Source organism: Rhodococcus ruitaii, from assembly GCF_055230935.1.
This window is the reverse complement of record NZ_JBUYWC010000017.1, coordinates 1-112,029: the sequence shown is the minus strand read 5'-3', so window position 1 is coordinate 112,029 and position 112,029 is coordinate 1. Positions and strand designations below refer to the sequence as shown.

General features: G+C 65.6%; 112 protein-coding genes, 3 pseudogenes and 1 riboswitch (1 of these 116 only partly in view). Of the genes and pseudogenes, 53 read left to right on the top strand and 62 right to left on the bottom strand.

The window, feature by feature from the left end; genetic code table 11:
* From mmsB to ACZI8W_RS21240, 6 genes are all read right to left on the bottom strand, one after another.
* A protein-coding gene (mmsB, locus tag ACZI8W_RS21265) for a 3-hydroxyisobutyrate dehydrogenase (RefSeq protein ID WP_463370493.1) crosses the window boundary here: on the bottom strand, nucleotides 1-359 show its 5' portion. Its footprint begins 550 nt before the window's first position; only the first 359 of its 909 coding nucleotides appear in the window; the start codon lies at nucleotides 357-359; its stop codon lies beyond the left edge, outside the window.
* Nucleotides 360-1,421, bottom strand: coding sequence for an enoyl-CoA hydratase/isomerase family protein (locus ACZI8W_RS21260; protein WP_463370492.1), 1,062 nt, complete (start codon nucleotides 1,419-1,421; stop codon nucleotides 360-362).
* Nucleotides 1,418-2,572, bottom strand: a complete 1,155-nt coding sequence (locus ACZI8W_RS21255; protein ID WP_463370491.1) for an isobutyryl-CoA dehydrogenase — start codon at nucleotides 2,570-2,572, stop codon at nucleotides 1,418-1,420. The genes ACZI8W_RS21260 and ACZI8W_RS21255 overlap by 4 nt, the downstream gene beginning before the upstream one ends.
* A gap of 12 nt (nucleotides 2,573-2,584) precedes the next feature.
* Nucleotides 2,585-4,117, bottom strand: a complete 1,533-nt coding sequence (locus tag ACZI8W_RS21250; protein ID WP_463370490.1) for a CoA-acylating methylmalonate-semialdehyde dehydrogenase — start codon at nucleotides 4,115-4,117, stop codon at nucleotides 2,585-2,587.
* 138 nt (nucleotides 4,118-4,255) lie between these two features.
* Nucleotides 4,256-5,014: an SWIM zinc finger family protein gene (locus ACZI8W_RS21245; protein WP_463370489.1), complete on the bottom strand. Its 759-nt coding sequence runs from the start codon at nucleotides 5,012-5,014 to the stop codon at nucleotides 4,256-4,258.
* The gene (locus tag ACZI8W_RS21240; protein ID WP_463370488.1) at nucleotides 5,014-7,917 is read right to left on the bottom strand and encodes a DEAD/DEAH box helicase; all 2,904 of its coding nucleotides are present in this window, start codon (nucleotides 7,915-7,917) and stop codon (nucleotides 5,014-5,016) included. The genes ACZI8W_RS21245 and ACZI8W_RS21240 overlap by 1 nt, the downstream gene beginning before the upstream one ends.
* A gap of 50 nt (nucleotides 7,918-7,967) precedes the next feature.
* Here ACZI8W_RS21240 and ACZI8W_RS21235 point away from each other — a divergent pair.
* A pseudogene (locus tag ACZI8W_RS21235) lies at nucleotides 7,968-8,252 on the top strand (alcohol dehydrogenase catalytic domain-containing protein); the annotation flags it as partial.
* 601 nt (nucleotides 8,253-8,853) lie between these two features.
* Here ACZI8W_RS21235 and ACZI8W_RS21230 read toward each other — a convergent pair.
* The gene (locus ACZI8W_RS21230) at nucleotides 8,854-9,999 is read right to left on the bottom strand and encodes an RNA-guided endonuclease InsQ/TnpB family protein (RefSeq protein ID WP_463370487.1); all 1,146 of its coding nucleotides are present in this window, start codon (nucleotides 9,997-9,999) and stop codon (nucleotides 8,854-8,856) included.
* 196 nt (nucleotides 10,000-10,195) lie between these two features.
* Between ACZI8W_RS21230 and ACZI8W_RS21225 the strand changes: the two genes are divergently transcribed.
* Nucleotides 10,196-10,522, top strand: a complete 327-nt coding sequence (locus ACZI8W_RS21225; RefSeq protein WP_463370485.1) for a hypothetical protein — start codon at nucleotides 10,196-10,198, stop codon at nucleotides 10,520-10,522.
* A 126-nt stretch (nucleotides 10,523-10,648) separates the two neighbouring features.
* Complete coding sequence (locus ACZI8W_RS21220; protein WP_463370484.1) at nucleotides 10,649-11,356, top strand: HNH endonuclease family protein; 708 nt, start codon at nucleotides 10,649-10,651, stop codon at nucleotides 11,354-11,356.
* Between the two features lie 3 nt (nucleotides 11,357-11,359).
* Here the strand turns inward: ACZI8W_RS21220 and ACZI8W_RS21215 are convergent, their stop codons facing one another.
* Entirely contained in the window at nucleotides 11,360-12,145 is a 786-nt protein-coding gene (locus ACZI8W_RS21215; RefSeq protein WP_463370483.1) for an enoyl-CoA hydratase/isomerase family protein, read from the bottom strand.
* A gap of 69 nt (nucleotides 12,146-12,214) precedes the next feature.
* Between ACZI8W_RS21215 and ACZI8W_RS21210 the strand changes: the two genes are divergently transcribed.
* A complete protein-coding gene (locus tag ACZI8W_RS21210; protein ID WP_463370482.1) occupies nucleotides 12,215-13,036 on the top strand; it encodes a shikimate 5-dehydrogenase in 822 nt (273 codons plus the stop codon).
* A gap of 63 nt (nucleotides 13,037-13,099) precedes the next feature.
* Here ACZI8W_RS21210 and ACZI8W_RS21205 read toward each other — a convergent pair whose 3' ends face one another.
* Nucleotides 13,100-13,933, bottom strand: a complete 834-nt coding sequence (locus tag ACZI8W_RS21205; protein ID WP_463370481.1) for a sulfurtransferase — start codon at nucleotides 13,931-13,933, stop codon at nucleotides 13,100-13,102.
* A gap of 129 nt (nucleotides 13,934-14,062) precedes the next feature.
* Here ACZI8W_RS21205 and ACZI8W_RS21200 point away from each other — a divergent pair, with 129 nt between their 5' ends.
* The gene (locus tag ACZI8W_RS21200) at nucleotides 14,063-14,527 is read left to right on the top strand and encodes an acyl-CoA thioesterase (protein WP_463370480.1); all 465 of its coding nucleotides are present in this window, start codon (nucleotides 14,063-14,065) and stop codon (nucleotides 14,525-14,527) included.
* 20 nt (nucleotides 14,528-14,547) lie between these two features.
* Here ACZI8W_RS21200 and ACZI8W_RS21195 read toward each other — a convergent pair whose 3' ends face one another.
* Entirely contained in the window at nucleotides 14,548-15,021 is a 474-nt protein-coding gene (locus tag ACZI8W_RS21195; RefSeq protein WP_463370479.1) for an Lrp/AsnC family transcriptional regulator, read from the bottom strand.
* Nucleotides 15,022-15,189: 168 nt separating this feature from the next.
* On the opposite strand from ACZI8W_RS21195, the gene pdhA reads away from it, so the two are divergent.
* From pdhA to ACZI8W_RS21175, 4 genes are read left to right on the top strand one after another with little or no spacing between them, the layout of a single operon-like run.
* Nucleotides 15,190-16,281, top strand: a complete 1,092-nt coding sequence (gene pdhA, locus ACZI8W_RS21190) for a pyruvate dehydrogenase (acetyl-transferring) E1 component subunit alpha (protein WP_463370478.1) — start codon at nucleotides 15,190-15,192, stop codon at nucleotides 16,279-16,281.
* 2 nt (nucleotides 16,282-16,283) lie between these two features.
* Entirely contained in the window at nucleotides 16,284-17,267 is a 984-nt protein-coding gene (locus ACZI8W_RS21185) for an alpha-ketoacid dehydrogenase subunit beta (protein WP_463370477.1), read from the top strand.
* A gap of 2 nt (nucleotides 17,268-17,269) precedes the next feature.
* Nucleotides 17,270-18,592, top strand: a complete 1,323-nt coding sequence (locus ACZI8W_RS21180) for a dihydrolipoamide acetyltransferase family protein (RefSeq protein ID WP_463370542.1) — start codon at nucleotides 17,270-17,272, stop codon at nucleotides 18,590-18,592.
* 41 nt (nucleotides 18,593-18,633) lie between these two features.
* Entirely contained in the window at nucleotides 18,634-19,770 is a 1,137-nt protein-coding gene (locus tag ACZI8W_RS21175; RefSeq protein WP_463370541.1) for an MFS transporter, read from the top strand.
* A 57-nt stretch (nucleotides 19,771-19,827) separates the two neighbouring features.
* Here the strand turns inward: ACZI8W_RS21175 and ACZI8W_RS21170 are convergent, their stop codons facing one another.
* Genes ACZI8W_RS21170 through ACZI8W_RS21160 form a run of 3 tightly spaced genes read right to left on the bottom strand, consistent with a single transcriptional unit; the run spans nucleotide 19,828 to nucleotide 22,709 of the window.
* The gene (locus tag ACZI8W_RS21170) at nucleotides 19,828-21,252 is read right to left on the bottom strand and encodes an NAD(P)(+) transhydrogenase (Re/Si-specific) subunit beta (protein ID WP_463370476.1); all 1,425 of its coding nucleotides are present in this window, start codon (nucleotides 21,250-21,252) and stop codon (nucleotides 19,828-19,830) included.
* The gene (locus tag ACZI8W_RS21165; protein WP_378491393.1) at nucleotides 21,252-21,581 is read right to left on the bottom strand and encodes an NAD(P) transhydrogenase subunit alpha part 2; all 330 of its coding nucleotides are present in this window, start codon (nucleotides 21,579-21,581) and stop codon (nucleotides 21,252-21,254) included. The genes ACZI8W_RS21170 and ACZI8W_RS21165 overlap by 1 nt, the downstream gene beginning before the upstream one ends.
* Nucleotides 21,582-22,709 (bottom strand): Re/Si-specific NAD(P)(+) transhydrogenase subunit alpha, encoded by a 1,128-nt coding sequence (locus ACZI8W_RS21160; protein ID WP_463370475.1) that lies wholly within the window; start codon nucleotides 22,707-22,709, stop codon nucleotides 21,582-21,584.
* 258 nt (nucleotides 22,710-22,967) lie between these two features.
* Between ACZI8W_RS21160 and ACZI8W_RS21155 the strand changes: the two genes are divergently transcribed.
* From ACZI8W_RS21155 to ACZI8W_RS21125, 7 genes are read left to right on the top strand one after another with little or no spacing between them, the layout of a single operon-like run.
* Nucleotides 22,968-23,330: a DUF488 domain-containing protein gene (locus ACZI8W_RS21155; RefSeq protein ID WP_463370474.1), complete on the top strand. Its 363-nt coding sequence runs from the start codon at nucleotides 22,968-22,970 to the stop codon at nucleotides 23,328-23,330.
* A 10-nt stretch (nucleotides 23,331-23,340) separates the two neighbouring features.
* The gene (locus tag ACZI8W_RS21150; RefSeq protein ID WP_463370473.1) at nucleotides 23,341-23,499 is read left to right on the top strand and encodes a hypothetical protein; all 159 of its coding nucleotides are present in this window, start codon (nucleotides 23,341-23,343) and stop codon (nucleotides 23,497-23,499) included.
* 23 nt (nucleotides 23,500-23,522) lie between these two features.
* Nucleotides 23,523-24,266, top strand: coding sequence for an SIR2 family NAD-dependent protein deacylase (locus ACZI8W_RS21145; protein ID WP_463370472.1), 744 nt, complete (start codon nucleotides 23,523-23,525; stop codon nucleotides 24,264-24,266).
* A 4-nt stretch (nucleotides 24,267-24,270) separates the two neighbouring features.
* On the top strand, nucleotides 24,271-24,693 hold the full coding sequence (locus ACZI8W_RS21140; protein ID WP_463370471.1) for an HIT family protein: 423 nt from the start codon (nucleotides 24,271-24,273) through the stop codon (nucleotides 24,691-24,693).
* Between the two features lie 10 nt (nucleotides 24,694-24,703).
* Complete coding sequence (locus ACZI8W_RS21135; protein ID WP_463370470.1) at nucleotides 24,704-25,546, top strand: maleylpyruvate isomerase family mycothiol-dependent enzyme; 843 nt, start codon at nucleotides 24,704-24,706, stop codon at nucleotides 25,544-25,546.
* A gap of 3 nt (nucleotides 25,547-25,549) precedes the next feature.
* Nucleotides 25,550-26,188, top strand: a complete 639-nt coding sequence (locus tag ACZI8W_RS21130; RefSeq protein WP_463370469.1) for a Type 1 glutamine amidotransferase-like domain-containing protein — start codon at nucleotides 25,550-25,552, stop codon at nucleotides 26,186-26,188.
* 10 nt (nucleotides 26,189-26,198) lie between these two features.
* The gene (locus tag ACZI8W_RS21125; protein ID WP_463370468.1) at nucleotides 26,199-26,486 is read left to right on the top strand and encodes a GNAT family N-acetyltransferase; all 288 of its coding nucleotides are present in this window, start codon (nucleotides 26,199-26,201) and stop codon (nucleotides 26,484-26,486) included.
* 4 nt (nucleotides 26,487-26,490) lie between these two features.
* Here the strand turns inward: ACZI8W_RS21125 and ACZI8W_RS21120 are convergent, their stop codons facing one another.
* Genes ACZI8W_RS21120 through ACZI8W_RS21105 form a run of 4 tightly spaced genes read right to left on the bottom strand, consistent with a single transcriptional unit; the run spans nucleotide 26,491 to nucleotide 31,325 of the window.
* Complete coding sequence (locus ACZI8W_RS21120; RefSeq protein ID WP_463370467.1) at nucleotides 26,491-28,131, bottom strand: ABC transporter permease; 1,641 nt, start codon at nucleotides 28,129-28,131, stop codon at nucleotides 26,491-26,493.
* A complete protein-coding gene (locus tag ACZI8W_RS21115) occupies nucleotides 28,128-29,054 on the bottom strand; it encodes an ABC transporter ATP-binding protein (RefSeq protein WP_463370466.1) in 927 nt (308 codons plus the stop codon). The genes ACZI8W_RS21120 and ACZI8W_RS21115 overlap by 4 nt, the downstream gene beginning before the upstream one ends.
* A gap of 20 nt (nucleotides 29,055-29,074) precedes the next feature.
* A complete protein-coding gene (locus ACZI8W_RS21110) occupies nucleotides 29,075-29,728 on the bottom strand; it encodes a TetR/AcrR family transcriptional regulator (RefSeq protein ID WP_463370465.1) in 654 nt (217 codons plus the stop codon).
* A 55-nt stretch (nucleotides 29,729-29,783) separates the two neighbouring features.
* Nucleotides 29,784-31,325 (bottom strand): carboxylesterase/lipase family protein, encoded by a 1,542-nt coding sequence (locus ACZI8W_RS21105; protein ID WP_463370464.1) that lies wholly within the window; start codon nucleotides 31,323-31,325, stop codon nucleotides 29,784-29,786.
* Between the two features lie 86 nt (nucleotides 31,326-31,411).
* A riboswitch (TPP riboswitch) is annotated at nucleotides 31,412-31,508 on the top strand.
* Between ACZI8W_RS21105 and ACZI8W_RS21100 the strand changes: the two are divergent.
* The 6 genes and pseudogenes from ACZI8W_RS21100 to ACZI8W_RS21075 all read left to right on the top strand — a co-directional run.
* A pseudogene (locus ACZI8W_RS21100) lies at nucleotides 31,501-31,683 on the top strand (thiaminase II/PqqC family protein); the annotation flags it as partial. It overlaps the preceding riboswitch by 8 nt.
* A 23-nt stretch (nucleotides 31,684-31,706) precedes the next feature.
* Nucleotides 31,707-32,699 (top strand): ABC transporter substrate-binding protein, encoded by a 993-nt coding sequence (locus ACZI8W_RS21095; protein WP_463370540.1) that lies wholly within the window; start codon nucleotides 31,707-31,709, stop codon nucleotides 32,697-32,699.
* 110 nt (nucleotides 32,700-32,809) lie between these two features.
* A complete protein-coding gene (locus tag ACZI8W_RS21090) occupies nucleotides 32,810-33,544 on the top strand; it encodes an ABC transporter permease (protein ID WP_463370538.1) in 735 nt (244 codons plus the stop codon).
* Entirely contained in the window at nucleotides 33,541-34,290 is a 750-nt protein-coding gene (locus ACZI8W_RS21085) for an ABC transporter ATP-binding protein (protein ID WP_463370463.1), read from the top strand. Before ACZI8W_RS21090 ends, ACZI8W_RS21085 begins: the two co-directional genes overlap by 4 nt.
* 188 nt (nucleotides 34,291-34,478) lie before the next feature.
* On the top strand, nucleotides 34,479-35,471 hold the full coding sequence (locus ACZI8W_RS21080) for an alpha/beta hydrolase (protein ID WP_463370462.1): 993 nt from the start codon (nucleotides 34,479-34,481) through the stop codon (nucleotides 35,469-35,471).
* A gap of 105 nt (nucleotides 35,472-35,576) precedes the next feature.
* Nucleotides 35,577-36,143, top strand: a complete 567-nt coding sequence (locus ACZI8W_RS21075; protein WP_463370461.1) for a LysM peptidoglycan-binding domain-containing protein — start codon at nucleotides 35,577-35,579, stop codon at nucleotides 36,141-36,143.
* A 103-nt stretch (nucleotides 36,144-36,246) separates the two neighbouring features.
* Here ACZI8W_RS21075 and ACZI8W_RS21070 read toward each other — a convergent pair whose 3' ends face one another.
* Nucleotides 36,247-36,813 carry a potassium channel family protein gene (locus ACZI8W_RS21070; protein WP_463370460.1) on the bottom strand — a complete coding sequence of 189 codons (567 nt, stop codon included), beginning with the start codon at nucleotides 36,811-36,813 and terminating at the stop codon, nucleotides 36,247-36,249.
* A 118-nt stretch (nucleotides 36,814-36,931) separates the two neighbouring features.
* Here ACZI8W_RS21070 and ACZI8W_RS21065 point away from each other — a divergent pair, with 118 nt between their 5' ends.
* On the top strand, nucleotides 36,932-38,341 hold the full coding sequence (locus tag ACZI8W_RS21065; protein ID WP_463370459.1) for a TY-Chap domain-containing protein: 1,410 nt from the start codon (nucleotides 36,932-36,934) through the stop codon (nucleotides 38,339-38,341).
* A 121-nt stretch (nucleotides 38,342-38,462) separates the two neighbouring features.
* Nucleotides 38,463-40,595, top strand: a complete 2,133-nt coding sequence (malQ, locus tag ACZI8W_RS21060) for a 4-alpha-glucanotransferase (RefSeq protein ID WP_463370458.1) — start codon at nucleotides 38,463-38,465, stop codon at nucleotides 40,593-40,595.
* Here the strand turns inward: malQ and ACZI8W_RS21055 are convergent.
* The 3 genes from ACZI8W_RS21055 to ACZI8W_RS21045 are packed head-to-tail and all read right to left on the bottom strand — an operon-like array spanning nucleotide 40,580 to nucleotide 43,508.
* Complete coding sequence (locus ACZI8W_RS21055) at nucleotides 40,580-42,376, bottom strand: AMP-dependent synthetase/ligase (protein ID WP_463370457.1); 1,797 nt, start codon at nucleotides 42,374-42,376, stop codon at nucleotides 40,580-40,582. The two genes, malQ and ACZI8W_RS21055, sit on opposite strands and share 16 nt — an antisense overlap.
* The gene (locus ACZI8W_RS21050; RefSeq protein ID WP_463370456.1) at nucleotides 42,369-42,860 is read right to left on the bottom strand and encodes a MarR family winged helix-turn-helix transcriptional regulator; all 492 of its coding nucleotides are present in this window, start codon (nucleotides 42,858-42,860) and stop codon (nucleotides 42,369-42,371) included. Before ACZI8W_RS21050 ends, ACZI8W_RS21055 begins: the two co-directional genes overlap by 8 nt.
* A 60-nt stretch (nucleotides 42,861-42,920) precedes the next feature.
* Entirely contained in the window at nucleotides 42,921-43,508 is a 588-nt protein-coding gene (locus ACZI8W_RS21045; RefSeq protein WP_463370455.1) for a DinB family protein, read from the bottom strand.
* A gap of 102 nt (nucleotides 43,509-43,610) precedes the next feature.
* Between ACZI8W_RS21045 and ACZI8W_RS21040 the strand changes: the two genes are divergently transcribed.
* The 5 genes from ACZI8W_RS21040 (at nucleotide 43,611) to ACZI8W_RS21020 (ending at nucleotide 52,542) form a co-directional block, all read left to right on the top strand.
* Nucleotides 43,611-45,107, top strand: a complete 1,497-nt coding sequence (locus ACZI8W_RS21040) for a DUF2397 domain-containing protein (protein ID WP_463370454.1) — start codon at nucleotides 43,611-43,613, stop codon at nucleotides 45,105-45,107.
* Nucleotides 45,104-46,222, top strand: a complete 1,119-nt coding sequence (locus ACZI8W_RS21035; protein ID WP_463370453.1) for a TIGR02678 family protein — start codon at nucleotides 45,104-45,106, stop codon at nucleotides 46,220-46,222. Before ACZI8W_RS21040 ends, ACZI8W_RS21035 begins: the two co-directional genes overlap by 4 nt.
* The gene (locus ACZI8W_RS21030) at nucleotides 46,219-50,373 is read left to right on the top strand and encodes a TIGR02680 family protein (RefSeq protein ID WP_463370452.1); all 4,155 of its coding nucleotides are present in this window, start codon (nucleotides 46,219-46,221) and stop codon (nucleotides 50,371-50,373) included. The genes ACZI8W_RS21035 and ACZI8W_RS21030 overlap by 4 nt, the downstream gene beginning before the upstream one ends.
* 64 nt (nucleotides 50,374-50,437) lie before the next feature.
* Entirely contained in the window at nucleotides 50,438-50,932 is a 495-nt protein-coding gene (locus tag ACZI8W_RS21025) for an NUDIX domain-containing protein (RefSeq protein WP_463370451.1), read from the top strand.
* Nucleotides 50,933-50,982: 50 nt separating this feature from the next.
* Entirely contained in the window at nucleotides 50,983-52,542 is a 1,560-nt protein-coding gene (locus ACZI8W_RS21020) for a long-chain-fatty-acid--CoA ligase (protein WP_463370450.1), read from the top strand.
* A 52-nt stretch (nucleotides 52,543-52,594) separates the two neighbouring features.
* Here ACZI8W_RS21020 and ACZI8W_RS21015 read toward each other — a convergent pair whose 3' ends face one another.
* Together ACZI8W_RS21015 and ACZI8W_RS21010 are read right to left on the bottom strand one after the other, a co-directional pair.
* Nucleotides 52,595-53,779 (bottom strand): thiolase family protein, encoded by a 1,185-nt coding sequence (locus ACZI8W_RS21015; protein WP_463370449.1) that lies wholly within the window; start codon nucleotides 53,777-53,779, stop codon nucleotides 52,595-52,597.
* A gap of 186 nt (nucleotides 53,780-53,965) precedes the next feature.
* Nucleotides 53,966-54,826 carry a hypothetical protein gene (locus ACZI8W_RS21010; RefSeq protein ID WP_463370448.1) on the bottom strand — a complete coding sequence of 287 codons (861 nt, stop codon included), beginning with the start codon at nucleotides 54,824-54,826 and terminating at the stop codon, nucleotides 53,966-53,968.
* Nucleotides 54,827-55,140: 314 nt separating this feature from the next.
* Between ACZI8W_RS21010 and ACZI8W_RS21005 the strand changes: the two genes are divergently transcribed.
* Entirely contained in the window at nucleotides 55,141-55,440 is a 300-nt protein-coding gene (locus ACZI8W_RS21005; protein ID WP_463370447.1) for a chorismate mutase, read from the top strand.
* A gap of 61 nt (nucleotides 55,441-55,501) precedes the next feature.
* Here the strand turns inward: ACZI8W_RS21005 and ACZI8W_RS21000 are convergent, their stop codons facing one another.
* The gene (locus tag ACZI8W_RS21000; protein WP_463370446.1) at nucleotides 55,502-55,969 is read right to left on the bottom strand and encodes a hypothetical protein; all 468 of its coding nucleotides are present in this window, start codon (nucleotides 55,967-55,969) and stop codon (nucleotides 55,502-55,504) included.
* 153 nt (nucleotides 55,970-56,122) lie between these two features.
* Nucleotides 56,123-57,547: an aldehyde dehydrogenase family protein gene (locus ACZI8W_RS20995; RefSeq protein WP_463370445.1), complete on the bottom strand. Its 1,425-nt coding sequence runs from the start codon at nucleotides 57,545-57,547 to the stop codon at nucleotides 56,123-56,125.
* Nucleotides 57,548-57,762: 215 nt separating this feature from the next.
* On the opposite strand from ACZI8W_RS20995, the pseudogene ACZI8W_RS20990 reads away from it, so the two are divergent.
* Nucleotides 57,763-58,041 (top strand): annotated as a pseudogene (locus ACZI8W_RS20990) (sulfite reductase subunit alpha); the annotation flags it as partial.
* 72 nt (nucleotides 58,042-58,113) lie between these two features.
* Here the strand turns inward: ACZI8W_RS20990 and ACZI8W_RS20985 are convergent.
* From ACZI8W_RS20985 to ACZI8W_RS20935, 11 genes are all read right to left on the bottom strand, one after another.
* The gene (locus ACZI8W_RS20985; RefSeq protein ID WP_463370444.1) at nucleotides 58,114-58,656 is read right to left on the bottom strand and encodes an MTB12 C-terminal domain-containing protein; all 543 of its coding nucleotides are present in this window, start codon (nucleotides 58,654-58,656) and stop codon (nucleotides 58,114-58,116) included.
* 53 nt (nucleotides 58,657-58,709) lie between these two features.
* On the bottom strand, nucleotides 58,710-59,063 hold the full coding sequence (locus ACZI8W_RS20980) for a hypothetical protein (protein ID WP_463370443.1): 354 nt from the start codon (nucleotides 59,061-59,063) through the stop codon (nucleotides 58,710-58,712).
* The gene (locus tag ACZI8W_RS20975; protein WP_463370442.1) at nucleotides 59,063-59,764 is read right to left on the bottom strand and encodes an ABC transporter ATP-binding protein; all 702 of its coding nucleotides are present in this window, start codon (nucleotides 59,762-59,764) and stop codon (nucleotides 59,063-59,065) included. The genes ACZI8W_RS20980 and ACZI8W_RS20975 overlap by 1 nt, the downstream gene beginning before the upstream one ends.
* Entirely contained in the window at nucleotides 59,761-60,474 is a 714-nt protein-coding gene (locus tag ACZI8W_RS20970; protein ID WP_463370441.1) for an ABC transporter ATP-binding protein, read from the bottom strand. The genes ACZI8W_RS20975 and ACZI8W_RS20970 overlap by 4 nt, the downstream gene beginning before the upstream one ends.
* Nucleotides 60,452-62,575 carry a branched-chain amino acid ABC transporter permease gene (locus ACZI8W_RS20965; protein ID WP_463370537.1) on the bottom strand — a complete coding sequence of 708 codons (2,124 nt, stop codon included), beginning with the start codon at nucleotides 62,573-62,575 and terminating at the stop codon, nucleotides 60,452-60,454. Before ACZI8W_RS20965 ends, ACZI8W_RS20970 begins: the two co-directional genes overlap by 23 nt.
* Complete coding sequence (locus tag ACZI8W_RS20960) at nucleotides 62,575-63,966, bottom strand: ABC transporter substrate-binding protein (protein WP_463370440.1); 1,392 nt, start codon at nucleotides 63,964-63,966, stop codon at nucleotides 62,575-62,577. Before ACZI8W_RS20960 ends, ACZI8W_RS20965 begins: the two co-directional genes overlap by 1 nt.
* 311 nt (nucleotides 63,967-64,277) lie before the next feature.
* A complete protein-coding gene (locus tag ACZI8W_RS20955; RefSeq protein ID WP_463370536.1) occupies nucleotides 64,278-64,982 on the bottom strand; it encodes an SDR family NAD(P)-dependent oxidoreductase in 705 nt (234 codons plus the stop codon).
* The gene (locus ACZI8W_RS20950) at nucleotides 64,979-65,785 is read right to left on the bottom strand and encodes a TauD/TfdA dioxygenase family protein (RefSeq protein WP_463370439.1); all 807 of its coding nucleotides are present in this window, start codon (nucleotides 65,783-65,785) and stop codon (nucleotides 64,979-64,981) included. Before ACZI8W_RS20950 ends, ACZI8W_RS20955 begins: the two co-directional genes overlap by 4 nt.
* 74 nt (nucleotides 65,786-65,859) lie before the next feature.
* On the bottom strand, nucleotides 65,860-66,399 hold the full coding sequence (locus ACZI8W_RS20945; RefSeq protein WP_463370438.1) for a hypothetical protein: 540 nt from the start codon (nucleotides 66,397-66,399) through the stop codon (nucleotides 65,860-65,862).
* Between the two features lie 44 nt (nucleotides 66,400-66,443).
* A complete protein-coding gene (locus ACZI8W_RS20940; RefSeq protein WP_463370535.1) occupies nucleotides 66,444-66,908 on the bottom strand; it encodes a hypothetical protein in 465 nt (154 codons plus the stop codon).
* Nucleotides 66,909-66,954: 46 nt separating this feature from the next.
* Nucleotides 66,955-68,334 (bottom strand): aromatic ring-hydroxylating oxygenase subunit alpha, encoded by a 1,380-nt coding sequence (locus tag ACZI8W_RS20935; RefSeq protein WP_463370437.1) that lies wholly within the window; start codon nucleotides 68,332-68,334, stop codon nucleotides 66,955-66,957.
* Between the two features lie 292 nt (nucleotides 68,335-68,626).
* On the opposite strand from ACZI8W_RS20935, the gene ACZI8W_RS20930 reads away from it, so the two are divergent.
* Nucleotides 68,627-69,256, top strand: a complete 630-nt coding sequence (locus ACZI8W_RS20930) for a TetR/AcrR family transcriptional regulator (protein ID WP_463370436.1) — start codon at nucleotides 68,627-68,629, stop codon at nucleotides 69,254-69,256.
* 10 nt (nucleotides 69,257-69,266) lie between these two features.
* Here the strand turns inward: ACZI8W_RS20930 and ACZI8W_RS20925 are convergent, their stop codons facing one another.
* The 3 genes from ACZI8W_RS20925 to ACZI8W_RS20915 form a co-directional block, all read right to left on the bottom strand.
* Nucleotides 69,267-69,875: a class F sortase gene (locus tag ACZI8W_RS20925; protein WP_463370435.1), complete on the bottom strand. Its 609-nt coding sequence runs from the start codon at nucleotides 69,873-69,875 to the stop codon at nucleotides 69,267-69,269.
* Between the two features lies 1 nt (nucleotide 69,876).
* Nucleotides 69,877-71,019, bottom strand: a complete 1,143-nt coding sequence (locus ACZI8W_RS20920) for an MSCRAMM family protein (RefSeq protein ID WP_463370434.1) — start codon at nucleotides 71,017-71,019, stop codon at nucleotides 69,877-69,879.
* A 136-nt stretch (nucleotides 71,020-71,155) separates the two neighbouring features.
* Entirely contained in the window at nucleotides 71,156-71,719 is a 564-nt protein-coding gene (locus ACZI8W_RS20915) for a TetR/AcrR family transcriptional regulator (RefSeq protein WP_463370433.1), read from the bottom strand.
* Nucleotides 71,720-71,772: 53 nt separating this feature from the next.
* On the opposite strand from ACZI8W_RS20915, the gene ACZI8W_RS20910 reads away from it, so the two are divergent.
* The 3 genes from ACZI8W_RS20910 (at nucleotide 71,773) to ACZI8W_RS20900 (ending at nucleotide 75,253) form a co-directional block, all read left to right on the top strand.
* Nucleotides 71,773-72,717 (top strand): DUF2867 domain-containing protein, encoded by a 945-nt coding sequence (locus ACZI8W_RS20910; protein ID WP_463370432.1) that lies wholly within the window; start codon nucleotides 71,773-71,775, stop codon nucleotides 72,715-72,717.
* A 232-nt stretch (nucleotides 72,718-72,949) separates the two neighbouring features.
* The gene (locus tag ACZI8W_RS20905) at nucleotides 72,950-75,004 is read left to right on the top strand and encodes an elongation factor G (RefSeq protein ID WP_463370431.1); all 2,055 of its coding nucleotides are present in this window, start codon (nucleotides 72,950-72,952) and stop codon (nucleotides 75,002-75,004) included.
* 69 nt (nucleotides 75,005-75,073) lie between these two features.
* A complete protein-coding gene (locus ACZI8W_RS20900) occupies nucleotides 75,074-75,253 on the top strand; it encodes a hypothetical protein (RefSeq protein ID WP_463370430.1) in 180 nt (59 codons plus the stop codon).
* Between the two features lie 9 nt (nucleotides 75,254-75,262).
* On the opposite strand, the gene ACZI8W_RS20895 is transcribed toward ACZI8W_RS20900, so the two are convergent.
* Nucleotides 75,263-76,210: an ADP-ribosylglycohydrolase family protein gene (locus ACZI8W_RS20895; protein ID WP_463370429.1), complete on the bottom strand. Its 948-nt coding sequence runs from the start codon at nucleotides 76,208-76,210 to the stop codon at nucleotides 75,263-75,265.
* Nucleotides 76,211-76,271: 61 nt separating this feature from the next.
* Between ACZI8W_RS20895 and ACZI8W_RS20890 the strand changes: the two genes are divergently transcribed.
* Nucleotides 76,272-76,949, top strand: a complete 678-nt coding sequence (locus ACZI8W_RS20890; protein WP_463370428.1) for an NUDIX hydrolase — start codon at nucleotides 76,272-76,274, stop codon at nucleotides 76,947-76,949.
* Nucleotides 76,946-77,575: a histidine phosphatase family protein gene (locus tag ACZI8W_RS20885; protein ID WP_463370427.1), complete on the top strand. Its 630-nt coding sequence runs from the start codon at nucleotides 76,946-76,948 to the stop codon at nucleotides 77,573-77,575. The genes ACZI8W_RS20890 and ACZI8W_RS20885 overlap by 4 nt, the downstream gene beginning before the upstream one ends.
* Nucleotides 77,576-77,661: 86 nt before the next feature.
* Here ACZI8W_RS20885 and ACZI8W_RS20880 read toward each other — a convergent pair whose 3' ends face one another.
* Nucleotides 77,662-78,576, bottom strand: coding sequence for a pseudouridine-5'-phosphate glycosidase (locus ACZI8W_RS20880; RefSeq protein WP_463370426.1), 915 nt, complete (start codon nucleotides 78,574-78,576; stop codon nucleotides 77,662-77,664).
* 22 nt (nucleotides 78,577-78,598) lie between these two features.
* Entirely contained in the window at nucleotides 78,599-79,156 is a 558-nt protein-coding gene (locus ACZI8W_RS20875) for a maleylpyruvate isomerase family mycothiol-dependent enzyme (RefSeq protein ID WP_463370425.1), read from the bottom strand.
* A 36-nt stretch (nucleotides 79,157-79,192) separates the two neighbouring features.
* Here ACZI8W_RS20875 and ACZI8W_RS20870 point away from each other — a divergent pair, with 36 nt between their 5' ends.
* Nucleotides 79,193-80,038, top strand: a complete 846-nt coding sequence (locus ACZI8W_RS20870) for a helix-turn-helix domain-containing protein (RefSeq protein ID WP_463370424.1) — start codon at nucleotides 79,193-79,195, stop codon at nucleotides 80,036-80,038.
* A 12-nt stretch (nucleotides 80,039-80,050) separates the two neighbouring features.
* Here the strand turns inward: ACZI8W_RS20870 and ACZI8W_RS20865 are convergent, their stop codons facing one another.
* Nucleotides 80,051-80,749: a hypothetical protein gene (locus ACZI8W_RS20865; RefSeq protein WP_463370423.1), complete on the bottom strand. Its 699-nt coding sequence runs from the start codon at nucleotides 80,747-80,749 to the stop codon at nucleotides 80,051-80,053.
* A gap of 126 nt (nucleotides 80,750-80,875) precedes the next feature.
* On the opposite strand from ACZI8W_RS20865, the gene ACZI8W_RS20860 reads away from it, so the two are divergent.
* Entirely contained in the window at nucleotides 80,876-81,304 is a 429-nt protein-coding gene (locus ACZI8W_RS20860; protein ID WP_463370422.1) for a PPOX class F420-dependent oxidoreductase, read from the top strand.
* On the opposite strand, the gene ACZI8W_RS20855 is transcribed toward ACZI8W_RS20860, so the two are convergent.
* Genes ACZI8W_RS20855 through ACZI8W_RS20845 form a run of 3 tightly spaced genes read right to left on the bottom strand, consistent with a single transcriptional unit; the run spans nucleotide 81,305 to nucleotide 85,122 of the window.
* Nucleotides 81,305-82,339 (bottom strand): DNA polymerase IV, encoded by a 1,035-nt coding sequence (locus ACZI8W_RS20855; RefSeq protein ID WP_463370421.1) that lies wholly within the window; start codon nucleotides 82,337-82,339, stop codon nucleotides 81,305-81,307.
* Between the two features lie 24 nt (nucleotides 82,340-82,363).
* Nucleotides 82,364-83,107, bottom strand: coding sequence for an energy-coupling factor transporter transmembrane component T family protein (locus ACZI8W_RS20850; protein ID WP_463370420.1), 744 nt, complete (start codon nucleotides 83,105-83,107; stop codon nucleotides 82,364-82,366).
* Nucleotides 83,107-85,122: an ABC transporter ATP-binding protein gene (locus tag ACZI8W_RS20845; protein ID WP_463370419.1), complete on the bottom strand. Its 2,016-nt coding sequence runs from the start codon at nucleotides 85,120-85,122 to the stop codon at nucleotides 83,107-83,109. Before ACZI8W_RS20845 ends, ACZI8W_RS20850 begins: the two co-directional genes overlap by 1 nt.
* Nucleotides 85,123-85,343: 221 nt before the next feature.
* On the opposite strand from ACZI8W_RS20845, the gene efeU reads away from it, so the two are divergent.
* The 4 genes from efeU to ACZI8W_RS20825 all read left to right on the top strand — a co-directional run bounded on the left by efeU (nucleotide 85,344) and on the right by ACZI8W_RS20825 (nucleotide 89,059).
* On the top strand, nucleotides 85,344-86,231 hold the full coding sequence (gene efeU / locus ACZI8W_RS20840) for an iron uptake transporter permease EfeU (protein WP_463370418.1): 888 nt from the start codon (nucleotides 85,344-85,346) through the stop codon (nucleotides 86,229-86,231).
* Between the two features lie 47 nt (nucleotides 86,232-86,278).
* Nucleotides 86,279-87,418, top strand: coding sequence for an iron uptake system protein EfeO (efeO, locus tag ACZI8W_RS20835; RefSeq protein ID WP_463370417.1), 1,140 nt, complete (start codon nucleotides 86,279-86,281; stop codon nucleotides 87,416-87,418).
* Nucleotides 87,415-88,683, top strand: a complete 1,269-nt coding sequence (efeB, locus tag ACZI8W_RS20830) for an iron uptake transporter deferrochelatase/peroxidase subunit (RefSeq protein WP_463370416.1) — start codon at nucleotides 87,415-87,417, stop codon at nucleotides 88,681-88,683. The genes efeO and efeB overlap by 4 nt, the downstream gene beginning before the upstream one ends.
* 109 nt (nucleotides 88,684-88,792) lie before the next feature.
* Complete coding sequence (locus ACZI8W_RS20825; protein ID WP_463370415.1) at nucleotides 88,793-89,059, top strand: hypothetical protein; 267 nt, start codon at nucleotides 88,793-88,795, stop codon at nucleotides 89,057-89,059.
* 111 nt (nucleotides 89,060-89,170) lie between these two features.
* Here ACZI8W_RS20825 and ACZI8W_RS20820 read toward each other — a convergent pair whose 3' ends face one another.
* The 5 genes from ACZI8W_RS20820 to ACZI8W_RS20800 all read right to left on the bottom strand — a co-directional run bounded on the left by ACZI8W_RS20820 (nucleotide 89,171) and on the right by ACZI8W_RS20800 (nucleotide 94,010).
* On the bottom strand, nucleotides 89,171-89,974 hold the full coding sequence (locus ACZI8W_RS20820; RefSeq protein WP_463370414.1) for an ABC transporter ATP-binding protein: 804 nt from the start codon (nucleotides 89,972-89,974) through the stop codon (nucleotides 89,171-89,173).
* Nucleotides 89,971-91,023, bottom strand: a complete 1,053-nt coding sequence (locus tag ACZI8W_RS20815) for a FecCD family ABC transporter permease (protein WP_463370413.1) — start codon at nucleotides 91,021-91,023, stop codon at nucleotides 89,971-89,973. Before ACZI8W_RS20815 ends, ACZI8W_RS20820 begins: the two co-directional genes overlap by 4 nt.
* Complete coding sequence (locus tag ACZI8W_RS20810) at nucleotides 91,020-92,024, bottom strand: FecCD family ABC transporter permease (protein WP_463370534.1); 1,005 nt, start codon at nucleotides 92,022-92,024, stop codon at nucleotides 91,020-91,022. The genes ACZI8W_RS20815 and ACZI8W_RS20810 overlap by 4 nt, the downstream gene beginning before the upstream one ends.
* Before the next feature lie 35 nt (nucleotides 92,025-92,059).
* Entirely contained in the window at nucleotides 92,060-93,091 is a 1,032-nt protein-coding gene (locus ACZI8W_RS20805; protein WP_463370412.1) for an iron-siderophore ABC transporter substrate-binding protein, read from the bottom strand.
* Nucleotides 93,092-93,242: 151 nt separating this feature from the next.
* Nucleotides 93,243-94,010 (bottom strand): helix-turn-helix transcriptional regulator, encoded by a 768-nt coding sequence (locus ACZI8W_RS20800; protein ID WP_463370411.1) that lies wholly within the window; start codon nucleotides 94,008-94,010, stop codon nucleotides 93,243-93,245.
* Nucleotides 94,011-94,172: 162 nt separating this feature from the next.
* Between ACZI8W_RS20800 and ACZI8W_RS20795 the strand changes: the two genes are divergently transcribed.
* Entirely contained in the window at nucleotides 94,173-95,774 is a 1,602-nt protein-coding gene (locus ACZI8W_RS20795) for an FAD-dependent oxidoreductase (protein ID WP_463370533.1), read from the top strand.
* Nucleotides 95,775-95,781: 7 nt separating this feature from the next.
* Here ACZI8W_RS20795 and ACZI8W_RS20790 read toward each other — a convergent pair whose 3' ends face one another.
* Nucleotides 95,782-96,459 carry a TetR/AcrR family transcriptional regulator gene (locus ACZI8W_RS20790; RefSeq protein ID WP_463370410.1) on the bottom strand — a complete coding sequence of 226 codons (678 nt, stop codon included), beginning with the start codon at nucleotides 96,457-96,459 and terminating at the stop codon, nucleotides 95,782-95,784.
* A gap of 129 nt (nucleotides 96,460-96,588) precedes the next feature.
* Between ACZI8W_RS20790 and ACZI8W_RS20785 the strand changes: the two genes are divergently transcribed.
* Together ACZI8W_RS20785 and ACZI8W_RS20780 are read left to right on the top strand one after the other, a co-directional pair.
* The gene (locus ACZI8W_RS20785; RefSeq protein WP_463370409.1) at nucleotides 96,589-97,815 is read left to right on the top strand and encodes an oxygenase MpaB family protein; all 1,227 of its coding nucleotides are present in this window, start codon (nucleotides 96,589-96,591) and stop codon (nucleotides 97,813-97,815) included.
* Nucleotides 97,816-97,873: 58 nt separating this feature from the next.
* Complete coding sequence (locus tag ACZI8W_RS20780) at nucleotides 97,874-98,158, top strand: hypothetical protein (protein ID WP_463370408.1); 285 nt, start codon at nucleotides 97,874-97,876, stop codon at nucleotides 98,156-98,158.
* A gap of 184 nt (nucleotides 98,159-98,342) precedes the next feature.
* Here ACZI8W_RS20780 and ubiG read toward each other — a convergent pair whose 3' ends face one another.
* From ubiG to ACZI8W_RS20755, 5 genes are all read right to left on the bottom strand, one after another.
* The gene (ubiG, locus tag ACZI8W_RS20775; RefSeq protein ID WP_463370407.1) at nucleotides 98,343-99,176 is read right to left on the bottom strand and encodes a bifunctional 2-polyprenyl-6-hydroxyphenol methylase/3-demethylubiquinol 3-O-methyltransferase UbiG; all 834 of its coding nucleotides are present in this window, start codon (nucleotides 99,174-99,176) and stop codon (nucleotides 98,343-98,345) included.
* A gap of 40 nt (nucleotides 99,177-99,216) precedes the next feature.
* A complete protein-coding gene (locus ACZI8W_RS20770; protein ID WP_463370532.1) occupies nucleotides 99,217-99,996 on the bottom strand; it encodes a sulfurtransferase in 780 nt (259 codons plus the stop codon).
* 107 nt (nucleotides 99,997-100,103) lie between these two features.
* Entirely contained in the window at nucleotides 100,104-100,901 is a 798-nt protein-coding gene (locus ACZI8W_RS20765; protein WP_463370406.1) for a hypothetical protein, read from the bottom strand.
* On the bottom strand, nucleotides 100,898-101,617 hold the full coding sequence (locus ACZI8W_RS20760; protein WP_463370405.1) for an ABC transporter ATP-binding protein: 720 nt from the start codon (nucleotides 101,615-101,617) through the stop codon (nucleotides 100,898-100,900). The genes ACZI8W_RS20765 and ACZI8W_RS20760 overlap by 4 nt, the downstream gene beginning before the upstream one ends.
* Nucleotides 101,614-101,979, bottom strand: a complete 366-nt coding sequence (locus ACZI8W_RS20755; RefSeq protein ID WP_463370404.1) for a hypothetical protein — start codon at nucleotides 101,977-101,979, stop codon at nucleotides 101,614-101,616. The genes ACZI8W_RS20760 and ACZI8W_RS20755 overlap by 4 nt, the downstream gene beginning before the upstream one ends.
* Before the next feature lie 82 nt (nucleotides 101,980-102,061).
* Here ACZI8W_RS20755 and ACZI8W_RS20750 point away from each other — a divergent pair, with 82 nt between their 5' ends.
* The 3 genes from ACZI8W_RS20750 to ACZI8W_RS20740 all read left to right on the top strand — a co-directional run bounded on the left by ACZI8W_RS20750 (nucleotide 102,062) and on the right by ACZI8W_RS20740 (nucleotide 103,953).
* A complete protein-coding gene (locus ACZI8W_RS20750) occupies nucleotides 102,062-102,595 on the top strand; it encodes a helix-turn-helix domain-containing protein (protein WP_463370403.1) in 534 nt (177 codons plus the stop codon).
* A gap of 103 nt (nucleotides 102,596-102,698) precedes the next feature.
* Nucleotides 102,699-103,202, top strand: coding sequence for a hypothetical protein (locus tag ACZI8W_RS20745; protein ID WP_463370402.1), 504 nt, complete (start codon nucleotides 102,699-102,701; stop codon nucleotides 103,200-103,202).
* A gap of 55 nt (nucleotides 103,203-103,257) precedes the next feature.
* Nucleotides 103,258-103,953, top strand: a complete 696-nt coding sequence (locus tag ACZI8W_RS20740) for an SIMPL domain-containing protein (protein ID WP_463370401.1) — start codon at nucleotides 103,258-103,260, stop codon at nucleotides 103,951-103,953.
* 119 nt (nucleotides 103,954-104,072) lie between these two features.
* Here the strand turns inward: ACZI8W_RS20740 and ACZI8W_RS20735 are convergent, their stop codons facing one another.
* From ACZI8W_RS20735 to ACZI8W_RS20720, 4 genes are all read right to left on the bottom strand, one after another.
* Nucleotides 104,073-104,900, bottom strand: coding sequence for a hypothetical protein (locus tag ACZI8W_RS20735; protein ID WP_463370400.1), 828 nt, complete (start codon nucleotides 104,898-104,900; stop codon nucleotides 104,073-104,075).
* Nucleotides 104,887-106,062 (bottom strand): hypothetical protein, encoded by a 1,176-nt coding sequence (locus tag ACZI8W_RS20730; RefSeq protein WP_463370399.1) that lies wholly within the window; start codon nucleotides 106,060-106,062, stop codon nucleotides 104,887-104,889. The genes ACZI8W_RS20735 and ACZI8W_RS20730 overlap by 14 nt, the downstream gene beginning before the upstream one ends.
* A gap of 2 nt (nucleotides 106,063-106,064) precedes the next feature.
* A complete protein-coding gene (locus ACZI8W_RS20725; RefSeq protein ID WP_463370398.1) occupies nucleotides 106,065-106,268 on the bottom strand; it encodes a hypothetical protein in 204 nt (67 codons plus the stop codon).
* A 74-nt stretch (nucleotides 106,269-106,342) separates the two neighbouring features.
* Entirely contained in the window at nucleotides 106,343-106,537 is a 195-nt protein-coding gene (locus ACZI8W_RS20720; RefSeq protein WP_463370397.1) for an SAV_915 family protein, read from the bottom strand.
* A 375-nt stretch (nucleotides 106,538-106,912) separates the two neighbouring features.
* On the opposite strand from ACZI8W_RS20720, the gene ACZI8W_RS20715 reads away from it, so the two are divergent.
* Nucleotides 106,913-107,923 carry a zinc-binding alcohol dehydrogenase family protein gene (locus ACZI8W_RS20715; RefSeq protein ID WP_463370531.1) on the top strand — a complete coding sequence of 337 codons (1,011 nt, stop codon included), beginning with the start codon at nucleotides 106,913-106,915 and terminating at the stop codon, nucleotides 107,921-107,923.
* Between the two features lie 172 nt (nucleotides 107,924-108,095).
* Here ACZI8W_RS20715 and ACZI8W_RS20710 read toward each other — a convergent pair whose 3' ends face one another.
* Entirely contained in the window at nucleotides 108,096-108,449 is a 354-nt protein-coding gene (locus ACZI8W_RS20710; RefSeq protein WP_463370396.1) for a YbaB/EbfC family nucleoid-associated protein, read from the bottom strand.
* Nucleotides 108,450-108,528: 79 nt separating this feature from the next.
* On the opposite strand from ACZI8W_RS20710, the gene ACZI8W_RS20705 reads away from it, so the two are divergent.
* From ACZI8W_RS20705 to ACZI8W_RS20695, 3 genes are all read left to right on the top strand, one after another.
* Nucleotides 108,529-108,828: a type VII secretion target gene (locus ACZI8W_RS20705; protein ID WP_463370395.1), complete on the top strand. Its 300-nt coding sequence runs from the start codon at nucleotides 108,529-108,531 to the stop codon at nucleotides 108,826-108,828.
* A gap of 50 nt (nucleotides 108,829-108,878) precedes the next feature.
* Nucleotides 108,879-111,326 (top strand): TPR repeat domain-containing protein, encoded by a 2,448-nt coding sequence (locus tag ACZI8W_RS20700; RefSeq protein WP_463370394.1) that lies wholly within the window; start codon nucleotides 108,879-108,881, stop codon nucleotides 111,324-111,326.
* Nucleotides 111,323-112,029, top strand: a 707-nt coding sequence (locus tag ACZI8W_RS20695; RefSeq protein WP_463370393.1) for a hypothetical protein, incomplete at its 3' end; no start/stop codon positions are given. The genes ACZI8W_RS20700 and ACZI8W_RS20695, both read left to right, overlap by 4 nt.

Below are 112,029 nucleotides of genomic sequence, written 5' to 3'. Positions count from 1 at the left end.
GGTGCGTCGATGGCCCGGTGCCCCGCCGCCTGCGCGCGGGACGCGGCCTCACGAGCGTCGGCGACGTCGATGGTGGAACTGTCGACGAACAGGGTGTTCGTCTTCGCCGCGGGCAGGAGTTCCGCGTAGAGGTCCAGCACGAGCTTGCCGTTGGGCAGCATGGTGACGACGACGTCCGCGCTGGCCACGGCCTCGACCGCCGACGCGGCGACGGTGATGCCGTCCTCGGTGGCCTGTTCCGCAGCGGCAGGGACAGGGTCGAACCCGGTCACGGCGTAGCCCGCCTTCACCAGATTCGCGGCCATCGGGCCGCCCATGTGCCCGAGGCCGAGGAAAGCAACGGTGGGGAGGGTGCTCATCTATCGATCTCCTTCGGGGACGGCGAGCCCGAGTTCGAGATCGCCGAGCGGCTGGAAGTACGCGTCGACATCCGCATCGGTGACGTCGGCGAGGGTGGCCGGAGACCACGACGGGTTGCGGTCCTTGTCGATGACCTGCGCGCGAATACCCTCGACAAGGTCGTGGGTATTCAACGACGCGAGCGACACCCGGTACTCCTCGTTGAGGACCTCTTCGAGAGTGCCGAGTTGCCTGGCGTGCCGGAGCGAGCGCAGAGTCGCCTCGAGTGCCACCGGCGACTTACCGAGAATCGTCTCCGCGGTGGCCTGCGCGTCGGGTGCGTCGCCTGCGCGAAGCCGTCCGACGATCTCGTCGACGCTGTCGGCCGAGTAGGCTGCGTCGATCCAGTCCTGTTCCGCGAGCAGACTGGATTCCGGTGCGGGCTGCGAGTATTCGGCCAGGGCGTCCTCGACCGAACCGGAGCCGAGTGCGGCAACGAACTTGTCGAGCGCGTCGGAGGGGACGAAGTGGTCGGCGAATCCGAGTGCGATCGCGTCGCCGGCCTTCATACGCCCGGTGGTCAGGGCGATGTGGGTGCCGAGCTCACCCGGTGCCCGCGACAGCAAGTAGGTGCCTCCGACGTCGGGAACGAACCCGATTCCCACCTCCGGCATGGCGAGAGAAGAACGCTCGGTGACGATTCGCACGTTGCCGTGCGCCGAGATCCCGATACCACCGCCCATCACGATGCCATCCATGATCACGACGTACGGCTTCGGGTAGCGTCCGATCGCCGCGTTGAGGACGTACTCGTCGCGCCAGAAGTCCTGCGTGCCGGTTCCACCGTCCTTGGCATCGTGATAGATCGCAACGATGTCGCCGCCCGCGCACAGGCCGCGCTCCCCTGCGCCGGTGACCACCACCGCGCGAATGGTGTCGTCCGTGGACCACTCGAGCAGCGCCTCTGCCATCTCCTGAACCATGGTGTGGTTGAGGGCGTTGATCGCTTTGGGCCGATTCAAGGTGATCCGGCCGAGCCCGTTCTTCGCCTCGACGAGGATGTCGGGTGCGCTGTCCGTCATGCCGCTCCTGTCTGGGCCGCTGCCACCACGCTGCGCGCGATGACCAGCCGCATGATCTCGTTGGTTCCTTCGAGGATCTGGTGAACGCGCAGATCTCGCACGATCTTCTCGATCCCGTACTCGGCAAGGTAACCGTATCCGCCGTGCAGCTGCAGTGCCTCGTTCGCCGCGGCGAACCCCGTGTCGGTCGCGAACCGCTTCGCCATCGCGCACAGTTCCACGACATCGGCGGCTCCCGTGTCGAGCGCATCAGCGGCGCGCCACAACAGGGTGCGTGCCGCTTCCAGTTCGGTGCGCATGTCGGCAAGCCGGAACTGCAGCGCCTGCGCATCGAGCAGCCGTTCGCCGAATGCCTTGCGCTCGGCGAGGTACGCGACGGCGCGGTCGAGGGCGGTCTGACCGCCACCGACCGAGCACGCGGCGATGTTCAAGCGTCCGCCGTTGAGTCCGTGCATCGCGATCCGGAAGCCGCCGCCTTCCTCGCCGAGAAGGCTCTCCGCGGGCACGCGGGCGTCTTCGAAGATCACCTGACGGGTGGGCTGTGCGTTCCAGCCCATCTTCTTCTCGTTGGCTCCGAACGACAGGCCGGGGGTGTCCTTCGGGACGACGAACGCGGAGATGCCGCGCGCGCCGGTGTCGCCGGTGCGGGCCATCACCACGTACACGTCGGATGTGCCCGCGCCCGAGATGAACTGCTTGACACCGTTGAGCACGTAGTCGTCGCCGTCACGAACGGCCTTGGTGCTCAGGGCCGCTGCGTCGGAACCGGCGCCCGGCTCGGTGAGGCAGTAGCTGCCGAGGTGTTCCATCGAGCACAGGCCCGGCAGCCAGCGGCGGCGCTGTTCGTCGTTGCCGTACTTGTCGATCATCCACGCCACCATGTTGTGGATGGAGATGTAGGCGGCGATCGACGGGCAGCCCTTGGCGAGTTCCTCGAAGATGCGGACGGAATCGAGGCGCCGGAGCCCAGATCCGCCGACGTCCTCTCGGACGTAGATTCCGCCCATGCCGAGTGCTGCGGCCTTGCGCAGTACGTCGACGGGGAAGTGCTTCTCCTGATCCCATTCGACCGCGTTCGGCGCCAGGTACTCGCTGGCGAAGTCGCGGGCGGTGTCGCGGATGGCCCGGTCGTCGTCGGTGAGTGCGAACATTGTCGGTTCCGCCTAGTCCATGGTCGGGATGACGAAATGGTCGGTGTCACCCACGTGGGCGCCCTCGAGGTCGCCCTCCTTGACACCGGAGGGGAAGCGCTGCGTGACGGTCTTGGTCTTGGTGTAGAAGCGGAAAGCGTCGGGGCCGTGCTGGTTGAGGTCTCCGAAACCGGATGCCTTCCAGCCGCCGAACGTGTAGTACGCGATCGGGACCGGGATCGGAACGTTGACACCGACCATGCCGACCTCGACGCGGCGGGCGAAATCGCGGGCGGTGTCGCCGTCGCGAGTGAAGATTGCGACACCGTTGCCGTATTCGTGGTCGGTGGGAAGACGCAGCGCTTCCTCGTAGTCGGCGGCGCGCACGACTGTCAGGACGGGCCCGAAGATCTCCTCGAGGTAGATCGACATACCGGGGGTGACCTTGTCGAACAGGGTGGGGCCGGAGAAGAAGCCGTTCTCGTGACCCGCCAGGACGAAATCGCGACCGTCGACGACGAGCTCGGCTCCTTCCTCGACGCCCTTGGCGATGTAGCCGTGGACTCGGTCCCGGGCCTCGGCAGTCACGAGCGGGCCGAAGTCGGCCTTCTCGTCGGTACCGGGACCGACGCGCAGGTCGGCGATACGTTCGGCGAGCTTGGCAACGAGCCGGTCCGCGGTCTCCTCACCGACGGGCACCGCGACGGACAAGGCCATGCAGCGTTCGCCTGCGGCCCCGTAGGCTGCGCCCACGAGTGCGTCGGCGACCTGGTCCATATCGGCGTCGGGCATGATGATTGCGTGGTTCTTCGCGCCGCCGAAGCACTGGGCGCGCTTGCCGTTCTTCGCGGCGGTCTCGTAGATGTACTGCGCGATCGGCGTGGAGCCGACGAAGCCGACGGCCCTGATACGCGGGTCTTCGAGCAGAACGTCGACTGATTCCTTGTCGCCGTTGACGACGTTGAACACCCCGGCGGGCAGCCCGGCTTCGAGGAACAGTTCGGCGAGACGCAGCGGGACAGAGGGATCACGCTCGGAGGGCTTGAGGACGAATGCGTTGCCGCTGGCGAGTGCCGGGCCGGCCTTCCACAGCGGGATCATCGCGGGGAAGTTGAACGGGGTGATACCGGCGACGACGCCGAGGGGCTGCCGCATCGAGTAGACGTCGATGCCGGTACCGGCGGAATCGGTGAATTCACCCTTGAGCATGTGCGCGGCACCGAGGCAGACCTCGATGACCTCGAGCCCGCGCTGGACGTCGCCGCGCGCATCCGGAATGGTCTTGCCGTGCTCGCTCGAGAGCAGCGCCGCGAGTTCGTCCATGTTGTCCTGCACGAGCTGGACGAATCGCATCAGCACGCGGACTCGCTTCTGCGGGTTCCACGAGCCCCATTCCTTCTGTGCCTCTTCGGCGTTCGCGATAACAGCTTCGACTTCGGCCTTCGTGGCGAGCGGGACGCGCGCCTGAACTGCGCCGGTGCTGGGTTCGAAGACGTCTCCGAATCTTCCGGACGTCCCGGCGACGTGCTCGCCGCCGATGAAATGGGTGAGTTCTCGAACGCTCATGTGAACCGTCCTCAGCGATAGTGATGTCATGACCGGCGCCAGTCGGAGACCGCCCCGAATTATTCGTCCATCCTATAGTTGGAAGTCCATGTATGTCTACCGCAACGTTCGGAAACGCCACGATCCGAACGGCGCGGATCAGCGCAGACGACGGTAGAGATCCTCGAGATCGGACATGCCCCGGATCACGATGGCCTCATCGGTACCACCCGCGCGCAACGCGCGGCGCAGCAACATCGGATCCAGGTCGTCGAGGGCCGGCCGGAAGCGCTCCACCGGCAGCTCCGGCAATTCTGTATCGTCGCCGTAGAAATCCTCGGCACCGGGGACCTCTTCCTCCACCCCGCCGATCAGCATCGACAGATCGACCCCGCGCAGCGTCAATACGGACAACGGGTTCTCGTCGACGTGCTCGGCCAACAGGAATGCGACCGCTGCGGCGTGTGTGCACGGCCAGCCGTCGTCGGGGCACGTGCAGTCGAAGTCGAGTTCTCCCGCCCGCCGAGGCAGCAGCAGTGGTCCGAGTTCCTCGGGAAGCACTCCCCCGGCCAGACGCGCGAGCAACCCGGGCGACGAACGCACCTGCTCGATCAACTCGCCCACAGCATCCTCGGTCAGCGGCCGCACCGTGACGGTGGCGGTGAATGGGCGCAGTTGACTGCCCTGCACCTCGCCGATCACCGCGCCCGGCTCGAGCCGCATCGACACCACCTGTCCCGACCGCGCGTACGCGCGCCCCCTGGTCAGCCGCCCCTTGTCGGCCGCCTGTTCCATCGCCGCGATCAGTTCTTTCGACCACCAGCTGCGACCGATCGCACCGCGTTTGGTGCGCGCCTCGACACCGTGCGCCACAGGCCCGGCGGCGCCGTACTTCCCTGCCGCCCTCCGGTTCGCCATCAGTCACCCACCGCATCGTCACCGAGGGTCAGCAGCGAGTGCAGCTGATCCGTGGACAGTTCGGTGATCCAATTCTCCCCCACACCGACCGCGAGGTCAGCGAGTTCTTGTTTCCCGGTGAGCATTTCATCGATCCGTTCCTCGACCGTCCCCACACACACCAGCTTGCGGACCTGCACGTCACGGCGCTGCCCGATCCGGAACGCACGGTCGGTGGCCTGATTCTCCACCGCCGGGTTCCACCATCTGTCCAGATGCACCACGTGGTTCGCGGCAGTCAGATTCAGCCCCGTACCACCTGCCTTGAGCGACAGCAACATGATCGGTGGGCCCACGCCGTCCTGCTGGAAACGGGTCACCATGTCGTCGCGTTTACCCTTCGGCACACCACCGTGCAGGAAAGGCACCTCACTGGCGAATCGCTGCTCGAGATACGGCGCGATGAGTGTGCCGAACTCACGGAACTGTGTGAACAGCAGGACCTTCTCGCCGTCGGCGAGCACCGATTCGACGATGTCCTCGATCAGCCCGAGTTTGCCCGACCGATGCCGACCCCGGCGCAGCACCGGCGACCCGTCGCCCAGATAATGAGCGGGATGGTTGCACACCTGCTTGAGACGGGTCAGCGCCGCCAGCACAGCCCCCTTCCGGGCCATTCCCTCCTTGTCCCGGATCTTGCGCATCATGTCGTCGACGACCGCCCGGTACAGTGCGGCCTGCTCAGCAGTGAGATTGGCGCGTACGGTCTGCTCGAACTTCTCGGGCAGATCGGAGATCACGTCCGGGTCGGTCTTGACTCGCCGCAACACGAACGGCGCTGTCAGCGCCCGCAAACGCGCTGCGGCCGCCGAATCGTGGTCACGTTCGATGGGCACCGCGAACTTCGCCCGAAACCCCGCAGCGCTCCCGAGCAGCTTGGGGTTCGCGAAATCGAGGATCGACCGGAGTTCTTCGAGACGATTCTCGACGGGGGTACCGGTGAGTGCGATCCGGTGCGCTGCCGGAATCGCGCGGGTGGCCCGCGACTGCCCGGTACTCGCATTCTTCACGTGCTGTGCCTCGTCGAGCACGATCCGCTGCCACGACAACTCCACCAACTGCGCAATATCGCGCGCGACGATCGCGTAGGTGGTGATCACCAGGTCGTGCTCGGCGACCGCTGCGGCAAGGGCACCGCCGCGGAGCCGCTGAGGGCCGTGGTGGATGTAGACGCGCAGGCCGGGAACGAACCGTTCGGCCTCCCGGTGCCAGTTACCGACCACGGACATCGGACACACCAGTAGCGTCGGGGCCGAGCGCGCCGTGGGTGAGTCGCCCGTCTGAGTCGCCTCGTCCTCGTGGGCGAGCAGCGCGAGCAGCTGCACCGTCTTTCCCAAGCCCATATCATCGGCAAGTACCGCACCGAGCCCGAGCCGGGACATGAACGCGAGCCAGTCGAGTCCCCGCTGCTGATAGGGACGCAGCTCGGTGCGTAGATCCTTCGGTACCGGCACCGGATCGGGATGCACCTGACCGTCGAACAGTGTCGCGACCCACCCGGTCGCGGTGATATCGGCGACCTCGACCGGCGGCGGATCATCGCCGGTGAACTGCGCGAACAACGAACCGAGCGAGCCGTCGCGCTCCGAGTGGGCATTGACGTACTTGACGGCGCGCGCGAGTGCCTCGCTGTCGGCGCGCACCCACTTGCCGCGTAACTTCACCAGGTCGCTGTTCGCGGCGACGAGATCTTCCATCTCGGAATGCGTGAGCAGCATGTCGCCGACGGCGAGCTGCCACTCGTAGGAAACGATCGCGTTCATCCCCACCGAGCTCTCGTCGGGGGTCACCGGCGCGACCGCCGAATTCACCTCGAGGCGCAGCGACGGGTCGACCGTGGCCCATGCTCTCGGCAGCAGCAGCGACACACCGGCCGCATTCAGGGCGCGCACGCCGTGCTCGACCAGATCGATCACGACCGGGGTGGGCAGCAGCAGGTCCAGAGTGGCGGGGTCGCGCGGAACATCCTGCAGGCGGGGGTACGCGTTGAGTGCGGCACCGAGCTTGCGGACACCGATCTGGAGTAGGTGGGCGTCGGTCGACTCCACCGGCAGCGGAACCGGCGATTTCCCTTCCGACTGCAGGCAGACCTCGAGGCGCCACAACGCGGCCGCACCGACGTCCTCGTCATCACCGTCGTCGGGTTCCACCAAACGAAGCACGAGGTCGGGTTCGAACCCCGCGAGGCTGGCCCGCCATTCCTCGAGAGCATCGGCCATACGCTGACTCCCGCGCGGATGCGGGGCGCCTTCGGCCAGCCCCGCCACGAGGGGATGCAGCGATGTCGAGGGACCGTGCAGACCTCGGACGATCGGATCGGTCAGCTCGGCGCACAGATCGTCGAGCAATGCCGCTGGACGACCGAGCTGCCGCTGGACCGGCGGCATCGCGGCAGCGAGCTCTGCCAACCACGCCCGAGTCTTCTCGCCACCGAGGAGCCGCCACCGCGCCCACCACTGTTTCTCGGCGCGCACCAACTCGGGCGCGACTCGACCGGCCTGCGCCCACCGCTCGATACCGCGCGCCACATGCACGAGGAAACGCAGATCGCCCGCGATGCCCTGCGCGCGGCGGGGCATGTCGAGCAGGAGGTCGGCCGCGTCCGGCGGCGCGATCGCAACGGCGGGCAGGGTGCGCGGTTCCGTGTCGCCGGGCAGCGTCAGTTCGACGCGGTGGCGAAAGGGTCGGTCTGTCCAACGGCGCAGCGCCGAGGGCAGCTCCCCAGGATCTGCGGACACGACAGGATCTGCAGACGCGGCAGGGCCGGCAGCGGCGCCGTCGGACGCAGCAGAGTCGGCCGTTTCGTCCGGTTCTCGCCACAGCACTAGACCGGATCCAGGTGACCAGAGCCCGTGCAAGAACATCCCTACATGGTGCCAGCCCGCGCCGAAGTCCGAGGTGGCAGGCTGGCACTATGGCGATCGCGTACGGATTCTCTGAATACGGTGGACCCGACACCCAGCAGGTCTTCGACCTGGAAGTACCCAGGCCGGGGCCGGGTCAGCTCCTCGTCGCTGTGTATGCCGCCGGGGTGAATCCCGCCGACTGGAAAGTGCGAGCGGGCACCCGCAAGGACACCGTCCCGGTGACGCTGCCCGCCGTCCTCGGCCGCGAGGTGGCGGGTGTGGTCACTCGGGTGGGTGCCAACGGCAGAGATTTCACGGTGGGTGACGCCGTCTTCGGATCCACGGCTACCGGCTTCGGTGGGTACGCCGAGTACACGGTGCTCAACGCCGACAGCGCCGCGCACAAGCCTGACAGCGTGAGCTTCGCGGCCGCCGCAACCATTCCCGTCGCCGCGGGAACCGCGCTGGACATCGTCGAACAACTCGAGATCGTGGACGCCGACACCGTGCTGGTTCTCGGCGCCGGGGGCGGTGTCGGCTCCGCCGTCACCCAGCTTGCTCACGCACAGGGGGCGGCGGTGCTCGGTGTCGCGAGTGCCGGCAAGTCGGATCTGGTGGAGGCCAACGGTGGCATCTGGATCGAGTCCGGCATCGGTAGCGATGAGCGGGTCGTCGCAGCGGATGAGGTCGTAGGGAAGGTGACCGTGGTCGTCGACCTGGTGGGCGGGGAGACCCTGGCACGCGCCGTTGCCGGATGCGGACCCGATGTACGCCTGATCAGCGCCGCCGATCCGACTCTCGCATCCGACCTCGGCGGTTCAGGGGTCGACCGTCGGCGCGCGCTGGCACTCGTCGAAGACGTTGACGTCCTCCCGGTCGTGAACGACCGGGACTCCTACCGCAGCGCTACGCGCCACCTCGGTGGGTTCCTGTTTCATCGAGTCGTGCTCCCCACTAGGCAGGGAGACTTACCGTCTCTCCGCAGGCGTTTCGCCTCTCCGCCCGTCCGGCGGCGAGGATGTTCTTCGCGGCGTTCAGATCGCGGTCGTGGACCGTCCCGCACGGGCAAGTCCACTCGCGCACCGACAGTGGCTTCTTCCCGTCGATCCGCCCGCACACCGAGCAGGTTTGGGATGACGGGAAGAAGCGGTCCACCTTCACGACCGTCCGCCCGTATCGGGCGGCCTTGTCCTCGACCATACGGAGGAACATGCCCCAGCTGGCGTCGTGCACCGATTTCGCGAGGCGGGTGCGGGCCAGACCTTTCACGCACAAGTCCTCGACGTAGATCGCTTGGTTTTCGCGAATCAGGGTCATGGATTGTTTGTGCGCGAAGTCGCGTCTGGCGTCGGCGACCTTGGCGTGGGCTTCGGCGACGCGGATGCGCGCCTTGGCCCGGTTGTTGCTGCCCTTGTCCTTGCGGGACAGGGCCTGCTGTGCCTTGCGGAACTTCCGCTCGGCGCGACGGAAGAACTTCGGGGACTCGATCACCTTCCCATCCGAGAGCACCGCGAACGTCGTCAGGCCCAGATCGATCCCCACCTCCGCATCGCACTCCGGCAACGGCACATCGGTGGTCTCCACCACAAACGATGCGAAATAGCGGCCCGCCGCATCCTTGATGATCGACACACTCGACGGCTCCGACGGCAACTCCCGCGACCACGCGACCTTCACCTCGCCGACCTTCGCCACATACAGCTTCCGGTTCGGGCGGATCGAGAACCCGTTGCGGGTGAGCCGGATCGACTGCCGATGGTCCTTGCGGGACCGGAACCGCGGCGCCCCGACCCTGCGGCCCTTCCGCTTCCCGGACAGCGAATCGAACCAGTTCCGGTACGCACGACGGGCATCCTGGCACGCCTGGACCAGGGCCACCGATGCGACCTCGGCGAGCCATACCCGCTCCGGGGTCTTCTTCGCGTCGGTGACGACCCGTTTCTGCACCTCGGTGTCCGACAGTTTCACCCCGACCGCATACGCGTCCTGCCGTGCACGCAGCGCATCGTTGAACACCACCCGCGCACACCCGAACGACCGGGCCAGCATGTCCTGCTGGCCGGGCGTCGGATACACGCGGTACTGGTATCGAAGCTGCATGTTCGTAACGTACAGGCACCCACCGACACACACCGCTCGAGGGATCGGCTATCCCGGCCATGAACGGGCCGGGCTTGCGCCGAAAGCCACCGGTCACGCGCGCGGCAAGGTGGTCGTGACCGCTCACTCGGCGCGCCGACACTGATCTCAGACGGATCGCCTGGATCGAGGCACGTGAGCAGAGGAGGATGGGTCCATGTCCGTCCTGATCCAGGTTCTCGAACAGACGTACAGTGCCCACACTCCGTGGCAACAGGTGAAGTATGCGTTCATCACCTGGGACCACGTCGCCACGTTGCGGCTCGACGGCCAGTGTGGTGTGTGGCTCGACGGGACCAAGCACGGTGAATCGCACAGGCTCGCCGCGACAGCCAGCCCCGAGGACGCGATCTTCTTCCTGCTCCGGGTCTACGACCGGGTCGCCGAATGTCGTCAGTCCGGTGGTTCGTGGATCGTCGGGCACGATGGCCGCACTGTCGCATCCATCCGCGCGACACGTTTCCCGTTGACGACCGAAACCTGACCCCCTGGATGGTCGAGTGCCGGATATCTGCGCGCGCAGCGGACATGTGCGAGCGGCACAACCCGCGCGAGAATCCGTGGAACGCGCGAAGGCGACACCTCGACACGGACCTGCCACGATCGCTCGGTGCGCGGGAACGCGAAGTGGTGGGTGCCGGTGGTGGTGATCGTCATGATCGTGTCGTGGTGGTTCACTCCTTCCCCACACGCGACGGATCCCGTCCCCGGCAGTCCGTCGCGTGCCCTGATCGACGAGTTGCTCGCCGCGGTGACGGTGGTTCCCGAGCGTCCACGCCCCGGTGGATACGAGCGCGACTGCGGAAGCAACGGCAGGTGTGCCTTCGGGGAGCCGTGGACGGACGAACACTCTGGGCCGTATGGGCGCGACGGCTGCGACACCCGCAACAACGTGCTCGCGCGAGACCTGCGCGGCGTCGTCTTCCGGCCGGGCAGCAACGACTGCATCGTCACTGCCGGAACACTCGACGATCCGTATACCGGGGCGCTGGTGCACTTCCAGCGCGCACAGGCGAATGCGGTGCACATCGACCACATCTATTCGCTCGCGGCGGCCTGGGATCACGGAGCCGCGGGCTGGTCTGCGGAGTTACGGCGGCAGTTCGCGAACGACGTGGTGTACAACCTGATTGCCGTCGACGGTGCCGCCAACATGACCAAACGCGATCACACCCCCGCCGCGTGGCTACCACCCGCCACCGGGTACCGGTGCTGGTTCGCCGGCAAATACCTGACGGTCGCGCTGAGATACGGGTTGCCGGTCACCGTGGAAGATCACGGTGCTCTCACCGGTGCAGCGCAGACCTGCCCGGGGTGATCGTCACGCGGACGGAAGATTCTGCGGAATCCACGCGGGCTCACGCTTTTCCATGAACGCCCGCATCCCTTCGCGGGGTTCCGGGGATGTCTCGAGCGCACCGAACATCGTCTGATAGTCGAACAGTCCGTAGCGATCGTTGAGCATTCGCTTGACCTGGGCGCGTGCAAGCGGCGCGGTCTGCAACACCTGCCGCGCAGCGGTCAGCGCACCTTCTCGCAACTGCTCGTGTGGAACGACGCGGGAAATCACGCCGAGGCGCAGCGCCTCGGCTGCGTCGAACCTGCGGGCGGAAAGGATCAGATCACGGGCCGCTGCCAGACCCACGTGTGCGGGAAGCGCCGCGGCATAGGTTGCGTCGGGGATTCCGCGCAGGAGTTCGGGAACGCGGAAGGTCGCGCGCTCGCTGGCGACCGCAATGTCGGACATCATGGCCACGAGCAACCCACCGGCCTGGCAGATTCCGTTGACAGCGGAGATCACGGGGGCACGGCTGTCGCGGATGGCCAGAAAGGGCACGACGTCGTCGCCGGAGAGCCCCTCCGGCAGGTTGTCGCCCGGTTCCGAACGACCACCCAGGTCGCCGCCCGGCGCGAAGACGTCGTCGACTCCGGTGATGATCAGCGCGCCGAGATCGGGATCGGTATTGACCAGCTTCACCGCGCGTTTGAGGCCGTAATACATAGCCGGGGTCAATGCGTTGCGCGCGGCGGGGCGGTCGATGATGCACCACCCGATCGTGCCTTCGCGCTCGAATCGCAGTCCGCCTGCTCCCAGATCGTCTCCCATAGCGAGAACATACATCCTTCTCGGTTTCGAAAACAGCATTCTGCGCGGTGGCGGCGCTACCGTATGGGGATGGCCTCGCGCATCTCCAAGGACACACAGTTGTGCATCTCACTCTCGGGTAGACCCAGCAATATCGGAACCCGATTCCACAACTACCTCTACGAGGAACTCAGCCTCGACTACGTCTACAAGGCGTTCCGCCCCACCGATATCGACGACGCGGTGGCCGGGATACGCGGCCTGGGCATCCGCGGCGCGGGTGTGTCGATGCCCTTCAAGGAAGCCGTTCTGTCCCTGGTCGATGTGCTGCACGACTCGGCCCGGGCGATCGAGTCGGTCAACACGATCGTCAACGACGACGGGATGCTCCACGCCTACAACACCGACTATCAGGCCGTCGTCGATCTTCTTGCCGCACACGGCGTAGACCCCGCCCTGCCCGTCACGATCGCCGGGAGTGGAGGGATGGCCAAGGCCGTCGCAGCCGCGCTGCGTCACAGCGGTTTCACCGAGGGCACCGTCGTGGCACGCAACGAGGTCAGCGGCAGGGCCCTGGCACAGAAGTACGGATACACGTGGCGGACCGACGCCGCCGGGTCGAAGCCGGGACTCCTCATCAACACCACCCCCATCGGAATGTCCGGGGGCGGAGCCGATTCCGAGTCCTTACCGTTCCCCGACGACGCCATTGCCGCCGCATCGACGGTGTTCGACGTGGTAGCGATGCCGCCCGACACCGCCCTCGTGCGCGCCGCACGCGAATACGGGGTGCCGACGATCACCGGCGACGAGGTGATCGCTCTCCAGGCAACGCTGCAATTCGAGCTCTACACCGGGATCAGGCCCACCTACCAGCAGATCCGACGCGCCTCCGAATACTCGAGGCAGTAACACACCGTCGCTTGCGAGCGTCCCAGCTGTCCGGAGCCGATCCAGCGCATGCGCGCGTGCCTGCTACCCGGTCGCAACGTCCCGCCGGGCATCGCCGGACCACTGCGACCACGAACCCGGGAACAGGGACGCCTCGATCCCCGCGATGGCCAACGCCGCGATTTCGTGCGCCGCGGTGATTCCCGAACCGCAGTACACGGCCACATCACCTGCGACCCCCAGCTCGGCAAACCGGGTCGCCAACTGGTCGGCCGGCCGGAAGGTGCCGTCGCCACGAAGATTTCCGCCGGTAGGCGCGCTGATCGCGCCGGGAATATGCCCGGCGCGTGTGTCCACCGGCTCCTCGTCTCCGAGGTAGCGTTCCACGGTGCGAGCATCGAGCAGCACCCCGTGCGACGGAAATTCTGCGACCTCGTCGATGTCGACAGTCGGCATGTGTCCCGCGCTCAGGACGACCTCGCCCGGGCGGTGCTCCGCGCCGGGGCCCGCCGCGACCGGATGACCACCGGCGATCCACGCGGGGAGTCCCCCGTCGAGCAGGCGGACATCCACCAGACCAGCCCACTCGAGCAGCCACCACGCGCGCGCCGCCGCCATTCCGCCGGTGGCGTCGTAGGCAACCACCGTGGAACCCTCCGAGATTCCCCACCCGCGAGCCTGTGCCTGCAATCGCTCGATATCGGGCAGGGGATGCCGCCCCCGCTCGACCGACGGCGGGTCTGCGAGCGCGGCGTCGAGATCGACGAACACCGCGCCCGGAATGTGGCCTTCACGGTACTTCTCCCGCCCGTGCCGGTCGCCGAGCGCCCAGCGCACATCGAGCAGGATCGGCGGCCTGCCGTTGTCGATATACTCGGCGAGTTCGGCAGTGGAGATCAGTACATTCCGGTCGGCCATACCGCATAATGACACGCAGCACCCGTCGATGCGTCACCAAAGCGCCCGATTCGCCCTTTTTCGGTGTCGGTTCTGCAATGTGGGCACTGTTGATCGGAATTGCCGTCCGGATAGCACTATCGTCGAGACGTGACCAACCGCCAGCCGACGAGACCCACAGCCGACCCGGGGGAGTTCCCGGTGCTGTGGCCGGTCCAGACCCGCTGGGCCGACAACGATCACTACGGCCACGTCGACAACGTGACCTACTATTCGTATTTCGACTCGGCAGTCAACGGGTGGCTGATGGCCACGACGGGTGTCGACATCCGCGAACTCGACGCAATCGGGGTGGTCGCCGAAACCTCGTGCCGCTACCTCGCGGAACTGTCCTTCCCGGATCGCCTTCAGGTGGGGCTCTCGGTCGATCGCCTCGGCCGTCGCTCGGTCGCCTACTCACTCGCCCTCTTCCGCGAGGAAGCCGACGGCACCCTCGCCGCCGCCGCCACCGGGCAGTTCACCCACGTGTACATCGACGTGAACACACGACGACCCGTCGCGATCCCTGAACAGATCCGCAAAGCAGTCACCAAACTCATCACCCGCTCGATCTGAGCCGGATCTGTGGTTCGGCGCTACCCGTCGCCGAGGATCTTCTCGAGCAGCGGCGCGGTGCGCTGCCGGACGAGCTCGCGCATCACCAGCGACATGTTGGTGCGCTCCACACCGGAAATTTCGAGGATCTGCCCCGCGAGCCGATACAGATCGTCTGTGTCGCGGGCGACGATCTTGACGGACAGATCGATGGCGCCCGCAAGCCCGTAGACCTCGACGACCTCCGGGATCTCCTCCAACGCATCGACCACGCCGGCGAGACGGTGCTGGTCTACCGTGGTCGCCACGTACGCTGCGAGCGGGTAGCCGAGCACTGTCGGATCGACGCGCCGCTCGAACGACGCCAGCAGCCCTTCCGCATCCCATCGCGCAAGGCGCGCCTGCACGGTGTTGCGGGACAACCCCAGTCGCTGCGCCAACTCCACCCCTGTGACCCGCGGCGTGCGGGCCAGTTCCATCAGCAGACGGGCGTCGGTCGCGTCCACGTTGGTCATCTTTCACAGTGTGCCATCGGAAACCGGCGGGTAGCTGTGCTTCCTGCACAATCAGATGGTCTGCGATTGCGCATTCTCCCCGAGCGTGGATCATGTGAGTTACAACACAGTACGAGTCCGGTCGGCCTCACAAGGGCAGCCGGACCTGCACCGACGAGGTGATCGACGATGGTTGCATCTCCGACCTATCCGGTTCAGCTCATACAGCCCGACGGCCGACGCGTCCACAACCCGGAATACGCTGCGCTGGTCTCCGATATCGATTCCGGGCGACTGCGCGCGATGTATCGCGATCTCGTCATCGTCCGCCGGCTCGACACCGAGGCCACCGCGCTCCAGCGACAGGGCGAACTCGGACTCTGGGCGCCCCTGACCGGCCAGGAAGCCGCGCAAGTCGGATCCGCCCATGCGCTGGGGCCCGAAGACTACATCTTCACCAGCTACCGCGAGCACGGTGTCGCGTGGTGTCGTGGTGTCGATCCGGCCGACATGACCCGAATGTGGCGCGGCTGTGCGCACTCCGGCTGGGATCCCGCGACAGTGGGCATGACGAACCCCGCAATCGTCGTGGGCTCGCAGGGGTTGCACGCCACCGGATACGCGATGGGCGCCAAACTCGACGGCGCCGACATAGCGACTGTCGCCTACTTCGGAGACGGCGCCACCAGCCAGGGCGACGTGTCCGAGGCGCTCGGTTTCGCGGTCAGCTGGGGCGTCGGCGTCGTGTTCTTCTGCCAGAACAACCACTGGGCGATCAGCGCACCCACCCACGTCCAGACACCCGTTCCCCTCACCCAACGCGCCGCCGGGTTCGGAATGCCCGCCGTACAGGTCGACGGCAATGACGTGCTCGCGGTCCTCGCCGTCACCCGCCGCGCGGCCCGCCACGCCCGCGACGGAGCCGGACCGTTCTTCATCGAGGCCTTGACCTACCGAATGGGCCCACACACCACCTCCGACGACCCCTCTCGATACCGCACTGAAGCCGACCTCGAGGAGTGGCGAGCGCGCGACCCGATCGAACGGGTTCGGAAGTTGCTCGAACGCGAAAACCTTGCCGACGACGCATTCCTCACAGAGGTCCAGGAAGCCTCCGACACCGCAGCGACACGTCTGCGTAGCGGCACTCTCGCATTGCCCGACCCGGAACCACTGACCCTGTTCGACCACGTGTACACCACCGCGCATCCCCTGATCGAACGCGAACGCGCCGACTACGCCGGATACCTCGCGAGTTTCGGCACCCCGAAGGAGGCCTGACGATGACCCCCACGACGATGACGCTCGGCGCGGCCCTCAACACCGGCCTGCGACGGGCACTCGAACACGATCGCAAGGTCGTCATCATGGGCGAAGATGTGGGCAAACTCGGCGGCGTCTTCCGCATCACCGACACGCTGCAGAAGGATTTCGGGGACGGCAGGGTGATCGATACCCCGCTGGCCGAATCCGGGATCGTCGGTACCGCATTCGGGATGGCACTGCGCGGCTATCGGCCGGTGTGCGAGATCCAGTTCGACGGGTTCGTCTATCCCGCATTCGACCAGATCGTCTCGCAGGTCGCGAAGATCCACTACCGCACCGCAGGCACCGTCCGGGCACCACTGACGATCCGCATTCCGTACGGCGGTGGGATCGGCGCGGTCGAGCACCATTCCGAATCTCCCGAGGTGTATTTCACACACACCGCGGGCCTACGAGTGGTCTCGCCCAGCAACCCCGCGGACGCGTTCGCGATGATCCAGCAGGCGATCGCACTCGACGACCCGGTGATCTTCCTCGAACCGAAACACCGCTACTGGGAGCGTGGTTCGGTCGACGTCGACCCAGAGCCGGAACTACCGCTCGACCGGGCCCGCATCGCCCGCCCCGGGGCGGACGCCACCCTCGTGACCTTCGGGGCGCTCGTGACGACGGCCCTGCAGGCCGCGGATATCGCCGAGGGCGAAGGGAATTCGATCGAGGTCATCGACCTGCGGTCGTTGTCCCCGATCGATTTCGACACGATCGAGGAGTCGGTGCGCCGCACCGGCCGGCTGGTCGTCGCGCAGGAGGCGCCGGTATTCTGCGGCGTGGGGGCCGAGATCGCAGCGCGAATCAGCGAGCGTTGCTTCTATCAGCTCGAGGCTCCGGTGTTCCGGGTCGGCGGATTCGACATTCCTTATCCCCCGGCAAAGCTCGAACCGCATCACCTTCCCGATCCCGATCGTATTCTCGATGCCGTCGACCGCAGCCTCGCGGCGTGACCATGGGGGGACCGATGGCGGACACCGTCAAGGAATTCCTGTTGCCCGATCTGGGCGAGGGCCTGACCGACGCGGATCTGGTCGCGTGGAGGGTGCAGACAGGCGACCATCTCGACCTCAACCAGGTGATCGCCGAGGTGGAAACAGCGAAGGCGACGGTGGAGTTGCCATCACCGTATGCCGGGACAGTCGCCGAGTTGCTGGCCTCCCCCGGCGACACCGTGCCGGTGGGACGACCGTTGCTGCGGATCACGGTGTCCGATGCCAGCGGTGCTACAACCGAGTCCCCGCCCGCGAACCCCGATGAGCAGGGAACTGGGCAGCGACCGCAGATTCTCGTCGGCTACGGCCCCGGTGCGGCGCCGGTCAGCAAGCGCGGCTCCCGGAAGACCGATCTCGAAGCAGAATCGAGCCCGACCCGCGCCCTCGTACCCCGGCCCGACACAGCACTCCGGCCCGACACAGCACTCCGGCCCGACGCAAAACCCGGTGCCCGTCGCGAGGCGAAAGACCTCGGTGTCGACCTCGCGACCGTCGAAGGCACAGGCCCGGGGGGTGTGATCACTCGCGCCGATGTTCGGCGCAGCGCCGACCGGAGCCGCCCGCAGTCATCAGGCACCGACGACGAGACCCGCGTCCCCATCAGCGGAATCCGCAGGCGCAGCGCCGCGGCCGTCGTACGCAGTGCCTTCACTGCGCCCCACGCGACGGTGTTCCTGACGTGCGATGTGACGAACACCATGGAACTGGTGACGCGGCTGAGATCGTCGCCGCCGTTCGACGGCACGCACCTGACACCGCTGGCGATCGTCGCGACCGCACTGATGCGTGCTGTCGCCGACGAACCGTCGCTGACGTCGTCGTGGGACGACGACTCCCAGGAGATCGTCATGCACCACCGTGTGCATCTGGGTATCGCGACCGCCACCGACGCGGGCCTGAAGGTGCCGGTGGTACGCGACGCCCACGCGATGCGTCTACCCGAGCTGGCCGACGCGATCGCCGCGGCCACAGGTCGCGCGCGGTCGGGTGAGGCCGCACCGACCGAGCTGACCGGGTCGACGATCTCGATCACCAACGTGGGTGTGTTCGGAGTCGACGCCGGCACCCCGATACTCAATCCGGGCGAGGCCGCGATCCTGGCGGTCGGAACGATCACCGACCGTCCGTGGGTGGTCGACGGAACACTTGCAGTGCGGAAGGTCGTGACGTTGTCACTCGCGTTCGATCATCGGCTCGTCGACGGTGAACAGGCTGGGCGTGCCCTGGCCGCCGTGGGCGCCGTCCTGAAGGATCCGGTACCGACACTCATTTCGTCCCCCTGACCGCGCCCCGACCCGACCTCACGCTAGCGTGAAGCCACGTGATCGATGCTGTTCTCACCCGCACCCGCGCCGCCGTGTTCGTCGTCTTCGGTATCAACGGCTTCCTCCTCGCGATGTGGGTGGTCCACATCCCGGTGGTCCAACAGCGGGTAGGGATCGGTCACGCCGCGCTGGGAACGCTGCTGCTCGCCCTCGCGGTCGGCGCCCTGATGGGGATGCAAACCACCGGGTATCTGGCCGATCGGTTCGGTAGCGATCGCACCACCGTGATGTTCGGCGTCATGCTGGCGGTCGCGGTGGTCGGTCCCGGGCTCGCGACCGCACCGTGGCAGCTCGCCGTTGCCCTGGTTGTGCTCGGTTTCGCAAACGGTGCGCTCGATGTGTCGATGAATTCGCAGGCCGTGCTCGTGGAACGGCGTTACCACCGCCCGATCATGGCCGCGTTCCACGGGTTGTTCTCGCTGGGCGGGATCGTCGGATCGCTCGTCGGTGCCGCGACACTCGCCGTGGGCATCGACCCGCCGGTGACGTTGGCGGCGGCCGGAGCTGTCGGTCTCGCCGCACTCCTGTGGGCCGGTCGTCATCTCGTGCGAAGCGAACCGGCCCCGCCCGCTCCTTCCGAGAGAGGCAAAGAAGGTGGCTACTCAGCGCGGGTGATCCTGCTCGGCGGCGTGGCGTTCGGGCTGATGCTCAGCGAAGGTGTCGCCAACGACTGGAGCGCCCTGCAGGTCAAGGAACATCTGAACACGTCGGACTCTGTGGCGGCGCTGGCGTTCGGTGCGTTCTCCGCGACGATGATGCTGGGCCGATTCGTCGCCGATCGGGTGAGTGCGCGGATCGGTGGGGTCGCCGTGGTCCGGTACGGGACTCTGGCTGCCGCAGCCGGGATGGCCCTGGTGATGGCGTCACCGTGGTTACCGCTGACTCTGACCGGGTGGGCGTTGTTCGGGCTGGGTCTGTCCGGGGCGGTCCCGCAGATCTTCACTGCTGCAGGCAACATTGCGGACGGTGCTCCGGGGAAGAACATGTCGCGAGTCGTCGGGTTAGGCTACATCGGATTCCTGGCCGGGCCGGCGACGATCGGATGGATCTCCGAGGTGTCGTCGTTGACGGTGGCAATGGTCGTGCCGTTGGTGTGCGTCCTCGCCGCTGCGGCGTTCGCCCCGGCGCTCAAATGAAAGTGTGGATCCGGGCCCGTTTCCCGGGCCCGGATCCACACTTTCGAGTGAGTGACCTCAGAGAGCCTTCAGCTCTTCCGTGACCTCACCGACCATCTTCTTCGCGTCACCGAACAGCATCGACGTCTGGTCCAGCGTGAACAGCGGATTCTCGATCCCCGCATACCCGGAGCTCATCGACCGCTTCATTACGATCACCGACCGCGACTGATCGACGTTGAGGATCGGCATGCCGTAGATCGGGCTCGACGAATCGAGCCGCGCAGCCGGGTTCGTCACGTCGTTGGCGCCGATGACGATGGTGACATCCGTGCGGCCGAATTCGCCGTTGATGTCGTCCATCTCCTTCATCGTGTCGTATTCGACATCGGCCTCCGCGAGCAGCACGTTCATGTGGCCGGGCATACGACCGGCGACCGGGTGGATCGCGTACTTGACCTCGACGCCACGCTCTTCGAGCAGCGCTGCCATCTCTTTGACCGCGTGCTGTGCTTGCGCGACTGCCAGACCGTAGCCGGGCACCACGATGACCTGGTTGGCGTACGCCATCTGGATCGCGGCATCCGACGCCGACGTCGCCTTGACCGTGCCACCGCCGGGGCCGGCCGCAGCGCCGCCCTCGTCGCCGCCACCGAACGCGCCGAACACGATCGCCGGAATGGAACGGTTCATGGCCTTGGCCATCAGGTTCGTCAGGATCGTGCCCGAGGCACCCACGATCATGCCGGCGACGATCATCGCCTGGTTGTTCAATGCCAGACCGGCCGCAGCAGCGGACAGACCCGTCAGAGCGTTGAGCAGCGAAATCACGACGGGCATGTCGGCGCCACCGATCGGCAACACCACGAACAGACCCATCAAGCCCGCAGCCACGAGCAACAGCACGATCCACCACGACGCCAGCGGCTCACCATCAGCATTGATCCCGATGAACACCGCGATCGCGACGGAGACGATCACGAGCACGATGTTGGCCAGCTGGAACAGCTTCGCGGCCGACACCAGCTTCTTTTCCAGGTTCTTGTTCAGCAGTTCCTGCAGCTTCGCGAACGCGACGAGCGAACCCCAGAAGGAGATCGAACCGATGATCGCGGCGAACAGCGAGCCGACGATCATGGTGACGGTCGGCTCGTCCTCGAGCGTGGTGAAGCTCGACGAGTCGAGGAACTCGGCCCAGGCGATCAGGGCGACCGTGCCACCGCCGACACCGTTGAACAGCGCAACCAGCTGCGGCATCGCCGTCATCTTGGTCTTGAGCGCAGGCGGGACACCGAGGATCACACCGACGGCGAGGCCACCGATGATCAGGCCCCAGTTTTCGGTCTCACGGATGTCGATGAGCACCGCGATGACCGCAATCCCCATACCGACCGCGGCGATGTAGTTGCCGCGTACTGCGGTCTTCGGCCCGGTCAGGCCCGACAGACCGTAGATGAACATCGCAAACGCGACGATGTACAGCACTGAAACGAGGTAACTCATCAGGCGTCAGCCCCCTTCTCGGCAGCCTTGGGGGCCTCCTTGCGCTGCTTGAACATCCCGAGCATGCGGTCGGTCACGACGAAGCCGCCGACCACGTTCAGGGTGCCGAAAACCAGAGCGACGAACAGAATGATCTTGATTCCCCAGTGGGCGTCACCGGGCAGATGCCCGAGGACCACCAGAGCACCGAGCACGACGATGCCGTGAATGGCGTTGGTACCGGACATCAGCGGCGTGTGCAGCGTGTTCGGCACCTTGGAGATGACGGCGAATCCGACGAATCCGGCTAGCACCAGGATCGCGATGTTCGCGAGTAGTTCGTTGTACATCTAGACGTTCTCCTTCGACCGCGTCACGCATGCACCCGAAAGGATCTCGTCCGAGAAGTCGGGGGCGAGCGCGCCGCTCTCGTCGAGCAACAGCTCGATCAGCGCGGACACGTTCTTCGAATAGAGCTCGGACGCATGCTCGGGCATCGTCGCGGGCAGGTTCAGCGGGGAGCAGATCGTCACATCGTGTTTGACGACGGTCTGCCCGGGCTCGGTGAGCTCGCAGTTGCCACCGGTTTCCCCGGCGAGGTCGACGATGACCGAACCGGGCTTCATGCCCTCGACCGCCGCAGCAGTCACCAAGCGCGGCGCGGGACGACCCGGCACCAACGCGGTGGTGATCACGACGTCGAAGCTCTTGATGGCATCCTCGAGTGCCTGCTGTTGCGCAGCGCGTTCGGCTTCGGTGAGCTCGCGAGCGTATCCACCCTCGCCCGCGGCATCGATACCGAGATCGAGCCACTGCGCACCCACCGACCGCACCTGGTCGGCGACCTCCGGTCGCACGTCGTACCCGGTGGTGCGGCCACCGAGACGCTTGGCGGTGGCGAGAGCCTGCAGGCCCGCGACACCCACGCCGAGCACCAGCACGGTCGCCGGCTTCACGGTGCCTGCCGCGGTCGTCAGCATCGGGAAGAAACGCGTCGACTCCGAAGCGGCGACGACCACAGCCTTGTAACCCGACACATTGCCCTGCGACGACAATGCATCCATCACCTGTGCACGCGAGATACGCGGAATGGCCTCGACGGCATACGCCTCGACACCGGCGGTGGTCAGCGCGCCGATCTGATTCTCCGCATTACGCGGGGCGAGGAAGCCGATGAGCCTCTGCCCCGACGTCAACCGGGCGACCTCGGTGTCCGACGGGGGTGCGACCTTGACGACGATGTCCGTCGACCACGCGTCGCCGATGGTGGCGCCCGCTTCCTCGTATGCCTGATCCGGGATCAGCGCATTCTGGCCGGCGCCGGCCTCGACGATCACGTCGAAGCCCTTGCCGATCAGGGAGGGCACAATCTTCGGTACCAGCGCGACCCGCCGCTCGCCGTCGTTCGCCTCACGAACGACACCGACGGCCGGGCGGCGGCGGTCCCCGCTCTCCGTGTTCGATCCTTCGCTACTCAATATTCTCTAACTCCTGCGTCGAATGAAATTGCCGCGCGCGGCCGCCGCGATCGGCGGCGAATGGCGTGTCTGTCGGCCATGTAAGGGCCCTACACGTGTGTTGTAAGCCTTGCCAGACGTACCGCGCTCACTCCTGAGTCGCAACTGGCCCACACTGTCTGAATCGAGTCCGAACAGTAAGAAAATGCAAGAATGTGAGGCACCTCACTTCACTGCTGCATCTTTGCAACTGTGAGAAGACAACTCTTGGAGGTACACATGTCGCGACGTGAAGTCAGTGTCGAACGGGTCTACGACCACCCGGGCGCCGAGGAGTCCGTACGTGTCCTCGTGGACAGGTTGTGGCCCCGAGGGCTTCGCAAAGACGCCTTCCACTACGACGACTGGGCGAAGGAACTTGCGCCCTCGACCGATCTGCGGAAGTGGTACTCGCACGACACCGCACTGTTCGCCGAATTCCGTGATCGGTACATCGAGGAGTTGACATCGCCCGGCGGTCGCGCCGCGATCGAGCGACTCGACACGCTTGCCGACGGACGTCCCCTCGTACTGCTCACCGCGACCCGCGACGTCGAGCACAGCGGAGCGGAGGTCCTTGCCGAGCATCTGCGCGGCGAGTAGTACGGACACCGTGACCGACGAACCCGATCTCGGCGGCGACCCGGTGTGCTGGCTCGACCGCGTCTGCCCGGAATGCGGGCTGTTCCTCGACGACCCCGATGCGCCGTGTCTGCGTTGTGGACACGAGGGGGGTTGTGGGCACGAGTGGGACAACTCCCCCACGACCTGATCGAGTCCTTATGATCTGACGACATGGCCGTCCCGACTGCGATCTTCGACCTCGCGCGCCCCGCGCGGCGCATCGCCGTCCTCACCGGCGCCGGCATGTCCGCCGAAAGCGGCGTGCCGACGTTCCGTGACGCACAGACCGGATTGTGGAAGAACTTCGACACCGCATCACTGGCAACCCCCGAGGCGTGGCACGACGACCCGCCGCTGGTGTGGGCCTGGTACCAGTGGCGCGTCGGGTTGATACGGCGAGTGAAGCCCAACGCAGGCCATCTCGCGCTGTCCGAGTGGGGGCGGCGAGCAGATCTACAGGTCACGACGCAGAACGTCGACGATCTGCACGAACGCGCGGGCAGTGCGGTGCTCGCGCACCTGCACGGCAGCCTGTTCGAGCCACGTTGCGCCGACTGCGGACGCGCGGCCGACGTTCCCGAACCACCGGCCGAACCCGTCGAACGACTCGATCCCCCGGTGTGCCGAGACTGTTCCGGGTCGGTCCGGCCCGGCGTCGTGTGGTTCGGGGAGATGTTGCCCGAACAACCGTGGGCCGCGGCGACGGCGTCTCTGCGCGAGGCAGATCTACTGCTGGTCGTCGGAACATCAGGCGTGGTGCATCCCGCTGCCGGCCTGCCGTCACTCGCCCGGAACCACGGAGTTCCGGTGGTGGAGATCAATCCCGACGACACGGCCCTGTCGGCTCGGGTCGATGAGGTATGGCGCACGACGGCCGCAGTCGGACTGCCGGAGCTGGTGTCGGCGCTACAGTGAATCAGTGGACTCCTGTGTGTTCTGCGCCATAGCCGGGGGTGCGGCGCCCGCCGCCCTCGTCTACGAGGACGACCACGTGGTCGCGTTCCTGGACATCCGGCCACTCGCACGCGGCCATCTGCTGGTGGTACCGCGGGTGCACTCCGAGCGACTCGAGGATCTCGATCCCGCGCACGGGGCGTCGATGTTCCAGGCCGGTCAACGCCTGGCCCGCGCACTCGCCCGATCCGATCTGGCCACCGACGGTGCCAATCTGGTGGTCAACGACGGGCGCGCAGCCTTCCAGACCGTCTTCCACATGCACCTGCATGTCATTCCCCGGTGGAGCGGCGACCGCATCCGTCTGGGTATCGGTGCACTGCGCCGCAAGCTCCGCGACCCCGAATCCACCTGCGCGGCCATCCGCGCGGGTCTCGACCGTCTCTAGGGGAGAATCAATGACACCTCCCGGAAGTTCCGGAACCGACGAGTTTCCCATCGACGTGGTACGGCCATTGCTCCTCGAGCAATACGAAGTCCTCGACACGTTGCTGTCCGGGATCGACGGCGATGCCTGGTTCTCACCGACTGCCCTGCCGGGATGGACAGTCAAGGACATCGCCGCGCACCTGATCGGAACCGAATCGTTGCTCGCCGGTGTTGCCGCACCGCACGTCGACCTCGATGTGCACACGCTGGGCCATGTCCGCAACGAGATCGCCGCGTTCAACGAACTGTGGGTCGAGCGTCTTCGCCGAGTTCCCGGGCTCGAGGTCCTGGCCCGCTATCGCGACATCGTGGCACAGCGGCGCGAAAGCCTGAGTGCGATGAACCAATCCGACTTCGATGCGCCGGCCGACACCCCGGTCGGCCCGGCCACCTACGGCCGATTCATGCGTATCCGGCTATTCGACTGCTGGTTGCACGAACTGGACATCCACGACGCGCTGGGCACCGTCGGCAGCGAAGGCGGCGCCCGAGCCGAACTCGGATCCGCGGAGATCTTCGGTGCGCTGCCCTTCGTCGTGGGCAAACGCGGCAGGGCCCCCGAAGGGTCGCGGATCACGATCGAGCTCACCGGACCACTCGCCCGCACGATCCATCTCGAAGTGGCGGGCCGGGCGAGCAGGGTTCCGTCACTGTCGGAACCCGCGACGAGCACCATCACGATGGATTCCGGCCTGTTCGTGCGGCTCGCTGGTGGGCGGGTCAGCGGTGTCGACACGCTCGGCGAAGTCGCTCTCGGCGGGAACACCGAAGTGGGCAGGCGCATCGTCGAGAATCTCGCGTTCACGATCTGACCAATGCGCTTGTTCCTGTCTTCGTACCGGTTCGGATCCGATCCCGCACGTCTGCTGGAGGTGACGCGCGGACCCGGGCGGGTCGCTGTGATCGCCAATGCCGGCGACGCGTGGCCGCCCCGCGCGCGAGAATCGAGTGTGACCAGCGAGTTCGCGCCACTGCGGAGCCTCGGATATGAACCGGAGGAAATCGATCTCCGTGATCACCTCGGAGATCCGGGTGGTCTCCGGGCGCGGCTGGGCGCCTTCACCTCGGTGTGGGTGCGCGGCGGCAATACCTTCGTGCTGCGCTCCCAGCTCGCCCGCAGCGGCGGCGACACGGTGCTCACCGACATGGTCGGTACCGGCGCCCTCGCGTATGCGGGATACAGCGCCGGTGCATGCGTGGTGACGCCGACGCTGCGGGGCCTCGAGTTCTCGGACGATCCCGCCGAGGTCGCCGAGATCGGGCCGGAGCCGGTGGTGTGGGACGGTCTCGGCTGGATCGATCGCGCGATCGTCCCTCACGCGGGAGACTCCGCGCTGGGTGACGACGGTGTCGACCGCACGCTGGGATATCTTCGCCGCAACTCGATCCCGTTCGTGGCGCTCAGCGACGACGACGCGCTGGTCATCGACACCGACGATCCCACCCGAAGGTAAAGTCGTGAGCATGTCGAACAATACCGAGACCGCCACCCGCATCGAACACCTGCCCGAACAGTCGCGGTTCGCGCTGTTCATCGGCGACGATCTCGCGGCGTACGCCGACTACAGCGACGTCGACGGACTCCGCGACTTCGACCACACCGTCACCGAGCCAGACTTCCGCGGTCGAGGACTCGCCGGGCAAGTCGTGCAGCACGCGCTCGACGCAACCCGCGAGCAGGGTCTGAAGATCGCCACGTCCTGCTCGTACGTCGAGAAGTTCGTTTCGGATCACCCCGAGTACCGCAACTGAGGCCTCACGCCATCACATCGCGGCGGCGGAACCCGAGTACCGCCGCCGCGGCCAGAACCGCAGCAGCAACGCCGAGCACCAGCAACGGCCCAGCACTCACGCTTTCGTAGGGCGCGAGCGGAATGTGCGAGAACGGCGAGAGGTCGCGCAACCACTGCGACAGGTTCAGCAGTTCGCCGAACCACGCCACGAACACCGCGTAGATCACGAGGACCCACGCAAGGTTGGCCAGCCGCGGGACGAAACCGACCAACGCAAGCGCCACCGCGAAGACGAACAACACGGCAGGTGCGTATGCCAGTGCGGCACCGCACATCCGGATGATCCAGTCTGCCTCACCGGTCGCGGCAGCCATACCCAGACCGGTGGCGGCTCCCGTGACGATGAGCGCGACCACGACCTGTGCCACGATCACCATGACGATCCACAGGAACGATCGAGCCCGCGGTGTTCCGGTGACGATCACCAGGCCGATTCGACCGGCGTCCTCATCCCCGCGGACACGCATGACCGCCGAGACAGCGAACGCCGCGATCCCAACGACAAGGAACAGCAGCATCGTCGCACCGAACGACGCGGTGAGCGATTGTGTGTCGCCACCGAGAAACTCCCCGATGTCGGGAACACTGTCGACCATGTCCCCGATCGAATCGGCGAGCGTGCCCATCGCCAGTCCGAGGATCGCGAGGGCTGCCGTCCACGCCAGGAAGGTCCCCCGCAGCAGCCGCCACGCCGGACCGGGCGGAGTGAGCAGCGAAGGCGACGCTTCGGCCGGCCCCGGTGTCGGGGCGCGCAGGCCGGCCCCGATGTCGCGACGCCGCGACAGGGCGACGGCGACCGCGAGCAGCACACCGATCGCGGCCACGGACAACAACAGCGGCCACCACCGTTCGTCGACGTAGAGGCGGGTCTGTTGCGCCCACGCGATCGGCGACAGCCATGACAACCACGATCCGGTGGGTTCGAGGATGTCGCCGAATCCGCGCACGAGGAACGCCACCGCAAGTACCGCGAGCGCGGATCCGGTCGCCGCACGCGAATGCTCACTGAACTGCGCAGTCACCACCGCTACCGCGCCGAAGAGCAGCCCGGTGATGGCCGCGGCCACGCCGAACAGTAGTGATCCCCCCACAGCGAGCCCACCGGCGAGAAGCGCGAGGGTGATCCCGACAGCGACGATCACATCGGCGACCGCAACCGCCAGCAACGCGGCCGCGGGCGGTGCGAACGGGCCCACCGGAAGCGCGCGGAGCAATTCCAGCCGGCCGGCTTCCTCCTGGGCGCGGGTGTGCCGTACCACCAACAGGATGTTCATGATCGCGACGGCGACGAACAGCGTCAAACTCAGTTCGTTCGCAGTCATTGCACCGAGGGTGTAATCGCCGGCACCGTATGCCGGGCCGGTCATCAGGACCGCGGCCGGGTTCTCGAGGAGTGCGGCGCGTGCCTGCCGTGCAGCCTCGTCCGGATATGCGGCGATGAGGCTTTCGACGGTCACATACACCGTCGATGCGAGCACGAGCGCCCACACGGTGATACGGACGCGGTCGAGCCGGAGGTAGAGCCGGAGCAGGTTCGCGATTCCACTGAAACGGTGGGCACTTCGGGCGTCGTGGTCGGTGTGGGGAGCAAGTGTGGCGGTCATCGGGTCGTCACCTCTTCGCCTTCGGGCACATCCGTGAGTGTGTCGCCGTAGTGGCGCAGGAAGAGTTCTTCGAGCGACGGCGGTGTGATCGTCAGATTCGCGATATCGAGTTCCGCAAGCGCGTGCAGCACGGGGGTGACGGCGGCGTTGTCGACATCGAAGGCCAGATGCCCGTCGTCGTAGGTCAGATCGTGCACGCCGGTGAGCGACGCGAATCCACTCGGGAGTGTGGGCACGGTGGCCCGCACCGCGGAGCGGGTCAAGTGCCGCAACTGCGCAAGGGTTCCCGTCTCCACATCCTTCCCGGACCGGATGATCGTCACGGTGTCGCAGAGCTTTTCGACCTCGGCAAGGATGTGACTCGACAGCAGTACCGTTCGCCCGGAATCGCGCAACATCCGCACTTCGTCGGTGAACACAGCCTCCATGAGAGGGTCGAGCCCTGAGGTGGGCTCGTCGAACATGTACAACTCGACGTCGGACGCCAACGCCGCGACGAGCGCGACCTTCTGCCGGTTGCCCTTGGAGTAGGTGCGAGCTTTCTTGGTGGGGTCGAGTTCGAACCGTTCGAGGAGTTCGGCTCGGCGGGAAGGATTGTCGCCACCACGTATGCGAGTCAGCAGGTCGATGATCTCGCCGCCGGTGAGCGCGGGCCACAGGTTGGTATCGCCCGGGACGTACGCAAGGCGCCGGTGGATCGACACCGCATCGGTCCAGGGGTCGAGGCCCAGGACGCGAGCCGAGCCGGAATCGGCACGGAGCATACCGAGAAGCACGCGGATCGCCGTGGATTTTCCGGCACCGTTGGGTCCGAGAAACCCAGCCACTGTTCCGGTTCCGACTTCGAGCGAGAACCCGTCGAGAGCCCGTGTGGTGCCGAATGTCTTGACGAGGTCGATAGTTTCGATGGCAGGTGTGTCCATGGTGCAACCTCCGTGGTCGGTTACGAGGGGGCCGCCCCGCGGACGGCCAGATATGCGTCGAGCATGGTCGAGTCGGTGAGCAGTGGTTCGGTGTAGAGCTCGAGTAACGGGAGCAGGAGACGCTCGCTGTACGAGTGCAGCCACGCGGGTAGTGCGTCGAGGTCGAGGGGTTCGTTCGGCCCGGGAACATGCAGCAACAGGGCGCCGGTGCTGAATTCGACGAGCGCCCTCGCCCGTGCCTCGGGATCCCTACTGAGACTTACGACCCCGGACTCGGCACCTTTCGCGAGGTACCCCTCGGTGGTGGCCACCAAGTGATCGAGAAATACCTGCGACGCCTGACCTCGGGCCTGAAGACTCCGGATCAGATAGCCGATGAGCGGTGCATAGTCCCCGACATTCTCGAGCTGAGCGAACATCGCTTCGACCCCGCTGCCCGGTTCGAGGACCGAGGATTTGAGTTCGCGGATACTCTCCACGACGTATGCGTCGCAGTGCTCACGCAGGCCCGCACGGGATCCGAAATGGTGCACGATGAGCGAGGCGCTGACGCCACACTCCGACGCGATGGCCCGCAGCGATACGTTCACACCGTCCCGAGCAACACAGCGAATCGCCGCGTCGCGGATGCGAGCACGGGTGGTGAGGTCGGAATCACTCTCGGTTGAACGCATGTTTCAAGGGTTGCACACGCGTTCAACGTCGTCAATGGGTTACGCACTGGCGGGTTCAGGAGAAGCCCATCACCTGATCCCCCCACACCTCACGCATCGCCCCCTCCGGATCCGACACCACCGTGTCGTGAGCATCGATAAGCAGGGTCGACCGCTCGGCGGGTGCATACTGCGGCCAGTGTTTCGACGCATCCAGGGCCGCGGGCATCCCGTGTTTGGCGAATGCAAGCCATCGACGCTGGATCCGCCCCGACACCTCGATCGCCCCCTTGCGGCCACCGAGCCAGAAACTCGGGTCTCGTCCGAGCGTCCCGAAATTTCCGAACACGTAGGGCAATTCGGTTGCATGCCCGGCACCGATCCGCGCTGCCTTGAGCATCGGCGTCGCATGGTCGAATCGGTACACCCAGGTTGGGGAATGCACCGCATGCGCCTCCGCCACCCACAGCACCGGCATCCGGAATCCCGCGTCACGCGAGAGGGCCATCGCGCCGCTCGGCTTCGGCAGATCCGGATACGCGGCGGCGATCTCGGCAAGCCGTTCGGGCTCGAGATCGGGACGGTCCTTCGCGAGCGCCTCCAGCATCGCCCGCACCGCCGAATCGTCGACCGGCATCAACGGCGACTTCATGAAACGGAAGATCGACGGCTCGTCCTTGTTCGACCCGATGATGAGAGGCACCCGATGCGACAGGCCCTTCTGGAACGCCGCGACAGGATACTTGGGCACCAGGTCGCGGTCGACGACCGGTGTCATCGCCAACGTTCCGGGGATCTTCGTGGGGATCTCCCCGACCACCGTTTCTGCCGCCTCGACAAGCTGCGCGTAGGGCATCTGTCGCAATTGACCCACCCCGGACGACGGCACATCGAGGATGTCGAGAAAACGTTCCGCCACCATCGCGGCACGCTCGCGGCCGTATACCGATGTCGCCGGCGGCGACTGCGCGATCGCCCGATGGAACAACCCCTCGGCGCGCGGCACCGTCATCAGTGTCGTGATCGACCCCCCGCCCGACGATTCGCCGAACAGGGTCACGTTGCCGGGATCTCCACCGAAGTCCGCGATACAGTCGCGCACCCATTCGAGCGCCGCAATCTGATCTCGCAGACCGAGATTCGACTCGTATGTGTCGCCGGCCGTGGAGAACGACGACAGGTCCAGGAACCCGAACGCCCCCAGACGATAATTGAGCGTGACCACCACGACGTTGCCCGTCTCGCACAGCGCGCGGCCGTCGTAGATCTTCTGGCCCGAATAGCCGATCGCATAGGCGCCGCCGTGGATCCACACCATGACCGGGCGCTGCTTGCCGTCCGGTTCGGGTGCCCAGATGTTGAGCGACAGACAGTCCTCGCCGATTGCCATGCCCGAGGAGATCCCGATCGGACTGTTGGGACTCTGCGGAGCTATCGGCCCGTACCGCAGGCACTCGAGCACGCCCGACCACGGCTGCGGCATCTCCGGTGCACGGAACCTCATGTCGCCGCCGGTGGGGGCGGCGAACGGGATCCCCTTCCACGAATACACCGCGCCGTCGCGGTATCCACGTGCGTCGCCGTACTTGCATCCGACGACGAGTGTCTCGGCGTCCACATGACCTCCCGGTGAGCTACCCACATCCCAACGTACCTACGGGAGACTCCCCCGGCATCGTCCGGGCGAAGATGCTATCGTCGCCACCGACCGACACGGGGTGCTCCGCAAGCGCGGGGCTGAGATCACACCCGTCGAACCTGATCAGGTAATGCTGACGAAGGGATGTTTCGGGATGACTGTGCCTGCGCACGATTCACCGACCGACCGTTTCACCGATGCCCTGTGGGACCGCACGAAGGTTCCCCGCGACTCCATCGACGACCACGAGTTCCTGCGCAGCCTGGGCGACGGCACCCTTCCGCCCGAATCGTTCCGCTTCTACATCGAGCAGGATGCGCTCTACCGGCCCGGCTACGTCTCGTGATCCTCCGGCTCCGGATCGCTGCTCTCGTCGCCACCGCCGTCACCCTCTGCACCGTGAGCGCGTGCACCGGTGACAGTTCCGACGACACGGTCCGGTTCGCACTCGATTGGACTCCCAACACCAACCACACCGGCCTGTATGTGGCGCTGCAGGAAGGGCTGTTCGACGACGCCGGGCTCGACGTCGAGATCCTGCCCTACAACGATGCATCGCCCGACACCCTCGTCGACTCCGGCAACGCGGAGTTCGGCATCTCCACCCACGGATCGGCAACCTTCGCCCGCTCCGCCGGGGCCCACACCGTCGCGGTCCTCGCTCCGCTGCAGCACTGGGCCACCGCCATCGCCGTCGAAGCCGACCGTAGCGACCTCGCCCGGCCCACCGACCTCGACGGCCGCATCTATGCGGGATTCGGCGATCCCGGCTCCTCGGCGACCCTCGCACAGGTGATCCGCAACGACGGAGGACGCGGCGAATTCGAGGAGGTGGTACTCGGCACGTCGGCCTACGAAGCGGTGTACTCGGGCACCGCGGATTTCACCGTCTCCTTCCTTGCGTGGGAGGGGCTCGAAGCCGAGCACCGCGGCCTGCCCATGCGCTACTTCTCCTACGCCGACTACGGTTTCCCCGACGCCTATTCCATTGTCGTGAATGGCAACCAGGATTGGCTCGACGAGAATCCGGACCGAGCCCGCGCGTTCGTGCAGGCACTCCAGCGGGGGTACGAGATCGCCGCCGACGAACCCGATCGGGGCGCCCGCGCGCTGCTCGACGCCAATCCGGGTGCCTTCCCCGATGAGAGTCTCGTCTACGAGAGTCAGCGGATGCTCTCCGCCGAGTACCTGCGCGACGACCAGGGTCGCGTCGGAACCCTCGACACCGAGAAATGGGCGGGCTACGCCCGGTTCCTGTACGAGCAGGGGCTTCTCACCGGCCCCGACGGTGCACCGTTGACCTCCGAACCCGACTGGTCGACCTACCTCACCGACGACTATCAAGCACAGTGACCAGCAAGCGCAGTGACCCCGGCACCCTCGAGTCCGGGGTCACGACAGACAGTGTCGACGCTGCGGTGCGCCGCGCGAGTCGGGCGCTGCCCGCGATCGTCATCACGGTGATGCTCGTCGCGGTGTGGCAGCTCTACGTGATGGTCAGCGGAATCCGTCCGCAGGTGTTGCCGTCTCCCGCACGTGTGCTGCAGCAGGGGTGGGCCCATCGCACCGACATCGCCGAGCACGCGGCAGCGACACTGCAGGTCACGATCATCGGTTTTGCGGTGTCGTTGACCTTGGCGTGGGTGCTGGCGATCGCCGTCGATTTCTCGCCGTGGCTGCGGCGGGCGTTCGTGCCGCTGTTCGTGGCCTCGCAGACGTTGCCCATCATCGCCATCGCGCCCCTGATGATCATCTGGTTCGGCTTCGGGTTGCTACCCAAGATCCTGGTGATCGCCCTGGCCACGTTCTTTCCGATGGCGATCGGGTTGATCGAGGGATTCGCAGCGACCGACCGCGAGGCGGGGGCGCTTCTGCGCAGCATGGGTGCCACCCGCCGACAGGTGTTCCGGTATGTACGCCTCCCATCGGCACTGCCGCGGTTCTTCACGTCGCTGCGCATCGGCATCACGTACGCCGTGGTGGGGGCGGTGTTCGCGGAATACGTCGGTGCCACGTCGGGGCTCGGCATCTACATGGCCACCCAGAAGAACTCGTTCCGCACCGATCTGGTACTCGCCGCGGTCCTGGTCACCGCCGTCGTGTCACTGACGTTGTACCTGCTCACCTATGTGGCTGAACGCATGGTCGCGCCGTGGGCGCTCACCTCCCAGAATAGAGCCACAGGGAGTCGCGCATGAGCGCCGTCACCGTGTCCGGCGTACATCGGTCGTTCGACGGAAACCACGTGCTCGACGACATCGGATTCGACGTGTCCCCAGGGGAATTCGTCTCGGTTATCGGCCCGAGCGGGTCGGGGAAATCCACACTGTTCGGGCTGGTGGCGGGGCTCGACGACCCTGACGAGGGCATCGTCACGGTTGGCGGAGCACCCGCGGCACCGGGTCGCGCCGCACTGATGCCCCAGAAGGATCTCCTGTTTCCGTGGCGCAGCGTCCTCGACAACTGTGCGCTCGCTCTCGAGGTTCAGGGTGTGCCACGCCGGGAGGCCCGCGAACGAGCGCGGACCCTGTTCCCCGCGTTCGGTCTCGCCGGTTTCGAGGATGCCCGACCGTCGCAGCTGTCCGGCGGGATGCGTCAGCGCGCCGCGTTGGCGCGGACCGTGGTCCAGCAATGCGAGATTCTGTTGCTCGACGAGCCGTTCGGCGCTCTGGACTCGCTCACCCGCACCGACATGCAGTTGTGGCTGCAGGACGTGTGGCAGCGCGACCGCTGGACCGTCCTGATGATCACCCACGACGTCCGCGAGGCCGTTCTGCTGTCCGACCGGGTCCTCGTCCTGTCGCCTCGGCCCGCAAAGATCCTGCACGAAGTCCGGGTTCCGCTGCCTCGACCACGATCGTTGGAGTTGTTGACCGACCCCGAGTTCGTGGCAGTGGAACGCGAGCTCGTGTCGGTACTGCACGACCGGTCCGACATGCATTGAGCGCTCACATGATTCGGAATGCCGGCGTATCGAATCGGTAACAGCATGCCCGCTCACCTGCACCGACCATGCCACCCCGTATCTATCGGATTACAGCGCTCACCTGCACCGCATCTCGGGCGTACCTTGGGAAATCCGCAGTTCGAACACCTGTCCGGCAGGGGCGACGAGCGAGAGGAGGCGACGGCATGAGCAGTGCATTGTCCGACCCCTTCATGCAGCCACCACCTGCGCATATCCCTCGTGTTCGGGAGTACAGCGGCGTCAGCCTCGCGTCTCGGGCGCTGAGCCTCTCCGTGCGCCACACCGTGCGGCCGTTCCTCGATGCCTGGGCGCTCGCGCCGACCCTCCCGTGGCCGACGGCTCTGGTCGACCGGGCAGCGCTCCCGCTCCTTCCGGTGTCGGGGACCGAGCGTCACCGGGTCGCATTGGACGCGTGTTCGGCCGAGTTCGTGCGCGCACCCGGCGCCGACGGTCGCACCGCGATTCTGTACCTGCACGGCGGCGCGTTTCTGTGCTGCGGTCTGACCACCCATCGTCAGCTGGTGTCGCGCATCTCGGCGGCAGCGGGAGCGCCGGTGCTGTCGGTGGCCTATCGGATGCTCCCGCGTCATCCGATCCGACGTGCAGTCGACGATGGCATGTCCGGACTGCGCTGGTTGGCTGCCCACGGCTACCCGATCGATCGGATCGTCATCGCCGGCGACTCCGCAGGCGGATTCCTCACCTTCTCCGTGGCGCACGAAGCACTGCGCATGGGGGTGGGTCGGGCCGCGGGCACCGTGGCGATCTCTCCCCTGACCGATCTCGATCCCCACCGCAAGCTCGAACATCCGAATGCCCAGAAGTGTGCACTGTTCCCACGACGCGCGGTACCCGTGCTGTCCACCCTGATCCAGCGAGCCGAGCGGATCGACGCCCGGTACGCACCGGTGCCGTCCCCCGTCGATCTCGACATGACCGGCATGCCGCCGGCACTGATCCAGACCGGGTCCGAGGAAATGACCTTCATCGACGCCGAGACCATGGCGTACCGTCTCGCCGCAGCGGGCGTCCCCACAGAACTGCAGGTGTGGGAGAAGCAGGTGCACGTCTTCCAGGCGGCCGCGTCGCTTGTCCCCGAGGGGAGTCGCGCAGTCACCCGCATCGGGGGGTTCGTACGCTCGCTCGACACGATGTGACACCCACAGCGGCTGCTACAGCGGCCGGCACGGCGGTACTGTACGTGACGGTGTCCGGTTCGATCCGGTTGCCCGAATCACAACGTATCGATCGAAAGGGACAGCGTGAGCTCTCTCAATGCCGGCCAGAGTCTCGGTGTCGGCCAGGAACTGAAGTCCGACAACGGCAAATACACCCTCACGCTCCAACGGGACGGCAACCTGGTCCTGTCCGAGGGCGGTAAGGCCGTGTGGGCCGCGGGAACCCACGGCTCCGGCGCTGTGCGCGCGAATGTTCAGGAGGACGGCAACTTCGTCCTGTACAAGAACGACAACTCCCCGGTGTGGGCATCGGAGACCAGCGGCAATTCGGGCGTGCGCCTCACGGTGCAGGACGACCGCAACGTCGTGCTGTACGCAGGCGACAAGCCCGTGTGGGCGAGCAACAGCGTCGCTCCGAAAACCGCGCGGGGCGTTCGTGAGCCGGCCCGCACCGCGGCCGTTCCGGCGGCCGAGCGCGCTCCCGCAGCGAGCCCGGCGTCGCGGACCCACACCGTCGCGTCCGGCGACACCCTCTGGGCGATCGCCGAGCGCTTCTACGGCGACGGTAACCAGTACCAGCGCATCGCCGATGCGAGCGGCATCTCCAACCCGGACCTGATTCGACCCGGCCAGGTGCTCACCATCCCGTGATGCCGCCTACCTGCTCGTAGGCTCGACGTCCTCATCACCCGCGCACTCGGGTGGTGAGGACGGCCGTATTCACGGACTTACGTTGTCCACGGACTAGCGTTGTTCACGGACTCTCGTCGGGCAGCGGATTCTCCGCCACCTGCTGCCGACGATGCTTCGCCGTCAGCATGAACAACCGCACCACCAGTGCCAGGAAGATCAGGTTGCACACCATCTGCGCCGAGACCACTGCCCTCGTTCCATCGGTGACAGCGGCGATGTCTCCGAACCCGACGGTCGCGAACACCGTCAAACTGAAGTACAAGGCACCCATCCTGGTCAAGACCTCGGTGAATCCCTCCGGTTCGATCTGCGAGATCACCGTATACAGCGACGCGAAGCCGAGGATGTAGACGGTCGCGGTCGCGGCGATTCCCTCCATCGCCCGGACCACGGGATGCGGCGACCGCAGGACCCACCACACCTGCCAGGCGCAGACAGCGCACACCACCGCCGATCCCAATACCAGCAGGAAAAGCGTGGAGAGGTCGTCGAGGCCGGTGAACGGCAGGGTGAAGTAGGCGGTGCCCACCACGACGACCGTCGTCACCGTGCGCAGCAACGCCCGCCAGGTCAGTCTGCGCACCTGCACTGACGTGGCGGCATCGGATGACCGCGCGCGGTTTCGCACAGGTGCAAGTATGCGCCGCCACACCCGGTCGGCGCGCTTGTCGACAAGCGTCCTGTCGGTGGGTCCGGCTAGTGTGCACGACACGGGTCAATGTCGGGAAGGAAAAGGGGGCAGGTTCATGGACGAGGCGAACAACGGTTTCGACCGCGACGTCGACCGGGCCTGGCGCGAGTTTCGGGGGGATCTCGCCGACCACGTCGCTGCCATGCGCGACGGCGGCGGGCTTGTGCTCGAGCCGCTGGCCGAGGAATCCGGCGGGCCGGCGGGTCCGTGCGTACAGTTCTACGCGTGGGGCGATCAGCAGGTGCGCTGCGAGGTGCCGTCCAATCTCCATCTGTCCGAGGGGCGACATCTGTCGTCGCAAGATGAGGCATTGCTGCTGGAATTGGGCTGGCAGACCCCCTCGCGAGACCCCGATGCACCGGAAGACGGCGGCTCGCCCGCGTTCTGGATGGATCTTCCGTCGTCGTGGGCCGATCGGCTCGCGGAGGTCGCGGTGCGTGCGCTACGTGAGGTGTGGGGAGTTCCGCACCCGCTGTTCCTGCGTGCGGAATCCTTCGGGACCGCGAGCACCCACGAGTTCGAAACGCCGGCGCCCGTAACCGAAGCCTCCGCTAGGGTGCCTGCGCGCGGGCCTGTCCATCCACTCGGTGAGGAACACCTGCGAGAGCTCATCGAAGACACCGTCGGAGATCGCGTCGGCGATACCCCGACGTGGGACGAAGACGGCGACCTCGTGCTACGCATCGCCGATGTCCTCGTGTTCGTCGGGGTCGGCGCAGGCGCCGCGACAGTGGATCTGCTCGCTCCGATCGTGCATTCGATCAGTGGTCGCACCCGCGCGATGGAGGTGGTCTCCGATCTCAATCGGCAATGGCCGCAGCTGAAATTCGTGCTCATCGACGATCGCGTCGCCGTCGTCAACCACCTTCCTGCGTCGCCGTTCGTGCCCGAGCACTTGGTATCTGCTCTCGACCGTATGGCCGGGTTCCTCGAGGGCGTCGACCACGAATTCGCCGCGCACATCGGCGGCCTGCCGATGCACGGCCAGGGCCACGACCACTATTTCGAATCGCCGGATTTCGACGCGTCCGACGGCGACGATCCGTTCGGGGCGGACGCGTGGGAGCCCCGCCTCGAAGACGAACTTCCGTCCGCGCTGCTCGAACTGCGTGATCACCACGTCCACGGACGATCCGATATTCCGGTCGAGAGGATCGCGGCGATCGGAAACCGAGAAACCTCGCGGCTCCAGCAGTTCCTCGAGCTCAGCACCGAGCAGCACGTCGGCTGGACCAGCGAATCCCTGAACCGGGCCTTCGCGGGCGACGACGACGGTGTCGCCGCCGCCGACACGAAGGCGCTCGAGTGGAAGCTGACGAGCTGGTCTCTGGCCGCGGCGCTGAGCTACCTCGAACAACCCACCGACCTATCCCGCCGGCGCTCACCGGGGAGGCCGAGCACCGACCAGCCGCCGTTGTTCGACAATCCGGACGAACCGACGCTCTTCGACGGGTTCGGCGACTAGGGCCAGGGCGCACCGCACCACGTCCGCGACAGTGGTCGAGTATTCGACGATGCCGTCGGCTGTCGTGTGTCTCCGTTCGTGGTACTGCCTCCGCGGGCGTTTGCTGGCATGATTCCAGAGCGTGACGTCGTCGGACAAGCTTCGCGAACTCGCCGGGCACCACGGAGTGTCCTGCACCTACCGTGGGTGGGACGCCCTCGAACACCGGGTCTCCGACCGAACGTTGCGCTCGATCCTTGCGGCCCTCGATGTACCGGCAGGTTCGGACGTCGAGATCGAGGATTCTCTCGCGGACGTCCCGAACCTACCGTGGCGGCAGATGCTGCCGTCGTCGCTGGTCGTCGTGGAAGGCCACACGCGTTCGTTCGCCGTCCACGTGCCACACGGCGATCCCGTGTCGGTGTGGGTGGTGACGGAAGACGGGGCCGAGGTCGACGCCGACCAGCTCGACGTGTGGATCGATCCGCGGACGGTGGACGGACGGCTCGTCGGCCGGGCCACATTCGAGGTGCCAGACCTACCGCTGGGCTGGCACACGATCCACGCGCGCAGCAACGACATCGAGGCGACCGCGACTCTCGTGGTGACACCGGCTCGGCTGTCCACGGCCGACCGACTCCTGCGCTCCCGACGGTGGGGTCTGGCGGCCCAGTTGTATTCGGTACGGTCACGCCGGTCGTGGGGCATCGGTGATTTCGGCGACCTCGCCGATCTCACAGCGGTGACTGCGGGCCACGGCGGCGATTTCGTATTGATCAACCCGGTCCACGCTGCGGAGCCTCGGCCCCCGCACGAGCCGTCTCCGTATCTTCCGTCGTCACGGCGATTCCTCGATCCGCTGTATTTGCGTGTCGAGGACATTCCCGAGGTCGCCTACCTGCCGCGTAAACAGCGCAGATTGCTCGACGAGACTGCACAGAGCTGTGCGAAAGCAAACCGCAAATCCGGACGCCTGAAGCGGGATCCGACGTTCCGAGCCAAGCTGAAGGTGCTCGAACGAATCCACCGCGTGCCCAGGAGCCCCGCCCGCCAGGCTCGCTACGCGGCGTACCGCGCCGAACGAGGACCGGCACTCGACGACTTCGCATTGTGGTGCGCACTTGCGGAGAAGGCCGGGTCGCGCCACTGGGAGGAGCGGGCGACGGCGCCGGACGACCCGTGGGTGGAGCGTCAACGCATCGTGCTGGCCGAACGCATCGACTTCCACCGCTGGTTGCAGTGGCTGTGCGACGAGCAGCTCGCCTCCGCGCAGAGCGCCGCTCGTGCTGCGGGGATGAACATCGGTGTCGTGCACGATCTGGCGGTGGGTGCGCGGCGTGACGGCGCCGACGCGTGGACGCTCGGCGACGCGCTGGCGTCGGGCGTCACGGTGGGTGCCCCACCCGACGACTTCAATCGGAACGGCCAGAACTGGAACCAGCCGCCGTGGCGTCCCGATCGCCTCGACGAGCTGGGCTATCGCCCGTATCGCGAGATGCTCCGCTCCGTGCTCCGACACGCCGGTGGTGTGCGGATCGACCACATCCTGGGCTTGTTCCGCATGTGGTGGGTGCCGGAGGGACTGTCATCGACCCAGGGCGCGTACGTCCGGTACGACCACGAGGCGATGATCGGCATCCTGGTGCTCGAGGCACACCGCGCGGATGCGGTTGTCATCGGTGAGGACCTCGGGGTGTTCGAGGAGTGGGTCCAGGAGTACCTCGCCGAGCGCGGGATCGCGGGTACGTCGATTCTGTGGTTCGAGAAGGACGGCGACGTCCCCCGGGCGCCCGAGACCTACCGGCAGTTGTGCCTGACGTCGGTCACCACCCACGATCTGCCGCCGACGTCCGGTTATCTTGCCGGGGAACATATTTCAATCCGCTCGAAGCTCGGACTCCTGGAGGGCGACCTGGAAACGGAACTCGCCGGAGCCGCGGCCGAGCGCGACGCGGTACTCGCCCTGGCCCGCAACCGAGGGTTGCTGGGCGATCCAGAGCAGACGACCACCGAACAGGAGGTGGACGCGTTGCATCGGCTCATCGCAGCGAGCCCGTCGGTGTTGCTGGCGTTGTCACTGGCCGATGCGGTGGGTGAACGCAGGAGCCAGAATCAGCCGGGCACCGTCGACGAGTATCCGAACTGGCGTGTGCCGCTCGCAGACGCCGACGGCGAGGCCGTTCTCCTCGACGACCTCGCCGGTCACGAGCGCTTCACCAGCCTGGCCGAGTCGTTGTCCCGGCCGGGCCCGAATGAGGCTCACCGCTTCGTGTAGATACCTTCGATGTCGGCGGCGAACTTCTCGGCTACGACAGTGCGCTTGATCTTCAGTGTCGGGGTCAGCTCGCCGGTCTCCTCGGTGAGATCGCGATCGAGAATGACGAACTTCTTGATGGCTTCGGCATGTGAGACGGTGCTGTTGGCGTCGTCGATGATCGTCTGCATCGCGTCACGCAACGAGGGGTCGTTACGCAGCTCCGCGATGGTGGCGTCGGCCCGTTTGCCGTTCTCCGCCTTCCAATTGTCGAACACCTCGGGCTCGACGGTGAGCAACGCCGAGATGAAGGTCCGTCCATCTCCGAGAACAACGGCCTGCGACACGAGGGTGTGCGAACGCATCCGATCTTCGAGCGGGCCCGGCGAGACGTTCTTGCCGCCTGCGGTGACGATGAGGTCTTTCTTGCGCCCGGTGATGGTGGTGTACCCGTCCGCGTCGAGCAAACCGAGATCGCCGGTGCGGAACCATCCGTCGTGGAACGACTTCTCGGTGGCCTTCTCGTTGCGCCAGTAGCCGGCGAAGAGGACCCCGCCGCGCAGTTCGATCTCACCGTCCTCGGCGATCCGAACGCTGTTGCCGCCCAACGGCTGGCCCACGGTGCCGATCTTCTGCGAACCAGGCATGTTGACGGTGTGCGCGGCTGTCGATTCGGTCAGTCCGTAGCCTTCGTAGATCGGCACGCCGACGCCGCGGAAGAAGTGACCGAGCTTGGTACTCAGCGCACCACCACCGGAGATGGCCATCTGGCACTCGCCGCCCATGGCCTCGCGCAGCTTGCCGTAGACGAGTTTGTCGGCCATGGTCCGCTTGGCCTTCAGGAACAGGCTCGGTCCGCCGTGGTCGAGCGACTCACTGTAGGCGACGGCGGTTTCCTCGGCGAACTGGAAGATCGCCGCGTTGAACTGTCCACCTGCGGCCGCCTTCCCGGCCGCCGCGTCGCGGACCTTCTCGAAGACGCGGGGGACACCGAGGATCATGTGCGGCGAATACCGGGCGAACTGGCTCGACACTGTCCCGAAATCCGCCCAGTGAGACTGCGCCGCACCCCCTTCGAAGCATGCCAGCGACACCGCCCGGGCCAGCACGTGCGCCAGGGGAAGGAACGTGAGGATCCGGTTACCGGGCTTGGCGGCCATCTGACCGATCGGCGCCGTCAGGATTCCGCGGACTTCCGAGATGAAGTTCCGATGGGTGAGAATGCAGCCCTTGGGGCGGCCGGTGGTGCCGGAGGTGTAGACGAGGGACGCGAGGTCATCGACGCGGATGCCCTCGCGGCGAGCGGTGACCTCGGCGTCGTCGATGCCGGCACCTGCAGCGATGAGCGAGTCCACTGCCCCGTCGTCGATCCGGTGGATCTCACCGAGGGTGTCGGGCATGCCGACGAAGAGCGCCTCGTGGGCGGCGGTCTCCACGATGGCAAGGCAGGCACCGGAGTCCTCGAGGATCCAGCGGATCTGCTCGGTGGACGATGAATCGTAGATCGGCACCGATGCCGCGCCCGCAGCCCAGATCGCGTAATCGAACAACGACCATTCGTACCGCGTGGCCGAGAGCAACGCAACACGATCGCCGGGCTGCACACCCTTGGCGATCAACCCCTTGGCGACACCGGCGACCTCCTGCGCGAACCGCGCCGCGGTGACTGCAACCCACTCGTCACCCAGGGGGCGCGAGTACATCACGCGGTGCGGAGTTTTCTCCGCTTGGGTGAATACCGTGTGGACGACGGAATCGTTGTCTGCAACGGTGAACTGGGCGGGGGTCGAGTACTCACGCACTGAAATCTCCATCGTTCTGGTCGGTCGAAGGCAGGGTGGACGGGTCCACACCGGAGCGGAAGCGGCGCAGCAAGCGGATGAACGTGTCGATCTCATCCTCGTCCCATCCCGCCAGTCCTGCGGTGACTTCGTCGTATCGGCGAGCCACTGTGACGGCGAGCACGGCATGCCCCTGGTCCGTCAACGTGAGCGGGTGTCCCAACCTTGTAGGTCCGGAGTCCGCAGAGAGCCAACCCTCGTCGATGCAGTGGCGTACTTGCCTCGACACGGTCGACCGATTGACGCCGAACACCTCCGAGACATCGGTGGCGCGGCAACCCGGATTGCGGGCGATGAACCCCAGAAGCGAATGCTGCGCGAGCGACAGGGAGCTGTCGTCGGACCGTTCCCCGGCAGTCAGGAAGCGCACGAGGTGAACGAATTCGTCGTAGACCTCGATCACTCCGGTCCGATCCGGCGAACCGGACCGCCGTTTCTGTTGCATAGGACAACTATAGTCTCGGTGTGCTCCACGCCTCAAACCAGGGCGCAATCACACCGATGATCAGCGGAAACGGTCGGCAGCCTCCTGCACCTGGGCGTGGTGAGCACGCACCCGCTCACCCTCGTGGTAGGGCGGATTGTCGAAATCCTGCCGCCACCCGACCGAGCCGTCGATCATCTCCCGCACGATGTCCGCATGCCCCGCATGGCGAGCGGTCTCACTGTTCATGTGCACGAGGACTCGGTGCAGCGTCACGCGGCCCCGGCCCCACAACTCCACGTGTGTTACATCCTCGAGCTCGGTCGCAGCGAAAGTTTCCGCAGCATGCTGCCACGAACGGCGATACAGACCCACGAGGTACTCGCGGGACTCGTCGGCAGTGGCCCACATGTCGACATTCGGGCCGGCAGCGTTCTCCGGATCCGTCCAGGGCAGCGAAACTGGGGACGGCCGGCCGAATGCCTCACCGAAATACCCGAATTCACAAGTTGCGAGGTGCTTGACGAGCCCGAGGAGATTGGTGCCGGTCGGCGTCATCGGGCGTCGCGCGCCATACTCGGAAACCCCGTCGAGCTTCCACAGGATCAGATCGCGCGAGACCTGCAGTTGCTCGACGAGGTCGGTCGCAAACCCGTCAGTACCGGTCATGGACTCATCGTAGGCGCGCACCCCACCCTCGCCCCGAGGCTCGGCGACTCCGAACGACTAACCTGTGCGTACCGTGGTGGAAGCGCAGAGGAGGGACGACCGATGGGTGATGGGGGGTCCCGCGGTCTGTTCCGCTACCTGGTCGCCGACGAATCCGACGACTACGTCGCGATCATGAACTACCTCACCGATGTCCTGCTCGCCGACGCTGTCCTGTTTGCCGACGCGACGGCCGCCGACATCGCCGCCACCCTCACCGCCGGTGGACACCGCATCGACCGGGACACCGCAGAGAACCGATGCCGGCAACTCGTCGCGTGGGGCAATCTCGGCGAGGCAGGGCGCGACACCCGCGTCGGATCGATCGGCGACTACATCCGCGCCACCGCCCGCTATCGCCCGACGGTCCTCGGCGGCCGCGTGCACCGCGAGACCTCCGCACTACTGTCGTCACACGACGGTGCCCGCGAGGTCACCCGAGAATCCCTCCCCCGGATCTCCGACGCCCTCACGCACATCGACGCGGCGACCGACACCGGATTCGCCATCGACCCCGACACCCTCGCCGGACACGTCACCGGGGTGTTCGTGCACCACAACGTCTTCACCGACAGCATTGCCGACTTCTACACCTACCTCGCGGAGGCCTCGGCGCGGCCGGATCTCTCCGGCGAGGACTACACCGAGTTCAAGCTCCTACTGCTCGACTACATCGACGTCGTCACCTCCGACCTGAACCGCTACGCAACCCGGATCCACGCGGCAGTGCAGCGCCTGCTCCCCGAGATCGACGACCTGCTCACGGCGCTCCCCGACCCGGGTCTGCCCAGCGACACAGTCACCCGCTCCCCCGGACGCACACGCGACGAATGGGAACAGCTTGCCTCCTGGTACGACGAAGACGCCGGCCCCCGGCAACTGCGAGACGCCGCAGCCACAGCGCTGAACCGGCTGCTCACCCTGACGCGGGGCCGCACCTCGGAGGCCCCCGGTTTCTCCCACCGAGCCGACCTCCTGCGCCTGGCCTCCTGGTTCTCGGAATCCTCGGACGAGCAGGCCCACCGACTCCACGCCGCCACATTCGGTGCGTATCCGAGCCGACACCTGCTACTCGGCCCCGAAGAGCCGGATCCACGGATCGGCGCCGGAACATCCTGGTGGACCGCCGATCCGGTGTCCGTGCCCATCTCGCTGCGCGAACGCGGCGACCGGTCGCCACGCGGCCGGAACGCACGGATCCCCGACCCGACGGCCGACCGATCCCTCATCGTGGCGATGGCCGAACAGGAATCGGACCAACTGGCCGACGCCGTCGCGGAACTGCGCGCAGCGCACGACCTGCACGGCGCACAGATCTCGACGACCGCGCGCGACGTGCTGCTCGACCGACTCGCGGTACTTCTCGCCCGACACCAGGAACTCGACGGCGTATACCGCATCGACGACCACGACCTCGGGCTCACCCTGACCGCCGAACCCGGTCGCGACACCACAGTGCACTGCTCCGACGGCGACGTCACCGTGCACGGCTTGGTCCTGCGCACCTCATCGCCACTCCTCGCGCCCATCGATTCCGCGCCGACGATCGGAGTGTGGTGAGCACCGGTACCGCAGCCCAGGATGCCGCTGGCCGACGCGATGCGGCCCGGGCCATGCTGCAGCGGCCGATCCTCACCGCGCTCCACGACCCAGACGGTTTCGACCTGGTCCGTCGTCACTCCGCGGCACTGCGCGCGATGTTCGCCGACCGTCTCGGCTACACGTTGATCGTGGAGACGGAGTTCGCTCGGCTCGTGAAGACACCGCTCGACGCCGCGGCGCCTCTGAGGCCGCTGCACCGCGCAACCGGCGGGGAGTTCGGCGCGATCGGATACACCTACCTCGCATTGACCGCCGCCGCGCTGCTCGCGCCCGGTCAAAGCGACCGAATTCCGATGACGGTGCTCGTCGAGCAGGTCCGCGCCGACGCCGCAGCCCGCGACATCGAGATCGCCGACGGGCTGGCGGAGCGGCGACATCTCGTGGCCGCCCTGCATGCGTTGATGGAGTGGGGTGTGGTCGGCGAGACCGACCTCGGGGACGATCAGGGCGGGGACGAGGTGATCCTCACCGTCTGTCGGCCGTTGCTACGACATCTCACGGCATTCGCCCTGCACGATCTTCCCGGCCCGTCGGCAGCGATCACCGCACGACCCGAGACGCCGCGACGCCGGTTGTATCGCAGGCTCGTCGAAGATCCGTTCACTGCGCGTGACGATCTCGATCCGGAGGCCCTCGACGTGCTGATCCGTGAGCGAGCCGAGATCGCGCGGCTCCTGGACGAGGACTTCGGCCTGGTCCTGGAGGTCCGCACAGAGGGCGCGCTCGCGTACGACCCGGGCGGCAACCTCACCGACCTCGCCTTCCCCGGATCCGGAACGGTGAACCAGGCTGCGCTTCTCCTGATCTCCGAGTTGGTCGACGTCGTCGCACCCGCACCCGGCAGCGAGGTGCACATCGACACAGCCACCCTGGAGAACACTCTGACCGGCCTCGTCGCCACCCACGCCCGGAACTGGCGCGGCGAGTACGTCCGCGATGTCGCCGCGCTGGGCCGGGACGTCACGGCACTGCTGGTCCGGCTCGGACTCGCACGTTCTCGCGACGACGGATTCCTTCTCGCTGCTCCCGCCGCCCGGTATCGCCCGACCATCTCCGAAGGCCCCCACCCATGACCCACTCGTCCGACGCACCCGTACTCGATAGCGCCACCTCACCACACCCGCAGCGGTGGAAACTCTCCCGCGCGGGGATCGTCAATGTCTGGCACTACCTCGATACCGAGTTCATGCTCAGCGACGGGCGCATGATCCTGCGCGGCACCAACGGCTCCGGAAAGTCACGTGCCCTCGAGATGCTGCTGCCGTTCCTGCTCGACGCGGACCGCAAACGCATGGATGCGACCGGCGCGGGCAAGGTCGACCTCGACGAACTGATGCGGGTGGGTGCGGGCGGACAGAACAACCGGGTCGGCTACCTGTGGCTCGAATTATCGCGCCCCCAAGGGTTTCTCACAATCGGGGCGCAGGTCCGCTACAGTGCGACCGCGCATCGCAGCGAAGTGTATTTCTTCACCGCCGACGCCCGCGTCGGCACCGACCTCCTGCTGGTCGACGAGCATCGGGTGCCGCTCTCGCGCGACGACCTCACCGCCCGTATCGGCGCCGACCGGATCACACGCAGCCCCGAAGAACACCGGGACACCGTCCGCGCGCTGGTGTTCGGCCTGCACGGCGAGTCGGGGCGCGACCGGTACACGGGGCTGCTGCAGCTATTGCACACCCTGCGGTCACCCGATGTCGGTAACCGAATCGACGAAGGCCGCTTACCCCAGATCCTGTCCGACGCACTGCCCCCGCTCAACGAGAACATGCTCGCCGCGGCGGGTGATCGCCTCGATCTGCTCGGAGAGAGCCGCGCAGCGCAGACCAGACTCGAGTCCTCGCTCACCCGGGTCCGTCAGTTCCACGCCGTCTATCGGCGTTACGCTGCCGACCTGCTGCGCGCGAGTGCGGATGCGGCGATACAGGCCGCCGACCGGGTAGCGAAGACCCGGGTGGAAGTCGACGAGGCCGAGGCCGAGGTCGCAGACCTCGACGCTCAGGCAGCCGCCGCCGACACCCGCCTGAGCGAACGACGCGACCAGCTCGCCGAGCTCGATCGCGCAATCCGAGGTCTCGAGTCGCACGCACTGTTTCGCCACGCGGACGATCTGGCTCAGCGGGCTCTCGCTGTCGACGCCCTCGGCCGCGGCGCCGACCAGGCCTTGCAGCACGCCGCCCAAACGAGAGAACACGAGTCCCTCGAAGCCGAACGCGCCGACGCGCACTTGGCCGACCTGCACGACACGGTCACCGGAGCATCCGAGATGCTTGCAGCCGCCAGACTTCGGCTCGCCACCGCGGCCGTAGCGGCCGACACCCTCCCGGAGCGGATCCGCCTCGACATCACGCGACCCCAGGAACATTCGGAACCGGTCCGTGCGCGGAGCGAAGCCGTCCCCGAGGCCATCGGCAGACCCACCGTCGCGCAGGTGCGGCTCCTACCGGATACCTGTGACGATGCCCGCATCGCCGCCGACCATGCAGCCACAGCGGCACGCCGCAGGCGCGATCAGGCGTCCAGGCGACTGTTCGAGGCCCGTCGCCTCGAACTCGCCGAACGCGGGGTGCACGATGCCGAAGCCGAGGCCGAGCGCGCCGCACACGACGCCGAACGCGAGGCTCTCGAACGCGATGCCGCCACCCGCGACCTCGACGACGCCGCCCTCGACCTCGGGCATCGATGGCGTGCGTGGCTCACCTCGGAGCGCACCACCACGTTGCTGCCCCACATCACCCAGCACGGCGCAGCGTTGATGCAACGTCTGATGGACGCGGTGGAATCGCTCTCCAGCGACGACCCCGACCCTGCGGCGACCGACACGGCCCTCACGGAACTCATCACCCTCACCCGGAGCACAGCACCCGGAAACCTGGGCCGTGCAGCAGAGACCAGTGCGGTCGATCACCGCAGCACGACCCGCACCGCGTTGAGATCGACGCTCCTCGAGGAACAACGCCGCCTCGAAGCCGAGGACGCCGGCCCCGCAATGGCCCCGTGGCGCAGCCCGCAGAGCGGGGTTCCGCTGTGGAGAGCCGTCGATTTCGTCGACACCCTCGGCGACGACGACCGGGCCGGCATCGAATCTGCGCTTTTGGCAGCGGGTTTCCTCACCGCGACCGTGGACGGGGAAGGTCGGCTGCGCGCTTCTTCGGGACAGATCCTCATCTCGCCACGCGGCGAACCTCCGCGTCAGCCGCTTTCGACGGTCCTCCAGCCCGACCCGACTTCCGATATACCGGTCGAGGCGGTCGCCTCGGTACTCTCCTCGGTCGGGTTCGAGGATGCCTCGGCATTCGCCTCCGTGTCCCGCGACGGTCGCTGGCACAACGGTGTCCTGCGGGGGCGGCACACCGCGGAGGCGCCCGGATTCATCGGTGAGGCTGCCCGCAGCAGAACCGAGGCCGCGCGTCGGTCCCGGCTGGACGAGATCACCGGTGAACTGGCCCGTCTGGACCTCGCCGAGCAGCGGCACGCTGTCGACCATCGCACCGCGCCGATCGGCAACGACGAACTCGACGCGCACATCGCATCCGCCCCCACCGCGCACGCACTGCACCGGGCATATGCGCGGTCCCAAGTGCTCGCCGAACACGCGACCCGACGTACCGAAGCCGCCGCCCACGCTCGCGAGCGGGCCTGCACGCTGCGTTCCCGGTGGGCATCCGACCTCGAGTCCCACCGGACCGCCTGCACCCATTTCGGATTGCCGACCGGTGTCGCCGACCTCGACGCGACCGTCGTGGCGTGTGCCGAAGCCGACGCCGCGTGCACGGCTCTTGCCCGCGAGATCCGCGATGTCCTCACCGAGTACGACCGGTTCGGCAGGTCTGCGCGCGCGGTCGCCCAGGCGGTCGAGCGGCGTGTACATGCCGAGGAAGCGGCCGAGTCCCGCTGGCACGAGTGGCACGACCGGGCAGCCGTGGTCGCCGCACAGATCCAAGCGGTCGACATCGAGGTCGCCGACCTCGCGGAGGAGCTGCAGAAGTCGGAGACGGAACGAGCCCGCACCGACGAGAAGTGTCGGCGCACTCTTGCTCACCGCGAGCAGCTCGGTAAGGCTGTGGCAGCGGCTATGCAACAGGCTTCAGCGGCGCAGGAACGCCTCACCCGTCACCGCGAGGAGCTCGAGAGCGCGGCGGGTGTGCTGGGAGCGCAGCTGGCTGTTCCCGCTCTGTCTGCGGCTGCCGATGTCGAGTGCTACCCGATCGCACACCTCGACGACGCGCAACATGTACGCGAGGCCGCCGAGAACGTGCTGACGGCACTGCCCCGGCCGACGGATACCGGTGAGAACCGGATCCTCGCAGCGTTGCAGCGATTCGATCGGGAGATCTCCGATCAGCTCGATATCGAGCACACAGTGGACTCGGGTGCCCATGTGGTACGCCTGTCCGGCGCGGGTACCGACACCACCCCGACGGGTGTGCTCGCCCATCTCACGGCCTGTGCAGAAGAGGGCCGGACCGCGCTGTCCCAGCGTGAACACGATGTGTTCACAGGGTTCGTGCTCGGAGGCGTCGCAGACGAACTCCGCAGGCGGATCACGCAGGCCGCGAACTTGATCGCAGCGATGAACGTGAGTCTCGCCGACAGCAGGACCAGCCACGGAATCGGAGTCCGCATCGGCTGGTCGCCGGTCCGTGAGGATGCCGACGCGGCACGCATCACCGAGCTCCTCACCGACAGCGCGCGGTCGATCGGCGACAGCGATGACCTGATCGAGCTGCTTCGTCACCGCGTGGAGGTCTCGCACGACAGCGATCCGTCGGCCGGGTACGCGGCGCATCTGTCGCGGGCGTTGGACTACCGGACGTGGCACACGGTCGATGTCACCATCATCGGCCCGGAGCCGAATCAGGAGCGCCGCATTTCGAAGCGGGCCAAGATCTCCCAGGGAGAAACCCGGTTCGTGTCGTACGTCGCACTGTTCGCGGCGGCAGACGGATATCTGTCGGGGTTGCCCGACACCGGTCTCGCGCTGCGGATGGTGCTGCTCGACGACGCATTCGCCAAGATCGACGAGCCCACGATCGGTGAGCTCATGGGTCTGCTGGTACGCCAGGACATCGATTTCGTCATGACCGGGCACGCACTGTGGGGGTGTGTTCCGCAGGTACCTGCCCTCGACATCTACGAGGTTCGGCGTCTGGGCGACAGTTCCGCCGTCACGACCCGCGTCCACTGGGACGGACGCAGCCGGCACATGCGCACCGACTCCTGATTCGTCGGATGCTGCCTCTGGTCGGATGCTGCTCCTGGTCGGATACTGTCCTACTCTCGTTTCCGTGACAGTCCCGAACCTCCGCCATTCGGTCCGCGCGCTTCTGGTCGACCCTGACGACCGGCTCCTGTTGTGCCGCGCGTGCACACCCGACGGCCTCACCGTGTGGATCACCCCCGGCGGCGGCATCGAGGACGGTGAGACGCGGCTCGAGGCGTTGACGCGTGAACTCATGGAGGAAGTCGGTTTCCGACTCGACGCCGAGCCCCCGCACGTGTGGCATTCGACGATCGTCTCGCCCGATCACGTGCCGGGCTTCGACGGGATCATCAACGACTACTATCTGATCCGCACCGCCCCGTTCGCCCCGAGTCCCACTCTGACCGCCGCCGAACTCGCAGCCGAGAACCTCTCTTCGTTTCGTTGGTGGTCAGTGCCCGAACTCGCCTCGTACACCGGTCCCGATCTGCTCGGTCCGCGGTCGCTCGCCAGCGACTACCCGCGATTGCTCCGCGGACCCGTGCCGGATCGCCCCATCGATCTGTCTCCTCCTCGATAGGCCGCGCGACCGCTATTCTCTGTGACACAGACCACACAGAGGAGTCCTGTATGTCCGCGTCGCACTCGCCCACGCTCATTGATCGCCTGGACCATTGGGCACAGACCATCCCCGACTCCCCCGCGGTCCAGTATCTGGACCGGTCGCACAGCTGGCGCGAATGGCACGACCGGGTCCGGCGTCTCGCGGGGGCACTCGCCGCGGCCGGGATCGGTGCGGGCGACACCGTCGCATTCGTCGACAAGAACAACCTGGCATGCGTCGAAGTGACCTACGCGGCGTCGGCGCTGGGCGCGGCCAATGCGATCCCCAACTTCCGGCTGGCCGGGGACGAACTCACGTTCATCCTCCGCGACTCGAACGCGACAGTCCTGTTCGTGGGCGCCGAGTTCGCCGACCTGGTCGGATCGATCCGTGAGCACCTCGGCACGGTGACGAAGGTCGTCGTCGTCGGTGGCGACGACGACGAGTTCGAAGCCTTCCTCGCATCCGGCGACCCGCAGCATCCCCTGCCGGACGTCGCGCCCGACACGACCGCGCTTCTGCTGTACAGCTCCGGGACCACGGGGCGCCCGAAAGGTGTCCAGCTGACCCACCGGAATCTGGCGGCGCATGCGGAGGCGATGCTGTCGATTCTTCCGTTTCGCGACCAGGACTGTCTGCTGGTTGCGATGCCGCTGTTCCACGTCGGAGGTACCTGCTACGCGATTATCGGCATCCACGACGGCCGACGATGCATCTTCACTCGTGAAGCGGACGCGCCGTCACTGTTCGGTGGGATCGCAGCCGGCGCGAACGTCGCATTCCTCGTCCCGCCCGTGATCTCGGGGGTCCTCGCCGCGGGCGACCAGGCGATCGCCGCATTGTCCCGGCTGAAGCGCATCACCTACGGCGCCGCCCCGATGCCGCTGCCACTGTTGCGTGCAGCGCTCGCCGCATGGCCGGACTCCGAATTCGTTCAGGTCTACGGCATGACCGAACTGGCCGGGGTGATCACGGCGCTGATGCCCGATGTGCATCGCGACCCGTCGCAGGAGCGGCGGATGGCGTCGGCGGGCACCCCGATTCCGGGCGTCGAGATGCGCATCGTCGATCCGGTCAGAGGCGCCGATGTTCCGGTGGGGTCGGTCGGCGAGTTGTGGTGGCGGTCGGCGCAAACGACACCCGGGTACTGGGGCAGGCCCGACGCGACCGCCGAGACCATCGTCGACGGCGGCTGGCTCCGCAGCGGCGACATGGGACGCGCCGACGAAGGTGGCTTCGTGTTCATCGAGGACCGGCTCAAGGACATGATCATCACCGGCGGTGAGAACGTCTACTGCCCGGAGGTGGAACGCGTTCTGGTCGAGCATCCGGCGGTTGCAGAGGTCGCGGTCATCGGGGTGCCCGACGAGAAGTGGGGTGAGACGGTCAAGGCCATCGTGGTGCTCACCGCCGACGAGAAGGCCGATGAGGAGGAACTGATCGACTACGCTCGGGCGCGTCTCGCGAAGTTCAAGTGCCCGAGCAGCATCGACATCGTCGGGGACCTGCCCCGCAATCCGACGGGGAAGATCCTCAAACGGTCGCTGCGCGCCCCTTACTGGGACGGACGCGAACGAAGCATCTGACGCAGAAGTCGGGGCCGGGAACCCCGGCCCCGACTATCCGCCGTGCGGTGGGCTACTTGACTCGGCGCAGCAGCGCAGCGAGGGCCTGGCCACCGCCGATGCACATCGTGACGATGCCCAGCTCGAGGTCGCGGCGGACCAGGTCCTTGGCGACACGGACGGTCAGGATCGCGCCGGTGGCGCCGACCGGGTGACCGAGAGCGATCGCGCCGCCGTACGGGTTGGTCTTGTCGGGGTCGAGTTTCGCGTCGCGGATCACGGCAATCGCCTGCGAGGCGAAAGCCTCGTTCAGTTCGACGGTGTCGATGTCGGACGGTGTCGTGCCGGTCTGCTCGAACAGCTTGGCGAGCGCGTATGTGGGGGCGTATCCCATCAGTGACGGGTCCATCGCGGCGACGGCAACCGAGTCGATCACCACGGATCCGGTAAGACCACGTTCGTGTGCGACGGACTGCTTGGCCAGCACGACCGCGGCGGCGCCGTCGTTGATGCCCGATGCGTTACCGGCCGTGACCGTGCCGTCCTTGATGAACGCCGACCGGAGTGTGCCGAGCCCGTCGAGGGTGGTCTCGGGCTTGGGATGTTCGTCGGTGGTCACGGTGAACGGCTTGCGGCCGCCGACCTCGACGGGGGTGATCTCGTCGGCGAAGGCGGCCTTGGCCGCGGCGGTGTCGGCGCGCCGCTGCGACTCGAGGGCGAACTCGTCCTGCTGCGCGCGGGTGACGTTGTATTCACGGGCGACGTTCTCGGCCGTCACACCCATGTGCTTGCCACTGAACGGGTCGGTGAGCATGCCGGTGGTGCCGTCGACGAGTTCGCGGTTTCCGAGCTTGTAGCCGCTGCGGGCACCGAAGTCGTAGAACGGCATCCGCGACATGTTCTCGTCGCCGCCGGCGACGGTGATGTCGGCGGTACCCCAGCGCATCTGCTGAGCTGCCGACCAGACTGCCTGCAACCCGGAACCGCATAGACGGTTGACCGTGAGCGCGGGGGTCGAGACCGGCAGGTCCGCGGCGAGGGTAACGCGGCGCGCGTTGTAGGCGTCGCCACCGACCTGGCCGATACAGCCCATGACCACCTCGTCGATGTCGCTACCGGCAACGCCGGAACGCTCGAGTGCTGCACGCACGGCAACCGCTCCGAGCTCGTGGGCGGGGACATCCTTGAACGCACCGCCGAAGCTCCCCACGGGGGTACGCGCGCCGTCGACGATGACGATCGGGTCGGGAGTGGTCATATCTGTAATCCAATCTGGTCGAGCACCGTTGCGGCTGGCCCAATACTGTGCACCCACACGACTGTGCACCCACACGCAGGCTACGGCACTCCGTGCCGCAACTTCCAGAAGAACAATCTACTCTCGTTCACGCCACGAGAGAAGTGCTATTCTCGAACTTCGAGAATGACACTTCCGAACGGCGGATCAGCCCGAGATACCGAGGTCCGCCCGCCGAAACCTCTCGATTGCTCGCGGAGTGCCGAGTTCGCGCCGCGCCGCGGGGTTGCAGGCATAGAACTCGAGGATCCTGTGCAGCAACACCGGATCGACCGCGTAGCGTCGCGAGTCGATCTCCATCCGCGGCGTGTGAGGAAACCGGTCCAGCCGGAACACCCTGCTCGTGCGGCGACGCGCCCACGCGGCGCCCGGCGTTCCCTCGACCCACGTTTCCGGGTAGCCGTAGTCCACGGCCTGCACCCCCGCGACCGACATCCACGGCAAGTACGACTCGAACGCCCATCCTCGCTGCCGGATACCGTCGGCACTGAGCACCAGTGCCCCCACAGCGATGCGCCCGAGCATCACTTCGACCACGAACGCCACGCATGGCACACCCAGCAGCGCCAGGACGAGGCTCACCCACGGGATGCCGTTGTTGAACAGGAACACCTCGACGGCGGCGCCCACCGCAAGTGCTGCCGCGCATCCCACCATCGATACCAGCGCAACGAAGACCGCCATGCGTGAGCGCACCTCGGTCGCCGCGCCGAGACCCCCTCGGCGAAGAGTCCGCACACCGGGGCTACCGCGCCGCGGCCACCAGAACACACCTCCGAACGCTGCCGTGAGCAGCATCAGCACGGAGAGGATCAGAAAGAAGCGGGATTCCGGCCCGAAACCGGAATCGGCGGACGACAGTCCACCGGCGAAGGCAACGACACTCACGCCGGCGGCCAATACGATCGAGATCGCCGCCCTGATGTTCCACCTCGGACGCCCCCACTCTTCCGGCCGCACCAGATCGGTCTCCGAACCCCGCCCCTTCCGAAGAATCGGCCGTTGCATAGGTACTCCCTTCCGGAGCACCGGAGGCCCCGACGCCTCCGGTGAATGCCGGTTGCGGCCCGACGCTACCGCACCCGACACCCACCGATGAGAACCCCGTCGGGAACCCAGCACAAAGTCTCGACACACGCCAGTGTGATGATTACCATACTCACCGGTCAGGTGGGGTATCCATCCAGTTCACAACGGGTTTCCGGGGGGTCGATTCGGTCATGGCTGCGGGACCCGAGGATTTTCATGTACGGATGAGTAACACCTTCGCCGATGAACACGACACAATCTGTGACGATTCAGACGAGACCGGAGGAATCTGCATGACCATCCAGCTTGATTCGCCTGGCATCGAGCGCGCCGAAGCAACACCGTCGGCCAACGACACGGATCTGGGGAGCCTCTTCGACCAGATCCGCGACCTCGATGCTCATATCCTCGAGGCGGTCAAGCGGCGCTCCGAATTGTCCCAGCAGATCGGCGCCGCAGCGAAAGAATCGGGTGAGACCCGCGAAGCACAGGCCAACGAGATGGGCGTGCTCGACCGGTTCGCCGAACTCGGCAACGACGGCAAGACCCTGGCCATGACCCTGCTGCGCCTGGGGCGTACGCGCCGGTCCTGACCCCGCTTCGACGAAGCCCCCCGCCCCGTGGCGGGGGGCTTCTGTGCCTCGCCGGCCGCGTTCATCCGACGACCGCGCGAGCCGACTCGTCCAACTCGAACTCGGCCAGCGCCCGGCCGGCCAGTGCGGCAACTCTCGCGGACGGCAGCCCATCGCACGCGCTCAGCACGATCGTGACCTGTTCGAGCGGCGACAGCGCCCCGAAGAGCACGGTGTCGTCGACGCCGAGATCCGCATGCGGCCGACCGAGCCGAGGCCGCCGCATCTGCAGCAGATACCCGAACCAGTACAGAACGTACGCGCACAACTCCGGCCCCACCGGCTCGCGCCATGTGGCCGCGGCGCGAGCGACCGCACGATCGAGCAGTGCGCTGTCCACGTCATCCCGGCCGGCGAGCAGTCGCGCGCACGGCGCGAGATCCGGGAGCCTGGCTTCGAGGACACTGCGCAGTTGCTCGGCGCCATGACCGCCGGACGGTGACCCCCCGCCCGCGCCCCCGCCGTCACTCGTGTTCGCCGACCAGTACATAGCCGCGCTTCTTCCTGTGCCGTTGTGTGTGCAGACGACTCATCGCATGTCCGAGACCGTGATGGATCGCTCACTCCGACTATCGTCCGAAAAGTGCTGAACGTCACACACCTTCAGGCTTCGCGTGTCGCGCCGCACGGCACGCAGTGCCAGTCAGCGCAGGATTGTCTTGATCTCCAGGAATTCTTCCAGCCCGAACACACCGGCCTCACGTCCGACGCCCGATTGTTTGTAGCCACCGAACGGAGCGTCGGTGTTGAATGCACCGCCGTTGACAAACACCTGGCCGGTGCGGATGCGGCGTGCGACGGCCTCCGCGCGGGCGGGATCTCCCGACCACACACCACCCGACAGTCCGTACTCGCTGTTGTTGGCGATGCGCACGGCGTCGTCCTCATCCTTGTACCCGATGATCGACAGGACGGGGCCGAAGATCTCTTCCCTCGCGATGGTCATGTCCTCGGTGACATTGCTGAACACGGTGGGGCCGACGAAGTATCCCGTGGAGAACCCGTGCTCGCGTCCGTCGAGCGTCAGTTCGGCCCCCTCCGCGACACCCTGGTCGATGTAGGAGATCACCCGCTTCTGTTGAGTTCCGCTCACGAGCGGACCGAGCTTCGAACCCGGCTCGGACGGGAGCCCGACGGTATAGGCCTTCGCCACCTCGGCAGCGATGGAGGCGGCCTCGGAGATCCGTTCGGCTGGCACCAGCATGCGCGTCAGTGCCGTGCATGTCTGACCGGAGTTGAGGAAACACTTGCCGACCCCCTCGGTGACAGCAGCGGCGAGATCCGCGTCGTCGAGGATGAGGTTCGCCGACTTACCGCCGAGTTCGAGCGCCACCTTCTTCACCGTCTCCGCGGCAACCACGGCGACACGCTTACCCGCGCGCGTCGACCCGGTGAACGACACCATGTCGACGTCGGGGTGCGCGGCGATGGCCTCCCCCACGACAGGTCCGTAGCCGCTGACGACGTTGAGGACACCCGGCGGCAGGCCCGCTTCATCGACGATGTCGACGAGAGCGTAGGTGATCAGCGGAGCCACTTCAGTAGGCTTGAGGACCACGGTGCATCCGGCCGCAAGTGCCGCGAATACCTTGAGAACCACCTGATGCAGCGGGTAGTTCCACGGGGTGATCGCCCCCACGACACCGATCGGCTCGCGCACCACGAGTGCGTTGCCGATCTCCTGGTCGTCGAAATCGTAGGAGCCGGCCAGTGCCGCGTATGCGGCGATGTTCTTCAGCGGCATACCTATCTGCACGGGCTTCGCCAGGCTCAACGGCATGCCCATGTCCTGCGACACGGTCGCGGTGAGTTCGTCGACACGCGAGTTGGCGAGCGACGAGATCTTCGCCAGATAGGCGGCGCGTTCCGCGCCGCTCAGGGCCGACCACGCTGGGAATGCCTCGCGAGCCGCGGCGACCGCGCGGTCTACGTCGGAGACAACGCCCTCCGAGACAGTCGCGATGACCTGCTCGGTGGTGGGATCGACGACCTCGATGGTGCCGGCACCATCGGAATCGACCCACTGCCCGCCGATGTAGATCTTGGTGCGGTCGAGAACTTCACTCATCTGCAACACCTCTGCTCTTCTCGCGATGATCGCGTGGGCATCTGACGACGTCCGCAGCGTATCCGACGGCTGTGACCTGCGACACTCGGTCGTGCTCCACCATCGCAACGCTCGGCGCATTCGGACAAAGACGTCTGTTTCTCATCGTTGATCACCGTTGACGCATCACGCCGACACCGGGGAACGGCAGTCAGCGTGGTGCTCAGTTCGTCGAGTCCGGCCTGCTCACCCGCCTCGATCTGGCATTTTCCCGCGACCAGGCCGGAAAGATCTACGTCCAGACCCTGATGAAGGAGCACGGAGCCGAGCTTTTTGCGTGGCTCGAAGAGCGCGGCCACTTCTACATCTGCGGCGATGCGTCGCGGATGGCGAAGGATGTCGACCTCGCGCTGCACGAAGTCGTAGCCGAGCACGGTGGAATGAGCGACGAGCAAGCCGCCGAGTATGTCACTGCACTCGAGCGCGCAAAGCGGTACGTACGCGACGTCTACTGACACACCATGGCCGAATGTCACCCTCATACACTCGAAGTGCACAGTGACATTCGGCCATTTCGCCTCGGTAGATCAGCAGCCGGGCACTTCGCTGCCGTCACCCTGGATCGCGAGCAGCGTGCAGAACGTCACGGCGGATACCTTCCACTGATCGTCCTCGAGCAGCGCCTCACCGGACTGATCGGGAAGAACGGGCGCACCGTTCATCAACAGGGTCCAGGAGACGGTCGCCGCGTCGTCGCTCGCGCTCGTGACGCCCTCGACCGTCGCGTTGGTCGCGGATGCCTGCGGATCAGCTGCCATCCCCTGCAGTGCGGGGAGGAACGCGTCACCGTTCTCGACGAGGCCCGCGCGGGTCTCCGGCGGGGTCGTGCCGTCGAAGAACGTGACCCAGGCATCGGTGACGGCCTGCGTCGTCTCCGCGTCGGCAGCGGCACCGGCCTCCTCCGCCTCTGTCGTGTTCTCGGCTTCGGTCGTCGCGGTGGCAACGGTGGTCGCGGTCGTCTCGTCGGTGGTGTCCGACGAATCATCGCTACTGCAGCCGACGACTCCGGCAAGAGCAACGGCTGCGATTCCGGCCACCGCCAGTGCCCGGCGGAGGGAAAATGTGCGCACTAGGTGTTCCTTTCGAAGGGTGGAACCTCGTCCACATGGGTGGTGCAGTGGAATCAGGATGCCGTGGGGTTCTCGGGGAGTCGCTCACCGAGCCTGGCGAACTCGTACGACTGGCGGGCCAGCCAGAATCTCAGGAAGCCGGTGATCGAATACCGCAGGAACACAGCGGATCCCACGGCAGCCACCGCGATGCCCAGCAAGGCGATGATAATGGCGTCGCGCTGAACCAATGCATCGGAGGTGTTGTGCGACAAGAAGTACGCCACGATCGCCAGCACGGGGCCGAGCGTCATCAGCGCCACACCGATTTTCAACCAGAGCCCGGACCGGCCGGAAGCCGGATCGGGGACCTTCAGTTCGGTCAGCTCGCGCGCGAACTTGTCGGCACGTGTTTCGGTCGCAGTCATCATGCACTTCCTAGATAGAGGGACGCGAGCTCGTCGCCGAGTTCGTCCGGTGGGCCTTCGATCTCGATCTCGCCGCGGACGAGCACTGCGGCGTGGTCGGCGGTGTGCAACACCGCCGTGGCGAACTGTTCGACCACCAACACCGCGACCCCCTGCCGCGCGGCCTCAGCGACGTGCTCGTACAGTTCGGCCACGATCCGCGGCGCCAGCCCCATCGACAGTTCGTCGAGCAGAAGCACCGCCGGATCCGTGGCCAAACCCCGCGCCAGCGCAAGCATCTGTTGTTCGCCGCCCGACATCGTTCCCGCCGCCTGCGACACACGCTTACCGAGAATCGGGAACCGCGTGTAGGCGATCTCCTCGATCTCCTCGATCGAGCGGCCCGTGAACGTCATCATCACAAGGTTCTCGCGGACCGTGAGATTGGGAAAGACCCCGCGCCCCTCCGGAATCAGGCACACGCCGATGCGGGCGAGGTCGCGTGACGAGACACCCGTCATGTCGCGGCCACCGAGAAGCAGCTGTCCCGAGCCGACGGGATGCGCACCACACGCCACGCGCAGCGTCGTCGTCTTGCCGGCACCATTGGGGCCGAGCAGCGCCACGATCTGCCCGGGCATCACCCGCACGTTCACGCCGCGCAGAACTGTGATCTTCCCATAGGCGGCCGAGACGTCGCGGAGTTCCAGAATGGCGTTCATGTCGCTCCCAGGTACGCGGTGATCACTCGTTCGTCGCTGCGAACCTCGTCGGGTGTGCCGACGCTGATGATCTTCCCGAGGTCGAGCACGTGGACGGTGTCGCACACCTCCATCACCAGTTCCATGTCGTGTTCGACGAGGAGCACTGCCACGCCGTCGTCGGCGACCGTGCGCAGCAGCGCGGAGAACCGTTCGGTCTCTTCTCGGTCCTGGCCGGCGGCGGGTTCGTCCAGCAGAAGGACGCTGGGCCGTGCCGCCAGGGCCCGCCCCACTTCGACCAGGCGACCCATGCCGGTCGACAGCGCATCCGCGGTCGTGTCGGCAATGGCACGCAGATCGAGGCGCTCGACGAGTCCGTCGACCACCGCGGACGCGCTCTTCCGGTCTGGGCCCATCTCGGCTGCGACGAGCAGATTGTCGCGGACGCTGAGCCGACCGAACAGTTCGAGCCGTTGGAAGGTACGGGACATCCCGAGCCGCGCGCGACGGGCCGGTCCGAGCTTGGTGATCTCCCGGCCGTCGAGGGCAACGCTGCCGTTCACCGGCTTCCGCAGCCCGGAGATCACGTCGAACAGTGTGCTCTTCCCTGCCCCGTTGGGACCGATAAGCCCGGTGACATGCCCCGGTTCGGCCCGAAGGCCGACACCGTCGAGAGCTCTGCGCCCGCCGAATGCCACGGTGACGTTCTCAACCTCGAGTTGCGATGGCACGATCGAGCACCTCCTCGTCGGTCTCGTCCCACGGGCGTTGCAGCCCCCACCATTCGACAGGGATCTCCGGCTCCAGCTCCGTCTTCGGGATTCGACGTGCCCCCCATCCGAATGCGGCCGCTGCTGCGATCGCGATTCCGAGGACGAGCACGTAGCCGTTGATCAGTTCGGTGAGTCGCAGCATCCACAGCGCGACGACCGCCACCGCCAACGAGCTCATCGCGATCGGGTTACGCAGTGCACCGTCGAATCGTTCTCGCAGGGAGGGCACGACACCGTCGTCGACCGAGCCGGATCCGTATGCGAGTCCGGCCAGCGCGGGGAGGGTCTGCACGAAGTTCTGTGTGGCCGGGATCAGCGCGACCAGCGCGTTCATCGGCCCGGCAATCATCGCGCCGGTGAACAGGCCGTTGCCGACCACGCCGAGGCCACCCACGACCGCGATGAGGAAGATGCCGAGACCCGCGACGAAGTTGAACTGTTCGGGTGCCACCGCTCGCAGTTGCATCCCGTAGAGCGCCCCGCCGAGACCTGCGATCGCGGCCGAGATCGCAAACACGAGTGTCTTCATGAGCAGCAGACTTCCACCGAAGGTGGCGTATGCGGTTTCGCTGTCGCGCAGCGCAATCAGTCGACGACCCAGCTTGCCCCGTCGAATCGCTGCGACAGCTCCGGTAACCAGCGCGAGGCACACGGCCGCGAACACCGTCAGTTCAGCTGTGCTGTCGAGGTGGAATCCGAACAGGCTGGGCCCGGACAGATTTGCCGATCCCATGTTGAAGAAGGCGAACTCTCGCCCGAAGATCTCGAGCGACGCCATAGGGAAGATCCACCGATCGAGTACGACCGCGATAGCGCCGGTTCCCAAGGCCAGATACACTCCGGACAGCCGAAGTGCGGGCAGCGCCACGAGCGCACCGATCGCACCCGCGACGAGCATCGCGAGGGGTATCGCCCACCATTGACCGTCTGCACCGAAGTTGGCGCACACGACGGCACCGATTCCTGCGATGCCCAATTGGGCCAGCGAGATCTGCCCGGCGTAGCCGATGAGCGGCACCATCGACAACGCGATCACACCGAACGCGAAGACCTGGCCGTAAGTGATCAGGTCTCCTTCACCGAGCACCGTCGCCAGCATGAGACCGAAGACGACGACGAGTGCGGCAAATACGAACGTGCCTCGCACGGTGGGGACTGGAACCTGGGTGAGATTGCGTTCGCGCCCACGCAGTTTCCGATGGGGGAAGATCAGCAGTGCGATCAACAGCAGGATCGCCGGTGCCGCGAGTCGAAGACCCGGCAGATGCTCGTTCTGCGGCAGATAGCCGGCGAGGTACGCCTCCATGCATCCGACGACGATCGCACCGACGAACGTCATCGGCAGGCTCGTCAGTCTGCCGAAGATCGCTGCCGCATACGCACTGACGATCAGCAGCGACAGCTGCATTGCATCGAGCGAGACCATCGAGGCGATCAACACCCCTCCGAGAGCGGCGAGCACCGTGCCCGCGACCCAGGCGACCCGATTGGCCCGCACCGGATTTGCGCCGGTGAGACCGACGAGCGCACGGTCGTCGACGGTGGCCCGCATCTCGACGCCGGTGCGAGTCTTGAACAGCAGAACGCGGAGTGTCAGCGCCACCGCGATGGCAATGACCATCGTCAGTGCTTGGTGCCAGCTGACGGTCGCCGAACCGATGTGGAACGGCGCCCGGTCGGCGAAGAAGCTGGGCAACGAACGCGGCACCATCGGATCCCAGATCCACCGGGCGAGCGCGATCAACCCGCTCAGCAACGCGATCGTCATCACCAGCTTCTCCGCGTCGCCGAGGCCCTGAACGGGCCGCATCAACAGTTCGACGAGGATCCCGAACAGCGGGGCCAGCACCACCAGAATGACGGGCAGTGCGAGCCATACGGGCCACCCCCACCCGACAGTGAGTTGCCAATAGGCGAACGCGGCCATCATTCCGGTCGCGCCGTGCGCGAAGTTGAAGACACCGGTGGTGGCGTAGGTGACCACCAACCCGCTGCTGATAACCGCGTAGATGGCAGCCGTCGACAATCCGACTATCCCGAAAGCGAGGAACTGGTCCATCATTCGAGGTCATTCATGCTCTTGCCGACATCGGCGAGGGTCATCGGTGCACTCGAGGTGCCGTCGGAGAGCTCACGCGCCGGGATGTCGCACCGGTACAGGCCGTTGTCGGCGCCGAAGTCTGCCGGCTCCCAGCCTTCGGACGTCGCCTTCTCGACGTTGAAGCACGGTTGCGGCGGAAGTGGTTCTGCCAGATCGTTGGCGACGTGGAGTCCGCCACCCGTCCACGCGGTTTCCTCCCGTGCCGTCTCGTAGACGCACGTTCGTGTCAATTCATCGCCACACGCCGTCGCGGCCTGTGCGAAGAGCAGCCACGACGACCACGCGCGCATCGCGGGGAGGGTTATCTGCGCACCCGGCGCATACTCGTCGAACAGCGCCTTCAGTTCTTCCACCGCGGGCTCATCGCTCTCGAGTGGAGCGACACCGCTGAGGTCGACGACGTTGTTCTGGAAGTCCGCAGACCTGCCCAACAGCTGGATGAACTGGTCGTTGTACGCGTTGTTGTTCGCGTCGATCCAGTCGAGCTTGTAGTCCATGTTGGTGAGGGATTCTTCGAGCTTGGCGAGCGAGTCGAACGTTCCGAGGAAGACGAGGCCGCGGACACCACTGGACTTGATGGCCTGAGCGTAAGGCGTCCAGTCGGTCACGCCCGACAGCGGGAACAGTTCGTCGTAGACGATGGTGGCACCGAGGTCCACGAGGGTCTCCCGGTTGATGTCGCCGATCAGCTTGGACACCGCAGCGTCGCCGTTCAGCATGCCGATGGCGCCCTTGGACTCCGGGTACGCCTCGTCCATCAACCAGGTACGAATCCCGGCGTAGTTGTCGTAACCGGGAATCTTCGACGGTGATGCCGAGACCTCGAGGTCGGCACCGGCAGATTTCTCCTGCACGGCCTGGGCCGGGAAGCTCGGCAGCAGGCACTCGAGTCGCGTTTCGACGCCGAGCCCGTCGAGTGCCGCACCACCGCCCACCAGGGCGAAGTCGTCGCGACATGCTTCGATCATCCGCTGGCGCGGCTCCATGAGTTTCGAGTCGCGTGTGTTGGCCACGAGCTCACGACCGTTGATCCCGCCGGCTTCGTTGCACCACGATGTGAAGACCTTCGCGGTGTCGACGAACTCGGAGTTCTTGGTGAACCCGATGTCGGAGAACACCCCGACCTCGATCGAGTCGGCAGTCACGCCTTGGGCGGAGCCCGTGGAGGCGTCACCCGGACCGCAAATCTCGGTCAGGTCGCCGAAGTTCGCTGTCGCGGCCGAGTCCGACTCTCCGGGGCCGGAATCGATCTCCTCCGCACCGTCCCTGCCACCACATCCGGTCACAAACAGCGCGAGAACAGCGAGCGCCACAATCACTTTGTGCAACTTCACGTTCGAGTCCTTCATCCGGGCCGTCTCCGGCCGTGCTGATGATTCGGGCTTCCACCGCGCCCGGAGAATTTCGGGGCGAGTGACACATCGACAGAGCACATCGATGCCACCCGCCGCACCTATTCGGTAATGCCGCTGGTTCAACCCCTCTACCCCGTAACCCCCCGCCACATCTAGCGCGTTCGATCTGCGATCGATTCACATATGCTGCAACTCACATACTCGAATGTCAACAACATGATTCTCGGAAATGAAATACCTTGTTCCGTCCGGAGATAACTATCCTCACGAGTATGTTTTCGAGCGGGAGTTGTCACGGTTCCTCGTCAGGTGTTCCGCCCACCATTGACCCCGAGGATCTGCCCGGTGATGTAGCCGGCTTCGTCGGAGGTCAGGAACGAACACGCAGCGGCGATGTCCTCGGGGCGGCCCGCTCTACGCACCGGGGTTCGCTGGATGTGCTCATCGATAGTGCCACCGAGCAACCCTTTCCCTTCTGCGCGTCGCAGCATCGGGGTGTTCACGAACCCCGGGGGTACGGCGTTCACGGTGATCCCGTGTGGACCGTATTCGAGTGCGAGTGATTTCGTGAGCCCGTTGACCCCCGACTTCGCCGCAACGTAGGCCGACATGAACGGCTGCCCAGAGTGTGTGCTCGACGACGAGATATTGACGATTCGCCCCCAACCGGCATCGATCATGTCGGGCAGCACCGCCTGTGTGCAGTGGAAGACACTGTGCAGGTTGACGTCGATCGCCCGCGACCATGCGCTCCATGAGAGGTTGACGAACCGCTTGTAGACCTCGACCCCGGCACCATTGACCAGGATCGCCACAGGACCCAACCGGTCGCGAACCTCGGCCAACGCAGTCTCGATCCCGTCACGATCGGTCACATCGACCCGGTACTCCAGTTCCCCGCCCGACGGCGCGATATCGAACACGGCCACCTGATGCCCGTCCTTGCGTAGCCGGGCGGCGACTGCCTTTCCGATCCCCGATCCACCACCGGTGACCACAGCCGTCTTCACGCCCATGGCTCGTCTCCCACGATTGTCGTCCGCTGCATCAAGCGTCCGGACGCTGGGTCGTAGGTTTCCGCGCGATGCAGTATCCCGGTGTTGTCCCACAGAACGAGGTCGCCGACCTCCCATTCGTGCAGGTATGAGAATTGCTTCTGCGTGCTCCACGCGAGTACCTCGTCCAGCAACCGGCGGCTCTGATCGGGGTCCATCCCGACGACATGGTCCGCCGTCGCACCCACCGCCAGCGAGCGCCGTCCGTCACGACGGTCCCAGATCAGCGACGATTCGTTCTGCGGCAGCTTGCGCCACAACTCGACCTGCTCGTTGGTGGGGTCCGGATACACGGTGCGCTGCGCAGCCTCGAAACTGTGGACAACCCGCAGCCCCTCATATCGCTTCTTCTCGTGTTCGGGCATGTTCTCGTACGCTGCATACGTGCTGGCGAATTCGGTTCTGCCACCGACCTCAGCGACCTGCCGCGCCGTCAGCGTGGTGGCTTTCGCCGGGATTCTGTTCGTAGTGTCGTCGATGTGCCAACTGAAGGTGCCCTTGAGATACTGGGCCGACGCCGTCTTCTCGGGATCGAGAGACACCGTCATGATCTTTTCGTTTCTCACCGGCTCCACCAGTTCGCCGAGTCGACGGCTGAAGGCGATCTGTGCGTCGTCATCAAGATGTAGTCCGCGAATGAGTACGACACCCCGCCACTTCAGGGCCTCGAGAACGCGAGCCGCAACGACGTCGTCCTCGAGATTGTCCACTCCCCGGAATTCCGTACCGAACAACGGGGTGATTGCTACAGACTCCATATCGGAGCATTCCTTTCACACAAGGCGGGACGAGCCCGGGGCGGTGTTGGACACCGCCCCGGTCGGAAATCGAATCAGACGGTGACGCCGGATCTTTCGAGGCAACGTTCGAGTGCCTCGAGATACTCGGCGTTTCCGCGGAACGGACCTTTCACACCGATTGCAACTTCGAGGAACGGGCTGTACTCGTCGTTGACGTGGGTCTCCCAACGCGTGATTTCGGCCTTGTCGTTGGTTTCGACGAAGCTGTACGAATAGAAACCCATCGACGTACCATCGACTTTGGTTCCCTGCCACCGCGTCTTCCAGACCACCCCGTTCTCGGCCGGCCAGTACTTGAAGCTCGCCGGCTTCCAATCGGGGAAGACGAGGGAATAGGCTTTGGCCTCCATCGTCGCGGCCCGGGCGGTGTCGACGGGCGCTTCGCTCATCAGGATGACTTCTTCACCCGTGAAGTAGGGCGAGCTGTAGGTTGCGCCTTCGGCGAACTTCCACGGATCCTGACCGTGTTCGTCGGTGTACTCTTCGCCGTCCTTCACACCCTCACGCAGGTAGGCGTTGCGGTAGCTCTCGGCCAACCGACGATGCTGGGTCATGCGTTCTTCGGGAGTCATTGAAATCCTTCCAATTTGGTTTTTTCCTGATGCGGTGGAGCGAATCACTCGGATATCTGGACATCCGAGTAGCTACCGAGCATGGCGTCCTCTGGAAGTGCCATCTGGAGGTATACGTCGATGCGGCGAATTTTCCCGGCTTTGTCGAATTCGTAGACCGACAAGGAATTCACCACACTGGAGAAGTCTCCGACGCTACTGCGCTCCTCGAGTTCGAGGAACACGACGTCGGGTGTGTCGGTGATGCGCTTGAACGAGCCTTCCCATTGCGAGGCTCCGGCCCAGCCAGTGAGGAATTCGACGTATTCGGACCAGTTCATCACTTCTTTGAAGTTCCCGACACGGACGAACTCGTCGGTTGCAACAAGTTCGGCGAGCAGCGACCAGGATTCGCTCGAGAATCCCGGTTCCTTGGCCCGATCCACCAGGGACTTCATGAGCAGGCTGTACGCCAGCGCAGTACGTGCCCGTCCGGTGTAGTCGTCCGCGATATCGGCAATGTCACGCAGTTCCACGCCATTTCTCCTGAGGTACGATGAAGCTTCGAAGGGTCGGTCAGACGTCGGCGCAGTCGTCGAGGTATCGGTCGAGAACCGAATGGAAGTGCGCCACCACCACCTCCTCGGACACCAGAAGCAGGTGATCGAGTGCCTTGTTACGCAGACCACGCTGCTGTCGTGGCATCTGCTCGTAGTCCTGCTGCAGCGCTTCGAAGTACTTGAACTCGCCAGGTTCACTCACCTCGATGGGTGTCGCGCGCAGGGCATCTCCCATCTCGTCGGGCAGGTACATGAAGCTGATGATCTGCCAGATGCATCGATTGGGGTCTCCTTCCGGATCCGGTTGCGCAAGAATGACGGTGGCTTCGCCTGCGCGAACGGTCATGAAGAAGTTGGGGAACAGGACCCACCCGTGATTGTCGCTCATCTGAGCGTCGGTGAGACCGTCGACGTCGAGACCCGAGTCCGTCAGAACCTCGCGCGTGGCCTGTTGCAGGATGGTCCGTGCAGTGACCCCGTCGGGAAATGACAGGGGCTCGTTCTCGATGCGGTGGCTGTCGACGAGTTCCTCGAAACGCGGCAGGACCCGCATGAGCGACGGAAACGTCTCGGGCAGTTCGCGAATCCCCTGGACCTGCTCCTCGGGACCGTACGTGTCGATATGCGCAACCTCGAACGGCGAACACGACACAGCGTGCCGGTCGAGCAGGCGGTACCGACTCTTCTCCGACTCGATAGTCATCACCCGCAGCAACTGTGGATGGATGCCGGAGATGTGATATCCCTCCGAGAATGCGTCGATGACGACTTTCCAGTTGCAGTCGAGCTTTTCACGCACGTCCATCACGGTGATCATCTGGTCGAGATGATATGGCCGGAGCATGTCGAGCACTTCGGCACCGAGATGATCACCCAGCGGTTCCGCATTCAGATCGGGGTTGAGGAAGAGGAACCCCGCCGCGGTGTCCACCGGCACCTGGATCAGCGAGTTGTCCTTCTTGTCGATCGGGTCAAGAGTCTTCTCGGCGAGGATCCCCTTGAGAGCACCTTCGAGGTCGTAGGACCACAGATGGTACTGGCAGAGGAATCCCCGCTTCGCCTTCCCCCGTCCGGTACACAGGGGGTTTCCGCGATGCCGGCAAGCATTGACGAAGCCGCGGATGACCATGTCCTTGCCGCGCACGAGGATGTACGACTGATCGAAGAGGGAGAACACCTTCCAATCCCCCACCTCCGGAAGATCGGCTTCACGCCCCACCACCTGCCAGACCTTCATCCATATCGACTCCCGTTCGCGCTGCTGAACTTCCTGGGAGACATATCGATCGGTGGAGATTCTCATGTTGAAGCGACCGGGTTCGAGATCGGCGATACCGGGCGCGGTATCGACCCAGTCCCCAGGGCGACTCGACGTCGCTGGCTGTGTGGACGTCATGGCTGCACACTCCTTCACGTTGGATAGACGATGCATTGCGACACGGGTGCAGAAGCAGAGGTCAAGCGGGTTGGGACGGCTGTTACCGATGCGGCCGAGCAGGGCTCACGCTGCTCGCGAGGCTGTGCGGGCAATAATTAATCACGTGATTGATTCCATATGATGCAGCTCACAATGCCACTTGTCAATGCCCGAATCCGAAGCGAGACAGATCCCCGCGCCACACCGGACACGTAGGCCCGGCCACGGCATGCCATGCTTGACGCAGAGTCCGCACATTCCGGAGGTGTCCGTGGCATCCGCGTCATCGCAGCTGGGTAGACCGGTCGGCACCAAGAGTGAGGAAACTCGGCGGCGTATCCTCCACGCCGCGATGCGCTGCGTCGGCGAGGTGGGGTACTCGCGGGCGACCATTCGCGAGATCGCACGCTACGCCGACATCACAAGCGGAAGTCTCTACCACTACTTCCCCAACAAGGCCGAGTTGGTGAGAGCCGCGTTCATGGAGATTGCGCAGGTGTCCGTACCGCGCCTGGCAGCCGCAGCCGATCGAGCCGACGGAGTCATGGCCAAGCTCGTCGCTGTACTCGACGAGGGAGCCGCGCTCCTCCACGAAAACCCCTATTCGGTGGCGTTCGACCGAGCGCTCCGAGTGGAGAGCGCCGAGCATCTCCACCTGGGCGAGGACAGCGAATTGATCTTCACGTCGCTACGCAGCGTGATCGCCGGAATCATCGAGCAGGCCGCCCAGGAAGGCACCCTCAACACCGACGCATCCGGAGCAACCGACGCGATCTTCACAGTGCTCCGCGGCCTGCACGACCACGCAGCGACGGCCACCCCCGAACACTACAAGGCCACGCATCACGCCGTCCGACTCATGATCCAGGGCACGTTGTTCGACTATTCGCGCGTCGAATAGCTCCGCTCGGCTACGACACAGGAGTAGCGAAGACGAAGTCGTTGTTCGCATACCCCAACGGTGGTCCGACGAACTCCCCACCGCAGGTGACGAGCACGAGGGTTTCGGGCCCGTCCAGCCGATTGAGCTCGTCGAGGGGGAGTTCTCCGTCCTTACCGACACTCATCACCCGGTCGACCCGGTAGTACCGCGACGACCCGTCGGCAAGTTCCAGGGACACCTCGTCGCCCTCCGACAGGACGGCGAACTGTGCCGCGAAGCCGTCGCCCTGCGCCACGTCGTCGATGTGCCCGGTCACCACGATGGAGCCGGCGCCCGATCCAGGCAAGGCCGAATCCGCCCACCACCCCAGCCGCGACACGTCCTGCGGCGGGAGCAGTACCCCCGCGGTGTCGGTCGCGACGGGGTCGGCCGGGGCCGACGTACCATCGATCGTCAGCATGATCGGAGCGGACGGATCGTCGGCGATCGCCACGATCGGAGGCGGCATATCGCGCTGCCCTGTCTCCTGCTGCGCCGACGGCGGGCCGGGAGACGCACTCTCGGAACCGGCGCTGCACCCAGCGACGAAGAGAACCGCCGCCCCCGACAACACTGCTATGACTGTGCGCGAACGCATCTCACTTCCTCTCCACCGGGCCGGCAGGGATCGACTGCACGGGGACGCGCGCGTCCGGGTTACGGAAGATCGGCCTCTGATTCTCGGGCATGTTCAACGCCTGGACGGTGAAGAACTCGTCTTCCGTCGCGGTGAAGGTGATCGGCCTGGTATCGGCGATATATCCGTCGGGAGCGACTACCTCCTTCGCCACATGGCATCCCGGCGCGAGTGCGAGCGGAATCTGACCATCGGGGCCGGTCACCTCGCGATGACTCCACTCCGATTGGCACGGACCCACCACGAAGATCGCTCCTTCCAAAAGCCTTCCGGAGATTCGATCCATCTTGACGATTCGTCCGTACGCAGTCGCCTCCGGGGGCTCCGGCGGGAGTGAGAAGTTGAGTGTGAATTCCGCGGTGCGGACCACACCGGGGGCGTCGAGTTCGGCAGTGAAGGGGCCACCGGCCACGAGTGTCGTGTCGGCGGGGATCGTCGTCACCTGCACGATGTAGCAGCCCAAGGGGAATTGCGACGCCGCGTTGCCGTCCATGTCCGTGGTCAGGTACCCGTAGAGGACGTCGTCGACACAGGAACGAACCGACGAGGTCACGCCATGGACGGGATTCCCGGCATCGACATGACGAGCATGAACCGCGATCGTGCCCTCCCCCGGTGGTGTCCAGCGAGCAAAGATGAACCCGACGTTCTGGACCTGGCCCGGTGCAGTGAGGTCGACCTGCCACGGTCCGGTGGACGCGGGCTCGTAGCCGTCGGGGAATCCCGACAACGACACGACATAGCAACCGAGCGCGGCCGAAACACTCGTCATCCCATCAGGACCCGTTGCCGATGTGCCGACGACCTCTCCGGTTTCGCAACGGGCGACGGCGACGGACACGCCCGCGATCGGCTCATCGCCCGACAGCGTCGCCGCGCGGATCGCGACCGTGCCCATCTCGATCCCGAGGTCCGGTGGCGACGTGGTCGGCGTCGTCGGCGTGGTCGGCGTGGTCGGCGTGGTCGACGTGGTCGGGACGCTGGTGGTCGTTGTGACGGTCGGTTCGGGATCCGCCCCTGACGGATCTGCTCCGGCACTACCGGCGACCGCGACGATCAGTGTCGCCCCGGCCAGAATGGAGAGGATGCGTGAGGATGCTCGCATGATGGGTGCCTCCTTCGACGTTCGAAAGGTGGGTACCCCGACATGGGTGTCGTCGGCCCCACCACACCGCCCGTTAGCACAAGGAGAAACCCGAGACCGAGCCGTTGCCACTTCGACACCGCACGGTGTCGCACGGTCACTTCCGAGTAGTGAGCACCTCGAGCATCGTGTCGAGGTAGGCCGGGGAGAGATCGGCTTCGCCGGGTGTCGCGTGCGCGAGATGGGCGACACCGAGGTAGCCCGTATACGCGAGTTGGCCACGCTGCGCTGCCTCGGCCGGTGCGAATCCCAGCGCAGCGAACTGTTCGGTCAGGTAGTCGAGCCGTCGCCGGGTGACCCGTGCCAGCACGGGCGTAACCAGTGGGTGTTGTGCGGTGGCCTGCAGCGCCAGTTCTGCGCGGGCTCCTTGCTCCTGACGGCTGGACACAGCGCCGACGATCAGCGCCCGCAGTCGCGGCAATCCCGCAGGCTGTGCATCGATCTCGGTTATGACGTCTTCGGTGTCGCGGCGCTCCCACAATTCCAGCGCGGCAGTGATCAACGCATCCCGGCCGGAGAAATGCCAGTAGAAGCTGCCCTTCGTCGCCCCGAGTCGGGACGCGATCGGTTCGACGGCGACGGCCGCGAGACCACCGTCCGCCATTGCCTCGAGGGCTGCGCCTGCCCAATCGGATGCGGACAGACGCTTTCGCCGAGACATTCCCATACGGTACCGTATGGGAAACCGTACGCTACCGTATGGAGGGACTCGGAATGCGCATCCGCAACATCCACGAGCGGGTCGTCGACGGCGACACGGAGCAGATCGCGCCACTGTTCGCCACGATCGGCCAACCCGACGACATGCTCTACCCACCGCGGTGGGAGCCGATGCGGTTCGACGGCCCGGTGGCAGTCGGCGCGAGCGGCACCCACGGCACGATCACCGCCTACGAACCGGGCCGCATCATCGAAATCGCCTTCCCGGGCGGCCTCGGAGTCACCGGTACCCACACATTCACCGTGACCACGATCGGTCCGCGGCGCTCACTGGTCCGGCACGACGTGGATGCCACCACCACCCTCGCGGGCTGGCTCGGATGGCATACGCTGATCCGCCCGTCCCACGACGCCGTCCTCGAGCAGGTGCTCGATCGCCTACAGGCCGCCGTGGGCGCGCCGCCCGTGCACCCGTCCGAACCCGCGACCTACGCTCGATTGCTGCGTTGGTTCGAGCGGCCCCGCGCCGACGCCACCGAGGCGACACAGATCGGTCTGCTCTCCGGCGCACTCGAACGGGTCGACCATTGCGACGCCTTCGCGATCGAGCGCCGTCGCGAGACCCCCGACGATCCGCACCCCTGGGCACAGGCGATCTTCGACGATCTGCCACCGTGGGTTGCCGCACTCATGGCCCTGCGGGAACAACTCGTCGGACTTGTGGGGATCGACCGCGGCAGCGCCGACACCTTCGCCGTCCTCGCGGAGAACAACGATGAGGTGCTGCTCGGCACCGATGCCGGCCACCTGGATTTCCGAGCCTCGGTACGCCGCGAGCCCGGACGGATCGTCCTGACCACAATTGTGCAGACACACAACCGCCGTGGACGCCTCTATTTCGCGGCGATTCGACCCCTGCATTCGATCGTCGTACGCGCGATGCTCCAGCGCGCAGCCTCACAGCTGGCGCGACGACCCTCGGTCGACTACAGCACGTAGCGCTTCGCAGGGCCCGGCACCGAACTCCAGATTGCCGAACCTGACTGTGACAAAGGGCCCGGTGTGAGAAAGTGATCTCTACGAGGTCCGCTCGTAGTGGCCGACCCACGCGTACACAAAAGCCGAATACTCCACCACAACAGAGAATTTCGCTGATGTGGTCCACTCATCACGTCAACCGGACGAGCGCATCGGGGTTAAACTTGGCGGAAGCGACACGAGGAGCAGGTCGATGTCCGATCGCACCGCAGCACGTACCCGTCAGGCACCCATCGCCGACACACCCGCCGACATTCGCAACGTCGCGGTGGTCGGATGCAGCGCCACGGGAAAGACGACCCTCGCGGAATCGCTGGCCTTCGCATCGGGCGCGATCGGTCGTGTGGGGCGCGTGGTCGACGGCACCACGGTGTCCGATTATGAGGAGATCGAGCAACAGCACCGGCGTTCGGTGCAGTTGGCGGTATTACCCCTGGAATGGAAGGGCATCAAGATCAACCTGATCGATACGCCCGGCCATCCAGATTTCGACGCCGAACTCCGCGCCGGGCTGCACGCGGCCGACGCAGCGATCTTCGTCGTCTCTGCCACCGACTCCATCACTGCAGCGACGCGCGCGTTGTGGCGCGAGTGCGACGAGGAGAAGATTCCGCGCGCGATCGTGGTAACCAAACTCGACATCGCGCGGCACAGCTACGACGAACTGCTCGAGCAGTGCCACGACGCCTTCGGGCTCGGTCCCGACACCGTGCGCGCACTGTTCTATCCGGTGTTCGACGGGGATCGTCCGATCGGGTCGGTAGGTTTGCTGACCGGCCGCAGCTACGGTGAGCCCGGCCCGTGCCCGGTCTCGGACACCGCACGCGAGAGCCTCGTCGAAGCGATCTCCGGGCAGGACGACACACTCATGGAACGGTTCGTTTCCGGGGAAGCCCTCGACCCGGAGTCCCTGCAGGAAGGTCTCACCCGCGAAATACTCTCGTGCGCAATGCACCCCGCGATACCAGCGACTGAGAGCGGCATCGGAGCGGTCGAACTGCTCGAATTGATCGTCACGGGATTCCCCGACCCCACCCACCGACTGCGGGACGCTCCGCCATGCGACCCCGACGCACCGCTCGTCGCGCAGATCGTGCGCGTGACCGGAGATTCGTATGTGGGCCGGATCAGCCTGACACGGGTCTACGCCGGCACATTACGACCGGACACGACAGCCAGGCTCACCGGAAACGAGCAGTCGACCGAACGGATACCGGCGCTCACCAATCCGTTCGGCAAACAGCAGCGACCCGTCGGCGAGGCAGTGGCCGGTGACCTCGTGTGCGTGGGCAAACTCGCGACCGCAAGCCCCGGCGACACCCTCCACGACCCCGATCATCCCGCCGACCTGGCGCGGTGGCCGACTCCCGAACCACTGCTACCCCTGGCGATCGAGGCGCATACACGCACCGACGACGACAAACTGTCCCAGGCCCTGGCACGGTTGACGGCCGAAGATCCGGCTGTGCGGGTGGAGCAGAATCCCGACACCAATCAGGTCGTGCTGTGGTGCACCGGCGAGGCGCACGCCGAGCTGGTCGTCGACCGGCTCCGCAACCGACACGGCGTTCAGGTCGATCTCGTCGAGCATCGCGTTCCGCTCCGCGAGACGTTCGCGGCCTCGACCTCGGGACACGGTCGTCTGGTGAAGCAGTCGGGCGGACACGGCCAGTACGCGGTGTGCGACCTCGAGATCGAACCCCTCCCGGTGGGTAGCGGGGTCGTGTTCGAGGAACGTGTGGTCGGAGGCGCGGTTCCGCGGCAGTTCATCCCATCCGTGGAGAAAGGCGTGCGGGCACAGACCGCCAAGGGTGTCGCGACAGGCAATCCGATGGTGGATGTGCGGGTCACGCTCGTCGACGGCAAGGCACACTCGGTGGACTCGTCGGACGCCGCGTTCCAGGCCGCCGCGGGTCTGGCGCTCCGCGATGCTGCATCCCACGGTGAGACCCGGCTGCTCGAGCCGGTTGCCGCGGTACGGGTGACGGTGCCGGAGGAACATCTCGGGTCGGTGTTGAGCGACCTGTCCGCGCGACGCGGCCGGGTGCTGGGCACAGAATCCCCCGCACCCGGGGTCGCACTGCTGCGAGCGGAGGTTCCCGAGCTCGAACTCGGCCGCTACCCGATCGACCTGCGCGCGATCACCCAGGGCACCGCCGACTTCGCTCGTGGATATCTGCGGCACGAGCCGATGCCGGCCTCGCTCTCCGCGCAGTTCCTCGACGGGAAGGCACCGACTCGGTTGTGATGCGGGTTTCCCGTCCCGCCGGTTCGGGTACCGCCAGAAGAAAGGCCCGCACGACGAAAGGAAGACCCAATGTCCGATCCCGATCGACGTGCACACGAGAATGACCTGACCGGCGACAACCTGTCCCAGCTCCTCGACGACATGGAAGAGAACGTCAAGAAGGAACGGGACGAGGAGGGCGTACCGGGGAATCCCACCGACCGCGAGAAGACCGAGAAGGTGGAACCTGACGACCAGGCACCCTCCTGACCAGGATCCCTAGTCCACCGCGTTCGCCGCTGTCTTCCGCGCAAGCTCGATGAGGCCGTCGACGCGGTATCCGGGCCATCCGTGGAGCATCCGCTTCCATTGTTCCGGCACGGCCGACGCGCCCCAGCGGGCGCCGAGCAACCCGCCGGCGATTGCTGCAGTGGTGTCCGTGTCGCCGCCCGCGCGCACTGCGGCCTCGAGTGCGTCGACGAGGTGACCCGGTCCGGATGCGTCGGTGTGGGTGATCGCCCACCACGCAACCTGAAGCGCGTGCACAACCCAGCCGTTCTTGTCGAACACTGTGGCAGTCTCCGCCTTCTCGGCCTCGTCGAGGATCCCTCCCCAGCGATCGGCTTCCTCCGCGGACAGCCGGTCGAGATACAGCCGGGCACCGTCGAAGTTGCCGTGCAGCACTGCGTGACGGATCGCGTACGACCAGAGTCTGCATGCTTCGATGGCCTGGGGGTCGTCGTGGGTCAGGGCGCTGATCTCGGCGGCCGCTGCGACACACGCGTCGGCGTCGTACAGGTAGGCGATGCCGACGGGCGCGGTACGCATGAGCGATCCGTTGCCCGCCTTCCGGCCCGCAATGCCTCGGGCACGCTGGCGCATCGCAGCCGCCGAGGCGGGTCGCGCCGAGAGCACCGCGGCGGTCTGGTTGCCGATGTCCTTCGGTCTGGTGTCGTACCAGCGCACGAACTGCGCGGCCACCGCATCGAGTCCGTCTCCGTGCCCGACCGGCAGTCCCGAGGCGGAGACCTCGGCGATCGCGAGGGTCATCGATGTGTCGTCGGTCCACTCCCCCGGCGCGAACGGACCCAGCCCGCCACCGATCATGTCGATCGCTGCATCCGGTCGCGGATAGGAGAATTCGTATCCGGCACCGAGCGCATCGCCCGCGGCAGTGGCCACGAGCACTCCGGCTGCACGATCCTTCTGCTGCGCGTCCAGTTTCATCTACTCCCCTTTGCTCAATATTGCGCTAATTAAGTTAGCGCATGTTTGATTTAATAACCAGGTGAGCACGAATCCGGGGTCACCGAGCAAGCCCCTCACCGACTATCCGCGCCCCTCGGTCGCCGTCGACGTAGCCGTGCTGACCGTCGTCGACGAGACCGTGAAAGTGCTGGTGGTCGACCACCCACGGGGGCACGCGCTGCCCGGGACGTTCCTGCATCCCGGCGAACGTCTTGCCGACGCCGCACGTCGTGCGCTCCACGACAAGGCGGGACTCGACAGCGTGGAGTTCCATCAGATGGCGATGCTCGACGACCCCGACCGCGACGACCGCGGCTGGGTTCTGTCGATGGCCCACAGCGCAGCCGTGCCATTCGAGCGTTTCCCCACCGGAGCTCAGCTGGTGCCCGTGGACAACACGAGTGAGCTCGCGTTCGACCACTCCGAGGTCGTCGACCTCGCCGTCGACGATCTGCGTCGCCGCTACGCGATGGCGGTCGATCCGTCGGGATTGATCGGCGACGAGTTCACCATCCTCGAGCTGCGCCGCCTCTACGAAATGATCTACGGACGCAAATTCCCGAAGGACACCTTCCGACGCCACCTGTCGCATGGTCTCCACGCCACCGGCGAATTCAGTCACGAAGGCGCGGGGAGGCCTGCCGAGCTCTACCGGAGAACAGCCGAGCCACTGCCTCCGAGTGCAGCGCCGTTTCTCGGGAACCGGTCTGCCCGATGAGCGAGCGCATCTACGTCATCACGCACCCCGAAGCGACCCATCACGTCGACGGTCTCGTCGGCGGCTGGTACGACTCCGCGCTCACCCCTCGCGGAGTGATCCACGCGCATGCGATCGCTGCACGACTGCGGGAACTCATTCCCACCGGTTCGACTCCGGCTCTCTACACGTCGGATCTCGCCCGTACGACCGAGACCGCGGGCCCTCTCGCAGATGTTTTCGACGTCGAACCCGTCCTTCTTCCGGACCTACGCGAGAAGTCCTACGGCGTTGCGGGTGGGCGTCCGCAGGCGTGGCTCGACACCCATTTCGTCGCTCCGCCTGCTGTCGGAGAACGCTTGGATCACGACGAAGGAATCGAAGGAGCGGAGACCAAGCTCGAATGTGTCACTCGCGTCTACCGAGCCATGGATCGAATCACCACCGACAACACGGAACATCGCATTGTCGTCACCCACGGAGGTTCGCTCAGTTGGGTCATTGCCGCCTGGCAGCGACTTCCGGTCAGCGCATGCGCGTATGTGGCCTATCGCGCCGACCCAGGCAGCATCACGGTACTCGAGCAGGACGACGTCTTCCACAACCGCACGCTGCGTACCCTCGGGGATCGCGGCCACCTACACTGACACCGGCCCGAGGGTGGGCAGATGACAACAGCCATCGTCAGGAATGGCGCGCGCCGGCAAGCGACACGCACGGCGAGCACCTTCCGTCAGGACGCACTCAGCAAGGCTGTCGCGATCTCCGCCGCGACCTGCACGTTCCCCAGATACACCGCAACGTTCGTGTCGAGGGTGGCACCTTCTGTGCCGCGGTGCATGTGGTCGAGCAGGAACGGCGTCAGATCCTTACCCCGGACACCCGCAGCCGCTGCTTCCCGCTCCGCGTCGGCGAGCACGCGATCGTGCAGGGCAGGGTCGACCTGTTTGTCCGCAGCGACCGGATTCGCGATGAGGACCGCAGACCGCAAGGCAAGATCGTCGCGGGCACGGGCCACCATTGCCGCGGCCTCCGGTGAATCCACCGCATCGACCACGCATCCGCTGTCGCGCACGTAGAAGCCCGGGAAGCAGGTGGTGCCATATCCGAGCACGATCACGCCGAGCGTTTCGAGCCGTTCGAGTGTGGCAGGCACGTCGAGGATGGACTTCACTCCCGCACTGACGATCAGGATCGGAATCGACGACAGAGCAACAAGATCCGCACTCTCGTCGAACGTCGTCGCCGCACCGCGATGGACACCACCGAGACCGCCGGTCGCAAACACCTCGATCCCCGCACGCTGCGCGAGCAACGCCGTCGACGCCACCGTCGTCCCGCCGTGCAGACCCTTCGCCGCTGCCACCGGCAGGTCGCGAATCCCGGTCTTCACCGTCCCCGAATCCGATGCCTCGATCATCTCGATCTGGTCGGGCGACAAGCCCACGGTGGGCGCACCCGCGACCACGCCGATCGTTGCAGGGGTGACGCCCGCGCCTCGCAGCAACCGTTCCGCCTCGAACGCCACTTCGAGATTGCGCGGCCGCGTCAGTCCGTGCGTGAAGATTGTCGATTCGAGCGCCACAACGGGGCTGCCGGCCGCGACGGCAGCACGCACTTCGTCGGCAACAGCGATCCGCTCGGTCATAGGCCGACGATAGCGTCATCCCTCACACGCGACGTCCCAACCGCGCCAGGATTCGCGACTGGCGATCGCCGGACGAGACGTCCACACCGGATTTGCACACACCGTCCATGTAGAGGGAGTCGCCGAAGCTGTCGGCACCGGCTTCGATCCGGTCGAGTTCGGCATCGGTGTAGGCCACCGGGATCCCGGCACCGTGCGCGATGTCCCACCGATGCACGAGCAGATCCCAGATATAGAACTGCGCAAACGTTGCTCCGAGCGTCGTGGGTCCGAAGTATCCCTCGTACGGTGTACCGACGAGGTCGTCATCGGTCAGCACCGCCGCAACGCGAGCGGTGTGCTCGCGCCACCCGGCAGCGGGGTCGTCGAGGTCGGGACGGTCGCCGAGGTCGACTCCGCGTCCAGCGAGAAAGTCGCGCTGGGTATCGACGATGTGGGCGACGACGTCGCGTGTCGACCACCCTTCGCACGGCGACTGGGTCTCCCACGCGGCCCGTTCGACCGCGTCGATCACCGTGGTGAGCGGCTTGGTCGCTTCTTCGTGTCGGAGTGCTGTTGTATTGATGGGGGCTGTAGTCATGTCTCGACTGTATTCCTGCGGAAGGGCGGGGTATTGATGAAACCCGACACCGATCCGGTCGACGGTTCGGAACGTCAGCCGATCGAACGCGCCCACCTGAACGATCCGACCGACTCTTCGAACCGAGTCTTCCGGTATCCCGCCTCACCCGACCTTGCAGCATTGATGCGCCGATACTGGATTCCGGTGTGGTCGGTACCCGACGGCGAAAACTCAGTACAACGCGTATTGCAGTACCCGGTATGCCTGGCGGTGATCACGGAAGACTACGCGCGCTTCTACGGCGTGGCGTCGGGGCTGTCCCGCACCACCCTCGCGGGCGACGGGTGGGCCGTCGGAGTGATGTTCACCCCGGCTGCAGGTCACCTGCTCACACACAAACCGGTCGCGGCATTCACCGATCGATTCATCGACCTCACCGAGGTTTTCGGCGACAGCGGAACCGTGCTCACCGGCGACATCCGCGCGGCGATGGCCTCGGTTCCTCGCTCCCCCGAGTCTCATCGCGTCGCGATGGATCTGTTCGACGACATGCTCCGTCCGTTGTCCACCATCGACGACGAAGGACGTCTGATCAACGAGGTGGTGGCGTTCGTCGAAGACAATCCCGACGTCCTGCGTGTCGAGCAGGTACGAAACCAGTTCGCACTATCGGAACGGGCGCTGCAGCGGCTCGTGCATCGACGGACCGGTTTGACACCGAAATGGCTGATCCAGCGCCGCCGCCTTCAAGAGGCAGCCGGACGGCTACGCGAGCGCCGGACACCGCTCGCCGAGATGGCCACGCTCCTCGGGTATGCCGATCAGCCGCATTTCGTGCGCGACTTCGCGAAGGTCGTCGGCATGACACCCGCGGCCTTCGCCCGGCGCTACGGACTCTGACGGTACCGGTGGTCAGGCGGGCTCACCGCGAGGGTCGTTCCCGGGTTCACTCTGCTCGGCGTGCTCATGCTCGGCTATCGCCTTCGCGCGGACATGATCCGGATACCAATCGGTGAACTTGATCGCACACAACATCGCTCCGGTCTGCAGCACCCACCCGGTCCAGATATTGTTGTTGTCGTCGAGAATCGCATCGCCGTACCACCCCGCCGCCGCCGCCACAGCGAACGCCACGGCCCACGCTCCCGTGATGACATAGTTGGTCTTCACGAACAGCGGGGTATTCCAGTACTCCGGTTCGACCATGTCGCGGGCGTACTGAAGGGTGAAGGGCACCCGAAACAGGATGGATCCGACAGCAATGAGGACCAGGGTGATATTCGCGATCTCACCTATCCACTTCTCCAACCACACCTGGCCGTCGACGGTCAAGAAGAAGTGCAGGATGAACAGACCCGCAAAGAATAGGACGTCGACGGCCCCGAGAATCTTCAGTTGCTTGCCTCGGATCCTGTCGAACACGACGAAGAACACCGAAATAGCAAGCGCTACGGCGGAGACCCAGCCGGTGCTGCCGGGTCCTTCGAAAACTGCGAGGAAGATCCAGGGCGCCAGGCCTGCCAACGGTCCGTCGAAAATCTTGTCGAGAGTCGACGCCGCCCGACCCCGCCCCGGAGGTTGAGCGGCCTTGTTCACGGTGTTCTCAGCCATGGCTGCCTCATGTCGCGACATCGGGACCCGACCCACAGTCGAGAATAAACCTTCGCGGCGCCTGAGACACACATTCGAGCATTTCTGCTGTATGACAGTCACATTCGATCCACGTATCCTGACGCCATGGCAGCTGATGAGTCCACGCTCGAAGCGTTGTTCGGCAATACCGGGGTCGCCGCACTCGTCACCCTCAAACGCGCAGGGAGACCACAGATCTCGAACATCCTCTATCACTACGATCACCGAACGCACACATTCTCCATCTCGATCACCGACACCCGCGCGAAAACGAGGAACATCCGGCGCGACTCGCGGGTGAGTCTGTTCAAGGACTCCGACGACGGTTGGTCGTACGCGGTCGCCGAAGGTAATGCCGAGTTGTCCGAGGTTGCACGCACTCCACACGATGATGCGACCGAGCAACTCGTCACCCTGTACCGGACGGTTCAGGGTGAGCATCCCGATTGGGACGAGTTCCGCGCGGCCATGGTCGATGAACAACGACTCGTATTGCGAGTACGTGTCGACCGGTTCTACGGCGCCGGCGGGTAGTCACCCGCTGTCCGTCATCTCCACCCGCACCCCCACCAGCCGCACCTGCCGGTCGTGATCGAACCGTTCGAGCAGCGACACCGCTGCCGCGGAGATCACCGAGGGATCCAGCGTCGGATCCGGCAGCGCGCGGCTGGTGGTGTGGGTGGTGAACGGTGCGTACCGGACTTTCACCGCCACCCGAACACCCGGCCTTCGCTCGGCTCGGATATCTTCGGTGACCCGCTCGGCCAACCGCAGCACGTGCTCGGCGACCTCCGCCCAGTCGGTGAGGTTGTGCTGGAACGTCGTTTCGCGGCTGTGCGACCGCGCAACCCACGGTTCGCCCGATACCTCCGCACTCCCCGCGCCCCTACCGAGCGCCACGAGCCACGGTCCGGTCTTCGGACCGAATCTCGACGCCATGTCGTCGACAGAGGACAACGCCAACTCGCGGACCGTGCGAATCCCGATGGCATCCAACTTCTTCGCGGTCTTCGACCCGATCCCCCACAACGCGATCGGGCCCAGGTCTCCCATCACCGAGAACCAGTTGTCGCGGGTCAAGGTGAATTGGCCCCGGGGTTTACCGAATCCGGTCGCGATTTTCGCGCGCAGCTTGTTGTCGCCGATCCCCACCGAGCAGTGCAGACCTGTCGCGTCGAGCACCGACCGCCGCACCACCGTGGCGAACATGTCGGGATCGCTGGTCTCCACCCCGAGGAACGCCTCGTCCCACCCGAGTACTTCCACCGTGGCGCCCACCCCTCGCAGGGTGTCCATCACCTTGCGCGACACCTCGTTGTACACATCGGCGTCGACGGGAAGGAACACGGCGTCGGGGACCTTCCGGGCCGCGACCCGCAACGGCATGCCCGATCGCACTCCGAATGTGCGGGCCGCATACGAGGCGGTCGACACCACGCCGCGTTCGGTGGGGTCGCCGCGACCGCCGACCACCACCGGCTTTCCGGCGAGGTCGGGATGTCGGAGCACTTCGACGGCGGCGAGGAACTCGTCGAGGTCGACGTGCAGGACCCAACGCACATCGCTCACGCTATCGTCACACTCGAGCTTTCCTCACCCCAGAGCCGTCACTACGACGCACGCCGCGACCACGACGAGCACCACCACCAGATCACCCACCCCGAGACGCGGGCGTGCCCGCACAACGGGTCGAGGCCCCCGCACCGACAGCGCCTCACCGAGGTCGCGCACCTGGCGCATCGATACCGACGCCACCGCGCCCACCGCATCGACGACCTCGTTCCATGAGCCCCGCGGCGACGGTATGCCGGCCCGCCCGCGCAGGCGTCGGGCCGCGAACAACATGCGTAGCTCCCCGCGGATCGATGGCAGTACGCGCAGCGCCAATGCGCAGGTGGTCACCCATTCGTCGACAGGAACACGCAGTACCCGCAAAGGCGCAAGCAGGACGGGTAGCGCCTCGACCAGGTCCGACAACCGCGTCGTCCACCCCACCAGCGACGCAAGGACCAACAGCGCGAAACCGAACAGCGTCGCCCGGATGTACGCGTCGACGCCTCCGCCGACCGCATTGATGACGCCGAAGAAGGCGAAGAACGCGAACACCCACCAGGGGATGGTCGGCACCACGCCGCGCGGAATCCGCGCAACGAGCAGCCCTGCGACGAGCACCGCAACAATGACGCCCAGTCCGACCCACGACGGCTGGAAACTCACCACTACCGACAGCACCGCGGCAGCAAGTACCTTCGTGCCTGCCCACACGCGGTGCAGGGGCGTCTCGCGCGGAACCGGTCGCAGCAGGATCAGGGGGCGACGCTGATGTTGCTTGTTCATCACGCGACCGCCTTCGTTCCGTCGTCGACGACGGTGCCGTCCTCGAGTACCACGGTGCGCGAGCACACCTCTTCCATGCCGTGCAGGTCGTGGGAGATGACAATGATCGTGACGTGCTCGACAGTCCGCAGATGCACGAGGATCGAGAGGAGTTCGCGTCTGCCCGCGGCGTCGAGACCGGCGAGTGGTTCGTCGAGCACCAGCACCCTCGGTGCCCGCGACAGTTGCGCCGCGATCGCGACGCGCCGCATCTCGCCCCCACTGAGTTGATCGATGGGCCGAACCGCGAGGTCGACGCTCAGTCCCACCCGCTTCAGGACAGCGGCGACGTACTGGTAGTCGGTGTCGCGGAGGCCCGCAACCTCGGAAATCTCCCGCGCCACCGTGGGGCGCTGCAGCTGTAGCCGCGCCTGCTGGAATACGAGTCCTACCTCGCCTCGCACGTTCGCGGTGGGAGTGTCGTGCACGGTGCATGTACCGCTCGTCGGTCGCAACAGACCCGCGATGGTCCACGCCAGCGTGGTTTTTCCCGATCCGTTGGCTCCGACCACCAACACCCCTTCCCCGCGACCGACGGTCAGCGACACGTCGCGCAGAGCGGTGTGTGCCCACGGTGTGCGAGCCGCGTAGGTGTGGGTGACGTCGCGGAGTTCGAGCACCGGGAGCCAGTGCGCCGGCGGTGCGGCGTTGAGCGGCACCCGACGCGGTTCCCGAGGCGGTGGCGCGACGATACGGCCCCGATCGAGATGGATGACGCGGTCGGCACGCGCGGCCTCGTCATCGAGGTGGGTGATGAGAACGACGGTGGTGCCACCGGCGGCGATCTCCCCGAGCAGGCCGATCAGCGCGGTGCGGCTGTCGGCGTCGACCATCGCAGTGATCTCGTCGGCGATGAGCAGCTTCGGCTCTCGCGCGAGTGCGGCAGCCAATGCCAGTCGCTGCTGTTGTCCGCCGGACAGGTCTTCGGTGGCACGGTCTGCCATGCCCTCGAGTCCGACGCGGGCCAGCACGGCGTCGATGTCGATGTCGCTGCTCGTTCCCCAGCGCAGGTCCTCCCCGACCGTGCGGCCGAGCACCTGCGCTTCGGGATGCTGGAAGACCAGCACTGTTCCGTCCGCTGCGCCGAGACCGACCGGGCCCGGTCGGTCGACGAATCCCGACGTCGGATCGAGGCCCGCCAGGATGCGTGCAAGCGTCGATTTGCCGGAACCGTTGGCGCCGACGACAGCGACGAACTCACCGTCGGTGATCGTCAGGTTCACGTCGCACAGTGCGTCGGCCGTCGCGACCGGGTAACGGTACGAGACCGAGTTCAGCTTCACCGGCAGCGGGCCGGGCTCACGTGTGGTGGTCCGTTCGGGCCATTCTGCTTGCTGCCGAGGCCAGGTGGTGCGCTGCGCGACGGACGCGAAGATCCCGAACGACAGCAATGCCGTCCCGACCACGCCGAGGACGACGGCGCTGCCGATCCACAGCCACCAGTAGGTCACGAGGAACTCGATGGTCTCGTTCACCACACGGCTCAGTTCCGGACCAGACCCGGCGGCCTCGAACGCGGTAAGCATGCCGCGCATGGTGTTGACCAGTGCCTCGAGCAGCAGCTCACGTGTCCGCTCGAACAGAACCAGCAGCCCGACGACCGCTGCCGCCACCGCCAGACCCATCGGCACCGAGCAGGCGAAGATCACGAACACCGCCGATCGTCCCCAGCGGCGTTGGGCGAACCCCACGAGCGTGCCGATCGCCGCAAGCAATATCACTGCCGCCACCGCGATCGGCCCACCGGCGATCAGCGCCACCACACCCGCCGCAGTGGTGGCGGCGAGGACGGTGCGCACGCGACCCGCGATGGCGAGGAACGCGACGGGCAGCGCCACCAGGACCTGCGCGACGCCGACCGGGATCAGGCCCGCGACCACCGACAACACCGCGGTGAGCGCACCGAACACCGCTGCAGCGGCCAGCTCCGGTGGCCGAAGTGGGCCTCTGACCTTGGTTCTGGTTGCCGCCTTCACTGTGCCCAGTCTGCCAGCCCTCCGCGCGCGGGGCCCCGAACGTCCCCGGTCGGCCGGTAGATCGATCGTCGTGGCAGATGGACCATCGGTAAGGGAATTCTCCAATTCGGTAATGCGCAGGTAATGGCCCGTAAGACCCTCCCCGGCACCCCCGAATCGGGTGTATGTTCTTCTCCGCACGACTCACTGAGGGTCGGCTCACCTTAGTACGGGAGTTGCCCATGTCCGTTCTGGCTGCAGGCTCCGATGCACCGTCCATTGCCACTCAGCTCGTCGGGTCCGGGCTCATCGGTCTCCGCGAAGGCCTCGAAGCCGGCATCGTCGTCATGATTCTCGTGGCGTTCATCGTCAAATCCGAACGACGAGACGCTCTCAAGTGGGTGTGGCTCGGTGTCGGAGTCGCTGTCGCACTGGTGGCCGCCACCTTCTTGATCATTCATTTCGGGACGAACACGCTCGACGGTCTGGCCGCTGAGATCGCTGCGGGCATCGCGTCTCTCATCGCGGTCGTGATCGTCACAACCATGGTGTTGTGGATGCGTAGAGCCGCCCGGAGCATCTCCGGCGAGCTCAGATCAGGGATGGAGAAAGCACTGGTCGTCGGCCCCGTTGCCGTGCTCTCCCTGTCGTTCTTCGCGGTCGGACGTGAGGGTCTCGAAACCGCATTGCTGATGGTCGGGTATGCCGAGAACACCGCTGGCAGCCCCTGGCCGCTCGTGGGTCTACTGCTCGGCATTGCCGTCGCTGCCGTGGTGACCGTCCTGATGTATCTCGGCGCGGTCCGAATCAACATGGCGAAGTTCTTCACGTTCACCGGAGTATTTCTCGTGGTCGTCGCGTCAGGGATCCTCTCCTACGGCGTGCGCGCACTGCAGATCGGCGGCGTACTGCCAGGCGGAACGTCACTCGCGTTCGACCTATCCGAGCGGTACGACGCGGGCAGCTGGTACGGAACGATCCTGGGGGGCATCTTCAACATCCGCCCCGATCCGACAGTCCTGCAGTTCTCCGCATGGCTCCTCTACCTGATAGTCGTCCTTTTCCTTTTCCTGAGGCCGGTTGCTGCCGAGCCGCAGATGCGCCCGTCACAGGCCACTGCAACCTCCTGATACTCACGCACACGATCCGCGTGCGCTGCCGCTCGAAAGGTACGAAAATGCGCCGTTCCCTCTACTGCATCGGGGTTGCCGCCCTGCTGCCGCTGGTCCTCGCCGGATGCACGGAGAAGGCGTCCTCCGACGTGGACGCCATCGCGGTGACCGCCACCGACACGTCATGCGACGTGTCGTCGGCCGAGGGCGTCACCGGTCATTCGACGTTCGCCATCACCAACAACGGGGCAAAGGTCACCGAGTTCTACGTGTTCGCGGCGGGCGATCGGGCAATGGGTGAGGTCGAGAACATCGGGCCGGGTCTGACGCGGCAACTCATCGTCAATATTCCCGAACCAGGCGACTACGAAGTGTCGTGCCGGCCGGGCATGGTCGGTGACGGCATCCGTCAGCCTTTCACCGTCACCGGCGACTCTCTGGCCGCGGCCGATGCAGACGGCGCACTCGCCGAGGCCGCCGACGGCTACCGCCGATACATCCGCAGCCAGACGGAGGCGCTGGTGACTACCGCCGGCGAATTCGTCGCCGCGGTCACCACCGGCGACGTCGACGAAGCCAAGCGGATGTTCCCGCTCACCCGCACCTACTACGAACGCATCGAGCCCGAGGCGGAAAGCTTCGGCGACCTCGATCCGCGACTCGACCTGCGCGAGGCCGACCTCGAACCCGGGCAGGAATGGACGGGCTTCCATCGCATCGAGAAAGACCTGTGGGTCGACGGGCTCCAACCCGACACGAACGCCGTCGCCGACCAACTCGTCGCCGACATCGGCGAGCTGTCCGATCTGGTGAACGCCGAGGACTACTCGATCGATCCCACCCGCATCGCAGGGGATGCGCAGGGACTTCTCGATGAAGTCGCAACATCGAAGATCACCGGAGAGGAAGACATCTTCTCCCACACCGACCTCTACGATTTCCAGGCCAATGTCGACGGATCGCAGGCTGCGATCGCCGTGCTGCGTCCGATCCTCGACGATCAGGACCCCGAGTTCGGGCCCACGATCGACGCCCGGTTCGCAGACCTCGATACTGCCCTGCAGCAGTACCGGGAAGGCGACGGGTTCGTGTCATACGACACGGTCACCGAACCGCAACGCCAGGAGCTGTCCCGTCTGATCGATGCACTGTCGGCCGAGGTCAGCAAGGTCCAGGGGGTCGTCGCGGAGGCTTCCGGACAGTGACCGAGCACCCAGTCACCCCCGATCCCGATGCCCATCCGGGAATCTCGCGCCGACGACTGTTCGGGGCGGTCGGGGCCGGAGCAGTTCTCGCGGGAGTAGGTGCGATGGCCGGCCGGGCCACCGCACCCAGCTCGGCCCCTGCCGATGGTGTGGTCGAATTCCGAGGCGATCACCAAGCTGGAATATCCACTGCTGCCCAGGACCGTCTGCATTTCGTTGCGTTCGATGTCACCACCGACGACCGTGACGAGTTGATCGCGTTGTTGGTGACGTGGACAGCGATGGCCGAGCGGATGACCGCCGGCCTCGAGGCCACGGAGAACGGCGCGACGGGCGACGGGACCTATCGTCCACCGAGCGATACCGGTGAAGCACTCGACCTCGGCCCATCTCACCTGACCCTCACCATCGGATTCGGGCCGTCACTGTTCGACGACCGGTTCGGGCTATCACACCTCAAACCAGCAGCGTTGGAAGACCTGCCGCATTTCCCGGCGGACAATCTCGACGTGAGCCGAACTGGTGGGGACATCGCCGTCCAGGCCTGCGCAGACGACCCACAGGTCGCGGTGCACGCCATCCGCAATCTCGCGCGCGTCGCGTTCGGGACAGCATCGGTGCGCTGGTCACAACTCGGGTTCGGACGGACCTCGTCGACGTCGACATCTCAGACGACGCCGCGGAACCTGTTCGGATTCAAGGACGGGACGAACAACCTCAAAGCCGAGGATCCTGCTGCTCTCGACGAATCGGTGTGGGTCGCTCCCACCGACGATCAGCCATGGCTCGGCGGCGGCACCTACCTCGTGGCCAGGCGCATCAGAATGCTCATCGAACAGTGGGACCGTGCGGTGCTGGGCGAGCAGGAAGCCGTGATCGGGCGAGACAAACGTGAAGGCGCACCGCTGGGACGAACCCATGAGTTCGACGAACTCGACCTCGAATCCAACGGTCCGGACGGTCCCTTCGTCCCCGCCACCGCGCATGTACGACTCGCGTCCGCGCAGCATCTCGGCGGGATTCGGATCCTGCGCCGCGGCTACAACTTCACCGACGGGTCGGACGGCTTCGGGCACCTCGATGCCGGGTTGTTCTTCATCGCTTTCTGCCGCGACCCACAGACCCAGTTCGTGCCGATGCAGCTCGCACTCGCCCGGTCCGACGCACTCAACGAATACATCCAGCACGTCGGGTCGGCAGTGTTCGCGTGCCCACCGGGGCCACGGGAGAACGAGTACTGGGGTCAGACCCTCTTCGAGTTGTGATCCATCGGCGCAGGTCCCACACTGAAATATTCCCCATCACACGCAATGTAACGAAAAGAACACGCCGGACGACATCCCTATCGAGGCAGGAAGAACAAAGGGGTTCATCGTGGCACACGAGCAATTGCTGTTCATCGGACGTCCGGACGCAAACGAGATCGCACACTGGAGCACGCTGCGCGAACTTGCTCCGCAACGGGGCTGGGTCTCCACCCGCAAGTTCGAGCCGGACAAGGTCGTCTGGGCGGTTGCTGCCAGCAGTGTCCTGGCCGACGAGACGGAGGTCGTCGCCGAGTTGCGTAAGGCCGATATCCCCTGCACCAGCGCGCTCGACGCGATCAAGGACGCCTACTCGGCGGCGTATTTCTCCTCATAGGCCACATACAACTGGAACCGCGTAGGCGCCCGAAACGACGGTTGACGTCGGAAATATCGGTACACCAACCATCATTTCGGACGCAATCGCCACCCAGTGATGCTGAAGACTTCACACCGTGACGTGATGCCGCCCGACCGGCAACACCAGCGGTTTCCCGGAGACAGGGTCGTCGATCACGCGGCTGTCGAGCCCGAATACCGCGGCGACGGTCTCACTTGTGAGCACGTCCGACGGATCACCCGCCGCGTACAACCGCCCGTCTGCGATCGCGACGAGATACTCGGCATAGCGGGCGGCGAGGTTGAGATCGTGCAGCACCATGACGATCGTCGTGCCGCGGTCGCGGTTGAGATCGGTGAGCAGGTCCAGCACCTCCACCTGATGACTCACATCCAGGAACGTGGTGGGTTCGTCGAGCAGCAGCACATCGGTCTGCTGCGCGAGGGCCATCGCGATCCACACCCGTTGCCGCTGCCCGCCGGACAGTTCGTCGACGGCACGTTCGGCGAGTTCGGTGGTGTTGGTGGCCGCAAGCGCATCGGCGACTGCGGCATCGTCCTCGCGGCTCCACCTCGACAGGACCCGCTGATGAGGGTGCCTACCGCGCCCGACGAGATCCGCGACCACGATCCCCTCCGGAGCGATCGGCGACTGCGGCAGCAAACCGAGGGTACGGGCGAGCTTCTTCGCGGGCAGCCGGTGCACATCCTTGCCGTCGAGCAACACATGCCCGCCACGCGGAGCGAGCAGACGCGACATCGACCGGAGCAGTGTCGACTTGCCACACGCATTCGCACCCACGATGCACGTGATCATCCCCGAAGGTACGTCCAGATCGAAGTCCTCGACGACGGTCCGGCTACCGTAGCCGAGTTCCAGGTTGTCGACCGTCAGCGTGTGCGATGCGGTCACAGTGAGCCTCCCGCGCGGTTGGAACGAATGATCAGGTAGACGAGATACGGCGCTCCGAGCGCGCCGGTCACGACGCCCACCGGGTAGCGGGTGCCGAACGCGTACTGGCCCACGAAGTCTGCGACGAGCACCAACAGCGCGCCGACGAGCGCGGCCGGGACGAACAGCGACGTGCCCTGCCCGACGATGCGCGCGGCGATCGGACCTGCGAGGAACGCGACGAACGCAATCGGTCCCGCCGCCGCGGTAGCGAACGCGATGAGTCCGACAGCCGCGACGATCGCCACGATGCGGGTGCGTTCCACGCGCACACCGAGCGCCTGCGCGGCGTCGTCGCCGAGCTGGATCATCGACAGGTTACGGGTCTGACCCAACAAGACCGGGCCGAGAATCGCGAGTGCGACGATCACGGGCACCGTCGCGCCCCACGTTGCACCGTTGAGACTGCCGGTCAGCCAGCGCATCGTCTCCTGCAGATCCCACGCGGCCGCGGTGCTCAGCAGATACGAGGTGACGCTGTCGAGCATGGCCGCAATGCCGATACCGATGAGGATCAGCCGGGTACCCGCGACCCCACCTCGGTACGACAGCGCATAGATCAACAGCGCTACTCCGAGCCCCGCGGCGATCGCAAAGATCGACACCTGGGTGCTGCCGAGCCCGAGCACGATGATCCCGAATGCGGCTGCGGCACTCGCGCCGGCGCTGATGCCGATGATGTCGGGGCTCGCGAGCGGGTTGCGGAGCATCGTCTGAAAGGTGATGCCGCCCAGGCCGAAGCAAATTCCTGCGACCACCGCGAGCACCGCGCGCGGCAGCCGGAGCCGGCCGACGGTGAACGTCGCGCCCGACACGTTCTCGCCGAGGATCACGCGGACGATGTCGGAGGGCGGATAGAACGTCTTCCCGAACATCAGGCTCGAGACGAATGCGGCGACGACGAGCACGCCGAGGATCCCGATCACGATGCGGCGACGTCGCCCGCGGCGCACACGGCTCGCAGCGACCTCGTCGACGTCGGGTGCGGTGGTGGTGAGTGTCGCTGTCACAGTTCTCGAAGTTTCTGCCGTCGGACGATGTACACGAAGAACGGTGCGCCGATGAGCGCGGTGATGATGCCGACGTCGATCTCGCTGGGTCGCGCAATGATGCGGCCGACGACGTCGGCGGCCGTGAGCAGCGCGGCCCCCACCAATGCGGAGAAGGGCAACAGCCAACGGTTGTCGACGCCGATCAGTAGCCGGCACAGGTGTGGCACGACGAGCCCGACGAAGGCGATGGGCCCGGCGATCGCGGTGGCAGCGCCGCACAGAAGTACCGCGCCGAGCGAGGCGAGCCCGCGTGCCAGCGCGACACGTTCGCCGAGCCCGGCGGCCATCTCGTCACCCAAGGCCAGCGAGTTGAGGCTGCGCGCCGACAGCAGGCAGATCACGAATCCCGCGATCAGGAACGGCATAGCCTGCCCGATCACGTCGAACGTCGCACCTCCGACACCGCCGATCTGCCACGAGCGCACGTTCCCGGCGATGTCGTTGCGCGGAAGGATGATCGCGGTGATGAACGACGACAGGGTCGCCGCCGTGGCCGCTCCGGCGAGCGCGAGCTTGAGCGGTGTCGCTCCCCCGCGACCGAGCGACCCGATCATGTAGACGAACACCGCGGTGATGCCGGCGCCGAAGATCGCGACCCACAGCATCGCGGTCTGTGTCCACAGCCCGAACCATGCCATGCCCACGACCACCGCGAGCGACGCACCCATGTTGACACCGAGGATGCCGGGGTCGGCCAACGGGTTTCGGGTCACACCCTGCATCACCGCACCCGCAAGACCGAGAGCCGCTCCGACGAGAAGCGCGAGCACCGTCCGCGGTATGCGTTTCGCGATGGCGCCTTGACCGATGTTGTCGGTCGACCCACCGAGCGCGGCGACGATGTCGGCCCACTCCACCTCGCGCGACCCGATGGTCACCGACGCGACGACGAGGAGTACGAGGACTCCGAGCAGCACGACGAGCCATGCAGAATTGCCGAGAGCCGAGCGCCGCGGCAGTGCGGCGCTCGGCGTCGGGGAGTGTCGTACGGAGGTCACTCCGCGTTCGTCTTGCCTGCTGCTTCGGCGAGCATGTCGACGTAGTCCGAGAGCACCCACGAGATGGCGAGCGGAGTCGGGTTCGCGGCGGTGCCGAGCGGGCCCGACCCGTCGAGGAACACGATCGAGCCGCTGGCGACGGCCGGCATCTGCGACAGCAGCGGGTCGGACTCGAGGGAGTCGACGAGTGCCTGGTCACCGTAGGTGACGATGATCTCGACGTCATCGAACACGTCGACCTGCTCAGCACTGACCTTCTTGGAGAACTCGTCGCCGCTGGATGCGTCGGCGACGCTCTTCGGCGTGGACATGCCGAGGTCCTCGAAGAACGCGGCGCGGGTGTCGTTCGCGGTGTAGAAGCTGACCTGGCTCAGATCTGCGGTATCGACGTGAGTGAGGAACATCGTCGCTTTTCCTTGGAGTTCGGGATGGGACGCCGCGACGTCGGCGATCTCCTGCTCGAGGCTCGTGATGAGCTGCCGGCCTTCTTCGGCCATCCCCATTCCGGCACTGTTGATCGCGATCACATCGCGCCACGACGTCGCCCACGGCCCCTCGGGGTATGCGACGACAGGGGCGATCTCGCTGAGGGTGTCGTAATCCTCCTGCGTCAGACCGGAATACCCGGCGAGAATGACATCGGGGTTCGTATCGGACACGGCTTCGAAGTCGATGCCGTCGGTCTCGTCGAAAAGCACAGGCGTCTCGGCGTCGAGTTCTTCGAGCTTCTCTTCGACCCAGGGCAGCAGGCCGTTGTCATCATCGTCGCCGAAGTTCGCGGCGGCCATGCCGACCGGCACGACACCCAGTGCGAGCGGCACCTCGTGGTTGGCCCATGCGACGGTGGCGACACGTTCCGGCTTCTCGTCGAGCGTGGTGGTGCCGAGCGCGTGCTCGACGGTGATCGGGCCGGACGCGGTGTCGGTGCCGGCTTCGGTGGATTCCGACGAGTCGGAGCCACAGGCCGTCATACCGAGTGTGAGTGCGACCGCGGTCGCAGCCACGGCCAGGAAGCGCTGTGAACGCATGGGGACGAGCTCGCTTTCGTGCAAGGGGTGCCCACATCCGGCCAGATCGGATATTAGGCGAGGTTTGCCTAAACCTAATCTCTACCGGCCCGAGACGCAATCGCGAGGTTGGGACACTCGATATCGCGATCGGGTCACGGGCCGCTGGAGGTCAGCCCGCCCGGAACGTCGCCGGTGTTGCGCCCGTGACCCGCCTGAACGCCGCTCCGAACGCGCTCACCGACCGATACCCCACCTGTTCTGCTACGTCACCCAACTCCACGCCGTGCCCGAGGAGTATCACCGCGCGCTGCGCGCGCACCGCAGCAACCCACCGTCCGAAGCTGAGCCCGGTCTCGGCCCGGAACGCACGGGTGACGGTACGTCGACTGACACCCAATTCCACCGCCCAGTCCGACAGCGTTCGCGGGTCGCTGGGATCGGCCCCGACCGCTTCGACGATGGGCCGCAGCACCGGGGAGGTGGGCACCTGCACGAGCAACTCGTGCGCAGCGGGGACCAGGACGTCGATCACCATCTTCTCGGTCAACGACCGCGATGCGGTGTCGAGCGACTCGTCCGTCAGGCGATCCAGAAGCAGGCGCAGCAAGGGCGTCATCTCGACCGCCACCGGCCCATCGGACAACGACGGCGCGCGGTCGATTCCGAAATGTGCAGTGCGATACCACGTTCCCGTCGGCATGATGCCCCAGTGCAGCAGGCCCGCCGGGATCCACAGACCGATCGTCGGGGTGATGGTCCAGGTCTGAGAGCCGATGGTGGCACTCGACGCACCGCGTTCGTTCCACAGGAGTTCGTGGGTGGGATGCGAATGCGGCTCGAAGCGGGTGTCACTTCCGATCAGCTCGTCCATACCCGCGATCACGAACGGCACGTCGATCTCGCCGGCAGCGTAGACCGGCAGGAATCGGCTCTCCATTTCCCTCCTCGATCGGTCTCGCCCGCTCAGTCGCTGCCGCTCCGGGCCTTCGACGACCAGTATGTCGTCCCGTGCGAATTGTCGGCATTCGGACCCCACGCGAGGCACGGCGGCGCCACAATCAGAAGACCGCTCGCCACGAAAGGCACAACAGTGTCCGAGATCAGCGAAACATCCGTCCTTGTCGTCGGCGCCGGCCCGGTCGGGCTGACGGCAGCTCTCGAGCTTCGCCGCCGTGGAATCGACGTCGTCGTCATTGACCGATTACCGACACCGGCGCACTACGCCAAGGCCGTGGGAATCCAGCCGCGGACCCTCGAAGTGTGGGATGCGATGGGCGTGGTGCGACCCGCTCTCGACCTGTCGGCTCCGATGCGCGGGCAGATCGTGTTCGTCAACGGAGCCGAGGCGATGCGCTTCGATCTCGAACTGCCCGACGACGTGCCCTACCGGTTCGCGTGCATGCCGCAGTACGCCACCGAACACGTCCTTCGGCACGCATTGGCGGAACACGGCACGACGGTCCGATACGGTGTCGAACTCACCGGGTTCGAGCAGTCCACGGACGGTGTCGTCGCCACTCTGCGTAGCGATGACGGCACAGAGCAGGTGACGGCGAAGTATCTCGTCGGCTGCGACGGCGCCCACAGTGCAGTACGCAAGGGGTTGGGGGTCTCGTTCGAGGGCGACGCCTTCCCCGAGGAATACATGCTCGCCGACGTCGAACTGGACTGGTCCCTGCCGGCGGGCTACGGGATACGCGCGATGGCGCAGGAGAACGGAGCCACCTCCGACCTGATGGTGTGCATCCCGCTGCCCGGCCACGGCCGGTATCGCATGTCGTCGTTCGTCGCACCGGACCTGGCAACCACCGGGGAAGGCACGGTCGCGCACGGCCTCGAAGGGGCGCACCCGCCCACGCTCGGGCATATCCAGGACGTAGTGGACCGCCTGGCACCCGAACCGACGAGCGCGCGAAACATGCGCTGGTCCTCCGTCTTTCGTATCAGCCACCGGATCACAGGAAGTTACGGCACCGGGCGGGTGTTCCTTGCGGGCGACGCTGCCCACATCCATCCGCCCACGGGTGCGCAGGGGATGAACACCGGCATCCAGGATGCCTACAACCTCGGGTGGAAACTGGCGCTCGCAGTGAGCGGCAAGGCTGCCGACGGTCTCCTCGCAAGCTATGACGCCGAACGTCGGCCGATCGGCGAAGACGTGGTGGGTCGCACCGTGCGTGACGCACGCGAGGGAATCGGGAGCGGCGAAACCGACTTCGCAACGGTCATGTTGCGGGAGGCCCAACTCCTGCTCGGCTATCGCGACAGCACCATCGTCAGGGGCACGGGGGACCCGACGGGCCCGATGCCCGGCGACCGTGCACCGGATGCCCGTGGCCTCCGTCAGGACACGGTCACCTCTCCGATTCGCATGCACGATCTGTTTCGCCATCCCGGACACACGGTGCTGTCGTGGGCACCGAATACGGCCGCCGAGTCCGAGCTCGCCGAACTCTCCGACTCCGTTACCGATCGATTCGGCGACCTGCTGCGGGCGTACATCATCGCTCCCGACGCCGACCGGTCCGATGGGCGGGCCCTGCGCGACGAGGAGGGCGATGCGGCACGCATGTACGGCTTCGGCGCAAGTCCTGAAGCCGTCGTCGTGCGGCCCGATGGCTATGTGGGCTTCCGGGGGAAGGTGCCGACCATCGAGAGCGTCGGCGGATACTTCGAGGCCATCGTACGCAGGGAACCGTGAAGAGCAACTAGCCGGTCGGCTCGACCATCGGCACGATGAATTCCCGCGCGATCGCTGCGAGCTGATCGTCGTCGTCGAGGTCGACGAGTTCGGTGGGGACCATCAGGAACGACGCCGCAATTCGCACCATCATCTCTGCCGTCAGATCGATGTTCGACCCGCGCGAGATGGTGCCCGCCTGTTGTTCGCGGCGAAGCTGGACTGCAACGAACTGCCGCGCGATGGCGAGCATACGACCGTCGTGAACGAGGGACCCTGCAAGGAGTGTCGGTTCGGCGTCGAGGAGACCACTGATCAACGGGTTGGTGCGGACGGCATGCAGAGAATTCACAAATCCAAGGACGATGCGGTCGGCGGCCGTGTGTGCGGATCGGATATCGACGAGGAACCGATCGAAGTATCGGCGGATTTCGCGCAGCAGGACCTGTTCGACGAGCGCATCCTTCGACTCGAATCTCCTGTAGAGCGTGACGCGAGACAGATTCGCTCGCCTGGCAACTTCTTCCATCGACGAGCGTTGAATGCCCGACCGGCGGAACTGCTCGTAGGCCGCGTCCAGCAGTCGTGTACGCACTGCATCGACGTCGTCGGCCTTTTCGATGGCCTCGAAGAATGCACGCTCGAGCAGGGATTCCGGCCGGGCGGGTGGCAGAGTATCCACGATCACCTCCTGGATATTCGACATTACACGGCGACCGAGTGCCTCGATTTTCACAAAACTGCACACATCCGTCATCACACCGTGTTAGAAAATGATACGCAGTATCGGATTTTGTAACTCTGTTTCTCTGCAATCTCACCGGGGGTAGATGGCATGGCCGAACTCAGTAGACGAAAGATCTTGCAGGCGGGAGGAGCACTCAGCGCGCTCAGCGCGATCGCTCTCGCGTCACCTGCCAATGCGCAACCGTGGAGGTGGTCGCCGGCCGGCTCGATCCCGGGCAGCGGCAGCGGCGCAGACCCGCGAACCGTCTGGGACACCGAGGCGGACCCGCTGGTCGCATCCCTCCTCGACCGAGGGGATGTGCCCAGGGTCAACCAACTCCTTCGGACATGGACGAAGAACGGGCAGCCCTTGCCCGACGGGCTCCCGGCCGATCTGTCGGATTTCATGGAGCGGGCACGTCGACTGCCGGAGTGGGCAGACCGCGGCAAGCTCGAGACCGCGGTGCGGTTCAACGAGAAGCGGGGCCTCTACCTCGGCGTCCTGTACGGCTTCGCGAGCGGCATGATGAGCACGGTCATTCCGAAAGAGGCTCTCGCCGTGTACTATTCGAAAGGAGGTGCCAACATGAAGGGCCGCATCTCGAAAACCGCGAAGCTGGGATACGACATCGGTTCCCGCAACGCATATCTCGACGACGGCGAGATGATCGTGACCGCCGTGAAAACCAGACTCGTGCATGCTGCAGTGAGACACCTGCTTCCGCAATCACCGCACTGGACCGACGCCGCGCCCGAAGATATTCCGATCAGCCAACACGACATGATGGTCACCTGGCACAGCCTACCCACCACCGTCATGCGCACACTGAAGAAGTGGAAGGTGCCCATCCCTGCCGACGAGTCCGAGGGCTTCCTCCACTCCTGGCAGATCAGCGCGCACATGCTCGGCATCGAAGACCAGTACATCCCCGCGACGTGGGACGATGCCGATGCCCAAGCCCGAGAATCGCTGGATCCGATTCTGGCTCCCACCACCGAGGGGCTCGAGCTTGCCGACATGCTCCTCGATCTCGGTGCAGGGCTCGACCTTACGCTCCTCAGCCGGCCCATCCTGGGCGCCCTCACGCGTTTCATACTCGGCGACGAAATCGCCAACTGGCTGAACATCCCGCGCGAACCGGTGTGGGGCACACTGCTCGACGTGGCGTGGGGACCGTTCATCGCCGTGCGCGAGGGGCTGCTCCCCTTGCCGCTGGCACCGGAGGCGTACTGGACCTTCGACGAGCTGCTCCGCCAGTTCGTTCTGCTCTACATGTCCGAACTACAGACGATCAGCATCGAGATCCCGGAGTTCAACAACCCGAACTACCCCTGACCGATTCCCAGCATCACTCGGCGGTGTGCACGGACTTCCTTGCAGGGATGATGGCCTCATGCCCTTTGCCGATGAGCTCATCGGACCACACGTGGCCGAACAGCTGTCGAAGTCGATCCAGGACGCCGCACCTGAACACCAGCTGCGGAAACTTCCTCGCGCCGCCCGCGAACTCGACAGATCGACTCTGCGCGAGCGCGCCGACCTGTTGCGCGCGGACGTCCCCGGAGACTACATACGCCACCCTCGCCGTGGTCGCCCGCAGCGCCTACAACCACACGCCGGATTTCGGTGGGTGGTTGCGCTGGCCCCGTCACCAGCGCTGTCGCGACCAGGGCCCTGAGGGAACACTCGTTCCGGCCGATCACCACCCGCCGCTACTACCCGGGCGAGCACGCCGTCGCCCTCCAGATCAACGGCGTCGCGACTGCCCGGCGCCCTTCGAACTACTCCTGGCGAACGGGATCTCCGCAGGATGAGCGATGCCGCCGAGCTCGGCTCCTCGTGCGTCGAAGCGCGTCCCGATCTCACTCCCTGACCGCGTAGCCCATGTAGGAGATTCCGGTGAATCTCATCCGTCCGAAGTCGAGCCGGCGACTCACCTCACCCCAGGGAAGACGTCCGTGCGCCGCTCGTGCCATGTCGAACACACGCAGTGGATTCTTGGACCGCGGCCCGAGCCCCACGATGTTGCTTGCTCGTAAGCCATGCCGGCCCATGACCTCCACGAGCTCCTCGGGCCGGATACACATCGACCAATCGTGGATAGGGGTGTCGAACAGCCGGGTCCACCGCCATTCCTGCATGATCTTGATGGCGACGAGCCTGCTCGTCCAGGTGCGGTTGATGGTGTCGAACAGAAACAGACCTCCGGGTCTGAGTGCCCGCGCGACCTCACCGATCACCGCGTCCGGGTCGGACACATGCTCGAGCACATCACAGCAGTACACGACACCGAACTCGGAATCCCGCACCGGCAACTTCTCCCCCACACCGAGCCGATAGTCGATGTCCAGTTCCCCCGCTGCCGCGTGCGTGCGCGCCGTGTCCAGTGATATCGCGGACGGATCGACACCGACCACGTGGAAACCGATCTTCGCGAACTCCTCAGCGAGGAATCCGCCGCCCGAGCCGATATCGAGGGCACGCATTCCGGCGTATTCGGTACCCACGTGCTCCCTGAGTACGTCACGGAAATACGCGAAGCGACCCGGCGTGAGGCTCCCGTGCAACATGTTGAGCGGGTTGCCCTCGTCCCACCAAGTTTCGCCGACCCGGTTGTACACGTCGTTGTCTATGGGTTCGTTGTCGATGGGCACGGAGTGCACCTGCGCATCCTTGGGGAAGTCCGTCGCGGCCATCGTACGTTCGAAAAGGGAGCGCTGCGCAGGTCTTCGTCGTTCAGCGAGGATGTGGCCCTTCCACCAAGGGCAGTGTTTCGTCTGCGGTCCACGCATTGAGAGATCCGTCGTACACCGCAATATCGGAACGCCCCGCCGCCGCGAGCGCATGTGCAAGGCCTGCTGCGGCGATACCGCCTCCGCAGTACGTCACCGGTTGTACATCCGGGTCCAGCGCGCCTACCTCCTCGAACACTGCCCGCAACTCGTCCGTCGGCTTCAAACGGCCGGTCGATGGATCGACGAGATCACCGAACGGGATGTTGATGCTGCCCGGAATGTGGCCGGGACGGGGATAGGACCGGGACTCGCCTCGATAGGTCGCCGGGTCGAGCGCATTGATGATCAGAGTGTTCTCGTCATCGAGGGCACCCGCGACTTCTTCGGTGGAACGCACCAACTCGGGACGGCGGTTCGTCGTCAACGTCGTTGCGTGCGGAATCACCTGTTCATCGGACACCGGGAACCCTGCCGCCTGCCACGCCGGCAGTCCGCCGTCGAGAACAGCGACGTCGTCGAAACCCTCGAACCGCAACTGCCACCACAGGCGCGCGGCCCAGATTCCGGACGATTGGTCGTACACCACGACCCGACGCCCCTGCCCGATGCCCACCGCTCCTGCGGCGACCGCGAACCGTTCGGACGACGCCGCGGTGAACGGCAGTGGAGCCAGGTGCTCCGAGAAGTCGGTGAACAGGTCCGCGTACACCGCCCCGGGGATGTGGGCTTCGAGGTACGCGGCGAGACCTGACTCTACGTGCACCGGCCCGGCCGACGGCATCGTCAAGTGCCTGACCGATCGCCACGTAGGTGTCCGATCTGACGGTTGGGGTACTGAAATATGCGGCACCTACCCTCATTTACGGACATCAACGTCAGGCGTGGCTGTCACGCCAGATCACGCCGCAGCGGAGCCATGACCGCTGCAGCCGAGGCAACTGCCGCGTACACCAGCAACACAAGCGCGCCGAGCATCGGAGTGAGCAGAGTCGTAGCCCCCAGCGACATTTCCCCCGCCACGGTCTCGCCGAGGAAGGTGAAGTCAGTCAGCGCCGCCGTCGCTCCTCCTGGCATGAAGGGGTAGAGGGTGTTCAGGCCCGGCAAGATCATGAGGACAGGCTCGAGAAAGTAGAAATATCCGAGCACGATCCCCACCGCCACGAGTTGGTTGCGGACCAAGGCCCCGATGCCCACGCCCAGCACCGTATAGATCGCTGCCGCCACGGCCAAGCGAGCGAGGAGCGACGCAAGGTCGGCGGTGGAGGCTCCGAGGGCGACGCCACGCACACCGGCGACCGACCACAGGGCGATCGCCGACGACAGAGACATCAACAGCCCGTATACGAGTCCGAAGATGCTGTAGACCAGCAGTTTTGCTCCGAGGACGGTGCCCCGTCGTGGACTTGCGAGGAACGTCGTCCCGATCGTCTTGTGCCGGTACTCGCTCGTGATGGCAACCGTGCCGAACAGTGCGGGCACGAACAGCAACAGGCCGGTGAGCCCGACCGCGATGCCCACGCCCTCCGGGGTGTCGAGGCCGGGCATCGGCGGCGACGCGTTCTCCGGCCCCACGAGACCGAGGACTCCCGTGAGACCGGCTCCGCTCGCGACGGCTACGATCAATGCCCACAGCGGGAGTCTGGTGGAAGAGAGCCGGGTGATTTCACCGCGGATGGCATGGTTCATCTCGCACCAGCCCGAGTCGTGAGTCGAAGGAAGGCCTCTTCGAGTGTGTCTCCCGAGGTGGTGAGTTCGACAAGCGCGCCTGTCCAGGCAATTCGTCCGTGGTCGATGAGGACCACGTCGTCGATGCTGTTTTGGAGCTCACCGAGCGCATGGCTGGAGATCAACACGGTTCCGCCTGCGGACGCGAAGTCCCGAAGGAAGGTTCGTAGCCACACGATTCCCGAGGGATCGAGACCGTTGGACGGTTCGTCGAGGACGAGAACATCGGGGGCGCCCAGCAGCGCGGTGGCCAAGGCGAGGCGCTGTTTCATACCTGTGGAGTATCCGCCGATACGGCGGTCGGCGAACCGGTCCAGTTCGACCGTCTCGATCACCTCGTCGACTCGTTTCGAAGGGTGACCACCGAGCACGCAGTAGGTGCGCAGGTGAGCACGGGCGGTGGTCGCGGGGTGCGCCGACGCGATGTCCAATACAGCACCGACGGTGGCCGTGGGCGACGGGAGTTCCACGTACGGAATACCGTCGAACAGGGCTGTTCCCGCGTCTGGCCGGATCAGGCCGAGGAGCATTCGCAGAGTTGTGGATTTTCCGGCGCCGTTGGGTCCGAGGAATCCTGTCACTCGTTCCGACTCGGCTGTGAAACTCGCGTCGACGACACCATCGATCGTGCCGAATCGTTTGGTGAGGTTCTCGACGCGGATCGACACGCCGGTCATGACTTCTGCACCCGCTCCAGCGCTTCGACGACGCCCTGTGCGTTCGGGGCGCTGACGAGCAGTTCGTCGAATTCGTCGCCGGCCCGGCGGCCGCGAAGCACGATGCGCAGCAATGGTTCACCGCGCTTCATGACGACGAGGCGGGTGGTGCCGCCGGGATGCGTGAAGGTACCGACCTTGAGGAATCCGGAGACTGCGAGACCGTTCCGGAAGCCGAGCATCTCGGAGGTCCATCCCGGCAGTACCTCGACGCGAACGATCGACGACTGCGGGATCGACATGTCGGAGCGACGAACGAAAAGGGCTTCCCAGCCGGAGAAGGTCAGATGCAGGGAAGATTCGGAATGCGATAGGTCGGCCATGGCGGCGGCCCTTCTGTCAGCGGTAAACTGGACTCGATGGTGAGAACATTATCAGAGTGAGAACAATCGAGAAAGGGGCCGAATGGACGGCGAGCCGTCGATAGCCGACGTCGTGCTGCACCCGGTACGACTGCGTATCATCCAACAGCTCGGTGGTCGTGAACTGACCACCGCGGAGCTCCGCAAGGAACTACCCGACATCACCCAGGCCACGCTCTACCGCCACGTGTCCGCGTTGATCGACGCTGAGATCGTCATCGTCGTGGACGAACGGCGCGTACGCGGAACCATCGAACGCACGCTCGCGCTCGGCGAACGCATGGCGCACGTGGGGCAGGACGATCTCGACGCGGTGAGCGACGCCGAACTTCGCAACGCCTTCGTGTCGTTTCTCGGCGTGCTCGGCGAAGAGTTCGACAAGTTCATCGACAGCGGCGATCGAAACCTCAGGAACTACCTCGGTTTCGGTGCTTCACCGCTCTACGTCACCACCGACGACCTCACCGAGATCCAGGAGAAGTTCAGCGCATTACTCGCTCCCTACCGAACCGAGAAGGACGACGCGATACGAATCACCCTCGGCACCACGTTGATCCCCGCCCCTCCAGCGAAATGATGACGACGAGCCCGCCCTGCAGACACGTGAGTAACTCGCAGGTGTCAGACCCTTCGGGCACTCTGGCTGCCATGAGCGAACGTCCGATGAACAGGCATGCACGATGACGGCCCGCGCAGGTGAGGTCTTCGACACGGATCGAGCCGTGTCGGATATCGAGGCCGCCCTGCTCGTGGCCCTCCCCTCGTCCGGGCCGACAACCGGTGAGGGAGAACCCGACACCGGTGAGTGGACGTCCACGCGGGGTATGGGATTCATGCTGTTTCCCCTCTGGAAGAGCAATGACCTCGTCGGGGTGTACGAAGCCGAATGGACCGATGCGGAGGAGAGGGCGGAGGGCCACCTCAGGGCATTGGTTGCTGAACTGGCTCGCAGGTGGGGGCCGCACCGCACGGTGACGATGGGGCCGGCTCTGTGGAACCCGCCCACCGAAGAACCCTTCCGCACACTCGTCGCCACCGACTGCCTCGGCGACCTGGCCGTCTGGGGTCCGGTCACCGAGTCGAACGCCCGCTGGGTCGCGGTCTCGCTCAACCAGTGCGACGGGGATGCCCCGATGATCCTGACCGCACTGGTCACCAACAGTCCGATCACTCCGCTCGAGTAGCGCGGAAACCCTGGGTTCGCCAGGGCCATCCCATCGAGCTGGCACACTCGCATCTATGAGCGATCACCCCGTCACGATCACCGTCACCGGCCATGCCGAACGTGAGTTCGCCCCGAACCGATGCACGGTCGTGCTCCGCGCGCACGCCGACGGCACGACGCGCGACCACGCCGCCGACCCGGTCACCTCCGCGATCACCACACTGACCGACCTCGTCACCGACCTGCGCGAACGTGGCGACAGCCCCGTCAAGCGCTGGACGTTCGACCAGGTACGCCACAGTCGACACCGCCCGTACAGCAAGGACGGCAAGACCCGCCCATGGCGATACACCTCTTCGGCGTCGCTCACGGTGACGTTCCACGAGTTCGACGCGGTCGGCACGTTCGTCGACGCCGTCTCCGAGATCGAGGCCGTCGCGGTCACCGACCTGCGTTGGTGGATCACCCGCAAGACCCGAGAGAAGCGGATCGCGAAGGTCCGCGACCTCGCCGTGCGAGATGCCCTCGCCAAAGCCAAGGGCTACACGACAAGCTTGGGCTACGGCGACTTCCGGGCGCTCGCCATCGCCGATCCAGGAATGCTGGGACTTCAGCCGGGCCCGAGTCCACGTACCCCGGGTGCACCCATGATGCGGGCGATGCGGTCCGACATCGCGTCGGCGTCCGAGGACGGCGGCACCGGCTTCGTCCTCGAACCCGACCGCATCACGCTGAGCGCCGACGTCGAAGCGCGATTCGAGGCTTCCTGAGGCGGGAAGTTTCAGTACCGTGTCGGTGGGAGGCAGACATGACGATCAGCAGTTCGATCCTGCGCTTCGCTGAGCCCTTCAACTCCGTCATCATGGCGGCCACAGGGCTTCCGGTCACCCTAATACCGATTCGATCGCGCTCGTTCGAGCGCCACGGCAGTGCCCAATTCACTTCGACATTCGGGATGTTCGACGTAGAACTGCAGCAGGCGATACAGCAACACCGGATCGACCGCATGCTTGTGGCAGTACACCTCGATCATCGGTGTAGCCGGTAAAGCATCCCAACCGAATCCACGGGGAACCATCGACTTCCGCTCCCACCGTGCAACCGGATGCCCGAGCAGCACGACCACCCAGTTGGTCAGGACCGCAGGCCGAGCAGCCACGATGGAGTCCCAGTCGAGAGTCGATTCGAGACTCCAGCCTCGCTGATGGACAATTTCGGGCGTCAATACAAGGCACCCGCGCCGTAGCCTTCCGATGACAACGAACGGGATAAAGGACGCGCCGAACAGACCGATACCAGCGAACACCATTCCAACCAGCGCTGTCGCTCCCTCGCCACCGCGCAGAAACACATCTCCGGCGGCGGTGAGAAACAGCACTGCTCCGACAGTCGACAGAGCAGCGACAAGGCAGAACACAACCCTCGAATGTTCAACGACCGTCGCTGGTGCACCGTTCCATACGCGTGTGCGAATCGCGCTCGGCCGATGCCTGGACGTATGGGCGGCGACACCGCTGACGATCACGGTCAGAAGTGCACAACTGATCAAGCTGCCGTACTTCGTCATGTCAGGATCGCCCTCGATGAAGCCACCCACTGCGATCAACATCGCGGGAAGCGCCAGAAGCGCCATGAATACCAGCGAAGCGACGAGGCGGCCCGTCATCCGGCGCGCCGACCACTCGGTCGGTCGCGTCGCGTGATCAGAAGAGCGCATCCCACACACCTTCCACGACATCACCGACTGCTGCGCCTGTGCCTGTTACCGCGTCGAACCCCGCCGAAATCGCCCCGCCCACATCGCCGACCCCATTGGCGTATATGGCGTCGACCGCGCCGGAAGCGAACAACCCAGAGGCCAGACCGACTCCAGCACCGGCGACAGCCCCAACTGCTGTGCCGAACACCGGTACAACGGATCCGACTATCGCACCGGTTGCTGCCCCTGCTGCCAGTGAAGCACCGAACCCCGCTGCACCCGAGACAACCGCCTGATCAACGGGCTTGTCTGTCGCGATGATGTCGTAAGCAACTCCCGCGACGGCTAGTGCACCACCCAACTTCACCCCGCTCAGACGCGCAAGACCGTCCGCTCGTCCAGCTGCAGCGAGCGCATCGTCAGCGCTGTGCGCGAATGCCTTCCCGAGGTCCAAATCCCGGTAGATGACCGATGCCGGGGTGCCGGGTGGACCGGATCTCGCGAGGTCGATGTACCTTTGCGCTTCGCCAGCAAGAAATGACGCCTGCTTGCGCAACGTATCAGCCTGCACAACCGCGAGAGCACCTGAAACGCCATTCACCGAGTTCCCCAAGAAGAACCACTTGCCGGTAACCTCCAGCCACATGTTGCGAGTGGATTCGACCGCAAGCTTCCAGGCCGCCTTTGCCGCTCCGACTGCTGCCTCGGCGGCTTCATACGCCTCGACCAGCACGCTGTGCCGGTCTCTCGCTGAGATGGCGTTGTGATGTGCCAGGACAGCGATTTCCGATGCGCCCGGCGCGAGAGCCCCAGGGTCCGGAGGATGAGGCCCGGGCTCATGAATCAGCCATTCATCAACGTCCAGTCCCGCTTCCCGCGCTGCCTGCCGGGCGAAAGAAAGATCCGCCTGGAGGCCTTGCAACTGTGCGGCAAGGTTGTCTACTCGACGTGCGTGCCCGACAACCGTTTCGAGAAATTGTTCTGCGCTCCGCGCGTCGGATGTGATGAAACTACGGAACTCCTCGCCTGCCGTCCCTTCCCATCCGCCAATCGAGATTCCCCGCACGGCGTACATCTTGTCGATCGCTTCGTCGACCTCGCCTCCGAGGCGATCTTTGAGCCATCGACCTGCGGTGCGTATCGCTTCAGGATCCCCAGGGATACGAGTGTCAAGTGCCATCGTCACTCAGTCCTGACCTTGATCAACTCGAGCGCGAGCTTGTCGTCCCCATTTCGATACGCCATGTTGGCTTGCGCCACGACCTCACTCGTCGACGCCAGAGCCATCACGAAGTCGGCCGCATTTTCCATGAGTAGCGAGATGATTCCCAGAACCGCAGCCGTAGCATCACCGGCATCAACCGCTACTGGGACACTCGTCCCCACCTCGTCGACTCTGCCACCCGTCGCGCTACAGATCGACGTAATCGACTGGAGAGTAGCGTGATCAACATAAAGCGTCACAAGACCGCCTCTACCCGCAATGCTTCGGGCATCACAATGTCCAGGAGAACGAGATCGAACGGAGATGCGGCGTGGAGCGACTCCAGGGTCGCAGCAAGTACAGCGACCCAAGGCTTACGGCCACCACAGCACGTTCTGAAGCGGTCGAGAGCCGAGTATGCGAGAAGCGCAGTCCGGCCATCTTGTGTCATATGCACTTCGACAACTGCGTCTACCGGATTGCTGACCGCTTCCTCGCAAGGCAAGTAGACGATCGGCGGAAACTCCCGCGCAGCTCCCCCCATAGCTCCCCCAGTTGACTCCAATAACCAAGATCTCTCTCGGCCCCCTATCGGATACAGCGTTGCAGTTTAACGCATTGCCGCTTCCCCAACGCGAACAGGCTGGGACCAGGTACATCAACACGCTCCCCCTGCGGTCCCGAGCTCGACCCTGCGTGATTTTGGTGGGTTGGTGTTCGCCTGGCGGGAAGGATCCCACCGAAGGGAAGTCTCGACCGGCGACACCTGGCCTACAGTTGGGCAGACAGCCAGAAACCGGGAGTCGCCGTGAACTGGAACGAGACGATGATGGCGTGGCGGGTGGCCGACCCGCGACCGATTCACGACCACCCGCTGGTCTTCGAATCCGGTCCGATCCCCACGGTGGGTCCGGACGAGTTACTCATCGAGGTTCAGGCCTGCGGCGTCTGCAGGACCGACCTGCACGTCTCGGAAGGCGACCTGCCTGTCCATCGGCGCCACGTGGTGCCCGGGCACGAAGTGGTAGGCACCGTGCACCGGACGGGCGACGCGGTCAGCGGATTCTCACCGGGCGACCGCGTCGGTGTCGCCTGGCTCCGGTCCACCTGCGGACGATGCCGGTATTGCCTGCGCGGGCGCGAGAACCTCTGTCCTCATTCGCGATACACCGGGTGGGACGACGACGGCGGGTACGCTGAATACGTCACGGTCCCTGCGAAGTTCGCACTTCCACTCCCGGAGGGCTACGACGACGTCGAACTCGCCCCCTTGTTGTGCGCCGGCATCATCGGGTTCCGTGCATTGGAGCGCGCGGCCGTTCCGGAGGGCGGGCGCCTGGGCATCTACGGTTTCGGTGGTAGCGCCCATATTGCGGCGCAGGTGGCCATGCATCGAGGCGTGTCGGTTCATGTCATGACCAGGAGCGCCGACGCCCGCGCGCTCGCCGAGGAGCTCGGCGCAGAGTCCGTGCAGGGCTCGGCCGACAGGCCACCCGTCCCACTCGACGCCGCCATCGTGTTCGCGCCGGTAGGAGATCTGATCCCGACCGCACTCGAGGCCCTCGACCGCGGTGGAATCCTCTCCCTCGCCGGCATCCACATGACCGACGTCCCTCCGCTGAATTACCAGCAGCACTTGTTCTACGAGCGGGAGATCCGGTCGGTGACAGCCAATACACGCGACGACGCGCACACCTTCCTGCGCTTCGCCGGCAAGCATCGGATCCAGGTGAGCACGGTGCGTTACCGCCTGTCGGAAGCGGACCGAGCATTGACGGATCTCGCTGACGACCGCGTCCGCGGAGCTGCCGTCCTGGTACCCGACCGCGAATTCTGAGCGACAATCGCACGGTGCCGCATTCCTGTCTATCTTCTCTATCCCGGTCGACAGTGTGGGATCGGCATGATTTCCGAGGTCAGTGCCGAACTCTGACGCGTTCCCGCGACCTTCCCAGTCATCCGCGCGTGCAATTGTGGTGGCGGGAAACTGGAATCGTCGCGATCGACATTCACCTGGGCGAAGGCGGTGCGTCAGCAGCATCGACCACCGTCGCGATGGCCTCGGCGATACGCGGATCCGCACGCACTTTCGCCTCTACCACCCGACGACGCTCCCTCAGCTCGGCATGCGCACGCCCGATCACCTCCCTGAGGTGAGAAGCCAGCAACGCCCCGCCGCCTCGCAGCGCTCGATCATCGATCTGCAGATCCTGCAACGTCCCGTCTGCACCCACACGCACCGATACGGTTTCGCTGCTCGCAGTGGCGTTCGCGGTCGTCAAAGCGGCCACGAGTTCGTCGAGCTGTCCGGACAACGGGTCGATATCTGAATAACCCCCTCGACCGGAAGCAACAGAATTCACAGACCCCCCTCGCGACCCACCAGCATGGCTGGGCTATCGTAGCCGATCATCCGTGGGGGGTCGGACGAATCGGGGGTCCATGTACGTCGATACAGCATTGGTGCGTGAGTTCGCATCGACGGTGGGCGCCACTGGCGCCGCCGCAGGTGACGTCCGTACCGACAGCAGGTGCAGCTCCGTCATCGATGGTCTGCCCGGGTCGTCGATCGCGACCGCCGTCGCCGCCCACTCCCTGCTGGCCCACACCGCGCTCCAGCAGGTCGCCCATCGCCTCGCCGATACCCGCGACCGGCTGGTCGCCAGTGCCGAAGCCTACGACGCGACCGAAGATGACACTGCAGCGCAGCTCGTTTCGGTCGACGGGACCACCCTGTGGTGACCCCTACCGTCTCGTTGGTCCTCGCATGGTCACCCGACACGCTCCATTCCATGGCTACCACGTGGGCCGAAGCAGCGGAGTCCCTGGACGGTCAGTTCGGGAATGCACGCCACGCCACTGCCGGGTCACATGCCTTCTGGACCGAGGGCGCCGGCGACACGATGCGCAGCCACATCTATGACGTCCTGCACCCAGGCCGCACACTCGCCACCGCCCTGGCCGACGCTGCGTCCGAACTGACGATCCATGCCGGCCGCCTACAGGATGCGGTCGGAACAGCGGTTTCCCATATCCACACCGCACGGGAGTCCGGGTTCTCGGTGGCCGACGACGGCACCGTGTCGCCGCCACCACCGCTCGTATCGGGCACGCCGGACTCGAGCGGATCCCAGATCCTCATTCAGATGGCCGCACTGAGCCAACGCGCACATATCCTGACCAGGATCATCACCACAGATCTCGTCGCGGTCGACACCGCCGACAACGCTGCTGCCGAGGCCGTCGCCGACACCTTCTCCATCGCACGACGGGATGCGGACCTCGACCCGAGTCTCCTCGCCCACTACAAAGAGCTGGTTCTATCCGATGCAGCCGGCGATGGCGCCGCCGCACGTAACGGCACCCTGACACCCGAGGACCATCGGCGAATCGGTGACATCCTCCTTGCCACCCAACTCTCCCCCACCCAGCTGGACGCGCTCGCGCGAGGAGACGCCGTCGACACGGTGCCCACGGTCGCGTTGAACTACCTTCGCGACTTCTACCGCGAAGCAGGCACGGACGGCCTGCTCCATGTCGCCGAGGTTCTGCGCGCCCACGAAGAATCCGGCGACGACGATGCCGCGTCCCGACTCGATGCCCTCGCCAACGGGCTGCTCATGATCTCGAACGAACAGGTCGGAGACGGCACCACCACCGGCGGCTACGAGCTCGTTCCGGACAACCTGCGCGACACACTTTCTCGGATCAACGAGACGAGTGATGCGGCGCGGTTCTCGGGAGGTTACTTCAATGACGTGTACACAGATCGACGGCTCAGCAGCATGGCAGCACTTCTCGGCGAAGCCAACCCCGGCTTCGTCCCCGGCAGGGAATTCGCGACCGAACTCGACCACGCGGCCTCACGTCTGATCGACATCTCCTCGGGAACAGACGGACTCTACCGGTCCGCGTACGAACCTGTCGCAGAAAAGTTCCTTCAGATCGGGTTGCGGAATGAGGATGCCTCCTACGATCTGCTCACCGCATCCGACAACACCCGAACGTTGATGCCACTGCTCGAGCACGACTGGAACGACGATGGAACAACACTGGGCCGTCTCGTGGACTGGATCCCTCGAGACTCCATGGTGACCGACCCCGACGACACAGCCCACGCCGAACGCGCAGGAGAAGCAGCACATTCACTCGCGCTGATGCTGTCGACGTCGGGTTCCGATTCCCCCGTCGCCTTCACCGATGCGGGCAACACCAATCCCTATGGGCGACTGATGGATATACCCGGGGTCGGTGATGGGAGATCTTCTCTCGGAGAGGTCAACCCAGCGTTGACACAGTCGATCGCCGGAGCCCTGTCACCCTACGTGATCGATATGGTGACCGATGATCCGAGACTGGCCTACCACGACACCTTCGACAGCCTCGGCCCGGTCGAGACAACGCGCATCTTCTCGCTGCTCGACAGCGACGCGCACGCGGGAACACTCATCAGCGGGCATGCGCTCGCGGCGGCCGACGAGATCGACCGCGCGTTCGCTCGCTCGTATGCAGATCCACCACCGATCACGCTCGGAGAAACCTCCGGGAGGCTCCGCGCAGTAGTTGAAGGCGGACTCAGGACCGAACTCGGCGACAGGATGAGCGACTCAGACGACGCGAAATCCGACCGCGCCGCAACCCGCGCCGGGCATTTCGGCGCCGGGCAGGCGATCACCGCCACCGGATTGAGCTACCTGCCTCCACCGTGGGGTGTCGCGGCGTCGGGCGCCGTCTACACCGCGGGAGCGTTGATTTCGGGCGACATCATCGATGCCGACGGCAACCTGACCGATCGGTTCTCGGAGTCGCCGGAGGCTCGTTTCCGGCTCAGTCAACACGAAGCAGGCCCTGACCAGATTCGCATGACCGACAACGAGATCAGGTACACGATTCTCACCGAACTCGTCGACTCGGGCAGGGTCCCGGTCACCGATTTCCCACCCGAAGCAAGTCGAGGTGGCACCTTGATTACATATGGGGAACTCATGGAGCTCGGGACATCCGAACGAGGCGATGTCAAACAGGATGCGACGCAGATCCGAAGAGCTGTCAATGACGTCACGACTGATGCCTTCGACGACGCTGGTATTCGTCATGTCGGCGAATACATCGACCAGCACTCAGTTGCGATAAATGCCTACTACGACAACATATTCCATAACTCCGATGACCAGAGAATGTTCGAGTCCGTATTCCGTGGCGATGGCAAACCCACCGGGATGAGTAGGTGGCCTGTATGAGCGGATCCCTCGGACCGCGCCTTGCGTGCGTCCTCGCCACCGCAGCGCTGATGGCGTGCAGTTCCACAGTCGCGGATGACGATACCCGGATCACATCAGACTTCCTGACTGCGACGAGGACAGCGACACCGGTGCTGTACACAGTTCCCGAGAACCGGCGCACCTCCACCATCGTGTGGTCCGCTGAAGCCGACTCCGATCTGTTCAGTGAAGGAGCAACCCTCGCGCGTGCTGCGATCGAAGCCAATGAGCTTGCGCTCGCCGAGACTGTCACCGACAGTTACCTCGGCTTCGCCCGCGCCATCGACCAAGAGACAAAGGACCAATACGACGAATTACCCTCGTCCACCACACAACACTTCGGTACAGCCTACTTCCACATCATGCGTATCGAACCCACCGCTACCGGCTTCATCGCCCACACCTGCCACCAAACATCCAACGTCGCAGTGAAGAACACCGATGGCCGCTACAGCCGCTCCGTCACCACCGGGGGCCCAAACCTCAAATTCGTCCTTGAACGCACGGGCAGTGGAACACCGCCGCCTGCGATCGCGCCCACCTCCACCCCACCCGTCGACAGCGCCGGGCGCCCACAATGGCAAGCCCCCACCTACGATGTCTTCACCGGCTGGAACATCAACATCGACGGCTCATCCGGCCGGGACCACACCGCAGCCTGCCGACAGTGGGGCCACCACTA

Excerpts from the sequence above, each read along its gene's own strand:
- ACZI8W_RS21255 (WP_463370491.1), bottom strand. The coding sequence starts at position 2,572 with ATGTTCGCACTCACCGACGACGACCGGGCCATCCGCGACACCGCCCGC.
- ACZI8W_RS21205 (WP_463370481.1), bottom strand. The coding sequence starts at position 13,933 with ATGGCCGACCGGAATGTACTGATCTCCACTGCCGAACTCGCCGAGTAT.
- ACZI8W_RS20975 (WP_463370442.1), bottom strand. The coding sequence starts at position 59,764 with ATGAACGCCATTCTGGAACTCCGCGACGTCTCGGCCGCCTATGGGAAG.
- ACZI8W_RS20785 (WP_463370409.1), top strand. The coding sequence starts at position 96,589 with ATGGCCGAACTCAGTAGACGAAAGATCTTGCAGGCGGGAGGAGCACTC.
- ACZI8W_RS21090 (WP_463370538.1), top strand. The coding sequence starts at position 32,810 with ATGCTCGTCGCGGTGTGGCAGCTCTACGTGATGGTCAGCGGAATCCGT.
- ACZI8W_RS20880 (WP_463370426.1), bottom strand. The coding sequence starts at position 78,576 with ATGACCGAGCGGATCGCTGTTGCCGACGAAGTGCGTGCTGCCGTCGCG.
- ACZI8W_RS21085 (WP_463370463.1), top strand. The coding sequence starts at position 33,541 with ATGAGCGCCGTCACCGTGTCCGGCGTACATCGGTCGTTCGACGGAAAC.
- efeO (WP_463370417.1), top strand. The coding sequence starts at position 86,279 with ATGCGCCGTTCCCTCTACTGCATCGGGGTTGCCGCCCTGCTGCCGCTG.
- ACZI8W_RS21215 (WP_463370483.1), bottom strand. The coding sequence starts at position 12,145 with ATGGGAGACGATCTGGGAGCAGGCGGACTGCGATTCGAGCGCGAAGGC.
- ACZI8W_RS21080 (WP_463370462.1), top strand. The coding sequence starts at position 34,479 with ATGAGCAGTGCATTGTCCGACCCCTTCATGCAGCCACCACCTGCGCAT.
- ubiG (WP_463370407.1), bottom strand. The coding sequence starts at position 99,176 with ATGGCCGCGACGGACTTCCCCAAGGATGCGCAGGTGCACTCCGTGCCC.
- ACZI8W_RS21155 (WP_463370474.1), top strand. The coding sequence starts at position 22,968 with ATGTCGCGACGTGAAGTCAGTGTCGAACGGGTCTACGACCACCCGGGC.
- ACZI8W_RS20790 (WP_463370410.1), bottom strand. The coding sequence starts at position 96,459 with ATGTCGAATATCCAGGAGGTGATCGTGGATACTCTGCCACCCGCCCGG.
- ACZI8W_RS20925 (WP_463370435.1), bottom strand. The coding sequence starts at position 69,875 with ATGCGTTCGCGCACAGTCATAGCAGTGTTGTCGGGGGCGGCGGTTCTC.
- ACZI8W_RS20720 (WP_463370397.1), bottom strand. The coding sequence starts at position 106,537 with ATGACACAAGATGGCCGGACTGCGCTTCTCGCATACTCGGCTCTCGAC.
- ACZI8W_RS20800 (WP_463370411.1), bottom strand. The coding sequence starts at position 94,010 with ATGGAGAGCCGATTCCTGCCGGTCTACGCTGCCGGCGAGATCGACGTG.
- ACZI8W_RS21260 (WP_463370492.1), bottom strand. The coding sequence starts at position 1,421 with ATGACGGACAGCGCACCCGACATCCTCGTCGAGGCGAAGAACGGGCTC.
- ACZI8W_RS21245 (WP_463370489.1), bottom strand. The coding sequence starts at position 5,014 with ATGGCGAACCGGAGGGCGGCAGGGAAGTACGGCGCCGCCGGGCCTGTG.
- ACZI8W_RS20865 (WP_463370423.1), bottom strand. The coding sequence starts at position 80,749 with ATGGCTGAGAACACCGTGAACAAGGCCGCTCAACCTCCGGGGCGGGGT.
- ACZI8W_RS21050 (WP_463370456.1), bottom strand. The coding sequence starts at position 42,860 with ATGCAACAGAAACGGCGGTCCGGTTCGCCGGATCGGACCGGAGTGATC.
- ACZI8W_RS21180 (WP_463370542.1), top strand. The coding sequence starts at position 17,270 with ATGGGGGGACCGATGGCGGACACCGTCAAGGAATTCCTGTTGCCCGAT.
- ACZI8W_RS20915 (WP_463370433.1), bottom strand. The coding sequence starts at position 71,719 with ATGTCTCGGCGAAAGCGTCTGTCCGCATCCGATTGGGCAGGCGCAGCC.
- ACZI8W_RS20885 (WP_463370427.1), top strand. The coding sequence starts at position 76,946 with ATGAGCGAGCGCATCTACGTCATCACGCACCCCGAAGCGACCCATCAC.
- ACZI8W_RS20860 (WP_463370422.1), top strand. The coding sequence starts at position 80,876 with ATGGCAGCTGATGAGTCCACGCTCGAAGCGTTGTTCGGCAATACCGGG.
- ACZI8W_RS21195 (WP_463370479.1), bottom strand. The coding sequence starts at position 15,021 with ATGACCAACGTGGACGCGACCGACGCCCGTCTGCTGATGGAACTGGCC.
- ACZI8W_RS20805 (WP_463370412.1), bottom strand. The coding sequence starts at position 93,091 with ATGCGTTCACAGCGCTTCCTGGCCGTGGCTGCGACCGCGGTCGCACTC.
- ACZI8W_RS21145 (WP_463370472.1), top strand. The coding sequence starts at position 23,523 with ATGGCCGTCCCGACTGCGATCTTCGACCTCGCGCGCCCCGCGCGGCGC.
- ACZI8W_RS21225 (WP_463370485.1), top strand. The coding sequence starts at position 10,196 with ATGTCCGTCCTGATCCAGGTTCTCGAACAGACGTACAGTGCCCACACT.
- ACZI8W_RS20905 (WP_463370431.1), top strand. The coding sequence starts at position 72,950 with ATGTCCGATCGCACCGCAGCACGTACCCGTCAGGCACCCATCGCCGAC.
- ACZI8W_RS20715 (WP_463370531.1), top strand. The coding sequence starts at position 106,913 with ATGATGGCGTGGCGGGTGGCCGACCCGCGACCGATTCACGACCACCCG.
- ACZI8W_RS20960 (WP_463370440.1), bottom strand. The coding sequence starts at position 63,966 with ATGAAGGACTCGAACGTGAAGTTGCACAAAGTGATTGTGGCGCTCGCT.
- ACZI8W_RS21000 (WP_463370446.1), bottom strand. The coding sequence starts at position 55,969 with ATGTACTGGTCGGCGAACACGAGTGACGGCGGGGGCGCGGGCGGGGGG.
- ACZI8W_RS20765 (WP_463370406.1), bottom strand. The coding sequence starts at position 100,901 with ATGAACCATGCCATCCGCGGTGAAATCACCCGGCTCTCTTCCACCAGA.
- ACZI8W_RS21040 (WP_463370454.1), top strand. The coding sequence starts at position 43,611 with ATGGGTGATGGGGGGTCCCGCGGTCTGTTCCGCTACCTGGTCGCCGAC.
- ACZI8W_RS21115 (WP_463370466.1), bottom strand. The coding sequence starts at position 29,054 with ATGGACACACCTGCCATCGAAACTATCGACCTCGTCAAGACATTCGGC.
- ACZI8W_RS21135 (WP_463370470.1), top strand. The coding sequence starts at position 24,704 with ATGACACCTCCCGGAAGTTCCGGAACCGACGAGTTTCCCATCGACGTG.
- ACZI8W_RS20755 (WP_463370404.1), bottom strand. The coding sequence starts at position 101,979 with ATGGCCGACCTATCGCATTCCGAATCTTCCCTGCATCTGACCTTCTCC.
- ACZI8W_RS20780 (WP_463370408.1), top strand. The coding sequence starts at position 97,874 with ATGCCCTTTGCCGATGAGCTCATCGGACCACACGTGGCCGAACAGCTG.
- ACZI8W_RS21210 (WP_463370482.1), top strand. The coding sequence starts at position 12,215 with ATGGCCTCGCGCATCTCCAAGGACACACAGTTGTGCATCTCACTCTCG.
- ACZI8W_RS20935 (WP_463370437.1), bottom strand. The coding sequence starts at position 68,334 with ATGACGTCCACACAGCCAGCGACGTCGAGTCGCCCTGGGGACTGGGTC.
- ACZI8W_RS20965 (WP_463370537.1), bottom strand. The coding sequence starts at position 62,575 with ATGGACCAGTTCCTCGCTTTCGGGATAGTCGGATTGTCGACGGCTGCC.
- ACZI8W_RS20910 (WP_463370432.1), top strand. The coding sequence starts at position 71,773 with ATGCGCATCCGCAACATCCACGAGCGGGTCGTCGACGGCGACACGGAG.
- ACZI8W_RS21185 (WP_463370477.1), top strand. The coding sequence starts at position 16,284 with ATGACCCCCACGACGATGACGCTCGGCGCGGCCCTCAACACCGGCCTG.
- ACZI8W_RS20980 (WP_463370443.1), bottom strand. The coding sequence starts at position 59,063 with ATGACTGCGACCGAAACACGTGCCGACAAGTTCGCGCGCGAGCTGACC.
- ACZI8W_RS21010 (WP_463370448.1), bottom strand. The coding sequence starts at position 54,826 with ATGCAACGGCCGATTCTTCGGAAGGGGCGGGGTTCGGAGACCGATCTG.
- ACZI8W_RS21015 (WP_463370449.1), bottom strand. The coding sequence starts at position 53,779 with ATGACCACTCCCGACCCGATCGTCATCGTCGACGGCGCGCGTACCCCC.
- ACZI8W_RS21120 (WP_463370467.1), bottom strand. The coding sequence starts at position 28,131 with ATGACCGCCACACTTGCTCCCCACACCGACCACGACGCCCGAAGTGCC.
- ACZI8W_RS20875 (WP_463370425.1), bottom strand. The coding sequence starts at position 79,156 with ATGACTACAGCCCCCATCAATACAACAGCACTCCGACACGAAGAAGCG.
- ACZI8W_RS20730 (WP_463370399.1), bottom strand. The coding sequence starts at position 106,062 with ATGGCACTTGACACTCGTATCCCTGGGGATCCTGAAGCGATACGCACC.
- ACZI8W_RS21020 (WP_463370450.1), top strand. The coding sequence starts at position 50,983 with ATGTCCGCGTCGCACTCGCCCACGCTCATTGATCGCCTGGACCATTGG.
- efeU (WP_463370418.1), top strand. The coding sequence starts at position 85,344 with ATGTCCGTTCTGGCTGCAGGCTCCGATGCACCGTCCATTGCCACTCAG.
- ACZI8W_RS21030 (WP_463370452.1), top strand. The coding sequence starts at position 46,219 with ATGACCCACTCGTCCGACGCACCCGTACTCGATAGCGCCACCTCACCA.
- ACZI8W_RS21250 (WP_463370490.1), bottom strand. The coding sequence starts at position 4,117 with ATGAGCGTTCGAGAACTCACCCATTTCATCGGCGGCGAGCACGTCGCC.
- ACZI8W_RS20740 (WP_463370401.1), top strand. The coding sequence starts at position 103,258 with ATGAGCGATCACCCCGTCACGATCACCGTCACCGGCCATGCCGAACGT.
- ACZI8W_RS20995 (WP_463370445.1), bottom strand. The coding sequence starts at position 57,547 with ATGAGTGAAGTTCTCGACCGCACCAAGATCTACATCGGCGGGCAGTGG.
- ACZI8W_RS21045 (WP_463370455.1), bottom strand. The coding sequence starts at position 43,508 with ATGACCGGTACTGACGGGTTTGCGACCGACCTCGTCGAGCAACTGCAG.
- ACZI8W_RS21230 (WP_463370487.1), bottom strand. The coding sequence starts at position 9,999 with ATGCAGCTTCGATACCAGTACCGCGTGTATCCGACGCCCGGCCAGCAG.
- ACZI8W_RS20750 (WP_463370403.1), top strand. The coding sequence starts at position 102,062 with ATGGACGGCGAGCCGTCGATAGCCGACGTCGTGCTGCACCCGGTACGA.
- ACZI8W_RS20900 (WP_463370430.1), top strand. The coding sequence starts at position 75,074 with ATGTCCGATCCCGATCGACGTGCACACGAGAATGACCTGACCGGCGAC.
- ACZI8W_RS21005 (WP_463370447.1), top strand. The coding sequence starts at position 55,141 with ATGACCATCCAGCTTGATTCGCCTGGCATCGAGCGCGCCGAAGCAACA.
- ACZI8W_RS20870 (WP_463370424.1), top strand. The coding sequence starts at position 79,193 with ATGAAACCCGACACCGATCCGGTCGACGGTTCGGAACGTCAGCCGATC.
- ACZI8W_RS21065 (WP_463370459.1), top strand. The coding sequence starts at position 36,932 with ATGGACGAGGCGAACAACGGTTTCGACCGCGACGTCGACCGGGCCTGG.
- ACZI8W_RS21170 (WP_463370476.1), bottom strand. The coding sequence starts at position 21,252 with ATGAGTTACCTCGTTTCAGTGCTGTACATCGTCGCGTTTGCGATGTTC.
- ACZI8W_RS21125 (WP_463370468.1), top strand. The coding sequence starts at position 26,199 with ATGTCGAACAATACCGAGACCGCCACCCGCATCGAACACCTGCCCGAA.
- ACZI8W_RS20895 (WP_463370429.1), bottom strand. The coding sequence starts at position 76,210 with ATGAAACTGGACGCGCAGCAGAAGGATCGTGCAGCCGGAGTGCTCGTG.
- pdhA (WP_463370478.1), top strand. The coding sequence starts at position 15,190 with ATGGTTGCATCTCCGACCTATCCGGTTCAGCTCATACAGCCCGACGGC.
- ACZI8W_RS20945 (WP_463370438.1), bottom strand. The coding sequence starts at position 66,399 with ATGACTCCCGAAGAACGCATGACCCAGCATCGTCGGTTGGCCGAGAGC.
- ACZI8W_RS20770 (WP_463370532.1), bottom strand. The coding sequence starts at position 99,996 with ATGCCGTCGGCCGGGCCGGTGCACGTAGAGTCAGGTCTCGCCGCGTAC.
- ACZI8W_RS20920 (WP_463370434.1), bottom strand. The coding sequence starts at position 71,019 with ATGCGAGCATCCTCACGCATCCTCTCCATTCTGGCCGGGGCGACACTG.
- ACZI8W_RS21130 (WP_463370469.1), top strand. The coding sequence starts at position 25,550 with ATGCGCTTGTTCCTGTCTTCGTACCGGTTCGGATCCGATCCCGCACGT.
- ACZI8W_RS21110 (WP_463370465.1), bottom strand. The coding sequence starts at position 29,728 with ATGCGTTCAACCGAGAGTGATTCCGACCTCACCACCCGTGCTCGCATC.
- ACZI8W_RS20735 (WP_463370400.1), bottom strand. The coding sequence starts at position 104,900 with ATGCGCTCTTCTGATCACGCGACGCGACCGACCGAGTGGTCGGCGCGC.
- ACZI8W_RS20950 (WP_463370439.1), bottom strand. The coding sequence starts at position 65,785 with ATGGAGTCTGTAGCAATCACCCCGTTGTTCGGTACGGAATTCCGGGGA.
- ACZI8W_RS20705 (WP_463370395.1), top strand. The coding sequence starts at position 108,529 with ATGTACGTCGATACAGCATTGGTGCGTGAGTTCGCATCGACGGTGGGC.
- ACZI8W_RS21165 (WP_378491393.1), bottom strand. The coding sequence starts at position 21,581 with ATGTACAACGAACTACTCGCGAACATCGCGATCCTGGTGCTAGCCGGA.
- ACZI8W_RS20700 (WP_463370394.1), top strand. The coding sequence starts at position 108,879 with ATGGCTACCACGTGGGCCGAAGCAGCGGAGTCCCTGGACGGTCAGTTC.
- ACZI8W_RS20745 (WP_463370402.1), top strand. The coding sequence starts at position 102,699 with ATGACGGCCCGCGCAGGTGAGGTCTTCGACACGGATCGAGCCGTGTCG.
- ACZI8W_RS20850 (WP_463370420.1), bottom strand. The coding sequence starts at position 83,107 with ATGAACAAGCAACATCAGCGTCGCCCCCTGATCCTGCTGCGACCGGTT.
- ACZI8W_RS20760 (WP_463370405.1), bottom strand. The coding sequence starts at position 101,617 with ATGACCGGCGTGTCGATCCGCGTCGAGAACCTCACCAAACGATTCGGC.
- ACZI8W_RS21240 (WP_463370488.1), bottom strand. The coding sequence starts at position 7,917 with ATGTTCTTGCACGGGCTCTGGTCACCTGGATCCGGTCTAGTGCTGTGG.